The following is a 115,343-nucleotide window of genomic DNA, read 5'->3' as shown; positions in this document are numbered from 1 at the left end:
AATCAGAGCCCAAATCTTTAAAGCACTGTCTGATGAATCGAGGCTTGCCATTATTCGTACGCTTTATTACAGCGGAAAAGAACTCAGCTGCGGTGAAGTAGGTGAAAAATGCGATATTGTCAAAACCACAGCATCCTATCATTTTAAAACGCTGCGGGAAGCGGGATTAACGGCAACCCGGAAAAATTCACGGACAAAATACGTCCGCCTGCGGGAAGACACATTTCAAACATACCTGCCCGGCTTTTTGGAAACCCTTTAACAAAGGGTTTTCTCTATACATATCTGTTTCATAGTTTCAAAATTATAAAACTATAGGAGTGATAACATTTGAATCGTATTTGGCTTTTCTTCACTGTGATGTTTGTCATTGGCACGGATACTTTTTTACTTTCTCCGCTTCTCCCGCTTTTACAGAATCAGTTTCATGTCTCTACCGATTTGTCAGGCTGGATGGTCAGTGCTTATGCACTCGGTTATGCGCTGTTCGCTTTCATTGCGGGTCCGGTCTCAGACAGGCTTAACAGGAAAACAGTCATGCTGTGGGGACTTGCAGGCTTTATTGTATCCACGTTTTTATGCGGCATCGCACCCTCTTTTGCCGCCATGTGCCTGTTCCGTTTTGCCGCAGGCGTTAGCGCTGCGTTTGTGACGCCTCAAATTTGGGCGTCCATCCCTATCCTCGTCCAGCCTTCTCAGATCATGAAAAGCATGGGGATTGCGACAGCTGGATTGGCCGCTTCACAAATGCTCGGACTGCCGATCGGAGGGTTTTTCGCCTCCTTTACATGGCATACTCCCTTTTCGTTTTGTCAGCATGCTCGCTTATTCTTCTATTGATCCTGGCAGCTGTTATGCCTGATATTCGACCTTCTGAACAAACAGCGCGCACGTCAATTGCCGCTCCATATCGGGAGCTGTTTTCGCTGCCGAAAACAGCGGTCATTTTGCTGGCCTATTTCCTCTTTCAAACCGGAAATTTCGCGTCGTTCAGCTTTCTCGGCACTTGGCTTTCTGCGGATTATCATTTAACCGTGTCGCAAATCGGCGCCGCTATGCTTGTACTCGGACTTGGAAATATGCTCGGAAGCCTGATCGGCAGCCGGATTTCAGAAAAGCTGGGCATGATTAAAACATTGATCGGCGGCATGCTGCTGATGGGCGCTCTCTATTTCGCTCTTCCTTTCTTGCCTAACTTATTTTTTGTAGAAACAAGCTTTTTTCTCACGTTCTTTACAGCTGGCATCATCTTTCCGTTAATGATGGGTGTCTTTCAAGCCATTTCACCGAATGCGCGAGGAACTATCGCTTCCCTTTCCAATGCCGCTATGTATGCAGGTACCACTGTCGGCACATGTGCTGCAGGTTTTTTATATCAAAGCGCACACCATTTCGGAGCCGTTACAGGATTTACAGCCATTCTATTCATCCTGTCGATGACGCTCTACCAGACAACCGGGAATCGCCAATCCTCAGCCCGGGCGCACATGTAAAAAAAGCACCTCAATCGCGAGGTGCTTTCCTTATTCAAGCTCAGTTTGTTTTGTTTCTTTCCCCATAATCAAAATACAAGCAACCGCAAGTAAGATGGCAATGCAAAAGATTGAAAAGATGACCGAAAACGAAATATGGCGGGCTGCGAGCGTTCCGACGAGCAGCGGGCCGAAGATGCCGCCGATTCTTCCAAACGCCGCTGTCGTTCCTGAACCTGTTGCGCGAATCGCTGTCGGGTATTGCTCTGGTGTATAGGCATACAGCACGCCCCACGCACCAAGGTTGAAAAACGATAACAGCATGCCAGCCGTAAGCAGAAGGCCTAAGGAATCAGCTGTTCCGAAGAAATAGGCGCTCCCTGCCGTACCGATCAAGTAAATGACGAGTATCCGCTTCCGGCCCGCTTTTTCGATCAGCCATGCAGCGGAAAAATAGCCCGGAAGCTGAGCAAGCGTCATCAGCAGGACATATTCAAAGCTTTGAATCATGCTGAAGCCTTTCATCAGCATGACACTCGGCAGCCATAGGAACATGCCGTAATAAGAAAACACCACGCAGAACCACACGATCGACAGCATCACAGTCGGTCTTATATACTGTCTTGCCCAGACGCTTTTGACATTCTCCCACACCGATTTCTTTTTGGCAGAAAGCGACTCATATTTCGGCGAATCAGGCAGCCCTGTCCGCAAGTACAGCGCATAAAAAGCAGTCAGCGCGGTTAACAGCAGGGCAGCCTGCCAGCCGAAGCTTGGGATCACAAAGTAAGAAATCAGTGCCGCTGCGAGCCAGCCCGCGGCCCAAAAGCTTTCCAGAAGCACAATCACTCTGCCGCGCTTCTCAGGCACAACCGCTTCCGAAACAAGTGTTGAAGCGACTGGAAGCTCTCCGCCAAGCCCCATCCCGATGACAAAACGAAGAATGAGAAATGCTGATAAGCTCGTTACAAAAGCGGAAATGCCGCTTCCGATGGAAAAACACAAAAGGGTAATGATAAACACTTTTTTGCGGCCGATTCGATCAGCCAGTAAACCAAACAAAAACGCACCCGCTGCCATACCGATGGAATTGACGCTTCCGATCCATTTCATTTCTTCAGGCGACAGATTCCACTCCACATGGAGCGCGGCGATAATAAACGATAATATTCCGACATCCATTGCATCAAACAGCCACCCTAAACCGGCGACGCCCAGCAGTTTACGCTGGGAAATAGGCTGTCGTTTTCCCATTGCCAACACCTCTGATATGCAAAATGATTACCGTTTAAGTTTACACCTGTCTTTACATACTGTCATTAACAAAATGAAAGAAATGAAAAACCCCGCTTATGTTTCACAAGCGGGGTTCCTTTTATTGCTGTAAGACTGCTTTTTTAATATTATCCTGCAGCTGGGCAATACGTCTCGCTCCGTCTTCACGGAGGCGTTTGTTCTCTTCCTCGATCTGTTTCGTTTCCTGCATACCGCTGACAATCGTATTCCAAGACGTTTCAATCGTCTCAATGTCAATGCTCGGACGGCCTGCCATACGGGCGATCTCCACGCTTTGGTTTGAAATATTTTCAGCGTTGCGCTTCAGCATTTCATTCGTGCGGCGGTCCAGCTCGCTCATTGAATCAGCCACAAGCTTTTGCCGTTTGACTGTGACAGCCTGAATAATGCCGTTTTTGAAAATCGGAATTGTAATGACGAAAGCGGAATTGATTTTCCCAATGAGCTTCGTATTTCCGCGCTGAAGGAGGCGGATCTGCGGAGCTGTTTGCAGCGCCACCATCCGAGCCATATCTAAATCATACACACGTTCCTCAAGCGCCTGAAGCCCGTCACGCAGCGTATCAAGCTGCATTTGCGCAAGCTGGTTTCCGCCGGCCGCTTTTTCTTCATAAGAAGGAATGAGCGCCTGCATTTCCTCAAGCTTCATCTGCCCGGCAACGACATATTTTTCAAGCTCCATGTAGTAGTTAATGTTGTTTTCATACATCTCTTCAAGCGTATGGTTCGTCTTTGCCATTTCATCTTTGTATTTCGAAATTTCGACGTGGATTTTTTCAATTTCTCCGCCCAGGGTGCGGTACTTTTGAAAAATCTTTTCAATCATGCTGTTGCCGCGTTTGAACATTTTAGCGAGAAATCCTTTTGGTTCATCGAAATCATTTTTGTCGAAACGGTCCATGATTTTTCCGAGCTGCGTCAGCATTGTGCCTGAATCCGTGACACTTGTTGTTTTCATCATATTTAAGATGCGGTCGGAGAACTTCGAGATTTCAACTGCCGGTTCTTTTCCGTACTCAAGCAGCTCCATTTGGTTTTTCACGTCAATCTGCTGCGAAATGCGCTGCACTTCAGGGTCTTGGCGCAGCTGCACCCTGATGTCATCTGCTTTTTGTTCAGAAATCTCTTCATTTTTATCAAGAACAAGCGGATTTTGATTTTCTGTCATGTTTATTTACTCTCCCTGCTTTTGCGTAATGGTTCTAAACAGCTTTCTTACGAGTGACGGCTCCTTATATTCCTGCCGAAACACCATGTCCTCCAGCCAATGGACATCAAATTGGCTTTCTTCAATATAATGCTCAATGTCCTGATGGCCCGGCGGATTATACAAGATGATATCGACGCCGAATTTATTTAAAAACAAAAGAGCGGCGGCATCAGAACGTGTGAGTTCGCCATTTTGTTCCGTATGATATAAAACAAGTTTCGGAACGGTTTGGGCGTAATCAAACGTCTGAATCAATTGCAGCAGCGAAGCGGGCAGGTTCGTCGCCTGGCGGAACAAATAGATTGCGGCATCCCTTGCCTGCTCCCCGGGCAAAGCCTTCAGCCCTGGGTTTCTGCACATGTCAGAAATCACATTGGCGATGGCGTTCTGCACGCCTGACGGGAGATGCTTGTACTGCCAGATGTTGCTTCTTTTCAGCCTGTCCGCGTCAATCGCTCCTTCTTCGTTCAAAACCTGACTGTAGTGATACTGGTAGTTGGCTTTCAGCTCTTCCGTAAACGGAAAACTGCGGATCATGTGTGTCTCCTGATAGTCTGCGGCGGTATGGAGTCTGTTCCAATATTCTTTCGTATCTTTGGAAACCCCCATCACTTTCGCAAAAAGGTTCGGAACGGCCACCCGCTCCCTGTCCGCTTTAAATTGCGGCCGGATAAACGCCCGCTCCTTCGCAATGAGAAATAACTCATCATACGTCGTTTTTAATGTCACGGACTGCGGGGTATGATCCCTGAACTGCCAAGGCTTATACATCATAGATTCCTCATGGTTCAGCACATGCTCAATTTCTTTCGTTGACCGGTAGGCCGTCGTGGACGTTCTGTCCGGCTTTTCTTTCGGGAATGGCTCAAGGCCGCCTGTTGCGGGGAGCTTTATCACAAAGCTGAGTTCCTCATCCGGATCAATCAAGCTGAACGGATCTTCCGCAGCCGGATGAAACAATAGGACGTCACAGCCGATCAGCATGAGATAATAGAGAAAATAGAGCTGGCTTTTGGCAGCGTCTCCATACCACACCACCTTCGGCATCTCACGCTCTATATCGGCTTGTTCAAGCCATGGATTCAGGTGGTTCAGCGAAAACTTTGACACATCCAAGAGCACACGCCGGAAATCGGGATGATTCAGCCCGTTTTCATGCCGGTCCGCAAAGGTTTCCAAAAGCGTCATAAACGCGGTTCTCAGCCTGCGGTGCATAAGCGGATCAGCGTGTTTGGCAAGCAGCCTGCCCCCATCGAGAAACGCGACAAACCTGGAAACCGAAAGCCCTTTCTCTTTTTGATTGACCGAATGGATGTGCTGCAGCGCCTGAAACGTTTCAGGCGCAATGGTCTTATCCAGCGTCTCGCTTAACACATGGATGTTTTCATGAGAAGACAGCTCGAAAAGCTTATTGTAATACTCCGTCTCATCATAAGGAGTGCCCAAAATCCGGACGGCAAGACGGGTAAACGCCAGCCCGTTTTCCCGCTCGTAACCGGGACGTTCCGGCAGCGGCCGCATCAGAAACGTTTCCCAGTCATCGTTTTCCGGCTCGGCCTTTCGGATCACCAATTCTTCCTGCCTCATCATTTTCCTCCTTTCTCTTCATGATGATCGGTACAAAAAAGGAAGGAAATGAACTCTCCCTCCTTTTTTGTTTTATTCTTCTTTAGATGCAGCCGTTTGCTCCTGAACCTGCTTTTGTTTGTTGAAATAGTGGATAATAAACGTTACCACAAACGCAGCGATGATGATTCCGAAGAACACCACGTGCGGCATTTCATAATCAAAGGCGCTCGCCGCCATTTTCACGGCGATAATCCCGATCAGCACAAAAGCCGTATTTTCAAGCTCAGGGATTTTATCAATTAAAACAAGGAATACTTTTGCGACTGTACGCATCATGAGAATGCCAAGCATACCGCCGATCAAGAGCACCCACACTTTTTCCGATACCGCAAACGCGGCCAGAATGCTGTCAACAGAGAAGGCCAAATCCATTAACTCAACTGAAACGACAGTGGCCCAGAAAATTCCGAACGTACGGACCATCCATGAATTTTTCTTCATGCCTTCCGTATCGTCATCACCTTCTCCGATCCAGAAATGCTTAATGACGAGCCAAGCCAGGTACAGCGCGCCAAGCACTTTAATCCACCAGAACTTAATGAGCAGCATTCCGATCCCGATAAAGATAAAACGGAAAATATATGCCCCGAACAATCCGTATGTTAATGCTTTCTTCCGCTGTTTTTCAGGCAGATGCCTTACCATCACCGCAAGCACTAACGCATTGTCGGCCGACAGCAGCCCTTCCAGCAGAACCAAGGAACCGATCAGCCCCCATGATACAGGGTCAGTCAGCACCTCACCCCACATTTTCCAATCAAAAAAGGAAGCGTAGGTAGACATAATATGATGTAGAAAATCCAAGTTTTTTCCTCCTATTTAGTAAAACGGTAATTTCCTGCTTACACCTGCAAGCCGTAATTCCGGCAAAGTGATGCCAGACCGCCGGAAAACCCGCTGCCGATGGCGTTAAACTTCCACTCAGCTCCATGGCGGTAAAGCTCACAAACGACAACCGCCGTTTCAATCGAGAAGTCTTCCCCTAAATCGAAACGAAGCAGTTCATTCTGGCTGTTTTCATCGACGACGCGCACGAACGCGTTCGAAACTTGTCCGAAATTTTGGCCGCGCGCTTCCGCATCATGAATCGTGACGGTGATGCCGATCTTTTCAATATTTGCGGGTATTTTTGAGAAGTCGACGATAATTTGTTCATCGTCTCCCTCGCCCTCGCCCGTCCGGTTGTCTCCCGTATGGATGACGCCCCCGCTCGGGTGTTCCAGGTTATTGTAGAAAACAAAATCAAGATCATTTACACAGTTGTCATGGGCATCGACAAGAAAAGCCGACGCGTCAAGGTCAAAGTCATGCCCTCCGGAGTACTTGTTCGTATCCCACCCTAAGCCGATCACCGCTTTTGTAAGGCCGGGGTTCGTTTTTGTCAGATCAACACGCTGTCCTTTCGCCAATTGAATAGCCATGTGCCGTCTCTCCCTTCTGTGTTTGATATGGTTCAGCCGATCTGCAGGCCGTAATCTGTCGCAATACGGGCCAGTCCGCCTTGGTAGCCTGAGCCGATCGCGGAAAATTTCCATTCGCCGTTATGTCTGTAAAGCTCCCCTGCGATAATGGCTGTTTCAATTGAGAAATCTTCAGCCAGATCATAGCGGATCAGCTCCTCATTTGTCTCTTCATTGACAATGCGCACGAACGCGTTGGAAACTTGTCCGAAGTTTTGGCCGCGCGCTTCCGCTTCATGAATCGTGATGACGAATGAAATTTTGTCAATAGCCGCGGGCACCGCGCTCAGGTTGACTCTTACGCTTTCGTCATCGCCCTCGCCCTGGCCTGTCAGGTTGTCGCCTGAATGTGCGACAGAGCCGTTTCCGCCTTCAAGCTGATTATAGAAAATGAAATCATCAGGCGACGCGCATTTTCCCGCTTCATTTAATAGAAAGACGCTGGAATCTAAATCAAAATCATGTCCGCCGTCGTATTTGTTTGTATCCCAGCCAAGGCCGACAACGACTTTAGAAAGACCCGGATTTGTTTTAGTCAAATCTACTTTTTGTCCTTTTGCCAATGAAATTGCCATGTGTGCACTCTCCTTTTTATCGTTTAGGCGTATCGGTTAACGATATCGCCGATTTTTGTATCGTTTGTGCCTTCTCCTACTGCGGCGAATTTCCACTCGCCGTCCTGGCGGTAGATTTCAGCCGCGATCAGGCTCGTTCTGCCTGAATAGTTATCTCTTAAATTGTAAGTCACCAGTTCTTCGCGATTAGCCTGATCAACGACGCGGATGAACGCGTTTTGAATCATGCCGAAGTCCTGTTTTCGTCTGACGCAGTCGTAAATATTGACGACAAACACAAGTTTATTAATCTGAGCGGGCACCTTCGCCAAATCGATGAGAATTTGTTCATCATCGCCGTCGCCTTCACCCGTCAGGTTGTCACCCGTATGTACGACACCGCCGCACCGGCTTTTCAGATTGCCGAAATAGATGACGTTTTTGCTGTCTGTCATTTTATCATTTTCAAGCATCAGTACGGAAGCGTCACAGTCGATATTGGCACCGCCTCCGCCGAACAGCTTTCCGAAAAAGCCCCCGGATGATACAGGGTCCCAGCCGAGTCCGACCAGCAGTTTTGACAGGCCGGCTTTTCCTTTTGTTAAATCAATCCGCTGTCCTTTTTGTAAAGAGATCGCCATATGATTCACTCCTATTCTGTAAGGGTGCCGCTAAGCACGCCGCAAGTGCGCATTTTTACTAAATTCCGGGACAAGAATCCCGGTGTTTATTAAGATATACGTCTTTTATTATATCAAAGTTTCATAAAACATAAGAATTTTTGGCGAAAAACGGCGAAAAATCACTTCCTATATTCTCCTTCGTTCCGGAGAGAATAGAGAAAACAAAGAAATTGACGAAGACTGAACATTTTTCCTATCCTTGTATCAATACATGTCAGGAAAGGGGCAGACGAGTGATTGATTTAAGCATACTTGATCAGGCGCCCGTATCCAAAGGAAACGGGCCGCACGAGACGCTCCGCCGTTCAGCGGAGCTCGCCCGTTTCAGTGAAGGGTGGGGCTATAAGCGGTACTGGTTTGCCGAGCATCACGGCACAAGAGGGCTCGCAAGCGTTTCGCCGGAAATTATGATCGCTCATACCGCCGCAGCCACAACGTCCATCCGTGTCGGATCAGGCGGCGTGCTGCTGCCGCAGTACAGCCCCTATAAAGTCGCGGAAACTTTCCGTCAGCTTGAGGCGCTGCACCCGAACCGGATTGACCTTGGGGTCGGACGCTCACCGGGCGGCACGACGAAAATCCGGCTCGCCCTCACAGACGGGGTAAAGAAAAGCATGACCGAGTTTAACAGGCAGCTTCAGGATTTATCATCCTTTCTGACAGATTCGGTTCCCTCGGACCATGCTTATGCAGGAATAAAAACAGCGCCTTTGATTGAAACAGCCCCGCAGCTTTGGGTGCTCGGCCTCGGGGAAAACAGCGCCAGACGCGCCGCTCTTCAAGGTGCGGGCTATGTCTTCGGCCATTTCATTAATCCGGAACGCGGGGAAAAAGCTTTTCAGATCTATCGGGACCATTTCCGGGCCTCCGCCCATTTTTCCGCTCCCGCCTCGCTCTGTGCCATTTTCGTCATATGCGCGGCTACGGATGAGAAAGCGGAAGAACTCGCCTTAAGCCAGGATTTATGGCTTCTTCGTGTCGGAAAAGGCGCCGACAGCCGCGTGCCGAGTGTGGAGGAAGCGAAAGCTTATCCGTATTCGCCGGAGGACCGTAAACAGATAGAAGAAAACAGGAAGCGGATGGTGATCGGCTCTCCTGCCGCAGTGAAACGCCGTCTGCTTGAACTTTCCGAGCGGTATCAGACAAAAGAGATGATGGTGCTGTGCAACGTCTTTGATTTCGAAGCAAAAAAAGAGTCATATGAGCGTCTTGCTGATATATTTCTGTAAAAAAAAGCCGTCAAACGGAGCAGCAGATGAGACTGCTGCACCGCTTAACGGCGGTTTTTCGTTCTTTTCCTTTTTTAAACGCATTCCAAATCCCCTGCAGCGTAAACCCGAGCAGAAGCAGAATGATTAACAGTAAAGTGATTGACGGCCCCGGAGGCGTTCCGAGCTGGTACGAAGACGTCAGCCCCATGAACACACTGAAAAGAGAAATAATAATGGCTGCCGCAAACACCCATTTAAACCCTTTGGCGATACGGATTGCAAAAGCCGCGGGCAGTACGAGGAGCGCGGAAACGAGCAGCACGCCGATAATCGGAATAATGACCGAAATCGCCAGCCCCGTCACGATGCTGAATGACATTGACAGCAGGTTTGTGTTAATGCCTGATGTCTTCGCCGTCGCCTCGTCAAAAGTAAGCAGATAGAGCGGTCTGTTTAATATAATGAAATAAAGCAGAATCAGCAGGGTAATGCCTCCGATAATATAGACCTGCTGCTGGCTGACCGTGACAAGCGATCCAAATAAATATTGATCGATGCTCATCGACGCGCCGCCTTTTGACAGGCTGATCAGAAACATCGCAAACGACAGCCCGGCCGCCATTAAGATTGCGATAGATACCTCGGAATATGTACGGTACGCCCGCCGCATGTATTCAATGCCGATCGCTCCGATCGTGACGACAACGATGCTCGCCGCCGTAATATTGGTACTGAGAAAAAAACCGATGGCCACGCCCGACAATGAAATATGAGACAGCGTATCCGCCATCAGCGCCTGTCTTCTCAGCACGAGATATACGCCTAATATCGGCGCCATAATTCCGATCATGCTTCCCGCTAGAAAAGCTCGTCGCATGAATTCCAAGTCAAACATTTCCATCCGCCTTTTTCCCCCCTTTCAAGCCGTATGACTTTATCCAGATACTGCTGTACTTCGTTTTGTTCGTGTGTCACCATGACGACGGTGCGGTTGTGATTTTTCACCTGATGGTGCATAAATTCGTAGAAACCCTGTCTGCTTTCATAATCAACCGCGGTTGTCGGCTCATCAAGCATCAGCAGATCCGGATTGCTCGCAAGCATTCTCGCAATGCAGATTTTCTGCTTCTGTCCGCCGGATAAATCGCCGATTTTCCGGTGGCGGAAATCCCACATTTCCACCATCTTCAGCGCGTTTTCCACCTCGTGGTGATCCGTTTCGTTCAATCGTTTAAACCATTTTCCTTTCGTATAACGGCCTGATTGCACAAGCTCCAGAACCGTGCTTGGGAATCCTGCGTTAAATGAAGAAATCTGCTGCGGAACATAGCCGATTGTCAGGCGTTTTCCAGCTGCGTTTTTTTACTGATCTCGGCCGTTCCTTCCCAAGGTCTGAGCATGCCGAGCATGACTTTCATCAGCGTCGATTTTGATGCGCCGTTCGGCCCTGTAATGCCGACGAATTCGCCGCTTTTAATTTCCAGCGACACGCCGTCAAGCACCGGTGTATGCGAATAACCAAAAACGATATCCTGTAATGTAACGAGATTCATGCTGACCTTCCTTTCCCGCATAGAAATAGTGTGCACCCCGCGGCGCACACTATGTTATTTAACCAATAGCGAATCTTTCAGTGCATCAAGGTTTTTCTCCATAATGTCGATATAACCGATGCCTTTATCCCGTTCTTTTTGGCTTAAACCTTCCAGTGTATTGAGCACTTCCGTTTTCGCGCCGATTTCACCGGCAAGTGTATCTGCAACTTTAGGCGATGCAACTTCTTCAAAGTAGATGATCTTCACATCATGCTGTTTGGCAAACGTTTTGAGATCCGCCAGTTTGGCCGCACTCGGCTCTTCTTCAGGAGAAAGGCCTGCAATCGCGACTTGTTTTAAGCCGTATTCTTTGGCGAGATAGCTGAATGCCGCGTGCTGTGTGATCAGTTCTTTTTTCGCCGCTTTATTTAATGTTGTACGGTATAGTTTATCAAGATCCTGCAGTTTTGCAATATATTCTTTACTATTTTTCTCATAGTATGCTTTATTCTTCGGGTCCTGTTTTACGATCTGCGCCGTAATGGTTTTGACCTCTTTTTGCGCAAGAACCGGGCTGAGCCACACGTGAGGGTCCGTGCTGTGGCTGTGGTCATGACCGCCGTGTCCATGTTCCTCTTCCTCTTCATCCGAACCTTCGAGTAAGTCAATTCCTTTTGACGCCTTTACAAACTTCGCATGATCAGAGCTCATGCTTTTTTCCGCTGAAGGAACCCATGTCTCCATATATTCGCTGTTGTATACGAAAAGATCGGCGTTTTGAATGCCGGCGATATCCTTCGGCGTCGGCTCCCAATCATGGGGTTCGACCGAAGACGGGATGAGAATGTCTACATCGCCTTTGTCTTTGACAATTTGTTTCGTGAATTCGTACATAGGATAAAAGGTCGTCACGACGTGCAGTTTGCCGCTTTTCGAAGAACCTGACGAACCTTTTGAAGATGAATTGCCGCAGCCCGCCGCGATTAAAAAGCATGCCGCAATGACAATGATTCCGCTCCATTTTTTAAACAAGCCGTTTCCCCCTGTTCTGTAAATCAGAATGATGACGATTTCCAAAGCGTTCTTTCTCGTTCATTTGTTACCTATACCATAATAAAACGAAGTAATTACGTTTTGCAAGATATTTTTTCTAAATTAATATCCAATTTACCTAAAAAGCCCCCGCCATGTATGGACGGGGGAGTCCTATCACATATCAGGCAAGCAGATAAACTCTTGTTTCGTATGGGCGGAATGTGATGCGGGATTCCGTGCCGCCGTCATTATCATAGTTGCTGAGAAGCAGCTCGGCCCTTTCAGGTTCGGAACCGTCCGGCCAATAAAAAGCGGCTTCTTCTTTCGATACGTTGCTGATGGACATGAGTTTTTGTCCGTTTGCCTGTCTTTCATACACGAACAGCTGCGGGTCATCAGGAAGCAGCAGCTTGTAGCTGCCTTTTATGATATCAGCATACTGTTTTCGCAGGCGGATCAGTTTTTTGTAAAAGTTCAATATAGAATCGGGATCATCCTGAGCCTCGGCCGCATTGACGGTTTTGTAATTGGGATTGACCGTGAGCCACGGTTCGCCCTCCGTAAATCCGGCATTCTTGCTGCCGTCCCACTGCATCGGTGTACGGGCATGATCCCGGCTTTTCGCCATAATGGATGCCATGACTTCTTCTCTGTTGCGGCCCATTTCAAATACCCTTTTATGATACATATTGACGGTCTGAATATCCCGATAGTCCTCTATCCTGTCAAACGGAGCGTTTGTCATGCCGATTTCTTCCCCCTGGTAAATGTACGGCGTGCCTTTCATGAAATAAAGCAGGGCGGCAAGCATTTTGGCGGATGCTTTGCGGTATGTGCCTTCGTCTCCGAAACGGGATACGATCCGGGGCTGGTCATGATTGCACCAATACAGCGTATTCCAGCCTTGATGTTCCAGTTTTTCCTGCCAGTCTGTGAGCACTTTCTTCAAATCGGCCAGCTCAAGCGGTTTTACATCCCAATGCTCTTGGCCCGGCTTTTGATCAAGCTCCATATGCTGAAAATGAAAAATCATATTCAGTTCATGCTCATCGGTTCCCGTGTAGACCAGTCCTTCCTCAGGCGTCACTGATCCGGCCTCGCCGACCGACATCACGTCATATTTAGAAAATACCGCTTTCGTCATTTCTTTTAAGTAATCATGTATCCGTGCTCCGTTTGGCCGGAAAGGCTTCGGATCGGCCCGGCGAGCGATATAATCTTCATACGGCGGCAAGTATTCTTTTTTTGACAGAAGATGAAGCTGGTCTATTCGCAATCCGTCCACGCCTTTATCGAGCCAAAATCTCATCATCTCGTATACTGATTGCCGAACCTCGGGATTTTCCCAATTCAGATCGGCTTGTTTGACGGCGTTCATATGCAGGTAATATTCGCCCGTATGTTCTTCGTACTGCCAGACGGATTGTCCGTAATCCGACACCCAATCGGTCGGCGGGCCGTCCGCGGTGCCCGGCCGCCAAATATAATAATCGCGGTATTTGCTGTCCGGATTCATTTCCGCCTCTTTGAACCAAGGATGCTCCGTGGAGGTATGATTTAAGACGAAGTCCATCACAAGCTTTAATCCGCGGCTGCGGCATTCTGCAAGCAGATCGTGAAAGTCCTCCATCGTTCCGTATGATTCCATAATCGCTTGATGATCCGTCACATCGTAGCCGTTATCGACGTTTGGCGACGGATAAATCGGGCAGATCCATATCACATCAGCGCCAAGTTCTTTTATATAATCGAGACGCGCGATAATCCCCCGCAGGTCGCCTATGCCGTCGCCGTTCGTATCTTGGAAGCTTCGCGGATAGATTTGATAGACAACGGCGTCTTTCCACCAGTCACTCGCCATCTTGCGGACCTCCTGTTTTTTAGAGAACCATTTCCTTTATGACCCTTCTCTAAACAAAAAAGAGAAGGTTTCCCCTCCTCTTTTAACTTTCCAGCTGAGACGGATAAAGCGTCATGCCTCCGTCGACGAAAAGTGTCGTTCCGGTTACGTAACTCGCTTCTTCCGACACCATCCATGCGGCGGCCGCGGCGACTTCTTCCGGTTTTCCGAAGGCGTTCATCGGAATTTTTTTCAGCTGGGCCTGTTTATGTGTTTCATCTTCCAGATCCTTATTGGACTCCGTGGCGATCGTGCCGGGAGCGATGGCATTCACCCGGATGCCTTTGTCTGCGTAATTGAGCGCCATTGTTTCCGTCATCATTTTGATCCCGCCTTTGGATGCCGAGTACTGCACGTTTTCAGGGCGGGGTATTTGCTGATGAACGCTTGATATGTTTAAGACCGTTCCTTTTTTGCCGCGCTCGAGCATATGTTTCAATGCCGCTTTCGCCCCCAAAAAGGTGCCGGTCACGTTGACGTCGATGACCCTTTGCCAATCCTCCAGGCTCATTTCATGAGGCATCGCCTCGGCTCCGTTAAAGCCGGAATTGTTGACCATCACGTCCACGCCCCCGAAATGCTCCTGCGCGGCATTAAACAGCGCCTGAATCCCTTCTTCTGAGGATACATCGGCTTTTACGGTGACGGCTCTGCCTCCCGCTTTCTCAATGATGTCCGCCGCTTCTTCCGCTCCGGCGGCATCACCGAGGTAGTTCACAACCACATTCATCCGCTCCTTGCCGAAGCGTTCGGCAATGGCTTTTCCGATTCCTTTCGAAGAACCTGTTACAATCGCTGTTTTTCCCTGTAAATCCTGATACATTGTCTCATTTCCTCCCTGATGTTAATACAGAGCATGTACCCGGTTTTAATCGGCTGAAAACAAAAGGAATCATAAAAAGAACGATGAAGCCCAAGCTCCCTCGTTCTTTTTTTCATTATGCGTAGTTGTTCATTTGCAGCCTTTTTTGCACGCCGACAAGCCTGCTGAAAAAATAAGATGCCGCTTTGTAGTTCTCCCGTTTATGAAAGAAATGAGCCGCGTCCTGAAGCAGTTCCTCTGTGTCAGCCAACAGCTCCTTTGATTCCAGGATGTCAAAATACTCTTTGAGCGAATCCTGTCCGCCTTCCCCCTGATAAAGCTCTTTAATCAGACGGAATTTCGTCATATAGATCTCATCTTCCCACTCCGCCGCGCTTCTCATGCCCCGCGCGCAGCTGGCGGCGGCTTCACTGTATTTTTCCGTTTTAAAGTAGATATGTGTGAGTGAAAAACAGCCTGGATGACCTGCCGGAAGCTGTGTGCTTCAAATCCGGCAGCCGCCCGTTCAAAATCCTCCGCCGCCTTGCAAAAGTCACCCAGACTGTACATACAGTGCCCGATATTATAATAGGCCGCAGCAATCATATATTGATCATCAAGCCGCTCTGCGTGCTCCAAGGCGCATTCGAGGTATTCCAGCGCTTTTTTATGCTGCTGGGCGTCCATCAGATTTCCGGCAATGATAAATTTGCACTGCACCCTTCGCATTCCGTATAATTCATATTTCTTGTAAATATCAAGCGCCTGTCCCGCGTAATTCATCGAAAAGAAAGTCTGCTTGATATGATAGTACACCTCAGAAATTTTATACAGAAACTCGGCTTTCTCTATGTCATCTTCCACATATTCAAGCTTTTCCTCAGCCCGCTTATAATGAGAAATCGCTGAGATGAAGTTTTTCTGCTTAAATTCATACATTCCCCTGAAATAGTAAAAATAATATTCCAGTAAGCCGGTCAGCTTTTGCTGGTTCATCTCAATCTCAGTGAGCATTTCAGAGAACGGAGGCTGGCAGTCGCCGTCTTTCATGGGTTTTAATTTATCCAGCATGATGCGGTGCCTAAATTCCATCAATGAAAAATACAACAATAAATCCTGATTTTCTTCCATATCTTCGAGTTCATATTGAATCTCCCGCTTCAGCGCTTCAGCTTTATCGGCTTCAAACGCGCGGATCAGCTTATACCATTCATTCATCTTAACGGCCACTTCTTCAGATGGAATCTTGGATTTCATAGATTTGCCTCCTTCCTCCGGCTACTAATTATGTTATATTTTATCATAGCAAATTTATGGCAGTGAGCAAACAAAGATTTTAATCAATTAAAGAAAGAGAGAATTCACCATGAAACTACCAGTCAGAATTGCGCTGCTTTTGATCCTCTTCTTTTCCGCAGACCTATGTTTTTCCTATATGCAGAAAGAATTGAGGCCGCAGACGGCATTACAAGAGAGAGCCATTCCAAGCGCTCTTCATCCGCTCGTGAAACAGAATGCGGAGCTATTGCGGACGGCCGCTCTGAAAAAAGGCATCACCGTCGTTATCACAGAGGGTTTCAGATCAATTGAGGAACAAAACGAATTGTACCGTCAAGGACGTTCAAAAAAAGGAAATATCGTCACCTACGCAAAAGGCGGGGAATCTTACCACAATTACGGCCTTGCGATCGACTTCGCCCTGCAAAAAAAGGATGGAAGCCTGATTTGGGATATGACGTACGACGGAAACCGAAACGGCACGCCCGATTGGCTTGAGGTCGTATCGATTGCCAAAACGCTTGGTTTTGATTGGGGAGGCGATTGGAGAGGCTTTAAAGATTATCCTCATTTACAAATGATCCCTGGCTAATAAAACCTTTTCTTTTTCGCTTTTGCGCATCAATGTACGGAGGATAGACAGGCCTGTACACAAGCTTATATCCTTCATTGCCGGACGGCGTAAAATCGCGCTGCCACTCCAGCCGCAAATGGAAATCGGATAAAAAAGCGGCCTTTGCTTCTTCGGGAGTAACGGCCGGCACCGGATTGATCTTCTCCAGCTGCTCCGGGTCAATGTCAGGCGCCATGTAAGCTTCCACAAGCCCCGTTACGGGACTGACAAGTATTCTCGCAGCGCCGAACCGCAGCGGAATATCCTGATGCCATACGGAAAAATGGAAGCGGAACCTGCCCCTTCCGTCCGTTTTCAGCGGGTTCATTTTAAAAAACTCGTCCGCTCTCGGATAAAGCTTGTATAAAAATTGAAGCGCGACGGCCTCACACTCTTCCGCAGAATAAAAGGCCGGGCCCTGATGCTCAATAAAAGATTTAAAGGCTGTCATTTTCCCTGTCTTTTTGTCCGTTTTCATCTTCATTGTATTTTTGTTGCTGCTTTCAAAATAGCTTTCGATACTCAAATCTTTCCGTTCCGGAACCGACCCTTTCCGCCATGTCGTTCCGATCTCATCCCCGAGATCGCGCCGGCGCGTCTGAACCATATCCGAGGTAAACCCCATTAATTCATCCAGGCTGATTTCCCGTTTATGTTCAAACGCGGGAAGCGGTTTTGCCGGCTCATTCCTGTCTTCGCAAAGCTGCTGATCCGGCACGATATCATCTTCACCGGCCGGATAGCTGTAAGCCGGCAGAATCGGTTCATAGACGAGACGCGGTATTTTCTCAAAATTGACCACATCATAGACGAGACTGAATGTCAGCACACTCATATAATGCGAGACGACTTTTTCCCGATCGACGAATGTTTCCGGGACGGGCGCTTCACCCTTATCCCCGTAATAGATAAACTGCACGACGAAGCCGCTCCTGGTTACATCAACGAAAAAACCTGAATCGGGAAGCGGCCGGCCGAGCACTTTTTTTGTATAGATAAATCGGATGCACCCATTGCGTTCTTCCCTCGCCTGAAAGATGAATTTCATAAAAGTAAGCGGGCGGTGTCTCGCCGCAAACCGAAGAGCCGTCAGCTTTAATTCGGCGTCTGACAGCTGCATGTCTGAACCCGGACAGTCGTTGCGTGAATAGGTAAGCAAAGATCCGTCGTCGCCCAGCTCAATCGTTACCGTTTTATCCGGATGGTTACGATCTTTCCATATATAATAGGCTCTCGTTTTTGTTTTTCATCATAATCTTCTATTTCAAGCTCATAGTGCGGCGGTATATTCCCGATCTCCAGCGCTTTTTTTCTCAGATGTTCTTTCAGCAATGGGGTCATCCTTTCAGAAGAGTGTATAAAAAGAACTGTTTTTAATTATATAAAAACGTCCTTATCCTTTTAAAGGGAAGAAAGTGCCTTTTATGTGTCTATTTTTAGCAAAGAGGGAAAAGAGCCGTATTCAGAGCGGCTGTTTCCCATACAAAAGTCACATTCCCCATGAAAGACCCGGGACGAACGCCCATGACCTTCAGCCTATTAAACTCGTGATCACTTCTCCCGTATGAGCCTCAATAAACCGCGGGAAAACCGGCTTATATACGAGCCTGTACACTTTTCCGCAGCTGCCGTCTTCGTAACAACGATCCCAAGCGAGCTCGGCTTTGATGGCCCGGCGGATCGCGTCCTTCGCCTCTTCCATTGTCAATGAAGGAACGGGATCAATTTCCTCGAGCTCTTTCGGATCAATTTCCGGCGGCATATAAAACGTGACAAGACCCGTCTTTTTGCTGACGCAGATTCTCCCCTCTCCGAATCGCAAATCAACGCCGCCTGAACAAGCCTTATATGTAAGTCCCACGTTTTCTCCTTCATCATCCGGCTCATCATATTGAACCCGGAAATACTGATCCGCTTCCGGAAACATGGCGAACAAAAAGCGGATGGCCATGTGATGGCATTCTTCCTCGGAAAACTCCGGTTCGCCTTCACTTTGTATAAATGACATTACCCCGGTGAGCCGGCCCGATTCTTTATCATACCTTGTTTTCAATACATGTTCATTCCGCTCTTTTAACAGACTTTCAAAACTTTTATCTTCCCGTACGGATTTTGTTTTTTCAGGACGCCAGGCAATACCGATACTGCCCTCTCCAAGATCGCTTTCCCTATCTTTATAAAAACCGTCGTGCAGCCCGATCATGTCATTGATGCTCATCTTTTCCGCTTCAGGGGCAGGGCGTGAAATCGGGACATACGGCAGCATGTCGTCTTCCAGCTCTTCATATTCATCTATTTCTGCATTCTCTTCCTTCAGGTCAGCCGATATCGGCCGCGTCGGAGACACGATTTCATAGACGAGATGGGGCTTGTCATCCCCCTGCACATAGACGGACTGATGCAGTACGGTGAACAACAGCTCCGCTTCAATATGTTTGACAAAGTGAGCCAATGCTTCCCGCTTGTCCGCAATTGTTCCGGGTCTTAAGAGATTATCGGCCTTCCCATGGTAAGAAAAGCCGGTTACTTCCCCTGTCAAAGACAGGTCGACGTAAAACCCGGTCAGCGGAAGCGGCAGACCGTCAGCCATCTGAACATAGGAATATCTCACATCACCATCATTGGCGGAGCCGCTGTTTTCCAATTCGAACTCAGCCAATGCCCCCGGACGATGGGTTTCTACAAACGCCCGCATCCGTTCTTCTATGTCCGATTCCGAAAGAGCCGGCAGATCAGTCCGGAAAGCCGGACGGGATAAGGATTTCAGTTTTCCGTCCCGGTCTAGTTCAACCATGATGCCGGCTTCCGGATCATTCTTATCTTCCCACCAAAACAAAACCTCATCTTCCTGGTATTCTTCCACATTACTCTCGTAGCGGGCAGGTACGTTTCCGATCCGGAGAGCCAGCTGTTTCAATTCTTCTTTTTTCATCATAACACTTCCTTTTCTTCCAAAAAAATTGATGATTACCAAGACTCTTTTATACAAAACTAGTATAATTAACCTGTCTGTCTTCATGACTATTGAATTAATCATTATAACAACAGGGGGTAAACCAGATGTCCATCAAAAAAATGAGCGCCGTGTTTTTCATTCTGCTTCTCACGGCATTTACCGCCGCATGCAGCAGCGAAACGAGCGGCGGCCAGGAAAGCAGCACGGCGAAAGTGAAAATAAAAGAGACGGCATGGGCCGCTTCAGACGATACTGAGCATCCGGCCGCGCTGAAAGTAACGGTCACCGTCAAAAATACGGGCAAAGACCCGCTTACCGTCAAAAGCAGCGACTTCTCGCTTTATCAGGATGACGCGAAAACAGCGGCGGCCGATAAGGATGACCAGATGCAGAGCGGCACGCTTCATGCGGGCAAGACAGTGACGGGCAATCTGTACTTCACGGCTGACGAAGGCAAATCATATGAATTGGTATATCAGCCGCAGGCAAAAGACGCGAAGCCTTTATCTTATAAACTGAAAGTCAAAGGCACAGCCTCAAACGCAAAACCTGACCCGGCGGACGCATTATCCGCATACATTGATGTGATGCTGTACGGCAAGCACAATAAAAATTTCACCCGCCTGACCGGTGTAAATGAAAAAATGACGGCCGCCGCATATCAGGAATCGGCGAAAGCCAGCTTTATCGCTTCTGCAGGCATTTCACAAGAACAGGCGGATTCAAAAGCCATTTCCGCTATTATTGACGCCATGTCATCAGCGCTTCGGGATAACACAGAGCTCAAGGTGCATACCAAATCCATGTCAGGCAAAAAAGCCGTCCTTGAAGCAAAAGTGACGCCGCTTGATATGTCTCCGCTTGCGGGCCAGCTGCAAGACCGCGTGCAAGACTATGCCGGAAAGCACCCCGATGCTGATGAAAACGAAATTGTCAGCCACCTGCTTTCTGTCTATCCGGAAGAGTTTATGCGCCTGAAACCGGCTTCTTCTTCCGTAACAAGAGAAATTGAGATGAAGAAAAACGCCCGCGGCCAGTGGTATCTGGATACAGACGCGGATCTGGAAGGATTGACAGAAGCGTTTTTGAAAACGTCCTGACAGCAAGAAAGGAAATAGCGCAGGCTATTTCCTTTTTTATTTTCACTTGAAGATGTCACTGATATATTGAACCTCATCCTCGGTCAACTGCACATCAAGCGCGCCCAGATTGTGTTTCAGCTGGCTGGGGCGTTTGGCTCCGGGAATGATCGCATCCACCGCCGGCTGCGACAGAAGCCACGCGAGTGCGATATGCGCTGTCTGCGCCCCTTTTTCTTCCGCAACGGACCGAAGCTTATCCACTCGCTCCAGGTTTTGGTGAAAAGCTTCTCCCTGAAACGGCGGCCTGTTCTTTCGGCTGTCCTCAAAGACTGTGTCTTTTGTAAACTTTCCCGTCAGCAAGCCGGAAGCAAGCGGAAAATAAGGAATAAAAGAAATGCCGTTCTTTTCACAATAAGGCAGCAGATCATGCTCCGCCTCACGCTGAATCAGTGAATATTCCGATTGAAAAACCTCTAAATAGCCGTCGGCGTTAAACTCCTGCAATTGCCGGAAGCTGAGATTGGACGCGCCGATTGCTCTGATTTTCCCTTCGTCCTTCAGTTCTTTTAACGTGCCCGCCACTTCGGAGAGCGGTGTTTTGCCGTCAGGGAAGTGGACGTAATACAAATCAATCACGTCTGTTTTCAGCCGCTTCAGGCTGTTTTCCGCCTCACTCCGGAGAAATTCACGGCTGTTGTCCAGCTCGATCTGTCCGTTGACCTCTTTGTGCGCGCCTTTTGACGCAATCACGAGGCTGTCCCGCACGCCGCGCTCTGCGACAACTTCACCGATTAACTCTTCGGAACGCCCCAAACCGTATATAAACGCCGTATCAATAAAATTGACGCCGCCGTCCAGCGCTGTGCGGATGAGTTCTTTTCCCGTTTCATCATTAAGATTCGGAAACAGATTATGTCCTCCGACCGCATTAGCGCCAAAGCCGATACGCTTTACCCGTAAATCCGTCCTGCCCAGCGTACGTGTCTCATCCATGGCTCAGGCTCCCTTCCTTTTATCGCTCTGTTTAGTATTAGATAACCGGTAAGAATTATCCTGCCTGAGAGCCTATCTATAGAAAAAACCTTGAAAAGCGTTTGCCCTTCAAGGTTTTTTGGCTGTGTATTAAGATGTCAGAGCTGCGGCGAAGCGTTCGGCTTCATCCGTGAGAGCACCCTCGATTTCCTTATAGCGGCTGGAAATCGTTGAGGCGCTGACGCCGTACTTCTTCGCCAGCTTGGCTTGAGAAACGGACGCGCCGTTCAGAGAAATGCTGTTTACGTAATATTCGACCGCCGCCGCGAAAGCTTCAGGCTTTCTGATCGTCGGTGTTTTTTTGACACAGAACGTTTTCCACAGATCAATTACGGCCGGAACCAGCTCAGCCGGGTATTCATCCCCGCTCAGGCCTTTTTCAATAGCGTCTGCCGTTTCCTTCTCCATGTCGTTGGCCCACTCTGTCTGTTTTTCTTCAGCAGCCTGCTCAGGCTCTTCCGCCGTTCCTAAAAGAGCGGCCAGCACAATGTCGAAGTTGTCCTGCATAAAGCGCTCAGGCGATTTTCCTTCCGCAAGAGCCGGGGCAGCCGCCTTTTTCACTTTGCTGATTAGAGCTTCGGTCCGCTTCACAGGGAAGATCGTAAATTGCATGAAGAACTCCGCTTTTTCCGCTTCGTGGATCGGATAGCCGAGAATCAGGCTTCCCGCCGGCGGAAGATCCTGCTGGCTGACGTCCATTTCCACTTTGAATTGTTTTTTCGTCATCACATCTTCAAAGTGAATCATTCCTTCTTTCACATCTTCAAGCACCATAACGGCAGGTGTCATGCTTTTCCATGATTCAACGATTTCCCGTGTTTTCGGGCGGTTGATGCCGCCGGCTTTTTTCTGAAGATATTCTTCAAAAATCGTCTTGCCGCCTGCCAGCGGACGAAAGAAAATTCCCCAAATGCCGAGGTTGAAGACTCCGATGTCTTTAGTCTGTCTGTCCAGCTCCGTAATGAACGCGTGCTGGTTAATAAATGATGATATGCCGTCTCTATGTGCTGTAAAGGCGTACTCCATTAGGCTTTCCTGAATCTGTTTCGCTTCTTTTGCCGCGATGTCTGCCGGAATGGCAGCTTCTTTGCTTCCGCAGCATTTTTTATATTTCTTCCCGCTGCCGCATGGGCAAGGGGCGTTTCTTTTCACTTTTCCCACAATAAACCCTCCGAATTCTGATATAACTTTATTATTTTAACAAAAATAACTTCAGAGGGCTTGGTTTACGGCGAAAAAAGAATATGGAAGAAAAAAAGACCCCGGGATATTCTCATTCTCCGAGGCTTTGAAACTGTTAATTTGTATTTTGTCCGCCGCCGTTCAGACCTTCTTTAATCAGCCCGTTTACTTGGCTGTTCATCAAAAGTCCGATGTGTCCGACACCGTGAATCTGCACGTTTTTCCCGCCGATCAGCCGTGACAGCGGGTTCAGGACGATTAAGTCCGCTGAGCTGTAAATCGATGTATATAAAATCTTTTGGTTCGGATCAGTCCCCGGAAGCGCCCGGTTGGTCACAAGGCCGTTCGCTCCGCCGAGTGTGACGACGTTTGCGATTTTGTCTCCGCCGTCAAGATTTTTAATGTAATAGAGTGTGTTGGCGCCGCCCATGCTGTGCGCGACGATATCGACTTTTTTCGCACCTGTTTCGCTGAGCACTTTTTTCACGTAATTGGACAGTCTCGGTGCATTGTGTCTGTTGTTTCCGGTTTTGTCCAGAAAATCAATGGCGTACATCTCATTTCTTGACCAGCCTTGGGATGCCAAGTACGTTTTGATTCCCGCGAAGTTAAAGGACGCCCCGCCGATTCCGTGGACCATGACAACCGGGTTATGCTCTGAGGAAGCTTTCGATACGGTCGGCTGGAAGGCAAATACGGAAATGACGGAGAGCATGCAGACTGTAAGAATCGCTAGGATTTTGCTTTTGATTTGTTTCATGAACTTTCCTCCTGTTATGTAATTTTTTGCAATTTTCATTTTATTAGAGAAGAAAAGGAAAAAATAGAGTATTTTTTACTGTTTTCAACAATTGAAAAAGAGGCGGAAAAATGAGAAAGACGCCCCTTTCCCGAAAGCACACTTATACTTTAATACGGCAAACAAAAAAAGGAGAGAACACCCGGTTCTCTTCTCCTAGTACTCATTGAAATAGGTTTGAATCCGCTTAGGGTCATGCGTTTTTGTCAGCGCGAGCATCAGCAGAATCCGCGCTTTTTGAGGGTTGAGAGAGTTTGAAGCTGTCAAATGGTCTTTTTCATACTCTCGATTAGGTGTTACCGTTCCGTTTCCCGTCCTTGTGGAGCGGACGACCGCCAGCCCGCTTTTGACCGACTTTACGGCGCCTTTTTGCGCCGCATCAGACATTGAGCCGTTTCCCGGGCCTGCAAAAATAATGCCTTGCGCCCCTGATTTTACGGCAGCTTCAAAGAGATAGCTTCCGTCATTTTGATAGCCGTATATAATATCGACTTGCGGCAGTTTATCAAGTTTGTCTATTTTGAAATCTGTATCCTTCGTATGCTTTCGGGTCATGATGTTATTAAAATAGATGTCATCAGCAATTGTTCCGATATAACCCATCTCTTCCGATTTGAATGTGTCTGCCGCGGTTGTATTGGTTTTTGTCACATAACGCGCCGAAGCGATTCTGTCATTTAATACGACAAGCGCCCCCTTGCCTTTCGCCTCAGGCGCAGCCGCTGTTTTTACCGCGTTATATAAGTTGGACGGCCCGTCCGCTCCGATCGCCGTGGACGGCCGCATTGACCCGGCGACAACAACGGGTTTGTCACTCTTGACCGTCAGATTGAGAAAGTAGGCGGTTTCCTCAAGTGTGTCTGTTCCATGTGTAATGACAATGCCGTCTGTATCATCAGACTTGAGCAGCTTGTTTACCCGTTTTGCAAGTTTCAGCAGTGTCTCGTTATTCATATTCTGGCTGCCGATATTCACAACCTGTTCTCCGCTCACATGCGCGACCTCTTTTATCTCCGGAACGGCCTGAATCAGGGCATCAACTCCGATTGCCCCCGCCCTGTACTCCGTAGCGGACGTCTTCGAAGGAGCAGCGCCTGCAATTGTGCCGCCGGTGGCAAGAATTTTAATATTCGGAAGTCCGTCTTTTTTCGCAGAGGCTGCGGCTACCATCTGGGGCGGTGTTTCTTTCGTTTGAGGAGATTGGGAGCAGCCGGCCGCGATGAAGAGCAAAGCCGTGATAAATGTAATGAAGGGCATGAATTGTTTTTCATTCTTTTCTCTCCTTTTCTTTATTTATGATGATTTTCCTCTGACCGGTCAACGCGCTTGTCAGGCAATCTTCCGGAGAAAAAACCGTTTAAAAATCCTTGACACCGTCATGCGAAATCAGGATAATAGACCAGTCACTATATTTTAAATTTGTCACAAATCAGTAAGGTGGGAACATTATGAGCTATGGAGATTCTCGTGAAAAAATCCTCGCCGCGGCAACCAGGCTGTTTCAGCTTCAGGGGTATTACGGCACGGGACTGAATCAGATTATTAAAGAAAGCGGTGCGCCGAAAGGTTCTCTTTACTATCATTTTCCGGACGGCAAAGAGCAGCTCGCCATTGAGGCTGTCAATGAAATGAGCCATTATATCCGTATGAAAATAAAAGAAAGTCTTGATGCCTATCCTGATCCTGCGGAAAGCATTCAAGCGTTTTTACAGGACTTATCACGGCAATTCACATGTCCGGAGAATTTTGAAGGGTTTCCTGTCGGTTTACTGGCTGCCGAGACTGCTTTAAAGAGCGAAAAGCTCCGGCAGGCCTGTCAAAGCGCTTATCAGGAATGGGAGAATCTGTTCGCGGGCAAATTAAGATCAGCCGGTTTTTCTGATGAGAAAGCGGCGGAAATCAGCACTGTTTTAAATGCCATGATAGAAGGCGGCATCATTGTGTCCTTAGCCAAAAAAGACAAAATGCCGATCCTCCATATTTCTAAACAAATCCCCAACCTGCTGAAGACATAAAATACGAGAGACATGTACGTATAGAAAGAGAGGAGAATGATTTTGGAAAACGCTCAGCCTTCCAAACAATATAAAGTCATGCCGATCATGATTTCTTTGCTGACGGCAGGGTTTATCGGCATGTTCAGTGAAACGGCGCTGAATATCGCCCTGACTGATCTGATGAAGGAGTTACATATCACTCCTGCGACCGTCCAGTGGCTGACGACGGGCTATCTGCTCGTTCTCGGTATTCTTGTGCCGGTATCAGGTCTGCTTTTACAATGGTTTACGACGAGACAGCTGTTTATCGTTTCACTCGCTTTTTCCATTATCGGCACGCTGATTGCAGCGCTTGCGCCGAGCTTTCCGTTTCTTTTGGCGGCAAGAATCGTGCAGGCTTTAGGAACCGGGCTGCTGCTGCCGCTGATGTTTAATACAATCCTCGTCATCTTCCCGCCGCATAAGCGCGGAGCGGCGATGGGGACGATCGGGCTTGTCATCATGTTCGCTCCTGCGATCGGTCCGACATTTTCAGGGCTTGTGTTAGAGCATTTGAACTGGCATTGGATTTTCTGGATTTCCCTGCCGTTTCTTGTGTTGGCTCTTTTATTCGGCATCGCCTACATGCAGAACGTGTCTGACATTACAAAACCGAAAATTGACGTGCTTTCCATTATACTGTCTACGATCGGGTTCGGCGGCATCGTATTCGGATTCAGCAATGCGGGCGAAGGATCAGACGGCTGGTCAAGCCCGACGGTTATCGGTTCGCTCACTGTCGGCGCGATCGCGCTCATCTTATTTTCCATCAGGCAGCTGACAATGAAGCAGCCGATGATGAATCTGCGCGCTTTCCGCTATCCGATGTTTGTTCTCGGTGTCGTGATTGTGTTCATCTGTATGATGGTTATCTTATCGACAATGCTCCTATTGCCTATGTATTTACAAAGCGGACTGATGCTGACGGCGTTTACGTCCGGGCTCATCCTGCTGCCGGGCGGTATTTTAAACGGCTTTATGTCTCCGGTGACGGGGCGTCTGTTTGATAAATACGGGCCGAAGTGGCTTGTCATTCCCGGGTTTGTCATCACGGCAACTGTGCTTTCGTTTTTCTCAAACATTAACGGCGCTTCAACGGCGCTTCTGATTGTCGCGCTTCATACATGCCTGATGATCGGTATTTCCATGATCATGATGCCGGCGCAAACGAACGGCTTAAATCAGCTGCCGCCGGAATTTTATCCGGACGGAACAGCCATTATGAATACGCTCCAGCAGATGGCCGGCGCAATCGGCACTGCGGTGGCGGTCAGCATCATGGCGGCCGGCCAGAAGAATTATATGAGCACCGCGAAAAACCCGAATGATCCTTCCGCATACTCTCACGCGCTGATTGCGGGCGTCCAGCACGCCTTTATCTTCGCGATGATTGTCGCCGTTATCGGCTTGATCAGCGCTTTCTTTATGAAACGGGTCAAAGTGAATCATTCATAAGAAAACAGCAGACTCCCCGGGAGTCTGCTGTTTTTTTTATATACCGCGCGCTTCAGCCAGTTCATCAATCGCATAGATCAGATCGTCAGCCGTGTTATAGAAATGAGGCGCCAGCCGGATGATTTGTCCGCTGGGTGCGCATACGATGTTTTTCCGCCTCAACAGCGCAGCCGTTTCCGCCGCTTTTTCATCCCGTATGGAAATCATGCCGGGTCTGTCATCGGCAGACGGCGGCCCTGTGAGATTCAGTCCTTTTTCAGAAGCGTATTCATACGCAAATGCGCTGAGTTTTTTTACTTCCCGGTGAATGCGGTCTGTGCCGGCATCGTTTAATAGAGATAAAGCCGCCTGTGCCGCATATATGCTGATAAATGCCGGGGTTCCGGTCTCAAAGCGTTTGGCTCCGTCCGCATAAGAAAAACGGGTTAAATCCAGCATCGACGCCCGCTGCTGCCCGAACCACCCGGTGACTTTCGGCTTCAGCCGTTCGGCAAGTTCCTTTCTGACATAAAGAAACGCCGTTCCCGGTATGCCGAGCATATACTTTCTCGCACCCGCGGCCAGCATATCAACTCCCCATTCTTTTACATCAATCGGGATGTGCCCCGCCGATTGATAAGCATCGACAAAAAGAAGCGATCCCTTCTTTGCGGATATCTCGGCAATGCGCTTCATATCCTGGACAAACCCCGACGTATATGACACATGGGGCACACAGGTGAAAAGCGTCTGCTCCGATATGTACGTCTCATACCGCTCTAGCGGGATCATTCCATCTTCAGACGGCACGACTGAAAGCTCCATCTCAGTCTGTGCCTTCAAAATGTGGGCGATCGCCGGAAAATCCAATTCCGTATACACCGCCTGTTTCTTTCGGCAATCCGGTAAAGCAGAAACGACGGCAGAGACAGCAGCCGTTACTGAAGGTAAAACGGCGATTTCTTCAGGATGGGCGCCGATCAATCTCGCAAATTCACACCTTGCCTGCTCCGTACGTCCAATGGCTTCTTCCCAGTTTCCGCCATGCTGAAGCAGGCTTTCCTGATAGTCATTGACCGCTTTTGAAACCGGCAGGGCAAGAGCGCTTTGAGAGCAGCTGGCGAGCATCGTATGTGTGCGGAGCGCCGGAAATAAAGATCGGTATTGCACCAGAGGCGAATTCAAGACATGTTTCCCCCTTCGGCAGGAATATATGTCCATTATAGAGTATGGTAAAAAGAAAAGGAGGGTTTTATATGGAGAAAAAAGTATTGCTGACAGGCTTTGACCCCTTCGGCGGGGAAACGGTCAATCCTTCATGGGAAGCGGTCAAACGGCTGGACGGTGCCGCTGAGGGCCCCGCCTCTATCGTATCTGAACAAGTGCCGACCGTTTTTTATAAGTCTCTTGCCGTGCTGCGCGAAGCGGTCAAAAAGCATCAGCCTGACATTATCATTTGTGTCGGACAGGCAGGCGGCAGAATGCAGATCACGCCGGAACGGGTCGCGATCAATCTGAATGAGGCGCGCATACCGGATAACGAAGGAAACCAGCCTGTCGAAGAAAACATTTCTCAAGGCGGTCCCGCAGCCTATTGGACCGGCCTTCCGATTAAACGGATCGTTGAGGAAATCAAAAAGGAAGGCATTCCCGCGGCTGTATCCTACACGGCGGGGACGTTTGTATGCAATCATCTCTTTTACGGGCTGATGGATGAAATCACCTGCCATCATCCGCACATCCGCGGCGGGTTTATACACATCCCGTACATTCCGGAGCAAACCTTGCAGAAGTCTGCGCCGAGCCTCAGCCTGGATCTCGTGACAAAAGCACTCAAAATCGCCGCGGTGACCGCCGCGGCGCATGAGGACGATATTGAGACCGGCGGAGGCGAACTTCACTAAGCTGCAGACGGCGGCGCCTCGGCCCATTTCTTCCGGTAAACGATGCGGGACAGCGTCACACTGATTTCATAGAGGACGAGCAGCGGAATCATGACGAGAAAGTCAGACATAAAATCCGGCGGCGTAATCAGCACCGAGACGACGATCAGCAAAAAATACGAAAGCTTCCGCGCCTTTGCCAGCCGGGTTGGATTCACGATTCCGAGCCGTGTCAGAAACATGACGGCCAGAGGCATTTCAAACAAAAATCCGAACGGCAATGTAAGATTCAGCATAAAGGTAAAATACTTGTCCGCCGTAAATACCATGTCAAAATGGCCGGCGGATAATTGTGTTAAAAATCCGAGCACAATCGGAAACAGCACAAAATACCCGAAGGAAATTCCGATAATAAACAAAACCGAAAGCCCCGGAATGTAAAGCAAAGCGGCGCGGCGTTCAAACGGGGTCAAAGCCGGCGCCGTAAAACGCCAGAGCTGAAAGGCCGCAACCGGAATCGCTGCCGTAAGGGCGCATATTCCCGCAATCATCATATACACCCATAAAATCTCGCTCGGCCCTAAAACGGCCAGCCTGCCATGCAAATCCTTGATCAGCCAGTCATAAATATCCTGCACAAACCAGCAGGCGCCGATAAAAAACACGAGAAAGGCGATAACGGTTTTAATGAGACGCTGCCGGACTTCCTCTAAATGCCCGATCAAGTGGGTTTCTTTTTTATCCAATCGTACATCCTCCTTATAGAGAAAGAGGCAGAAGCGGATTCGTCTGCCCCCATGTCAGGATTCAGCCTGCCGTTTTGTCTTTCTCAGCCGTCTGCTTGTCCGGCTCTTCATTTGAGACCAATGTTTTTGCGGCGCTTTTAAATTCAAGCAGCGTGCGGCCGGCGGCACGGCCGATTTCCGGAAGTTTTGAAGGTCCGAAAATGATGAGAGCGATGACGAAAATCAGGATCAACCCGGGAATGCCGATATTTGAAAACATGAATGCGCCTCCTTATTGTGAGATTTTGGCCCGTTTCTTTCTCATTTGCTTTTCATGCGCATTGTTATGGGCGAAGAAACGATCCTCTTCCACCTCGTCTGACTGCTTTAAACCGCCTGCAACCGCCGCTTGAGAGACCTTCCGAATCCCCGTCTGGTCTTTTTGATAAATGAATGAAGCCCGCGTGGAAACCTCAGCCCCCGGCTCCGTCACGTACGGCACCACTCTGTAATCCGCTCTCCATTGGGCAGGCGTCACCGTACAGCGGACATAGCCGCGGTAATCGTTGAAAAACTTAATATGCGGGTTTTGTTTTAAGATCTGATCCGTATCGGCCCGTTTATCCGCCCCGTTTCCTCCAGATGTAATGGAAGTCCCGACGAATTCGGCTCCGAAAATTTTTGAATTCGTTTGATTAAAATCGGTATGCAGGTTTGACGCCCAGCTTGCATGAACATCACCCGTCAGCACGATGACATTGTTCAGGTTTTTGTTTTTTATAAAATTGATGACCCGCTCCCGCTGAGCCGGGTAGCCGTCCCATGAATCCATGCTGTATATCGGATTGGCGGTTGTTCCGAAATTCCATTGCGCGAAAAAGATTTGCTGCGCCAGCACATTCCACTTCGCTTTTGAGGCGGCTAAATTTTCGAAGAGCCATTGCTCCTGCTCTGTCCCCATCAATGTGCGCTTCGGGTCTCTCCACTCATCAGAAGGCGGCTTATTCCCGTCGCCGTTGGCCTGATCATCTCTGTACTGTCTCGTATCAAGCACATTGAACGATGCTAAATTGCCATAAGAAAATTGCCTGTACAGCCGCATATCAGGACCGTTCGGCAATGACATGCGCCTGAGCGGCATGTGTTCATAATAAGCCTGATAAGCTGCGGCCCTCCTGAGCACAAACGCTTCAACGGATTGGCCTTTTTCAGGGATAACATTGGCATAATTGTTTTCCACCTCATGATCGTCCCACGTCACGACCCACGGAAATGCGGCGTGGGCGGCTTTCAGATTGGCATCAGAGCGGTATTGGGCGTGGCGGTTGCGGTAATCTGACAGTGTGTACACTTCGGCGCTGCTGTGCGTCCTGACATTTCCCGTTTTTGACACATATTCGTTCGGTCCGTATTCATAAATGTAATCTCCGAGATGGAATACGAGATCAAGCTTTTCCTTCGCCATATGTTTATACGCCGTATAATAGCCGTGTTCATACTGCTGGCATGAGGCAAATGCAAACGTCATGGCGGATACGTCAGCGCCGGGAGCGGGCAGCGTTTTCGTCCGGCCGACGGGGCTGAGCTCATGCCCGCTTTTAAACCGGTAATAGTACACTTTATTGGGCTTGAGCCCGTCCGCCTCGACATGGACGGAGTGTCCGAGATTCGGCTTGGCCATTTCCGTTCCGCGTTTGACGATGTGACGGAAATGTTCATCTGCGGCGATTTCCCATTTTACCGGCACGGCCTGCTTCGGCATGCCGCCCCCATTCAGCGGGTCAGGGGCAAGACGCGTCCAGAGAATGACGCTGTCAGACAGCGGGTCGCCGGAAGCTACGCCGAGGGTGAACGGATAGTTTGAAAATTTCGGAGCGGCATTCACTTCAAACGCGCCGATGGATTGCGCGATCGCTAACCCGAGGGAAAGACCGGCGATTTTCCCGGCGCCCTGTATAAATGCGCGGCGGTCAAACGTATTGTTCTGAAAGCTTTTGTTCTCCAATTCCTTGATCAATTCATCTATACGGCCGTCATGTGTCATGTCAGTTCCCCTTTCGTCTCATTGATCGCCCTTATTATAAAAAAGAAATGTTAAACCGCTATGAAGAAGTGTGAAGGGTTTGTAAGGCTGAAAAATGAACGGCGGGAGACATTTTTCACATTGTTTCGACAAAGCTTGCCCCGCCGGAAGAAAACCCCCTCTGTTTCTTTTTGGCTAGTCATCCGTCAAGCGCACTTTTTTCCTATTTTTCTTCACAAAACATTAAAAAAACACCGTTCATTTTAAGAACGGTGCGCCCGGGATTAAAATGTATTGTATACGTTTTCGCACGTCTCACCAGTCGGCTGATAGAAGCAGTGGGATCTGAATCTGGCGACAAACGGCTGGCCATACCAAGTCTGCGGGCAGTTGCCCGGCGGCTTAAAATACCACAGACTGAACTTAGCCGGCCAAAACCGTTCTCCGTTAATGTTCCTGCGGGCAAGCCTCCGCTCGGATTCACGCGGTCTCTGGTAAAAGTATCCGTGAGTCACCGCTTCAAACGCGTGCGGCTGAAACACCATCTGCCTGATGGTGCGCAGGCCTTTAAAATCAGAACAATTCGCCCGCACCCGATTGATTCCCACATTGCCGACCAAAAGCATTCCCTGCTTCCCTTCGCCTTCCGCTTCCGCCCTGAGCAGCCTTGCCATTAGATCGACATCGGCGCTCGACGCTTTTACGACTGCCATCATGACACCTCCCGTATTTTCTCCTTTCATCATATTCAGCCGCGGCCCAGTGATGACAGACAAAAGCCAGAAAACAAATGTTCACGAAAAAAGGGTTTATATTTCACGTTATGAGGAAACATACTAACATGATTTCCATAAGGAGGAATTCGCATGGAACACATTAAAGCGCTTGCCATTAAAGGCATTATGACCATCATTATTCTGTATCTGATACTCGGCTTAGGTTTTCGCTTTACATTCGGTGACGTACTGCTGATGACCATTGTGCTGGGAGCCGTTTCCTACTTTACGGGCGACCTGTATGTGCTTCCGAGATGGAATAATATCACGGCGGCGTCCGCTGATTTCGGAATCGCGTTTCTTGTTGTCTGGCTGATGGGAATGCCGCTGTCCATGGGCATTTCCGGAGGAAGACTGGCGTTTGCCGCTCTTATTTCCGCCGTGATCATCGCCGTCGGAGAATATTTTTTCCATATCTATCTGATGAGAAAAGACTTGGGCGGGTCCCGTTTTTTAGAACCCCGGTCCGAATAACGCAAAAAAGGCCGGATAACGGCCTTCAGCTTGTAGAGAAAATGATGTTTTTTCTGCAAGCTTTTTTGTTTTTGCTGTTTCTTTACATATGCCTAGCCTTGCTTGGCTGGGTATGCGGCAACCTTCAACATCATTTTGAATAAGATCAGCGGATCAAGTGAGGGGCGGCCTTTATTTTCGCTGCAGTAAGGTTTGACCTTTTCAACGATGAAAGAGAAATCTATGTATTTATCAATTTTTCGAAGAAGGTGATCCTCTTCGACGAGTTGGTCAAACAGAACGAATTCGGCTGTGTTTTGAGAAGCGTCTCTTGTGCGGGTCTTTTATTTTATGACAAGGGAATGGATATTTTAAGGGGAAAATAAAGGCTGTCGAGATTTTCTCGACAGCCTGAGCCCCTTAAAGGGGGGCTTTTTATTTGTAAAGTAACGCTTTATACATCTTGATATAACTGATAAACCCTTTTCAGCCTTTCTTCGAGCTGTTCAAAATGAACAAAGCGGGCTTCTCTCAGAAACTCAGTCCCATCAATGAACAAAAGAAGCACGGGGACAGTGAAGACTGAAAATCTGCCGGCAACCTCTTCTACCTCGTCAGCGTTGGTATGCCCCAATTTGATATTCGGAAACTGATCCAATACGTTTCTGAGCTGCGGCAGAACGGCGTGACATACTGTACAGGCAGGTCTTGAAATGTAGATAAAACTGAATTGATGCTGCTTAATAAAATTCTCGATAGAATCTAATGAATGTAAGTCTGTCAGCTCTTTCATCAAAACCCTCCTTCAAATCGGCTCGTCTTTCATGACCAAGCTCATCAATACTCGTACATTCACTATACACATTTATATGGATCATATCCTCTTTTTTGCGATTCAGAGCACCTTAACGTCGTGCTTGAAAAATAAAAGAACAGTTACCGCTTTTCAGTAACTGTTCTTAGATACTTATATTAAAAATGCAAAGCGTACGCCCCTGAACCGATGAGTGCAACTCCGATGGAGACGGCAATCAGCACCACGTTATATTCAAAACCGCCGGCACCGTTCGCAAACCCTTTCGCTCCATGAACTTTTACAATGGCACCTAACATAATGATCGTTATGATAGCAGCTCCAAGCGGGAGGAATACACCTAAAATAAATAAAATTCCGCTTGCGAGTTCCCCGAGACCTGATAAAGCGGCCGCGGCATTGCCTGGTTTAACTCCAATTGACTCGAACCATTGTCCGGTTCCTTTAATCCCGTATCCGCCAAACCAGCCGAATAATTTTTGTGATCCATAAAACAGAAACACCACACCAATCATGATTCGAATAAGTAATAGTCCTGCATCTTCCATTTTTATCTCTCCTTATCTTTGATTTCATCTGATTCTTTGCTGGACGGTACCATCCAGCAATCATCAATTGACTATATGTTTCTTTATTTTTTATGTGTCAAATCAATCTAATTCTCTTACTTCAAACGGCAGCAGCCCTTGTTCAATTTGTGCCCGGTGCGGTTCATACTGCTCAGGGAGCATCAATTTTCCCCCCATTGTTTCTTGTGATTCATCATGTGCAAAGCCCGGCGGATCAGTTGCGATCTCAAATAAGATTTCCCCATGTTCTCTGAAGTAAACCGCATTAAAATAGTTTCTATCCTGAACAGGAGTCACACCATATCCGTGCGCAGCAATGAATCTTTGCCAATCTAATTGATCTTCGTCATCCTGAGCCCGCCAAGCGATGTGATGCACTGTGCCGACACCCATTTGTCCGCGGCCGATAGGCGTTAATTTAAGATCAATCACATTCCCGATATCACCGGCAGAACGATAACGAACGAAGTCTCCTTCTTTGCCGACTCGCTCAAGCCCCATGATGTTTTCCAGCAGTTCACCTGTTTTTTCAGGCTGTGCTGATAACAGGGTTGCACCGCCAAAGCCTTTAATGGCAACATCCGGGGTTACATCTCCGAAAGTCCACGTATTGACCTCCCCTGCTTCTCTTTCCACGATTTCTAAATGCAGGCCATGCGGATCATCAAATTCTATATATTGTTCTCCAAAACGCTCGATTTTTGTGTATGGCACGTTGAACTTTTCAAGTCTCTTTTCCCAAAATGCCATGGCACCTCTCGGCACGACGTAAGATGTCACGCCAACCTGTCCGTCTCCAATGACGCCTTGACGGGCGTCCGCCCACGGAAAGAATGTGATGATTGTTCCCGGCTTCCCGCCTTCATCCCCAAAATAAAGGTGATACGTACCCGGATCATCAAAATTGACCGTTTGCTTGACCAATCGCAGCCCCAGCACTCCCGCGTAGAAATCAGCATTCTCTTGAGGGTGGCCGACAATTGCTGTAATATGATGGATTCCCATCGTTTTTTTAGCCATTTTTATCCGCTCCTTTACAAATATTTAAATATACTCCACAAACTCATTCACAGGCTTTCGGTAGCCGCGCGGCCTTCTGCTTTCTATTTTTCTTTCCCGATTGTAATCATCATGACGACCTCAAATTGATCATCTATATTCAAAATCTGTTTCACGGCTTCAGGATCAAACCCTATCATCGGACAGGTGTCCCAGCCTTTTTCCTTAGCAGTCAGCATAAAGATCATCGCAGAAAGTGAAGCATTTCTTATCGCCTCATCTCTCTTAAACAGTTCTCCCCTGTTTTCATAAAACGAAACGGTGTCTTGAACCATGTGATCATACTCTTGTTTATTTAATACCCCCAGCATCTTCAACCCTTCATAGATGCCAGCCGCTTGCTGATATGCCTGCTTATCCCCTAAAACCAAAAGAACCGCTGATGAGCTGAACACTTTATATTGTCCGTTTGCGGCCTGCTTCAGCTTTTCTTTTACCTCCGGGTCAAGAACCGTCACATATTTTGTATGCTGCAAATTAAAAGCTGATGGAGCCAACGCAACCAATTCAAACATTTCGTTGAGCTCATCTCTTGTGATTGGATGTTCTGGAAGAAAGTTGCTTGCAGATCTTCTTTCATTCACCAGCTGTACAAATTCAGCCATTTCTCTCGCACTCCCCTTTATCTCGAATTCGAGATATTATGGTATAAAAAATCAAATAGCATATGATCAAAAAACGAAACGATCGGCAGGTTCTTATCCTGCACTCTAATTAAATTACCTTGAATTAAAATATCTTGAATTCAAGATAATAATAAAAGATAAATATTCAAATGTCAACAGTTCATTTTTAAATTCAGCGCAATTTTGTTTATGTACTATTTAGCCCTGCTCCAACTTTTTTTCTGTCACCTTATTTATTAGTAAACAGGAAACAACCTTGCTATAGACCCACTCGAAACTGAATTGATATGATAAGCAAAGTGATTACACAAGAAAGGATACGGAGAGCGAATCAAAAGCGCTCCTATTTTTTTGTGCAGTTTTATAGGAGGAAAAAATGACAAGTGAAAGAGAACAAATAAGCAAAAAAGTTGCTTTGATTGCATTGATAGCCAATCTGATCTTAATGGCAGGAAAGATCTTTTTTGGACTGATAGGCGATAGTGAAGCAGTTTTTGCCGACGGTATACATTCTGCAGCGGATGTCGTGGCTTCAATTGCTGTCCTGGCCGTCATCGGTATTTCTAATAAGCCGCCCGATCAAGACCATCCTTTCGGGCATGGCAAAGCTGAGGTCATCAGCGAAGCGATTGTAGGAATCATATTAGTGCTCGTTTCCGTGTATATTCTGATAGAAGCGATTTCGTCCTTTGTTGAAGGTCCAAGCATCCCGCAATACAGCGCATTGTTTGCGGCTCTGATATCCTACGTGGCTAAGCAGATCTTATATCGTTATTCGATCAAACAAGGGGAAAAATGGAACAGTAAAGCGATTATAGCGATTGCATACGATCATAAAGGCGATATCGTTGCCTCTCTTGCCGCTTTTATCGGCGTCCTATTGGCGATTATCGGGAACACACGCGGATGGTCCTATCTGTTGTACGCCGATGCAATTGCCAGTGTCATCGTGGCGTACCTCATTTTTAAGATTTCAATGGAATTAATCAGGCCGTCTGTTGATGTTCTCATGGAAAAAAGTGTCGATCCCGAACTGATAGAGGAATATAAAGCGGTTATTTTGCATTGTCCTCAAGTCAAACGGCTCGATAAAATCCGAGCGAGAGAACACGGCCACTATAAATTGCTTGATGTCCGGTTATCTTTGGATCATGATTTGACGATTAAGCAGGGACACGATATAGCCCGCGAAATCCGAAATGAAATCAAAAGACACTTTTCAGATGTTGAAGAAGTGCTCATCCATGTGAATCCTTATTTTGAAGAATGAAAAAGCAGCTTGTAGAGAAAACGATGTTTTTCTACAAGCTTTTTTGTTTTGTGCTGTTTCTTTACATATTCGTTTGATTTCACTGATCCATATGCTTTCTGATAAAATGCAGCAGCGTGTTTCCTTGAGCGGTCAATATGACGCCCTTCGCGCCGCACTTCGGACAGGGCGTCCCTTCTTTCTCCTCGCCGGTTCCTTCACAATGCGGGCACGTGAGCTCAAGATCGTCGGTTGCGATCACCATGAATATCCCTCCTTTTTTGATTGTCTGCCCGTCTCCAGTCACTTTCCATGGCCATCACCTCCTTAACAACACAAAAAAACCCCGTCCATCAAAGGACGAGGTTTTCGCGGTGCCACCTTTATTAACGGCTGAAAAGCCATTCTCTCAAAAAGTACAGAAACTCAGGGTTTCAATACTCCTTTCTTGATAACGGGGAAAGAATCCCGGCACCGCCTACTGTCATTTCAGCGCAGCAATTCAGAAGCCCATTCGGCACCGGACGGGGATCGGTTCACAGCGGCCACCGACTCTCTGAACCCCGCGCGCTGATGCGTACTTACTCTTCCTCAGCATTGTTCATCCGTTCTATGATTTTAAAATGTATCATACGCTGTCATCCGGCGGAAGTCAATAACCTTTCGGATCGGACAGGCCGAGCATGTCCCGCGCCATTTGCATATGCTCCTCTTGCCCCGTCTGAAGCGCGAACTTCGCCGTTTCCACAGGGTAAGCGGCCTGCCATTCTGTCACATGCTCCTGCATTTTCGGCCAGACGCGCCCGCCTTCAGCTTCGTAGCTCTTCATCAGCCGTTTTGTTTCTCTTTCTCCTAATATCACTTGATAAAGGACAAAATCCTTGGCCGGATCGGCAACCTTTGCCTCCGTCCAATCGAGGAGACCCGTCACACGCTGATTTTCGCCGATCAAAATATGCGGAGGATGCAAGTCGCCATGGATCAGCGCGGAAAAATCAGGCCAGTACGAGCTGTCATTTATCCACGTTTGCCATCTTTTCCAAAGCTGTTCTGAAACCCCGATTTCTTTTTTATATGATCCATTGATTCCGCCGCCCTTTGCCTGACGTCATCCGGTTTTATAATTTCAATTCCGGATCTGGAGGCCGCATCCGGGTCTGCCCCGTGCAGCCCGGCTAATGCCGCGGCAAGCGAGCCGACAAAACCGTCTGAAGGCGGCTCGTGTTCCATATTCCAGACATACTGTTTCTTATCCAGATCAATAGCGGCAGCGGGTATTCCGTCCAGTTTCGGATAAGCGATCAGTTCCGGTGTATGAATCCGCCAATCGGGGACTGATACCGCGGCATGGCTGCGGAGAAACGCGAGAACATCGCTTTCTGCAGCCGCTCTTTCGATAACATCGGGACGGCGCGGCTTTCGGAGCACCCATGTCACGCCGCTGTCATCTTCAGCAAATACGACTTGGAAGTCCATACCCGTTTCATTTATGTCCGCCCCTTCATATTTTAACCGTAAGCCATTTTCCTTTGCGATGTTCAGAACGGATTCTATTTCCCTTTGTTTTGTCATTTCGTTTCCCCATTTCCCTTATTGACTGACACAGAGCTTCGCCTTTAGGCGGAGGAGAAAGAGATATGTGAAGACGCCAAAAAGAGGGCGGCATAATCGCCGCCCCCTCACTATTATGTCAGGTTCCTTATTCAGGCAGACAATCCCGGTTTCCTCCGCCCTCAAGGCAGAGACTTTGACACTATTTCATTAGTGCGAAAACCGGAATTTGATCAGCCATCAGGATCCCTCCGTTCCTTCTTAGTTAACATTATTTTACACAAAACCTTATATATGTAAACCCTATTTATCCGCTTATCGGCTTCCTCCGCTGACAAATTTTGATCCTTCGCGTAAATCTTTCGCCTCCAAGAAAAAGACGTGAATGAATTTTTTCATATTCACTTTAACCGGAGAAAGCGGCACGGTTTCCTTGGCCTGCATTTCTTTCATTCTCTTGCTGACAGCGGGGAAATCAAAGAATTTCGAGGCGTAATATTCAAATTTGGGGTTTGAAAAATCAGTTGTGCCCAATGAAGCGAAATGGTTTAACGAATGAATGATGGCCCTTCTGATCCGCTGTTCCGAGGCTTTGATTTCTCTGTTAACCTCGGCTTGTGCCGCCGCAGGCCCCAGCTTCCGGATGGCGGCGTTTGTAAACATCTGCTTTAAAGACGGGATGTTTCTTTCCGCCTGTTCATCCTCAAATAAATAGTGAAGGACGGCCATGAGGTCATGCGCCCCGCTTTCTCCCACGATGCCTAATTCCGATAAAAGAAATTTTCCTGTTTCTTTGATTGATTTCTCATGCATCCCCCCCGGCCCGCTTTTTTTCGGCTCATTCCGCTGAATAAGACGGCTTAATGAATGTTGGATGTCGCCGATCGACGTTTCCAGTTCAATCCGCTCTTTTACTTTTCGCAAAACGGTGACGATCTCGATTTTGTTGATCGGTTTATGGATAAAGTATTCGATGCCGAGAGAATAAGCTTCTCCCACCATTTCCTTTGCCTCCACCTGCGATATCATCACTGCTTTTCCGTTGTACGACCCCTGAAGATGCCGTATCGTCTCAATCCCGTCCCGACCCGGCATCAGCAGATCAATTAATAAAATATCGACTTGTTTGAAATGGAGATAATGCCCTTCAATCTGGCTTCCATCCTCTGCCTCACCGACGACTTCGCCTAAGTCCTCGTCCTCAATCATCTGTTTTAAAATGGAACGGATCGCCCGGTCATCATCAGCTATAAAAAACGCATATTATGAGTTCATCCTTTCTGCAATCAAATGCTTCACCGGCAGCTTAATCGTAAATATGACGCCTTTTGGCTTGTTATGAAAGGAAATGTCTCCGTCAAGTTCGGTTACGATTTCCTTCACGTATGAAAGCCCGATGCCCGTTGAAGGTGTGCCGAATTCATCGTATTTGGACGTAAAACCGGGATCATAAACGACCTCTCCGATTTTTTCCGGAATGCCGGGACCGTCATCTTCCGCCTCAAATTCAGCCATCTCTCCCTCAGCCCTGCGCAGCGCGAGGCGGATCTCACCCCTGTCACCCATGGCTTCGACGGCATTGGCGGTCAGGTTATTTAAGATCGACAGGACGGTAAAGACGTGATAATCGGGGTGTTCTCCTTCAATCACGCTTTTGAATTGAATGTCTTTGCCTAAAGATTCGGCGTATTTTTCATTGATGCGGATAACGAGGCCGACCAGATCGGCGGCCTTCATGTAATCCCGGAATCTCTCATTTGAAATCAGCTTCGACAGGCCGGCGAATATTCGCTGATTGTCTTTTTTCACTTCATGAATTTCTCCCGCAAGGCGCAGCATTCGGCTCCCGAGCTCCCGGTCGTTCCCGCTCATTTCCCGATACAGCTGATAGGATTCTTTCGTCACATGCTCCGTCGTTTTTAACGTTTTTTCAAATGAATCGTTTCTTCATATAAGTTAGATACAATCATCAGCATGTGCTCATGCTGCTTTCTCGTTTGTTTTTCCCTGACCTGAGATTCGTGCAGCTTCATCACGTTGAAAAAACTCAGCACAATAAATGTGTGAGAAACAGCGATAACCGCGATATCCGCCAGCTTGTCCGGGATCATAATCTGCTTGCCGCCGGAAAACTGAACCGTCATTTCAACGGCATCGGACGCCATTTCAATGAGAAAACCGAGAAACCCGATCATGAGCGGCCGATCCCAAAAAAGCCTGACCTTCAGCACATAAAACAAGCAGGCATATGTAAAGTAAAAAAGAAACTGGGATATTGGCTGAAAAAAGCCGCCGTAAATCCGGCATGCTCTCCTCCCCAGCAAGCCAGGCCGATTCGGAATGCCACAACGGCTGCACCTGTCAACAGCCCTGACAATACCGCCGGCACATGCCGAAGCAGCAGAAGAAAAAGAAAAAAGCCGGGGCGCCGAAGCTGATCCGATATACCTCATTCAGGGGGTAAAATTTCAGTTCCCCCGCCAGCGGCACGGTGATCAGCATAAGAGCGAAAAGATAGCCGTCTTTTTTCAGTAAATAGTCGAGCCTGATCACAATCACTTCCTTCTTCTGTCTATTTTGAATAAGACCGATACAGTCCGCAAATTTCTTTAGACCCGAATGGCGGGACACTCCGGCTGATTTATAAATCTATCGGCTTATTTTAAGAATGATTTTGTCGTATTTTGTATGATTCTGTAGATGTCATTATACATTAACATGGAACACGCTATTTTTGAAAACGTTTTCCAAGACCGGTTTCCGCTTCGGACAGGCTTGCAATAGAGGAGGAATGTTATGAAAGATATGGTCAGAGAGCGCCTTGAAAAAGAGGAACTGGCTTCACTTTTACAAGATTGGGTCGAGCATTACCGACCGTTTTCCGTCAATGGAAAAAGCGCAAATTATATACCCGCCCTTGGAGAAATCAACGACTCTCAGCTGGGCATTTGCATATTAGAGCCGGATGGCTCAATGATTCATGCCGGTGAATGGAATGTCCCGTTCACATTGCAGAGCATCTCAAAAGTCATCAGCTTTATTGCCGCCTGCATGTCCAGAGGCATTCCTTATGTGCTCGATCGTGTGGACGTGGAGCCGACAGGTGATGCGTTTAATTCTATCATCCGGCTTGAAATCCATAAACCCGGGAAGCCCTTCAACCCGATGATCAATGCCGGCGCCATTACCGTCGCCTCGCTGCTTCCGGGTGAAACGGCGCATAATAAATTAGAATATCTCTTTTCCGTTTTTGAAAAATTAATAGGGAAACGGCCTCACATTCACGAGGAGGTCTTCCGTTCTGAATGGCAGACCGCACATCGGAACAGAGCACTCGCCTACTATTTAAAAGAAACAAACTTTCTCGAGGCGGATGTGGAAGAAACGCTTGAAGTGTATTTAAAGCAGTGCGCCATGGAGAGTACAACCGAGGACATCGCTTTAATCGGATTGATACTTGCCCATGACGGCTACCATCCGATCCGACGGGAACAGGTCATTCCGAAAGATGTCGCGAAACTCGCCAAAGCCCTGATGCTGACGTGCGGGATGTACAATGCGTCAGGCAAATATGCGGCTTTCGTCGGCGTCCCGGCCAAAAGCGGGGTATCCGGCGGCATTATGGCATTGGTTCCCCCAAGCGCCAGAAGAGAACAGCCTTTTCATAACGGCTGCGGCATCGGCATTTACGGTCCGGCCATTGATGAATACGGCAACAGCCTGACAGGCGGCATGCTGCTGAAACATATCGCACAGGAGTGGGAGCTCAGTATTTTTTAATCAAACGAACCAAGAGGTGATTGGATGCAGGAATTCCTTGAAAATGTAATCGGCTCGGCAAATGATTTTTTATGGTCAAAACTGTTAATCGTACTGCTTCTTTCTCTGGGACTGTTTTTTACGTTCAGATCAAAGGGTCTGCAAATCCGCATGCTGAAGGAAATGATCCGGGTTTTGAAGGAAGGCGCGGCCGCCCGGACAAAAAACAGCATTTCCCCGTTTCAGGCATTTTGCATCAGTATGGCGGCGCGTGTCGGAACAGGGAATATTACCGGAATCGCCATTGCAATCGCACTCGGCGGTCCGGGCGCTATTTTCTGGATGTGGATTATCGCAGTCATCGGTTCGGCTTCAAGCTTTGTTGAAAGCACGCTGGCCCAAATTTATAAAGTAAAAGATCAAAACGGATTCCGCGGCGGACCTGCCTATTACATGGAAAAAGGCCTGAAGAAACGCTGGATGGGCGCGCTGTTCGCCGTATTAATCACACTGTCATTCGGGGTTGTTTTTAATTCCGTTCAATCCAATACGATCAGCGTCGCCTTTCAAAACGCATTCGGCACCAGCCGTCTTACATTGGGCATTATTTTAATCTTGGTTTTCGGCGGCGTAATCTTCGGCGGCGTCAAACGAATTGCGAAAATGGCGGAATACATCGTAGTCGTCTTGGCCGTTTTATATATCGGTGTCGCTTTCTTTGTCATTCTGACGAACATCACCCAATTGCCCGGCGTTCTGTCGCTAATCGTAAAAAATGCGTTCGGCATTGATCAGGCAGCGGGCGGCGCTTTAGGTGCGGCCTTGATGCAAGGTGTAAGACGCGGGATTTTCTCAAATGAAGCGGGTATGGGAAGCGCTCCGAACGCGGCGGCGACAGCTACGACGAGCCACCCGGTGAAACAGGGGCTCATTCAGGCATTCGGCGTCCTGACGGATACGCTCGTCATTTGTACAAGCACGGCGCTTATCATTTTATTTTCAGACGCTTATCACCAGCCGGGACTGAGCGGCATCGCGCTTTCTCAGGCCGCCTTGAGCGACCATATCGGCGCGTGGGCGTCAGGTTTCCTTGCCGTCTTAATGCTTTTGTTCGGCTTCAGCGCTCTGATGGGCAACTATTATTACGGAGAAACCAATATCGGATTTTTAAGCCAGAACAAAAAATGGCTGTTCATTTACCGCATCTGCGTGCTCGGAATGGTACTGTTCGGCTGTATTTCCAAAGTCCAGCTTGTGTGGGATATGGCTGACTTGTTCATGGGTTTAATGGTGGTCGTGAACTTAATCGCGATTTTCCTTCTGTCGAAAAAAGCGTTTGCCGCTTTGAGCGATTATGCCCGGCAAAAGAAAGCCGGAAAGGACCCCGTCTTTTACAGAGATGTGCTCCCTGATGATGACGGGATCGAATGCTGGGAGTATTCAGATAGCGCGAAAAGCGCGAAAGGCAAAAACATTTCCTAAACAAAAGGTGTTCGGGCAGCGTCCTGAACACCTTTTTTCCGCCGGTTCATTGACAAAGAGAATAGCGTCCATTACCCTTTTTATATATTTTCAGTAAAGTCAGAAAGGAAGGCCTATGAATCCCATTACACAAATATTAAATGAATACCCGGTTATGATCATAGACGGCGCGATGGCAACCGAGCTTGAGCGGATGGGCTGTGATTTACATGACGATCTGTGGTCGGCCAAAATTCTTTTGGAGAGACCCGAACTGATCAAACAGGTGCATGCAGAATATTTTGCCGCCGGCGCTGATTGCGCGATCACCGCCAGTTATCAATCGACAATTGAAGGATTTGCAGCGCGCGGCATCCCGGAAACCGATGCGATGCGTCTCATTCAGACATCTGTTGAACTTGCCGCACAAGCACGCGATGAATTTTGGGCGCATGAAGAAAACCGTTTACATCGGCCCAAACCTTTGGTCGCCGCTTCTATCGGACCTTACGGCGCGAGCCTCGCTGACGGCTCTGAATATCGCGGGCATTACGGACTGACGGAAGATGAGCTGATCAGCTTTCACCGCCCCCGGATGAAAGCCCTCATAGAATCCGGTGCCGATCTTTTGGCCTGTGAGACCATTCCGTGCCTGTCAGAAGCAAAAGCGATCACAAGGCTGCTGGAGGAATTCCCCGGCACTTATGCATGGATCAGCTTCAGCGCTAAAGACGGACGGCATATCAGCGAAGGCACGCCTATTTCCGAATGCGCGTCCCTGCTTGACTCCTGCAGCCAAATCGCAGCGATCGGCATCAACTGCACACCGATCGAACATATTCCGCCGCTGATAGAAGAAATCAAACGGGCAGCATCCAAACCGATTATCGCCTATCCGAACTCCGGTGAACAATATGACCCGGTGACAAAAACCTGGAAAGGCGCAGCGTGCGAAAACCATTTCGGAAAAAGCGCGCAAAGCTGGTACGAAAACGGCGTGAGCCTGATCGGAGGCTGCTGCCGGACGAAACCTGAGGACATCCAAGCCATTGCCGATTGGGCCAAGACCTTAAAAACAACTTGACTAATCGGAATAGTTTGTATATTCTATTCAAAAAGCCGGTTCGCCGGAATCTCGTGCCGTTCGCCGGCATGAGATTTTTTATTAGAACGGCCCTCGCAGAAAGTTGGAAAACAATGAACAACAAGAACGAGACGAATTTTCAGAGAAGTATGAAAAGCAGACACCTCTTTATGCTATCACTCGGAGGTGTGATCGGAACGGGGCTGTTTTTAAGCTCTGGGTATACCATTCATCAGGCGGGTCCGGCGGGCACCATTTTCGCTTACCTTTTGGGCGCTGGCATCGTCTATCTTGTCATGCTTTGCCTCGGTGAACTGTCAGTGGCCATGCCGGTGACGGGCGCATTCCACACCTATGCGAAGACCTATATCGGGCCCGCGACGGGCTTTACGGTCGCATGGCTGTACTGGCTGACGTGGGCGGTGGCGCTGGGCTCTGAATTCACGGCGGCCGGGCTCTTCATGCAGCGCTGGTTCCCGCATACTTCAGTTTGGATGTGGAGTGCGGTATTCGCTCTTTTCATCTTTTTATTAAACGCCTTCTCCGTGAAATTTTTTGCTGAATCGGAGTTTTGGTTCTCAAGCATTAAAGTCTTAGCCATCTTACTGTTTATTTTATTGGGCGGAGCGGCGATGTTCGGCCTCGTCCCGATGAAAAGCGGTGAGGCCGCACCTATGCTGTCGAACTTTACGGATGGCGGCAGCCTTTTTCCAAATGGTTTTTTCCCGATACTGATGACGATGCTTTCAGTAAACTTTGCTTTTTCAGGGACGGAGTTGATCGGAATCGCCGCCGGGGAAAGCGCCGATCCGGAAAAAACCGTTCCGCGCGCCATTAAGACCACAGTCTGGCGGCTGGCGCTTTTCTTTATCGGAACGATTTTTGTGCTGTCAGGGATGATCTCCATCAAGGAAGCCGGTGTGATTGAAAGCCCGTTTGTCACGGTATTTGACAGAGTCGGCGTGCCTTATGCGGCCGATCTGATGAATTTCGTCATTTTAACGGCGCTTCTGTCCGCGGCCAATTCAGGGCTGTACGCGTCATCACGTATGCTGTGGTCCCTGTCTAAAGAAGGGGAGCTTCATCCCGCCTTTGCCAGGCTGACCTCTAAAGGCATTCCTTTTAACGCTCTGATCTTCAGTATGATCGGCGGCATTCTGTCGTTGTTGTCAAGCGTATTTGCAGCGGATACAGTCTATCTTGTTCTCGTCTCCGTCTCAGGATTTGCGGTAGTGGCTGTGTGGATGAGCATCGCCGCATCGCAATTTTTGTTCAGAAGACGGTTTCTGAAAGAAGGGCACCAGCTTTCAGACTTGAAATACAGGACGCCGGGATATCCGGCCGTACCGATAGCGGCCTTTCTCCTATGCCTCGCCTCCTGTATCGGCATCGCTTTTGATCCGAACCAGGCCATCGCCCTTTATTGCGGAATTGCCTTTATGGCCGTTTGCTACACCGCTTATTACTTGAAAAACAGGAAAAGCAGAGCCCGCGTGCAAGCCGTAAAATCCCAATAACCAAAAAAGAACCCTGCAGCGCAAGGGTTCTTTTTTCATTTATACTTCAACCACCCATCTGAACGAATCCCGCACCTTCCCGACTTGGATGCCGGCAATCGTTTCATAGAGCTTTTCTGACACTTCACCGATCAAACCGTTATTCAGCTCAATCGTTTCTCCGTGAATGTGGAGCGCGCCGACCGGCGAGATGACGGCCGCGGTTCCCGTACCGAATACCTCTGACACCTCGCCTCTCATTGCAGCCTCATAGATGTCATCAATGGCGACCTGTTCTTCTCTGACACGGATGCCCCAGCTTTTTAACAGCTCTATCACAGATGCGCGTGTGATGCCCCCGAGAATGCTTCCGTTTAACGCCGGCGTTACGGCCTCTCCGTTTATGATGAAAAAGATATTCATACTGCCTACCTCTTCGGCATATTTCTTTTCCACCCCGTCGAGCCAAAGCACCTGATCGTACCCCAGTTCTTCGGCTTTCCGCTGAGCCTGTAAGCTGGCCGCATAATTTCCGGACGTTTTGACGTCGCCCACTCCGCCGGTGACGGCACGCACATACTCATCCTCCACATAAATGCGGATCGGTTTCAGCTGATCGCCGTAATACGAACCGACCGGCGTCAGAACAACCATGAACTTGTAACGCTTTGAAGGCCGGACGCCTAAAGAAGGCTCAGTCGCAATCACAAACGGACGGATATATAAAGAGGTTCCTTTTTCTATCGGTATCCATTCCTGCTCCAGCTCCACCAATTGTATCAATGCTTCCAGCGCCAGCTTCTCGTCAAGAGGCGGCATGCTCATCCGCCGTAACGATTTATTCAGCCGTTTTATATTTTGGTCAGGGCGGAACATCAACACCCGTCCGTCTTCTGACCTGTAAGCCTTCAGCCCTTCAAATACGGCCTGCCCGTAATGGAAAACCGATGCGGAAGGATCCAGATGGACCGGTTCATAAGGTGTGATTCTCGGATCATGCCACCCTCTCTCCTCTTCGTAATCCATGACAAACATGTAATCTGTGAAATACTTGCCAAATCCCAATGAAGCGGAATCCGGTTTTTCTTTTCTAGCTGTGACCTTACGTCTTTCAATCAGTTGATTCAACAAAAGCACACCTTTCTTCTAATTGTTTAAATTTTCAGTCTTTTCTAGGCTGCATGTTTTTTCTGTCCCGAATCTTGTATGCACAGATATATGAGAATGCAGTTGACCATATCATATCAAATATACCACTTATAAGAGGATAATTATCAAAATTTTTAATATTTTCAGCAGAAATCTTTCTTTATTTTTATGCTCCTTCTTTTTTTCCAATGCGGACTTTCTGTCATATTCAATGATTGCGCTTACATAATGTAAAGCAATCCTTCCTTTCGCACAGTCAATAATGTGACAAATTTATGGCGGAGAGGAAGGTGGTTGCCGCCTGCTTCACGAATTACGTAAGAAATGCGCAAGTAAAAGGGGGATTCGCTTGAAAAAATTTATCGCATTCCAGATTTTGATCGCTTTAGCCATCGGAGCATTGATCGGCCATTTCTTCCCGGATTTCGGGATGGCGCTGCGGCCCGTCGGAGACGGATTTATCCGCCTGATTAAAATGATTGTCGTGCCGATCGTGTTTTCGACCATTGTTATCGGAGCCGCCGGCAGCGGCAGTATGAAAAAAATGGGCAGTCTCGGCATCAAAACGATTATTTGGTTTGAAGTGATTACGACGCTCGTTCTGGCGCTCGGTCTGTTATTGGCAAACGTGCTGAAGCCGGGAGTCGGACTTAACCTCTCTCATCTTGCTAAAAAAGACATTCACGAGCTTTCCGGCTATACGGAAAAAGTAGTCGACCTGAAACAAATGCTTCTTGATATTATCCCCGTTAACATCATTGACGTTATGGCGAAAAATGATCTTCTCGCCGTCATTTTTTTCGCGATCCTATTCGGTGTTGCCGCAGCCGGCATCGGCAAAGCCTCCGCACCTGTCATGAGTTTCTTTGAATCCACGGCAAATATTATGTTCAAGCTGACGCAGATGGTGATGGTCACCGCTCCGATCGGCGTTCTCGCCCTGATGGCCGCCTCAGTCGGACAATTCGGAATCGCGCTTTTGCTCCCGATGCTGAAGCTGATCGGCACTGTGTTTCTCGGGCTGTTCCTGATACTCTTCGTTCTGTTTCCGATCGTGGGGCTTATCTTTAAAATCAAGTACTTTGAAGTGCTGAAAATGATTTGGGATCTGTTTTTGATTGCTTTTTCCACGACAAGCACAGAAACCATTCTGCCTCAGCTGATGGATCGTATGGAGAAATACGGCTGCCCGAAGCGGGTCGTCTCCTTTGTGGTTCCGTCAGGCTTATCGCTGAATTGTGACGGCTCCAGTCTCTATTTATCAGTGTCCTGTATTTTTCTGGCGCAGGCGTTTCATGTGGAGATGCCGCTTTCTCAGCAGCTTCTGATGATGCTTGTGCTCGTCATGACAAGCAAAGGCATTGCCGCCGTCCCGTCAGGCTCACTCGTCGTGCTTCTGGCGACAGCGAATGCCGTCGGTCTCCCCGCGGAAGGCGTCGCCATCATTGCCGGTGTCGACCGCGTCATGGACATGGCGCGAACAGGCGTCAACGTGCCCGGCCATGCGGTCGCCTGCATCGTCGTATCCAAATGGGAAAAAGCTTTCACATATAAAGGACCTGTCACGGCAGACCAGACCGCCCGGACAGAAAGTATGTAAACACAAAAAAGACCACCTCATTGGTGGTCTTTTCTATTAATCAATCGCCGCATGATCCTCTTTTTCAATCAAAGCAAGGCGTTCATTGATTTCTTCCTGAGTCATTTCGTGCTCTTTCACATACATGTTGCGTTCGTTCGTACGGCATTCGTGACTGCAGCTGCGCATGTATTTGTATTCATTCTCAGGTGTGCAGATCATTTTTTTATTACATGCCGGATTTGCACAGTTCACATAACGCTCGCACGGCTCGCCCGTGAAATAATCTTTTCCGATGATGACGTGCTCTACGCGGTTGACCGGTACGCTGATTCTTTCGTCAAACACGTAGCACTGTCCGTCCCACAGCTGCCCTTTCACTTCAGGATCTTTACCGTAAGTGACGATACCGCCGTCAAGCTGGGACACATCTTCAAAGCCCTTTTTCAGCAGCCAGCCGGAAAATTTTTCACAACGTACGCCTCCTGTGCAGTACGTGAGGATTTTTTTGCCTTCAAGCATGTCTTTGTGCTCTTCAATCCAGTCCGGCAGCTCACGGAACGCCTCAATATCAGGTCTGACCGCTCCGCGGAAATGACCGAGGTCATACTCATAGTCGTTTCTGGCGTCGATCACGATCGTGTCAGGATCCTGCATTTGCTCATAAAAGTCTTTCGGTTTCAAATGCTTGCCCGTCGTGACATTCGGATCAACATCATCTTCGAGACGAAGCGTCACCAGCTCTTTTTTATGGCGCACAAACATTTTGCGGAATGCATGGCCGTCAGCCTCGTCAATTTTGATCGGCATGTCGGCAAAACGCGGATCAGCTTTCAGCGCATTCATGTATTGATCCGTCTGTTCAACCGTTCCGGACACCGTGCCGTTAATGCCTTCCTCAGAAATCAAAATACGGCCTAACAGACCGAGCTCCTTACAAAACTTCAAATGCTGAGCCGTGAACTCTTCAGGCTCATCAATCTTTACATATTTATAATAAAGTAAAACTCTATATTGTTTTTCCATGATTTATACACCCTGTTCAATTATATTAATGATCACGCACACTATACTATATCATACAGGAAAACGGGCGAAAGATGAACATTTCCGTCCGTACTCTTTCTTCCAGTCACGCTTCGCCTTTTAAAACCTGCTGAAAATAAAACCGATACGTATTGTGCAAAAAGGTCTCAAGCGAAAGGCCGGCCGCGGTCTGATACTTGCCGATAATAAACGGAAAACGGTCACGGCCTTTTGCCCGCAGAAGATCGGCGCTGTCTTCAGCCAGTTCTGAGATGAGCGCCTCAACGACAGGCCGGCAAGCGTCCCGCACGGCTTCAAGAATTTGCTGATCCCCTGTATGCCGATACTGCTCTATCAGCTTTGCCAAATCCTTTTCTTCCATAATGTTCACTTCCTTACACCATATAAAAAAGAGGAGCAGCTTTTATAAAGCGGACGCCTCCTCCTGTGACTCCGCATAACCGATGATCTGGCCGACCTGTAATTCACGGCCTTCAGTCAGGTTATCCGAAGGGGTAAACATATCTTTCTCGAATACTAAAATAACGGTCGATCCAAATGAAAAATAGCCCAGCTCTTCCCCCGTCTCAAGCCTGGTTCCGGTGTTTGTCTGAACGATCGAGTTAATATTCATCGCACCCACCGGAATCATGAGCATCTGCTGATCAGCACAGGTCAGCTCGTACACATAACGGTAATTTTTTGAGAGCACATCTTTCCCGTACTTTAACCCCATCGTATTAACGGGATAGGAGCTTTTCCCCAGCTCGGCCAGCTTTTGATACGTGCAGCTGACGGGAGAATGGAAGCGGTGGTAATGTCTCGGGCTCAGGTAAAGCACGGCAAAACACCCGCCGTTATACTTGTGATCGGCGCTTTTAAACCCCGTCAGTTCAGCGAACGAATAATCCTTCCCTTTTACCATGAAAGTTTGATTGGGATTAATCATGCCCACCGTCTGAACGACGCCGTCCACCGGGCTGACGATGGCGTTCTTCTCTTTTGCCACGGGGCGGAGATTCAAATTAATATCACGAATGAAAAATGACGCCAGTGAATCAAAGTCAGAAGCCGTGCGTTCCGTTTCATTCCAGTTAATGCGATAGTGTTTGGAAAACAGCGGAATCATCGGCTTGCTCAGTTTCGATTCACAGAAGTTTTTAATGAGATAAGACGTCAATCGATTATTAGTCAGTTCAATCAATGAACGGTAAAGAACTTTAGCGGCAGTATTAAACATTGATTACTCCTATGAATTTTCCTATAGTAATAAAAATAAAACACCATAAAAACGCTCCGATAGCGGCGAAGCATAAGTAGGTTTTGAATTCCATTCTGCCGATTCCGGAAAAGTAGCAGGTCACGTGTCTGATGCCGGGGATAAAATAACCTAAAATAATGGTGTACGGCCCGTACTTCTTCATCCACCTGTCTACTTTCGCCATCCTCTTTTCCTTCAGGCCGACCCATTTCCCGAACTTATTAATAAACGGGCGGCCGGCTTTTCTGCCGATGAAGTAGCTGATAATCATCCCAAGGAGCGCTCCGATAAAACTGATCAGAATGGAGAGCCCGTAATTCAGCACGTTTATATGAGCGAAGTAGCCCACAAGCGTCATCATGACTTCATCCGGAATAGGCAATCCGATAATACCGAGTGTCAGCATGAGAAAAATCGCGATATATCCGTAATCGGATATTAATTGCTGAACTAATTCCATCTTCTGCTCTCCAGGTTTTCAGGCGCCTGTTTTTTAAAGTGCGGAAATTTAATATTGCTGACCATTAAATAACCGAGCGCGATCGTTCCCGCCCCCAGAAGAAAAGCGTTATTGATAAAGCTCAAAATGACAAGACACATACCCGCAAACGGAATCGGCATCCCGATAAACGTCGGCAGCTTGCTTTGTTCAATATTAAATCTGGAAAGACGGATCATCCCGCAGATGCTGTAGGAAAGCGCGATTAAAATTCCGATGAACGGAAGCGTATATAGTGAAACACTGTAAGCGAGCATGGACGGCGCTACGCCGAACGTCACGAGATCAGCAAAAGAGTCAAGCTCTCTTCCCATCTCCGATACCGCGTTCAGCTTACGGGCGGCCAAACCGTCAAAAAAATCAAGGAACATCCCGGTGAAAATAAAGATCACCGCAGAGTGTATATTATGATACAAAAGGGAATGAATCGATAAGAGCCCGCAAATGAAATTTCCAATTGTAATCATACTAGGTATATAATTCACAGTTTACACAAACCTCCAATTAAAACCATATCAAATCGGACTGCGTATGCATAAAGAATACATTTTAAGGAAACATAAAATGAAATTCTTTCGATGCTATCATTCAAATTCTTTTATTATACAGCATTTGGTGTTATTTGAACAATCTAATCTGGTGATTTTTGTTTTTTCGCCGTTCATATTAAGGTAAGCAATCATGGTTTCCTCTATTCCGGATTACCCTGCTTAAATATTCCATGCTGCGATCCGGATTGTCCGTTCTTGATGAATGAAAAGCCGTATGATGTATTGTTATTTCCTTCTCCGTGAAATGAGAACATTACATATAACGATTGCGGACATAAAAAGTTTCAAGAATTAAAAAACCGGCACAAAACGGCCTCATACATTATCTCACAACCCCGTTTTCCAGTATATAGTCTGTCCAAACAAAAAAGGCGCCTTACCATTACGGTAAAAACGCCTTTTAAGATCATTTTATGTAATTGATAAATGACTGAGTGCTTCGGCCGCTCTTTCTCTGGCCTCTTCAACGGTCTCGGCTGCAGAAAGCGCAACCGCCATACGGCGTCCGACTTTCGTGACGGGTTTACCGAATACGCGGACCTGAGTGCTTTTTACCGCCAAAGCTTTCTCCAAACCTTCAACCGCATAATCAGCAAGCTCTTTAGGCGCCTTCAGCGGACGGCTTGCCCCCGGCGACAGCTGAGTGATTTCCGGAATCGGGAATCCCAAGACCGCGCGGACATGCAGCGCAAACTCTGACAAATTTTGCGTCACAAGCGTAACGAGCCCCGTATCATGCGGACGGGGAGACACCTCGCTGAAATATACTTTATCTTCAGTAAGGAAAAGCTCCACCCCGAACAAACCGTATCCGCCGAGCTCGTCCGTTATGCTTTTCGCAATGTGTTTCGCCTCTTCAATCTGCTGTTCCGTCATATGATGAGGCTGCCATGATTCAATATAGTCACCGTCTTTTTGTTCATGTCCGATCGGCGCGCAAAAGGACGTACCGTTCGCCGCGCGCACTGTCAGAAGAGTGATTTCTGATTCAAACGGAATGAATTCCTCAACGATGACCCGGCCGTTTTTCACCCGGCCGCCTTCCATCGCCATGTCCCAGCAGCTTTTCAGCCCGGAAGCCGAGCGGCACACGCTTTGCCCTTTTCCGGAAGAGCTCATCAGCGGCTTTACCACGCACGGAAAGCCGATTGTTTCCGCCGCTTCTTTAAATTCTTCATATGTATTCGCGAATTCATAGCCGGCAGTCGGAAGATGAAGCGTCTCTGCCGCAAGCCGTCTGATGCCTTCACGGTCCATCGTCAGCTTCGCCGCACGCGCATTCGGAATGACGTGAAACCCTTCTTCCTCAAGCTTCAGCAGCTCATCCGTCGCAATGGCTTCCACTTCCGGCACGATCAGGTCCGGTTTTTCTTTCTCAATGACTTCTCTGACCTGCGCTTTATCAAGCATATCAATCACATAGCTTTTGTGCGCGGCCTGCATGGCGGGAGCATGCTCATAGCTGTCAACGGCTACAGTGACAACCCCGAGCCGCTGCGCTTCAATGACGACTTCTTTCCCCAGCTCGCCTGATCCTAATAACAACATCTTCTTCGCCTGATACATGTCCTTTAGCCCCTCCCTTTCTATACCCCACTCATTATAACGGAAATATTCAAAAAATAAAGACAAGACAGATTACAAGCTCTATCCTGTCTTTTGTGCTGATTCGAGCGATTCAATCGCCACTGACACGTCCTTCTCGCAATATTGCCCCATTAAGCATAACGATTCTTCCGCCCGGCAGGCGTGAGAAGCGATGCGGCGCTTTGCTTCCTCATGGTTGTCAAGGATGCCGAGATCACAGAGACTGACGGGGAAACCGAGCCGGCGGTAAAACGGAAGCAGCTCTTCAATCTCATGTCTCCGATTCTCAAGCGCGAGCTGCACCAATATGCCGTAAGCAACCTTCTGGCCGTGCAGCACCTGATGTGTCTCCTGAAGAAAACTGAGGCCGTTGTGGACCGCATGCGCCCCTGCCATCCTGCACAAACGGCCGCCATACCCGCCGACCGTTCCCGCAAGCATAATGATCGTTTCCGCCGTATGGATGAACGGTACGGACAGCTCGCCTTTCTCCATGCTTACGACGGCGGCTTCACTGTAACGCAATAACAGATGACGGATATATTCCGCCTGTCTCAGCCCCGCCTGCGCCATCAGCGGCGGCGCCTCCTCCGTATTTCTGATGACCGCCTCGGCCTCATACCATTTCGCCAGCGTATCACCGATCCCGCTTTTCATATATTCAATGGGAGAGGAAAGCAAAAACAGCGGATCAACAAGCGTCAAATAGCTTGAACGCTTGTGATAAACAACTCTGATAAAATTGCCGCTCTCATCATATATGACACTCAACGGCGTACTTGCCGCACACGTCCCCGCAATGGAAGGAACCATCACAGCCTCAATATCAAGCCGGTCTGCCGCCGCTTTAGCCAAATCCAAAATCGTGCCGCCTCCGATACCGATGATCACATCCGCGTCTTCCGCCTGCTCACAGACCTTACGCACCGCCTCAGGTGAACAGTATCCTTTGTGCTGAATCACATCCCAGGAAGAACCGCCGCCGTAATCGGAGAACGCCTGATAGGATTTGATTCCGGTCACAATAACGGGTTTTCTGAATGTCTCCAGCAGCCCCGGAAGTTCTTTTGCGATTCCTTCCTTGCATATGTACTGATTCGGGCCGCTTCGGACGATATCTTCAGGCTTCATTCGAATCTCTCCTTTGGCTGGAATTTATACATATTTTCTCACTTGTCAGAAAATACATCAACCGGAGGTGCGTCAGCGCTTCGCTTCCTCCGCCTCCAAAAACAGCTCATCAAGCCGCTCCAAAGCCTCTGCCTTTTCAAAACTGCTGAACCACAGATCATCATAAGAATCAAGGATGCGGTAATGGTGGGAAATCAAATGCTGCTGCAAGCGGAACTCGCCTTTTTTCTCGATGGCTTTCCACCACACCTTGCCGCCCATCGTCTTCCCCTTCGGCCTGTCAATTGTGCGGTGAGCAACCGTTTCAATGACCTCCAGCGGATCATCTCCTAATACGGATTGCAGTGTTTCACTTGATCTGAAAAGCGCGCAAACCGCCACAACGTGCGGCCATTCCGCAAGCGCCCGCCCTTTCTCAATCTGCACCAGCGACTTTTTAGAAAGGCCGATCACATCCGCCATTTTCTCCTGTGTGTAGCCTCTCTCCGACCGGATTTTCTTCAGCTGGACTGAGACAAGCTCAGTCATATAATCTTGATCCATCTCAACCTCCATATTTATCAATATAGCCATTTTACACCGCGGCACGCCTTTTTTATATCAGAACATTTTCAAACAAATCAAAAGGACCCGGGATTGGCTTTTCATTGAAGCGATGTACCTTTCCGCATAATCCAGAATGATGCGGTGAATACAAACGTACGCCCGAAGAGACAGGTGGGGGCCCTCCTGGCGGTTGAGCTCCGGAAAAATAAAAAGCTGCCGCAGCTGCGGCAGCTAAAACATTATAAGCTGAAAATCAAAATTATGAAGCGAATACAATCCAACTCGCACTATAATTGACACGTTTTTTCGAACCTTGATTGACCATTTTAAATCTGTATGAATCTCCTTTTTTTAACGAAGGTGTTTCAAAATAAGTCGTTCCATTTTTCTTTGCATTGGCGGTTTTGATTGTTTTCCAGGCACCTTTGCCGTTGACTTGCTTTTGGACGTATATTTTATACGTGCCCTTCCCTTTACTGTTGGATTTAAAAGTCACGGCTCTCAAGCTGTACTTTTTTGTCGTCTTAGTGAATTTAGGGTGATACGTATTGATCACATAGTTAGTGAAATACCCGCTTTTATAAGTATGAAGCCAGTCTTTAGCCTCTGCTTTTTGCGGAGAAGAAAAACCCATAAAACCAATTCCGCTGATTAAAAGAGTAAAAATAATGATGAGCGACTTAAAAATCTTTTTGCTTTTCATCGAGAAAATCCTTCCTTCCTGTAACTATTTACCCTATTTATGTTAATGACAATATAGCTAATCATAAATCCGTCCAACTAACCATTTTGACTACAGGAAGAGGTATGAACAGCCCTGGAAATGACTATATGACTACTACTTATGATTCTTGTTATTTTTGATTAAGTGATAATGTTACTTTAAACCGCTATCCATTTTGCTGTTATTGTATCAATTGTGTCATAGAGAGATCTTTTCCTATCAATGCCTCTCTTTCGGCGTTTGTGCTGCGATTGTATGATGGGGCTGTCCTCGGACAAACTCCTGCACCCATGACAAACTGTCATACGTTTGCCACCTATGAATGAACGCACACTACACATAATGGAGGGATTGCAATGGACGAAATGGTCCTGGAAACACAACAATGGCTGAATGAGACGTACAAAGGCAGACACGGGTACAACAAGGTGCCGGAAAACGGAAAAACAGGCTGGGATACCATTTACGGTCTGACACGGGCGCTTCAAATTGAGCTTGGTATTTCAGAACCAGCCGATAACTTCGGACCGACGACACAAAGATTGTTTAAACCGCTGAAAAAGCAGGCTCCCGATTCTAAGCCGACAAACATGAATTACATTCTGCAGGGGGCGCTGTGGTGTAAAGGATTTAACCCGGGCGGATTTTCTGGCGTTTTCTATGAAAATACCGAAAGCGCTGTAAAAGAGTTTCAAAAAGCGGCCGGGCTCACTAAGCAAGACGGCATCGTCACGGCACTCATTATGAAGGCCTTGCTGGATATGAGCGCTTTTCGGTTAGTAGCGGGAGGCGACAAAAGAATCCGCCAAATCCAGCAGAACCTGAACCGGGATTACAATGACTACATCGGCTTGATGCCTTGTGACGGCTTATATGCCCGCGATACAAACAAGGCTCTCATTTATGCTCTGCAAAAAGAAGAAGGCATGAGCACAAGCGTCGCCAATGGATTTTTCGGGAACGGAACGACCAGCTTATGTCCTACCTTGACTCCCGGCGATTCACGGACAGGCTTTGTTTTGATTGTTCAATACGCGCTTTACTGTAATGGGAAATCATTTGACCCCGGTGAATTCGACGGAAAATACGGCGTCGGAGTTGTATCGGCAGTGAAAGCTTTCCAAGAATTTATGTGCCTGCCGCAGACAGGTTATGCGGACATGCCGACGATTAAAGCTTTATTATCAAGCTCAGGCGACACAACGCGGGCTGCTTCAGCTTGTGACACCGCTGCCATTTTGACGGCAGATACGGCTAAAACTTTGCGTGAGAATGGCTATAAGATCGTGGGAAGATATCTGACCGGGAATGTGCGGACGAGCAGCGGACTGACATCGAAAGCGTTAACGTCAAAAGAACTTTCCGCGATTTTCAATGCCGGCTTAAGCGTGTTTCCGATTTATCAGGACGGCGGCTATGAATCTTCTTATTTTGTAAAAGACCAAGGAACGAGAGATGCGTACAGCGCTGCATCAGCCGCCCGAAGATTAGGTTTTCCGTCAGGAACGACCATTTACTTTGCCGTCGATTTTGATGCGTATGATTATGAAGTCACGGATAAAATCATCCCTTACTTCCAAGAAATCAAGTCAGCTTTTATGAAAATGCAGGCGTTCTCAACTGCGCCGAAATATGAAATCGGGGTATACGGACCGAGAAACATTTGTATCCGGACGTCAGAAGCAGGTCTGACCAAATATAGCTTTACAGCTAACATGTCGACCGGATTCAGCGGCAACCTCGGATACCCGATGCCGAAAAACTGGGCTTTTGATCAATTTTATGAAGGAACGATCGGAAGCGGAGCGGGAAAAGTCGCCATTGACAAAGACGGTTACTCCGGAAAAGACTCGGGTGCAAGCAGCGTTCATCCGCCTTCTGATCCTGTGTATGATGCAAGACTGCGTACACTGACGGACATTTTAACAACCATTCCTGCTTTAGAAAATATATCGAATCTTGCGAATGCCATGTTTGAATTCGACAAGACAGAAACCATTTATACATCACCTGAAATGGATATTCTTTTATCCACTTCACTTTTGGCAACAGTGCCAAGCGAAGGTTCTCCCAACACAGTTACCATTACAAACGGCAAACCGGGAGCTTATATTACCGGTCTGATGGGAGATTCACAAGTCTCTTTTACAGCATCACAAATTGATTCCTATCAAAACCTGCTTAACAGTCTGAGCTTGTCAGTCCGCAACGGTTATTTAGAAGTGTATGTCAATCCGTCTGCGGGATCGCTGAATATTCAATTTAAAATTTATACACCTGATATTCCGGTCGGTGACAGTGCTACAACTGGACTAACAACTACCATTACATTTAAAATAAAACAAAAGAGCTTCAGATTGCCGGATTCCGAAGAAGTGTACTCTCCGGATTGGGATTCTGTCGTGAATACCATGGCTATTGCAGGCGCAGGAATTATTGTTATTGTAGGGATCGGTGCTTTAGTCGTTTTAGCACCTGAATTAGGAGGAGCTGCAGCCTTGTTCAGCACAGTTTTATCACTATTTCTATAATTGAACAGGCAGCTCCTTGCTCCAGGAATGCTCAATGAGTATTCTTGGAGTTATTTCTAAAGGAGGATTCGCATGAAGATTGATATGGAGACATACAAGGACACCGTTCAAAAAATAGAAAATGATTTGATTCCGCGAAGTCAAAATGACAAAGAACTGCTTACATATTTGATGAAACAAGATTCGCTCACACTGAATCAAATGAAAATGTGTTTCACTGAACCGCCCCTCACCTTCCGACATACTGTCAAAATCGTATGTACAGTCACATTCATCACGTTATATATCTTTTTTTTCAGCACTCATTTTAATGAATTGATTGAAATGGTTCTGCAAATGGTTTTTGGCCTGGCCGGCCTTGTTTGGATTTTTGCTGTATTTCCGTTTTCAAGGAAAATCCAAGTGTCTGACCGTTTCAGACAAAAATCTGAAAACACCCGTATCACCGGAATGATAGACTTTGTCCTCGAACAACGATACAAAGACATGATCAGTTAAAAACCCCTCTGCTTAAGGGGTTTTTTTATGATGCAATCCCTTCACCCCCCTATCAAAAAAAGGCTCTTCCCCTTTGGAAATAACCGGAACACCCAATTTCGTTTTCAATATAATGAGGTAGTGGATCTGCAAAGAAAGAAGGGCGACATGATGGGTATCATTAATGGCAAAATGTTCATTGACCGATTAAATCAGCTTGGAAATGAGATTTGGCTTGATGGTGAAAAGATCGAGGGACAGATTTCTGAACATCCCGCATTTAAGGGCCTTCTGGAAACGAAGCGCTCTCTTTATGATTTGCAAACGAAACCGGACATGAAAGATCAAATGACTTACAGTCTTCCCGGTAAAAAAGAACGGGCCGGGCTTTCATACCTGCAGCCGAAAACGAAAGAAGACGTAAAAAGAAGAAGAAACATGTTCGAACATTGGGCCAGACACACGCACGGAATGATGGGACGAAGCCCGGATTATATGAATACCGTGCTGATGAGCTTCGCCTCCTCTGCCGCGCTTTTGAAAGACCGCGATCATTGTTTTCCGGAACATGTTCAAGCGCTGTACGAACGCGCTGCCGCACAGGATCTTTCTTTTACGCACACGTTTATCACCCCTCAGGTGAATCGTTCACAAATGGGCGTAAACGTATCGCCGACACCTATCTCGGCAAAAGTCGTCGATAAAAATGAAAAAGGCCTCATCATACACGGCGCGCGGATTTTAGCCACACAAGGGGGCCTGACGGATGAAGTGCTCGTGGTTTCTCTGCCTAAGATGTATTTTGAATCGGATGAAGCGTTCGCTTTTTCAATCCCTTCCAATACAAAGGGAGTAAAATTCATCTGCAGGGAATCTTTCGTACTCGGAAAATCATCGTTTGATTATCCGCTCAGCTCAAGATATGAAGAAATGGATTCTATCGTTGTATTTGATCACGTTTTGGTCCCTTGGGAACGCGTATTTTTTTACAATAATTACGAGGCGGCTTTTGATTTTAATATGAAAAGCTCTTTTAACGCCTTCGCATTTCATCAAGTTATCACGAGACAAATTGTAAAGACGGAGTTTCTCCTTGGCCTCGCCCAAACGCTTGTCGATGCGATAGATGTAGGCGAATATCAGCATATTCAGGCTAAGATGGCTGAGATCATCACCGGTCTGGAAACGATGAAAGCCCTTTTGGAAAAGTCGGAGAATGATGCGGAAACAGACGAATGGGGTTATATGCGTCCGAGTGTCACTCCGCTTCGTGTGGTCAGCGCGATTTTCCCTGACATCTACCCGCGCTTCACGGAAATCATCCAGCTGATCGGGGCAAGCGGAATGGTGACTTTGCCGACTGAAAAAGCGTTCCGTTCCGACATCAGAGGAGACCTTGACCAATATTTGCAGGCGGCCGAATTGAACGCTGAAGACCGGGTAAAAGTGTTCCGCCTCGCATGGGATTTGACCATGAGCCCCTTTGGAACAAGGCAGACACAATATGAGCGGTACTTCTTCGGTGACCCCGTCCGCTTAGCCAGCCATCTGTACAGAAGCTATCCGAAAGAAGAACAGACCGCGGTCATCAAGGAATTCCTGCACATTCATAAATAAAACAAAGCAGAGATGTGTTCTCTGCTTTTGATAGCTGGATCGGCTGCCGCCGATCCTATTTTTATTTTGGCTGATCACCACCATCGTAATATGCGATAACGCGAAAGAGACGAGCGTGTACACGACGGCCCACCCGATAAACGAGAAATTCAATATGGTAAAGGTGCATATAAGGCAAACGGCCAAAGCGGCAGCCGGCATAATGAACGCGTTTTTAAACAGGTACGTTCCGGCGACTGACAGAATGATGATACAAAGCGGCAGAACACCGAACGCAAAATCCAATTCATCAATCAACAGATGCACTCCCTTCGCTTTTCTTAGTTCGGCCTAACACATCTTATGCCTGAGTACAAAATCGAGTACCTCAAATCTTTCGCGCTCCGGCTGATATTCCCTCCGGTTATTTATTCAAAAAAATGAAAACTTTCCTTAAAGCGTTTACATCCACGTCAGACTGTGGTAATTTAAGAAAGCGCTATCATATACAAGTTAATGATTTTTGGATGGAGATGAGGAGAACCAGGAAACCCCGCCCTTTCATAAGGGTGATTTCTGGTTCTTTTTGTCATTTTCAAGGAAAGGAGTCATACATACATCATGATAGACGTTCAGCAAAGGGGAGGATATGATGTTTCAATTGTTCAAGCCGGCTCCGCATATTGAGAGATTGGATGATTCAAAGACGGATGCGGCCTATAAACGGCTGAGGCTGCAGGTATTTTTGGGGATTTTCATCGGGTATGCCGGGTATTATTTACTTCGCAAAAACTTTGCCTTCGCTATTCCTTATTTTCAGGAACAAGGGTTTTCAAAAGGGGAACTTGGCTTGGTGCTTGCGGCCGTATCAATCGCTTACGGCTTCAGCAAATTTATTATGGGGATGGTGTCTGACCGCTGCAACCCGAGGTATTTCCTTGCGACAGGTCTGTTTTTGTCAGGTGTCGTCAACATTTTATTTGTTTCCATGCCATGGGTCACGTCAAGCGTGACGATTATGTTCATTTTTATGTTTATTAACGGATGGTTTCAAGGAATGGGCTGGCCGCCTTGCGGACGGACGATGGCTCATTGGTTTTCCATCAGTGAACGCGGAACGAAAATGTCGATATGGAATGTCGCCCATAACATAGGCGGAGGTATTCTCGCCCCGCTCGTGACTCTCGGCATCGCCATGTTTGTTACTTGGAAAAGCGTATTTTTCTTTCCGGCGATTATCGCCATCGTCATTTCATTTGTGATTGTTCTTCTCGTTCGGGACACGCCGCAATCCTGCGGGCTTCCGCCGATTGAAGAATACCGGAATGACTATCCGAAACATGCGTTCAAAGACCAGGAAAAAGAGATGACGACCAAAGAAATTCTTTTCAAATACGTGCTGAATAATAAATTTCTGTGGTATATCGCATTTGCCAATGTCTTTGTTTATTTCGTGCGTTACGGTGTCGTTGACTGGGCGCCGACTTATTTGACGGAAGCGAAAGGGTTCTCTCCTGAAGACTCCAGATGGTCTTATTTCCTTTATGAATATGCGGGAATTCCGGGAACGATTTTGTGCGGCTGGATCAGCGACCGATTTTTTAAAAGCCGCCGCGCACCGGCCGGCGTGCTGTTCATGGCCGGCGTATTTATCGCTGTATTGGTCTACTGGCTTAACCCTGCCGGTCATCCGCTCATCGATAATATCGCGCTGATCAGCATCGGATTCTTAATCTATGGGCCTGTCATGCTGATCGGACTTCAGGCCATTGACCTTGCGCCTAAAAAAGCGGCGGGAACGGCAGCCGGCTTAACCGGGTTCTTCGGCTACATCGGAGGCTCTGCTTTCGCCAACGCCATTATGGGTTATGTCGTAGACCGGTTTGACTGGAACGGCGGCTTTATCATGCTTATCTCCTCATGTGTGCTGTCCATCGTCTTCTTGGCTATGACGTGGAATACAGGCAAGCGGGCGGAGCATGTGTAAGAAAACAACATAAAAGATTAATATTTTTGCAGTACAGCATTTACAACGATTTTCTACACTAGAGACAGATATTGATTTTTAAGGGGGAAGAAAACATGCGGAAACATAAGTTGTTTGCTTTGGTATTGCTTTCACTCGGTTTATTGTCATTCATCGTCACGCCTGTATCGGCGGCGGGAAAAGGAAACCTCTTGTCTCCTGACAGAATTTTGACCATTGCCCATCGCGGTGCTTCGGGGTATGTCCCGGAGCACACGATCCTTTCTTATGAAACTGCGCAAAAAATGAAGGCTGACTATATTGAGCTGGATTTACAAATGACAAAAGACGGCAAGCTGATCGTCATGCATGATGAAAAGCTGGACCGCACCACAAACGGACAAGGCTGGGTGAAGGATCATACATTAGCCGAGATTCAAAAGCTCGACGCCGGTTCTTGGTTCAATAAGGCCTATCCGGAAAAAGCAAAACCGCAATACGCCGGACTTCGCGTTCCCACACTTGATGACGTGTTAAAACGGTTCGGCAGACATGCAAACTATTATATTGAAACAAAGGCGCCCGAAACATATCCGGGTATGGAAGAAAAACTGATCGCTTCACTGAAAAAATATAAATTGGCAGGAAAGCATGCGAAACTTGGACAAGTTATCATTCAGTCTTTCAGCAGGGACAGCCTTCTGAAAATCAAACAGCTCGATCCGAAACTTCCCGCCGTCCAATTGCTTGAAGCGGAACAGATGACGTCAATGACTGACGCAGATTTAACGGACATCAAAACATATGCCGTCGGAATCGGACCGGATTACAAAGCGCTGAACGCTCAAAATGTCCGAAACATTCGCAGCCACGGCCTTCTGCTTCATCCTTACACCGTGAACAGCGAGACGGACATGCGCCGTCTGCTGAATTGGGGCGTAACCGGTGTGTTTACCAACTATGCGGATATATTCCAAAAGGTTAAAAAAGAATACAAATCATAAAGCCAGCATGGGTTCGGGGATGATGCCGAACCCATGTTTTTTTGCCCGATAATGCAAACGCCATCATGGGTTATATAGCGGGCGGGGCATGTTATTATTAGGCTGAGATTCACCTTAATTGTAAAAAGGTATCACAGTAATGATGAATTACTTGTGATACCTTTTTAATCAAAGGAATATAATTATTTATTTCTATTATCTATTTTCTTTCTTATACTATTTGTAATATATGATAATATTAGTGATACTAAACCATAGACAACAACCCATCCCCAGAAAGATAGATTAAAAACAGTAAACATTAGTATGACAGAAACAACTATGCTGACAAGCGGCATTATATACACTTTTTTGAAAATATACGTGAATATAATCGATAAGACAATAATAGAAAGTGGTAAAATACCAAAAGCAATATCTAGCTCATCCATTATTATTCTCCTTTGTGAATTTAATTTCCCCTTAAGTATACTCACTCAGCTGTCTAGCCATTTATATCTAATCACTCCATACTTCTTTGTTTTTCTTAATCATAAAAAAGTCATATTCAGAAACATGGGTATTGTTAATAATTTTTTCAAGTCCTCTGATAGGAGTAGATTTTAATTTTTTCCGTTTTTATAAGAGTAAGAATTAATCACATATTTCCCGCCCTTGCTTATTTCTAACAAGAAAATTTCAGACTCGTCAAAATAAGTGAATTTTGCTTGGTTTTCAAATTTTGTTGACCTATGTAATGGGAGTTTTTTCTTCGGCTTCATACTTTTCAGATCGAAAGTATAAAGTATTGAATTAGCTGCCAAATGATATAAAGTGTCATTTTTTACAAAAAAGTTATTAGTGGAAAGAGGAATAGCCAGCTGAGAAATTTCATCAGGGATATGATAACTGCCTAAAGGATATGCACCTTTAAACTTATTATGCTTTAAATCAATTTTTGCTACTTTGAATTGTACTTTGTTTGATTTATCCGTTTGGTTATATAGTATAAAAAAGGCTGAGCTTTTTTTAACTATTATCTGTGAATAAACACTCCAATTTTCTTCATTTAATATAGGAATTGTTGTTCCTTTCCCTACTGTAACTTTATCTTTATCTATTTTAACATCCTGGAAAGTCGGTGTTTTGATTGAAGAATCTTCATTTATCACGTAAATATATTCACCGTCATTACCGGTACTTGTATAGAAACCCGGAATAATTTTTTCATGAAATCCATTGCTGTTACCCCATCTGATTAAGCTATTATAATGGTTTTTACCAACTTCTTGATTATTCAAAAAATAAAAGATATTTCCTTTTATTAAATGGCCCGATGACTGCCCATAACTTGTATGTACTTGATGTTGCATCGGGAATTTCTTAAAGCTATCGCCTATCATATATACTTCTTTTTTGTCCTGTCTAACTATGTTTTTTTCATCTTGTGCAATGGTTCCAACCTCAATAGCATCTCCTTTTACAGCTGTTGCTGCTCCTTTTTCATCAATATATACAGTGTAACTCCCATCTTTAGGGTAATCTATTGTTGCTGAATAATATATAGCTGCAATTTTATCATTCAAGAAATTCTTTTCTTTTTCTGTTTCAGTTTGTTTAACATCAGAAACTGAATTAGTATATTTAAATGTTCCGATACATATAAATATACCAATAAATACTATGACCCCAATTATAATAAGCCACTTAATCTTGTTCAAATATAATCTCACTCCTTAAAATAATATGACTCCCTAAATAAACTTAGGGAGTGAAAATAATTCATCAAAATGTTTTAATAGTTTTTGTATAATTGGAATCTCTGATGTCTCTTGGATAGACACCCAGACCTTTATCTTTATCCATATCTATACCAGCCTTTAGCTTAAAAGCTGACCATAATAGTTTTGAACAGTTTTTATCACCATAATGACTCGATTTTCTATTTGTTGCAAAATTATATGAATAACCATCCTTCCCAACCCTGCTGTAACCCCAATTTACTGAATTATTTTTTTAGAACTAGAAACTTTCACATTTTGAATTACAGCATTTTTTTCGACCTTACGTTTCGAGGAAGCTATTGCACGAACACCTTTTTTAGGGACCGATTCGACAATTTGATTTCCCTTATAGTACATACCGACATGTCCATGCGGAAGCCCAAAAGTAGATGCAGGTGTATAGTAAACATTACCTTTAGAGCTTGATCCTATAATTTTCGGCCCGCTATTCTTGCCCATTGTGCTCATTCTATTACTTTTATCTTCTTCTTTATCTAGCTTTTCTTGCTTCTTTAATTCAGTTTTAATTTCCTCTAAGATCTCATTAGATGTTTTATTATCTTGTTTAACTAGATCATTAACAGATTCAATTAATTCTTTTTTCGACAGATTCGGATTCATTTTCAATATGTAGTTTACTGTTTCTGAATTATACGAGTCTACAGCCTTAACACTCGTAAAACCTCCAAATACTAAGGGAGTAACGATGCATAATGTTGCAAAAAATTTTCGCATTTTCATACTTATTACCTCCAACTATTTATTTATTCTCCTATATTTTAATTGATTATACATTTATTGTAAACACGACTTACGTACTGTATTTTCTCTGCGGTTAATTATTTGTCTTGTCTCAAAAACTTTGACTTGGAGTAAAGGAAAACGGAGAAAGTTACGGAGAAGAAAGAAATATAAAAGATTAATAGTTGATAGTTGCCCAACATATCTTTTACATTCATTGTTTAATATGGGAGACAGTTATTGATAAGGCGGAGAAATCATGAGAAAAAAAGAATACTGGCCTTGGTTGCCTGTCGTTAGGCTTGCTCATTCATCGTCAGCCTGTATCGAGCCAGCATGGGTTCGGGGATGATGCCGAACCATGTTTTTTGCCCGATTAAAAAACCTTGCGGGAAATGTACCGCAAGGTTTGTATCAATCATTATTCTTTTCCGGCAGCGGCTTCCGCCTGTCCGCCTTTTAATTGGTCGTTGATTGCTTTGGCGTCTTTCAAATACTCAGTCTTGAATCCGCTCTTCAGCGCCCACGCATAGAAGGCAAGGGCAACGATTGCGATCAGCCCCATATCCCATCCGTACGGAATGATGTTCAGACCGCCGAATTTTTCACTTCCGAGCCATGAAATGACCATCATGCTGAGCAGATAGACAACCATCCAGACGCCGCCTTTAAAGTTTCTGCGGAATCCTTTCCACTTCGCTTTCGCTTGGTAGTAGAAATAAATCGGAAGGCCGATCAAAATGATAAACAGCACCTGCCCTGTTAACGGCCAGCGCGCCCAATACAGCACGAGAGACGCGAACACGAAGCCGAGCGGTGCAACCACGCTCAGGCCTTTCAGACGGAGAGGCCGGTACAAATCCGCCGCCGTCCGCCGCAGCGTCATCACCGTCACGGGACCCGTGATATAAGAAATCAGCGTCGCAACGGAAATGATTTCAGCAAGCACGCCCCATCCTCTGAATAAAAACAAAAAGATAAACGATACGATCAGATTGAAAATCATCGCTTGGCGCGGCACGCCGTACAGCGGATGAAGCTTTCCGAAAATGCTCGGCATATATTTATTTTTTTCCATGCCGTAAATCATGCGGGACGTCGTAGCGGTATAAGTGATACCCGTTCCTGACGGAGATACGAACGCGTCCGCATAAAGAATAATGACAAGCCAGTTGATATTCAATGCGATCGCCAAATCGGCAAATGGAGAGTTGAAGTTCAGGTGACTCCAGCCGTGAACGATCATGGAAGGTTCAACCGCCCCGATAAATGCGATTTGCAATAGGACGTAAATGACGGTTGCGACCAGCAGCGAACCGACAACCGCAATCGGAATCGATTTGCCGGGATTTTTTGCTTCGCCGGCCATGTTAATCGGGCTTTGAAACCCGTTAAACGCAAATACGATACCTGATGTGGCCACCGCCGTCAGCACGCTTGCCCAGCCGTTCGGCGCAATGCTTGAACCGGATGTGAAGTTTCCGCCGTGAAAACCGGTAAACAGCAGCGCTCCGATTGTCAGCCCCGGAATAATGATTTTAAATATGGTAATCAATGAATTCGCTTTTGAAAATAAGTTAACTGTCCAAAAATTCAGTAAAAAGTAAATAATCAGTAATACGGATGCGAAGCCGAGCCCCTCTCCCGTAAGTGTGCCGTTGTGAACGAGATTGCTTGTCCACTTTGCCCAGTCCCACGGCCATGAGCTCATATATTGAACAGACGCAACCGCCTCCACCGGAATAACGGAAACAATCGCAATCCAGTTTGCCCATCCTGCGATAAATCCAATAAATGATCCATGAGAATATTGAGTATATTTTACCATTCCCCCGGCTTCCGGGAACATTGAACCCAATTCACTGTAAGAAAGTGCGATAAACAAAATAACGATCATACCGATAATCCAGGAAATAATTGCGGCAGGTCCCGCAATCTGAGCCGCCCGCCACGCCCCGAATAACCAACCGGAGCCAATCATCGACCCAAGTCCGACCATCATGAGTGCAAACGTTCCCATTCTGCGATGTAATTGATTCATAAAGTTAACACCTTTCAATTAAAATATGACTCCAGCGCTATCATATATTTATAATATTATTCTGAAAATAGTTTTGTCAATCTTTATCGCATTAAAGCGGCAAGCCAAAATTAACCTTCCGATGTTTAAACAGCCGTTAAGCGGGAATAACTACTGCAAGCCAGAAATAGAAAGGAGTTTTTATCGTGAAACAAAAACTGCTCATTTCAGGACTTGCCGTGTCGACTGTCGGAGTGACTTCCTACCTGCTCAAAGATAAATCAAACCGCCAAAAGGTGATGAACTTTATCCGCAATATGAAAACATCGCTCTCCGGGAAGCAGGATATTGAATCATTCCCCGTCAACAAAGCAGGCAACCCGCATCCCGAAGATATTGAAGATAACAAAATGGTATCCGAAGGCTCCATGTACCCGGTTCAATATTATGATGACAAGAAGAAATAATCTGTTCCCGGGCTGCCCGGCCGTATCAAACGGCGGCAGCTTTTTTTATGCAGACGGCGTTTTATAGATCCGCCAATATTGGCGCGATCCTTTCTCCCGCACGGTAATGCCCAGTTTGGATATTTCCGCTTTCAGCTCTTTCGCATCTGCCTTTTCCTCCTCTTTCAGCGCCTTTTCTCTCGCTTTTAAAAGAGCATTTGCCCCAGGCTCCAAATCCGGCGTGTCCGGCACCCACCGTTTGTATTCTTCTTTAAAAGGATCTTCCGTCCCCAGCCAGACATACCCATGCGCGCGAAACGCATCAGCCGCTTTTTCAACCGCCGGCTCAAGCTTCTCCCGAAAAAGCTCCTGTCCTTCAGTGCCTAATAAGACAAGATACTTCCCATCCGTAAACACACCGGAAATGCTGTCTTTCGAAAACACGCTTTCTTCATTATATATGGTTAAGGACACCTCGCTGTCCGTCACGACTGCCACAAGACTTTCTTTAAAAGCTGCCTGCGTCAGCCACACTCCCCCAATTAAGCCGATAACGGCAGTTGCAGCCGCAGCCTTCCATCCGTGAAAGGAAGCGATTATTTCCAGCGGCCCGTGAAAAGGCAGCCAATCCAATGTTACGGCCCACTTCGCAATGACCGGCAGAAACCATCCGATGACCAGCCCTAATAATGGCGGCACCAGAAAAACCAAAGCTTTTTCAACCGATGACAACTCAAGAACCGTCTGTTTTTTTATTTCGTTCATGTTTCTCCTCCGTCTGTGTTTTTCACAACTATCCATTATACAAAGGGTTGGATGATTCTGTAAACTGTTTCCGAAACAATAAAAAGCCTCCCGGCCGCCGGGAGGCTTTTTAAAACAGGAGCTCATATACTTCATTCAATTCCATCGTGCGCTTCTCATCCTGCTCGTTCTCAGCATATTTGATTTCCTTTTCAAGCACCTGATTCAGCGCATCCATTTCCAGATCATTTAGATCTTTCACGAACTCGCCTTCATTTGCATAATGCTTCACCTGAAGCTTTTTATAAATCCCCCGGCACACATCATGCTCCAAGTGGTTCGAAAGCGACTCGCGCAAATATCCAAGTGTCCTGTCCATCATGTAAGCCCTCCCTTTTCTTTAGGAATAGCTTCCCGGAAAGAGAGAAAAACTATACATGAAAGCACCGGGCGGCTGTTTTAACTCTGTACCTGAATGGAGAAAAATCCGCTGCTTAACGGCGTGTACGGCCCGTTCAGTCCCGTTGCGGAGAAAGAGAACGTTCCTGAACTGACATAAGAAAGAGGAACGCTGTAATATTTAATATAGCCTGTAACGATATTGCCGTTTTTCGTATATTCATCTTCCAGCGCTTTTGACGTAAGATTTGTAATATTCGTTCCGTTGTTAAACGCTTGAATCGAGTTATTGTTCGGATACCCTTGGAAATATACGGCTAAATAACCCGTTGTCCCCTTCATCGGTTTTGATGCGCTGATTTGGTTCGGCCCGATATTTTCCCATTGGTAATTCTGACCGTCAGACGTCACACCGATAATACGGATTTGTGTTAAAGCAGGGGCCGGCGCCGCAGACGCTGACGGAGCCCACAACCCGCTCACAAGCAACAAAGCAGCAGCGGCCGCGGCAAATAGCAAAACGAGTCTCTTTTTCATGTTTCTTCCTCCTCTTATTCTTTTCGTAGAATCCTATACTATTTTACATGATTCCCAAGGAAAAAGATTACATTTTATAAAAGAGTCCGGAATATTTTGTGAACTAGATATGAAACGCTCTGGAAACGCCATTGATTATGAGAAAGATGCCGCAGATTCTTAACACGACTCTTGAACTTCTGTCATCCTTACCGAAAAAGGTTTTTCCGAGCCAGCCGATCCATACGTTCATTGCGGCTCCAGCGAGCACTTCTATGATTCCGATGATTTCTGCCATATACAAAGCAGCCATCCTCCTAACTGTGTTTTTTCATATTACGGTTTATCAAATAGAGTGATAAAACCAATGACGCTGCACCGGCGGCAAGAAACAGGCTCAGCGGCACTATCTGCATGCTGTCTCCGCCATTGTTTTGAAACGCGCCGATCGCCCATTTTTCAGGGGTAAACAATGACAGCATCCGCATGTACTCCGGAGCCGTGTCTAATGTGAAGAAAGCCCCTCCCAATAAACCCGTGACAGCTATAAAAACGGAAGCAAGCGACGTGAATTGCTTTTGGCTCTTCATGAACGGTATCACGGCCATCGTTACAGCAGTCAGCGCAAACGAGCAGGCCGCAAGCACCGCTCCAGCAGCAAAAACATGATCAGCAAAACGGATGTGCAGCATGAATGTTCCGGCAGCGAGAATCACGATAATATGGAGAAGTCCGAAAAGATACGCCGCCGCAAACTTAGAAATTGCATATGCCGTATAGGAAACGGGCGTGCTCAGCAATCTGTCATATGTATGATTTTCTTGTTCATCTATAAATGATCGCAGGCTTTGGACTACAACGAACCAGATAAACATCACTAAAAATCCGATGAGTCTGTCGGCCGCCTGCCCGCCTGCATAAACGTGATGGCGGTCAACGGTGACGGCGGAATGACCCTGAATATCCTTCAAGAGATCAGCTGCCGCCTGCTTCCCATCGGTGTGCAGCGTGCGGGATATCACTTTTGCATCGCGGACTATTTTTTTCAGCGCGCCCGCCTGCTGCACAATCAGCTGCTCTGTCAAAACAGCATCACCCTTTTCTTCATTCTGAATAAATGAAACGTTCAATTCATCTCCGGAAAATAATGTCTCTTCAAAATGAGAGCCGATCAGCAATCCAAAGGATATATCCTGATGATTAACCTTTGTTTTTAATACGTCCTCCGTGACCTTCGTGACTTTTATATGGCCGGCTGTCTGAATCATTTTCATAAATTGCGCTGAATAGGCGCTCTGATCCTCATCAGCTACATATACTTCCTTCTGCTGACTGCCTTCCGCAGAAAAGGAAAAGAAATATGTGAGAAGGAGCGGAGCGGAAATCGTCGCAAAGATGGCAGCCCGATTTTGCAGCATCAGTTTCAGCTGATGTCTGATCATGAATAACAGCTGCATCATGAAACCGCCTCCTTCCGTTTAAACACCCAGACGGTCAAACATAAAAACACGGCGCCGATGGCGGCAAGCTCTGCCAAATCCGCCGCAATACCGCTCAGACCGGCATGCTGCGTGACACTGATATAGCTGTTGATCGCTTTGCCGTTCGGTATCAGCTCCTGCACGATTTTCAAACTGTCAGGCAAGCCGTCTTTTGCGATAAAACTTCCGCCTAAAAAACTGAAGCCATACAGAATAGGAGCCGCCATGCTTGAGACGGTCTCGTGGTTTTTTGCAGTAACCCCCCAAAGGAGCACAATACTGCCGATCGCAAATGAATAAACGATCGTCACCAGCAATACTTCAAACAAATTGCCCCATTTTACCTGATATAAGATGCTGCTTGCGATGATGACGGCAGCCATTTGCATCAGGATGGCAAACATGATTCCCAAAAGCTTACCCGCCACGTATTGGATACGTAAAACAGGCATTGATTTGATTCTGAATAACGTGTACTGCTGTCTCTCTTCCACTATCCCGTGAATGAGCGCAAACGCGGTCATAATGGAGAACATGACGACCATTGCGATTGAATAATACTGCATCGCATCAATCGGAGCCGCGTGATTGCCTGCGGACTGTTTCGGAATGGTGACAGTCTGTCCACGTTCACCCGAAAGGCCGCTGATGATTTTGCTGACATCTCCCTTTGACAGATGTCCCGACTGCTTGAGCACCGCTTTTTCTTCGCTGAATTCCGCTTTTACTCTGGTGACAAACGAATCGGCCATCATTTCCACAATGTCTCCGTTTACAGAGCCTTGTTGGTCCGAGATGACTTTGATACTTGTTTTTTCATTGTGTTCCGCCGCTTTTGCAAAGCCTTTCGGCACGTATACAAAAACGGAGACTTTGCCGCTTTCGACAAGCTGTTTCCCTTCTTGGTAACTGCCTATATCTTTTACACGGATGAGATCGTTTTGGTTCAGCACGTCATTCTTTAATTGGTCACCCAAAGAACTCTCCGCGTGATCCGCATTATAAAACGCAGTCTGAAATGGCTTCACTTTTGAATCGCCGTGAAAAACCGTTCCTAAAATGAAAATCATCAGCGCCGGAAACAGAAGCAGTTTTATATAGAAAGACTTTGCGCCGGCCAATAACCGAAAATCTAATAAGATCAGCCTGAATAATATTTTCATGACGCCCCCTATGAATCCCGCAGCGTTTTGCCGGTGAGCCGGAGGAAAATGCTTTCCAGATTGGCTTCCTCGAAATGAATGCCCTTAATGGTGATACCGGTTTTCCTGATATCATCCGCAATATCAAGGATATTGCGATCTGCCGCAGAGACGAGCATCGTAATGGTCTGCCGGCTGACAGCAGCCTCGGCAACACCGGGAATGCGGCGGATTTTTTTAACGGCATCATCATTCAGCCCCTCTGCATTCACGGTCAGGGTATCAGAGGCTTTGGCTGACTGCTTCAATTCGTCTTTCGTCCCGCAGGCAATGATTGAGCCGTGATCCATGATCGCCGCTTTTTCACAGAGGTATTCGGCCTCTTCCATGTAATGGCTCGTGTAGATGACGGTCATCCCTTTTTCTTGATTTAACGTCTTCACGGTTTCAAGAATGTGGTGTCTGGATTGCGGATCAATTCCGACGGTCGGTTCATCTAAAATGAATAGTTTCGGTTCATTCATTAGCGCGGCACCGATATTCACCCGTCTTTTCATGCCGCCCGAAAACTCAGATATCCTTTGATTTCGCTGTTCCTGTAATTCGATGATGTCCAACACTTCATCAACCCGTTTACAAAGTTCCTTACCGGAAAGTCCGTACAGACTTCCGAAAAAAGCCAAATTATCCTTTGCGCTTAACGCTTGATATAAAGCGATTTCCTGCGGGACGACTCCCATCACTTTTTTTATGGCCGCAGGCTGCTCCTGCAATGAGGCTCCGTCAATACAGATTGTTCCGCCCGTCGGCGGAAGCACGGTGCTGATCATCGACACCGTTGTTGATTTACCGGCGCCGTTTGGCCCCAGCAGACCGAATATCTCTCCTTTTTCGACGCGCAGTGATATATGATTGACAGCGGTAAAATCGCCGTACTTTTTTGTCAAATCCGTTAATTCGAGCATTCGTGCAGCACTCCTTGTGTCATGTCTGCACTTATTCTACTCTTGGCGATCCTTGTTTTCTATTCACTTTCGTACTCGATATGGGTATTACTTTCGTCATATGTTTAGTGATAAAAAGGGAGAGAGGAGGGTGAAGCGGGGTTATAGCAATTTTTGCAAATATAAGGTAAGCTCGGTTCTGTTTGACACTTCAAGTTTATCGAGGATTCTGGATACATAGTTTTTCACAGTGCCTTCAGTCAGAAATAAGTCTGCGGCAATGCGTTTATTGCTTTTGCCTTCCATAATGTGTTTCGCCACATCAAGCTCTCTCGGCGTGAGAATCTCCTTCAGCTTTGACCGCGGCTCTTCCTGCACCGCAGGGATCTCCATATTGTTCAGCGCTTTTACGACGGAAACCGTGATTTTGGGATTCAGCATCATCTTCCCTTCATAAACGGCTTGAAGGGAGGCGGTAATTTCATCTGAATCAGCATCCTTCAAGAGATAGCCGTCGGCTCCGCTTTTCAGCCCGGCAAAAATATAGTGATCATCTTCAAACGTTGTCAGAATGATGACTTTTACGGAAGGATATCGCGCTTTTACCGCTTTTGTCGTTTCGATTCCGTCCATACCGGGCATTCTGATATCCATCAAAATCACATCGGTTTCGGTTTGAGAAAGCAGCCGGAGAACCTCTTCGCCGCAAGAAGCCTCTCCCGATATTTGAATTCCTTCGTGAAGACTCAGAATCATTTTCAGCCCCTCTCTCACAATGGACTGGTCGTCTGCAATCATGACATTCACTTGATTATTCCTCCTTGCATGGAATCCTTATTTTCACGTCAAAACCCGTTTCCTTCCCGGAAGAGAAAACAGCCTCTCCGCCAAGTGCGGCCGCTCTTTTCTCAATTCCTTTCAGACCATTTGATTTTATGATCGTTCCGCAGGCTGAGCCGTTATTATGAATGTGCGCCAATATCATATTTCGGTTTTTTGAATCCGGACAGAAACATATGAAGCATGTCCATGCTTTATCGCATTCGTAATCGTTTCCTGAACGGATTGATAAAGACAATGCTTCACATCCGGCTGTTCCGCTTCTATGGCCGCGTCCGTCTCCAGCTCGAAGCGAATGCCTCCCGCCTCTTGAAAATGACTGAAAATGTCACGGAGCTCTTGCTCAAACGCCCTCTCGGACAAAGAGCCCTGCAGCAGCGTAACCGCCTGGCGAAGCTTTAAAATGGATTCTTTCGTAAGATCATGCGCTTTATGAATGATCTGCTTCACTTTGTCCGGCTGATGCCCGGCTGTCTTCCCGGCAAATTCTAAATTCATTTTCAGAGCAGCCAGATAATGACCGAGCGAATCATGCAGCTCCTGCGCAATTCTTGTTCTTTCTTTCGTAACAGCCAGTTCCTCAATCCGGTCTGAATATTCCTTCAGTGTGTCATTAGCGGTTTTCAGCTCTCGGTTCAGCAATTCTACCTTCGACTTCTCCTGCAGGTTTTTCCGATATAAATAAATCACCGCAAACATGATGAAGTATGGCGGCACGATATCACTGACACCCGCTCCTCCGGCGTATAAAGCTGCGGCAAATGTGGCGGCATTCACCGTTAATAAAACAGCCGGAATCTGCTGATCAGTAATAAGCACCTCCGCCAGTAAAAGCACCATTACGGCCTGTGTCCCCACACTATAGACATTGTACAAAAGAACTCCCGCGATAACGTTGCTCAGGAGAAAAGAGCCTTGATATACAGCCGGCCTTCTCTTCATATATAGCGGCCGCAGGCAGTCATTAGCCGTCAGCATCATCACGAGCACAGACAAAAAAACCTTCAGCTCCCCCCGGCCGGGAGGAAGCTGAAGAATCGCATGAAAGATTGATAGTAATGCAAAACCCCTGATCAGTAACTTCGTATGTGCAATCTTCATCGTATTCTCCTTACAGATGAGCGGCGGCTTTTCGCTCCACGTTCAGCACATCATACAGCTCATCAAGCGAATGAATTTCATACGTCGGGATGATCCCGGACTCATTTGCTTTCTTTCCGGGATTAAACCAGCACGTATCCATTCCCGCCATCTGACCGCCTTTTATGTCCGCGCTCAATGAATCGCCGATAATAAGACCGTGCCCGGCAGAAAAACCGGGAATTCTCGCAAATACATAATCAAAGTATTCCTTCATCGGCTTTTGAAAACCCGTGTCCTCAGATACAAACACATCTTTAAAAAACGGATACAGACCGGAGTCGCCCAGCCGCTTATATTGTGATCTTGAGACGCCGTTCGTCACGATGTATAAATCAAATAAAGGACTCAGCCGTTCAATCAGCTCATAAGCTCCGTCTATCATCTGGTGCCCTTCTTCTAAGTATTGGCGGTACGCCTGATTCATCAGCACGCCGTCGGCTTCGAGGCCGTATTCTTTAAATAAAAGGGCAAACCGTGTATTCACCACTTCATCGCGGGTCATTTCCCCCTCTTCAAACGCCTTCCACAGCCCTTGATTTAACGCTTTATAACGGGCTTCCACCTCTGCCGTCAGCTCCAGCTTTGAACCTTGAAACAATTTTTGAAGAGCATCGGTTTCTGAAGCGGTAAAATCCAGCAGCGTATTGTCTATATCAAATAATAACGTACGGTAATGACTCATCGATGTTTCCCCCGGTTCTGCTTTTTTTAACCAGTATACCACTCGCGGACAAGCCGAAAAAGACACCCCTGTAAGAGAGGTGTCTTTTTGAATTATACAGCGTCTTCTATTTTCGATTTTTCACCAGGCATGCGCTTGCCGATACCGAACGCATAATAGCTGACCGTCACAATCGCCAGGAAAATCACCCCGACAACCAAAGAAATCCGCGTATCTTTGTTAAACCACATGCCGATCAATACCATGAGTAAGAAAGCGATCGTCAAATAGTTTGTAAACGGCGCAAAAGGCATTTTAAACGGATGCTTATCAAGCTCAGCGCCCTTCGCTCTTCTGAAACCGAGATGGCTGATTAAAATGACGAACCACGGAATCATTCCCGGCAGCACACTCGCGCTGTACACATAAACAAAAATTTTCGGAGGCGCGATGTAGTTCAGCACGACACCGATCACAAGTCCGATTAATACCGCAAGCGTACCAAATATCGGCACACCGCTCGAAGAAACTTTCTTAAAGAATTTCGGCGCCTGTCCGTTCACGCCTAACGTATAAAGCATACGTCCCGCACTGAATATCCCGCTGTTGCATCCGGACATCGCAGCGGTAATCACAACAAAGTTAATCAAACCGGCCGCCGCCGTAATCCCGACTTTCGCAAATGTCGAAACAAACGGACTGCCGAGTGAGTGAAGCTCATTCCACGGATATACGGTAACGATCACGAAAATCGCACCGATGTAGAAAATTAAAATCCGCCAGATAATGCTCTGAATCGCGCTTCGCAGCGTTTTTTGCGGGTCCTTCGCTTCCCCTGCCGTAATTCCGATCAGCTCGACCCCTTGATAGGCCGCAACAACCAAAGACAAAGCAAAGAAAAATCCTGAAAAACCATTTGTAAAGAAACCGCCGTGCGACCATAAATTAGATAATCCGATCGCATGCCCTCCGTTACCGAAACCGAAGAAAATAATCCCGATTCCGGCCACAATCATCAGAATAATGGTGACGATTTTGATCATGGCAAACCAAAATTCAAACTCTCCGAAAGATTTTACTGAAATTAAATTCGCCGCACCGAGAATGGCCATGGCGATAATGCCGGGAATCCATGCCGGCAGATCAGGAAACCAATATTTCATATACGAACCGACGGCGATAATTTCAGACATCCCGACGATCACCCATTGAAACCAGTTGCTCCACGCCGTCATATAGCCGGCTAACGGATGTATATACTTATGGCCGAATGTCGCAAACGACCCTGTACTCGGCTCTACATAGAGCATTTCGCCCATCGCACGCATGATAAAAAAGATAAAGATACCCGAGATCGCATAAGCCAGCAGGACAGACGGCCCTGTCCATCCGATCGTGCTGGATGACCCCATGAATAAACCGACACCGATCGTGCCGCCCAGCGCAATCATCTGTATATGACGCGCGCCTAAGCCTCTCTTTAATTCTTTGTTTGCCACTTCGCTTCCTCCTCTTAACAGCTCTGATATATGTGAAATAATGAAGCAGAAGGTGCACCTGTTGAACCTAACTCAATCTTCATTTCCCGCAATATTAGAAATATTCTATCTTCCTATCGTTATATAATCTCCAATTTCCTTATTCCATCATAATAAATTTTCGTGGAAAATACAATTGTTTTTTTCAGGCAAACACCTTGCACTCTGAACCAATGGAGTAAAAATAAAGCGCTTTCACTTTCATTGAATTATGAATATTGAGATAATAAATGCCGCAGCCTCCGAGAAACATTATTTCCCAGGAGAAACGTTTTCCGCCCCCTATTAATATTATTTTTGCTAAGCAGAATGGCGTAAAGCCTTACTCTCTTCCATTCTCCCTTGTATACGCCATAATCCTGCTTAACCCGGCAAAAATCATGCATTAATCGATAAATGCCTCATTCAGCCGCAGCAAAAGCCGGCCGAACATTTCTTTTTCATCGCCGGACCAATCGTCAAGCATACGATGATACCGCTCAAGGCGCATCTTTTTATCAGCTTTTAACCTCTGTTTGCCAAGCTTCGTAATCGCAAACAGACTGACCCGCCCGTCAGAAGGATCAGAAAAACGCTGGATCAGCTCTTTCGACTCCAAGGCCGCTGCCTGGCGTGACAATGTAGAAATATCCAGCTTAAATGATTCGGCCAATTCCTTCACACGCGCAGGCCCGAATTCATCCAGCTGCCGTAGTAACAAATACGCAGCCCTTTCCAGATGTCCGATTTTACGGTCGGAGTTATCAAGATAAACAGCTCTCCTGATAAAAGTGGTGAGCTCATATTCAATTAATTCAATCGGATCTTGTTTTGACAAACGCCTCACTCCTTACATTGACAACAGCAACATTAGTTGTATAATACAAACATATGCACATTTACTCAGAAAACATATAGAAATATTTTGCATACATATATTTGTATAGTACAAATATATGTGCCAAAAGTAAAGAAACTTATAGAAACATCAAGAAAGGGGGAAGCTGCTCTTCTCCAAAGAACAGCATTGTCGTGAAAGTCATACGCATCATCTTGCAAATCATTATTTTATTCGCATTTTCCTTTATCGGGGGAGCCGTTCAGCAGTTCTTTCACCTGCCCATTCCCGGAAGCATCATCGGTTTGATCCTGCTGATCATATGTTTATCGGTTAAGATCATTCCCGTCAAAATGATTGAAGACGGAGCCGGATTTTTGCTGTCTTTTCTTCCGCTCTTATTCATTCCGGCCATGACGGGCGTCATCAATTACCCGTCACTGTTTTCCGCCAGCGGGGCTGCTCTGTTTCTGATCATCGTGCTGAGCACCATCGTCACAATGATCGCCGCAGGGTACGCCAGCCAGCTGTTAGAGCATAAAGCCAATCAGAGAAAGGAGAAAAAGAAGTGCAGCAAGCATGTATCGCAATCGTTATAATTTTGTTCACGGCCGCCGCCTATCTGGCTATGGTGAGATTATATGTGCGCTTTCCATATCCCTTTCTCATACCGGTTTTGACGACTACGATTTTCATTATCGCCGTGCTGCTTGTTTTTCATATTCCGTATAAAGACTATATGATCGGCGGACAATGGATCAATTCACTGCTCGGCCCCGCCGTGGTGGCTTTGGCATACCCGCTTTATAAGCAGCGCCGGGTGTTAATCAAGTATATGTTTCCGATCATCGGCGGCGTGTTGGCCGGTTTATTCTCCGGAATGGTCAGCGGCCTGCTATTTGCAGAGCTGTTCGGCATCAGCCGGAGTTTGATTTTGTCAATTATCCCAAAATCAATTACGACGCCTGTCGCCATACAGATTGCGTCCGGTATCGGCGGTGTCCCTTCCATGACAGTCGTGTTCGTCATGATCGCAGGGTTTTCCGGCGTTATCTTAGGACCGCTGCTTCTCAAGTGGATCCGCATCCGCAGCTCACTCGGGAAGGGAATTGCATTCGGGAGCGCCTCCCATGCGCTCGGCACCTCAAAAGCAATGGAGTACGGAGAATTAACGGTCTCCATGAGTTCTGTTTCCATGACGCTCTGCGCCGTGTTAGGGTCGGTCTTCGGCCCTGTCGTAGCATGGATGTTTCAAATTTAAAGCCGGCGGTTCTCCGTCAGCTTTTTTCATGTGCGGATCATCTCATTTCCTTCCATTATTATGTTTCATTTGTAAGAATAATGGTAAAGTAGAAAACAAGGAGGGATTTAATGATGACTGGAGCAATTCCGCAAAAGAAACTGCTGGATGGGACAAGCATTCCTGCGATCGGCTTCGGTACATACGCTCTTAATGGAAACAATGGCGTTCATGCCATTACCAGCGCCATTGATATCGGCTACCGTCTGATTGATACCGCTTATAACTATGAAAATGAAGGGACGGTCGGAGAAGCCATCCGCAGAAGCTCTGTTCCGAGAGAACAGCTATACGTGACGTCCAAGCTGCCCGGGCGCTACCATGACTATGACAAAGCTGTACAAACCATCCAAGAATCTTTATACCGCGCCGGTCTGGACTACTATGACCTGTATCTCGTCCATTGGCCGAATCCGAAACAAGACCGCTACACGGAAGCATGGCAGGCACTGATTGATGCGAAAAAATGGGGCCTGATCCGATCCATCGGCGTCTGCAATTTCCTGCCTGAGCATATCGAACGGCTCGAACGTGAAACCGGTATAAAGCCAGGCATCAACCAAATTGAACTGCATCCCGCTTTTAATCAGCAGCAGCAGCGCCAATGGCACGAAGAACGGGGCATCGTGACAGAATCATGGAGCCCGTTATCCCGCGCCGGTGAAGTATTAAACGATCAAAAACTCGGACAGATTGCGGACAAATACGGCAAAACCATTTCTCAAGTCATTTTGCGCTGGCATATCCAGCTGGGCGCCATCCCGATTCCAAAATCAGCATCGCCCGAGCGCCAGCTTGAAAACATCTCTGTTTTTGATTTCTCCCTTGATGAAAACGACATGAACATCATCGACTCGCTTACCCGCCCCGACGGACGCATAAACGGCCAAGACCCGGCGGAGTATGAGGAGTTTTAAGAAAACACATAAAGAAAAGCTGACGGCAGCTTTTTTCTCATTTTATATACGCACACCCAGCTCCCGTTTCCATTCAGAAAGCCAATCTGTATCCCCAGATCCGTATTGCCTGCTTTGACCGGCATCACGCAGAGATCCGTTTTTATACTCAATGGACAGCACCAAATCAGGAATGGCGTCATAACCCGTTCTCGCAAGCTTCGTGAGCCCCTGTCCGTAATGGGCGGCCGCTTCTGCCGCCGTATGTTTCAGCAAAGGATCGTGCTGCAGCGCTTCCTTATAGACGTCTAAAAGGTCACGGCCGTCTTCTGTGACGTACTTTCCGTCCACGATCTGCAAGTCTTTCAGATGATAGCCGGTCACCTCATACATTTCCCGAACGACTTGATATTTCTCATATGTTTCCGGCGTAAACTGCGAGGAGTCATCACTCCGGCTGCGAATGATGTGCGCAAACAGCTCTTTGCTGTTTTCCCCGGAGTTTAAGACGGCTTCAATCTGCTGAGTGAGCTCTTTATCGTCAATCCCGCTCACTTTTAACAGATAATCAATCGGTGATATCGTAAATGTAAGATTCGCACCCTCCGGAATCTGAATATGATTCCGATGAAAAAGCACACCGATTTGCTGATTGACCTGCCCTCTCTGAAACACCTTTTCATTTTCTCCTTGAATCTCTCCGTTGAGCGTTTCACCCCGAAACGCCGCATCACGGAAATCATAGCTCTGGGCTTTCCCCTTAAACAGCCATTCCGTTTCATTATGATAAGCAGCCTGACGCTCCGATTCTGATAAATCACTTCTGAAATAAGGTGAATCGGCACGCTGGTATTTGTCCTTAATATAATGCAAAGGATCTGGTTTTCGTTTATTGATTTCATTGATACGGCTGTATTTCTCATCAAGAATCTTGCTCGCAATATCACTCTCAGACTCATACGGATTATTAGCGTCTATTACCGTCTCATTCCCATTATCCGTAATCGTTTTCTGATTTGCGGATTGATATAAACGGGACAGACTGCTCCCTTTCTCAGTGACACCGCTCCTTGAATAATTCACCTGGCTGAGATCGCGGGTGCCGCTTGCCTGAATCAATAAGCTGTCCGGCCCTTTTGCCGCATCTTTCACATTTGTTTTGGAAGAATACCGCTGAAGCGCTTGCTGAGCCATTATTTGATTTTTTATATAACGAGCGTTTAGGCGCATGTTTTTAACCTCCGCTTGAGATAATGTTCTAGTGTTTGTATCGGCTGTTTTCCAGTTGATTTTAACCTAAAATAACAAATATTTACATCACGGGAGTTTTTATGTATGATGTAGTCAAAAAGGGGGATTTTTCCATGAAAAAGTATATATCTATACTATTTGTCAGTGCAATCGTATTATCAGGCGTATTGATTGCACCTTCAGCCTCTGCGTCTCAAAAGAACTCATCACAAATAAGCGCTATTACAGGAAATCACTCATTTGAAACTGCCAATCCAGTAGGCTACTGGAAATATAAAAATATTGATACTGCCATATTGCCGGAAGGGGAAAAGAATCGTACTTCACTTTCACGGCAAATAAGGGAGAAAGACTCTATGTCAGGAGCTCAACAAGAAGTGAATACAAGGGAATGAGTTTTGAAATTTATAATAAAAACAAAGTGCTGATCAGTAAAGGCACAGAAGTGATAAACCCTGATACGCCGCTTCCTTTTATCTATGCCATTACAGATGCGAAAGAAAACAACGAGACGTTCTACGTAAAAGTGTCCCGAGGCTCATACACTGACGATATATACTTTACACTCTCCATTTACGATCGAATCAAAACCGGAAGCGAGACCTTCTCATTCAGCGGCACGGCTGAAAATAAAGGAAATACAAACCTCAGTCCGAATGGATCAGATTCAACTGTTCTCAGGCTCGACTTAACCAAACAGACAAGCATTCCAAAAGACGCCATAGTGAAAAGAATCAGCACCGCCGCGACTCAAATACCAAGTCAAGGAAACACAAGACACTGCATAATGTCAGAAGAAAATAAAGTGTGGCACCGCGCACTCGCAAACAGCTCCACTCAAGGAAATTACGATATCACACTGGAAGATAACCTCTCAGTCTCAAGCATCTGGAATTTTAAATACAACACACTCGCAAGCAAAATCGGCTATGAAAAATGTGAAATTGAAGATTGATTATGAGTACGATGTGACAACGCAGTTTTAATTAGAAGAACAGCCGCCCATTGTGCGGGCGGCTGTCTCCTTGGAGTTAAAGTGAATTTATGAGCCCGTGCCATGCCTTATCCTGTTGTCACAGCATAAAATCATTAAACACGCTGCTAAAATTCTTTTTTATGATATATAGCTGAGGCAATGAAAAATGAAATGATATATAAGATAACGCCGATCATGAGATATATAATCGGGACATATAAAGAAGGATTTATGTGCAAAAATGACAGCGGTACTTGTTCTGCTACATACCCAACGACACTTTGCAATCCAAAGGTAGCAAAAAGTCCCCCCATTGCCCCTCCAATCACGATAGCATCGGATTTTTCCGGGCCTATCATGTAGAGAAGAGGATAAACGATTGCACCGGCAAAGAGAACGATGAACGTTCCAAAAGAGACAATATTAAATATGCCGTCAATTGGTTCATCAGAACCCAGGCTGTATACAACGAAAATACCATAAGATATTACAGCTCCGATCACAACAATCAAAAGATAAAAGAAATAGTGACTTTGAACAATATTTGTTCTGCTGACCGGTAAAGTCAGGACATACCTGTCATAGCCAGACTTGCTCTCATACTTTATAACCTCAAGTGCGGGCATAACGACAAACAAAATAATCAGCATAGCAACAAAACGATGCATTGAAGCATCCCCAAAATAAAAAATGACTGCTGATACCAATATGGCCAACCCTGTGTATGCAAAGAAACTCCGATAAACCAAGTAATAGTTAGTCAGTAACAGACCTCTCAATGTTTTCACTCCTCGTTAAAAAGACGCTGATTTCTTCTATGGAAATGGTGTTGGCCGTTACGCCATTCGGCAACTTCTGTTGATCCGATACAAGCACACTCCAATAAGATCCATGATTCCTTTTTGCTAGAACGATATCTTCGTCAAGCTCAGCCAATTGGCCTTCATCAACATCTATAACGGTATAGCTTTCAAGAACCTTATCTTTCTCTTCATTTAATAAAATTTCGCCATCTTTCATAATAATGATATGGCTGGCTATCTTCTCGACATCAGTCATAATGTGCGATGAAAGTAAAATACCGCCGTTGCTTTTACTCACAAAGCTTTTTAATTCATTTAACAGATCATCTCTTGAAGAAGGATCAAGCCCTCCCGTTGCTTCATCCAGAAGTAATAATTTTGCATTATGCGACAAAGCAACAGCTACGGATAACTTCATTGACATGCCGCGCGAGAATGTATTCACTTTTTTGTCCATAGGTAAAGAGAAAGAATGAACCAACCGGTAAAAATGATCTTGGTCCCAAGCGTCGAATAGTTTCTTAAATACATGATTCAGCTGCTTTATCGTAAGGTGCGCGGGCAGATTCATCGCATCAAATACGACCCCAATATCTTCTTTAAACTTTATATGTTTATCCAGATTCTCCTCACCAAAGATTTTCACTTTTCCTCTATCTTGAGAGATTAACCCTAATATCGTTTTAAATGTTGTTGATTTGCCTGCGCCGTTATCACCGATAAAACCGACAATGGATCCGGCAGGCACATTGAATGTAACATCCTTTAAAACAGCTTTATGACCAAAAGATTTGCTGATGTTTCTGATTTCTAAAAGATTTGACATCATTCCACTCCTATCATTGTTGTCAGGACTTTTTTAAGAATTGAACCGGATTATTGCAAAAATGTTGTGATTTTCATATCTAGTCTAGGTATTCATAATGGATCAGGAGCCGGCAAATACAAAAGGGATTTTAAAGTTCTAAGCATAATATGGAAGTGTAATCGATTGATTAGGTTTATATAATGGGATATTCATGATGAAAACTGCTGGAGGTGACTTACATGCTGGAAAAGAAAATGTGTATTCTATAATCTATATATGTAGTCTCATCAGATAACAGATTTATTGTCTAATTGAGTAGCCCGTTCAAGAGTGAAGTATGTCCTAAAAAGTAATCAGACATGGGAATAAAACACCAAACAAATACTTATTCAAAAACCAATAATTGATCGCTACCATTCTTTACTAATGGTTACATTTATGGGTTTAAACTGGAATATATTTATATTATAAAATAGGCGTTACTTCTTTTCAATATATATATGGGGATTTCTTTATAAATATAAAATTCTTCAGTTTATCAACAGGCGAACACTTCTTATTTTCATACTAAAAACCCCTCTGGTTTATCTAAAACCAGAGGGGTCAAACTTTCCGACTATATTTTAAGTTTACCGTGAATTATTTATTCCTATTCCACAGTCACACTCTTCGCAAGGTTGCGCGGTTTATCAACGTCACAGCCGCGGTGCAGTGCAGCGTAGTAAGCGATCAGCTGCAATGGCACAACAGAAACCAGCGGAGCAAGCGCAGGGTTGACTTCCGGCAGGATGAATCTGTCGTCTGCGTCTTCTAAGCCTTTCAGCGAGATGATGCAAGTGTTGGCGCCGCGGGCTGCGACTTCCTTCACGTTTCCGCGGATGCTCAGGTTGACGTGTTCTTGTGTCGCAAGCGCAAAGACCGGTGTTCCTTCTTCAATCAGAGCGATTGTTCCGTGCTTCAGCTCGCCGCCGGCGAAGCCTTCCGCCTGGATGTAAGAAATCTCTTTCAGCTTCAGGGCGCCTTCGACACATACGAAGTAGTCAAGGCCGCGGCCGATGAAGAAAGCGTTTCTTGAAACAGTCAGGTACTCACGCGCAATCATTTCCATTTCGTCCTTCTGGTCGCAGAGAGCTTCCATGGCATTTGCCGCGATACCTAATTCTTTGACCAAATCAAAACCGATATCAACGCCGTTGCGTTCTGCTGCAACGGACGCAACGATCGCGAGGACGGCAATCTGAGCCGTATACGCTTTTGTTGATGCCACGGCGATCTCAGGGCCTGCGTGCAGAAGCAATGTGTAATCCGCTTCACGGGAAAGCGTTGATCCCGGAACGTTTGTAATCGTCAGCGCTTTGTGACCCAGCGCTTTGACTTGAACAAGCACAGCGCGGCTGTCCGCTGTTTCTCCGCTTTGAGAAAGGAAGATAAAGAGCGGCTTCTTAGACAGAAGCGGCATGTTGTAAGAGAATTCACTCGCTACATGCACTTCAACCGGTACGTTTGCCCACATTTCAATATATTGTTTCCCGACAAGACCGGCGTGGTAGCTCGTTCCGCAAGCCACGATATAAATGCGGTCCGCTTCCGCCACGGCGTCAGCGACATCGCCCGCCACGGCCAGTCTGCCGTTTTCGTCCTGATACGTTTGGATGATTTTGCGCATAACAAGCGGCTGCTCATCCGTTTCTTTTAACATGTAGTGAGGGTATGTGCCTTTTTCGATATCACTGGCGTCAAGCTCAGCGATATAAGACGCACGTGTCATGACTTCACCGTCAAGGTTTTTAATCACGGCTTCGTCTTTTGTCACGATCACCATTTCTTTGTCCAAAAGCTCAACGTATTCATTCGTTACTTGAAGCATAGCCATCGCGTCAGATGCCACGACGTTAAACGTATCTCCAAGACCGATTAACAGAGGGCTTTTGTTTTTTGCAACGTAAATGGTGTCTGTGTTTTCACCGTCAAATAATGCAATTGCGTAAGAGCCTTTTAACAGAGTCAGTGTTTTGCGGAACGCTTCTTCTGTGCTGAGTCCTCCCGCCACAAATTGCTCGATCATTTGAACGACTACTTCAGTGTCCGTGTCGCTTTTCAGTTCAACGTTTTCAAGATATTCGCGCTTCAGCTGAACATAGTTCTCGATCACACCGTTATGAACAAGTGTAAAGCGGCCGAGTGCGCTTTGATGCGGGTGAGCGTTCAGGAAGCTTGGTTCGCCGTGAGTCGCCCAGCGTGTATGGCCGATTCCCGCTTGAGATTCAACCGTGTGATCCACCACTTCACGAAGGTCGGCGATGCGGCCTTTTTCTTTGTACACATGCACGCCCTGCTCATTCGCCACAGCGATACCGGCAGAGTCATAGCCGCGGTACTCAAGCTTCTCTAATCCTTTTAACAAAATCTCTTTCGCATCAAGCTGACCGATGTAACCTACAATTCCACACATATTTTCTTCCTCCTAAAGGTGTAAAAGGAGACGAAGAAAGTCAAATTACAAGGGGACTTTCAATCGTCCCCTCCCACATGTTTTTTTGGAAGATCATGTGATTTCCCTTTGTTCGGAGAGTCGCCCCTCCGGTTTGAAGAAATCCTTACGGCTGTGATCTAAATGAATCAGCCGGGAGGCATCCGCCGAAAATTCGATAACCTCCATCCTCGTCAACTAAGCCGTTTTTCGGGCGCTTAGTTCGGGCGCTGTAATTATAAAAGATGCAAACAATCCCGCCTTTCCTGCAAGTGAAAAACAAAGGCTGAACAAGCTTGATTTTACAGCATGTGCCAAGGACGGTCAATTATTTTTTGCCGCCCCGGCATCATGTTTACTATCATTTTATGCTGATCGCACTTGTCTTGTTCGCTCTCTGCTTATAAACTTCGCTACTCCGCTCCCATTTCTGTCCGCACGACATCCACGATTTTTGTGACATATTCGTCACAAAGCTCTTTTGTTCTCGCTTCCGCCATCACGCGTACGAGCGGTTCGGTGCCTGACGGGCGCACTAAAATCCGGCCGTCTCCGTTCATTTCTTTTTCCACTTCAGAAATAACGGCCTTCACCTTAGCGTTTTCTTCTACCTTATATTTATCCGTCACTTTCACGTTCACTAAGAGCTGCGGGAATTTTTTCATTTCATCCGCAAGTTCTGAAAGGGTTTTGCCGGACGCCTTCAGCGTATTCACAAGCATGATCGCGGACAAAAGACCGTCGCCGGTAGTGTTGTAATCAAGGAAAATAAGGTGCCCTGACTGCTCGCCGCCGACATTATAGCCGTCTTTTTTCATCGCTTCTACGACATAGCGGTCGCCGACTGCCGTTTGAACGCTTTTGATTTCTTCTTTTTCAAGCGCTTTGTAGAAACCGAGGTTGCTCATCACGGTCGATACGACGGTATCATCCTTCAGACGGCCTTCTGATTTCAAATACTTCGCGCATATGTACATGATCTGATCGCCGTCGACGATGTTTCCTTTTTCATCAACGGCAATGAGGCGGTCGCCGTCTCCGTCAAACGCAAGGCCGATATCGGCGTTTTTTCTTTGACGAAAGCACTCAGCGCTTCCGGGTGTGTAGAACCGACGCCATCATTAATGTTTAATCCGTTCGGAGACGTCCCCATTGTAGATACGTCAGCATCGAGATCGGCAAAAAGGTGCGTCGCAATGGAAGATGTCGCACCATGGGCGCAGTCAAGCGCTACATGAATGCCCGTAAAATCTTCGTCCGCCGTCTGCTTTAAAAATTGCAGATACTTTTGAACGCCTTCAAAATAATCGTTCACAAGCCCGAGGTCCGCGCCTGTCGGTCTCGGCAGCTTATCTTCCGGTTCATCCATGAGACGTTCAATCTCGGCCTCCTGCTCATCAGAAAGCTTAAAGCCGTCCCCTCCGAAAAATTTAATTCCGTTATCCTGTACGGGGTTGTGAGAAGCGGAGATCATGACGCCCGCCTCAGCATCCATGGCTTTCGTTAAATAGGATACCCCCGGCGTAGAAATAACGCCGAGGCGCATCACTTCAGCTCCGATCGATAAAAGTCCGGCGACAAGGGCTCCCTCCAGCATATGTCCGGAGATACGTGTATCACGGCCGATCAGCACTTTCGGGCGCTGCTTATCTTTGGTCAGGACATAACCGCCAAAACGCCCCACTTTAAAGGCCAGCTCTGGCGTAAGCTCGCTGTTGGCAACACCTCTTACACCATCTGTTCCAAAATACTTGCCCATTTTGTATCGCTCCTTTTTCATTCTGTTGAAGAAGAATCAGCGCTTGATCCGTCTTCATCCTGGTCTTGATTTTGATCCTGGTTTTGACTTTTATTCTGATCGCTGTCAGTGTCGTCTTCCCGGTTCTTGCTCTTGTCTTTGTCTGCGTCTCCGCTTGTGCCGTTCTTATTGCCGGAATCAGCGGAGCCGCCGTCATTTTTATTTGAACTTGTGTTTTTCCTAGAAGTCAGCTTGATCTTAACCGTGTCTTTTGACAGGGACCATGTGACGTTTTGCGGGCCGTTTACTTCAAGCTTTACAGAGTGCTCTCCGTCATCCAAGTCCGAGACATTGGCATACAGTTCAATGTCCGACTTTTTCAGCGCCTTAATGTTGGCGGGAGAGCCTTTGGCCGTAATATTTATCGCCTGCGATTCAGGGTCGAGAAACTCAATCTGCTGTGAGCCTCCCAGTCCGACCGTCTTGATTGCGACATTGTCAAAATCCTTTTTGTCTTCACTGTCCACTTTAACATGAAGCGTGATTTTTTCCGGTGATACCTTAGTGACACCCTTAGGAAGCGGGATATCGGCATTGATATCGGTATCTTTATCAATTTTGCCTAAATCAAGAGATACGCCGTCAATAAATTCAAGTGAATCCAGCACATCCTGCGGGCCGTAAACCGTCACCTCACTCGGGTTCGAGTCAATGCTCGCAACGCTCACCCCGTCCGGAAGACTTCCCTTCCTTTCAATTTTGAAAGGAAGCTTTTTACTCGGACTGGCTACGGGAACCGTCACTTTAATGACTGACGGTTCAACATCAACAGGAAGTGCGTTGCCGTCTTTGTCATAGACGGTCACCTTCACTTCCTTTTCAATGGTCTCATTTGCATTTTCAAGGTTCACAGATGCTTTGACAAGTGAAATGTTATCAATCACATTTTTCGACCCTGTAATCTGCACGTTTTTCGGGCTGATAATCGGCTGCTGAGGGGTATATCCCTTTTTCATTTTGCTTTTATTGTAGTATTCAACTTCCACGGGAAAACTCTCAGCTGTTTTTTCCTGAATCGTAACCGTCGTGACTGACGGGTTAATGGAGATCGTCAGTCCGTCCGATACGTTTTTCGCCTTCAATTCGACCTTATGAGTCCCGGTTTTCAGCTTATTCATATCGGCGTATATCTCAAAATTCTTCGTCTGTCTCGCCTTTTTCACCGCGCTTGTCGAGCCTTTAATCGTGACATTTACGGTCTGGGGCACGCCGGTGACGACATAGTTCGCTTCATCATAGTATGCTTTTACAGGAATATCAGTAAGCGTAGCCTCGTCAGTCGTTGATGTCGGAAAAAAGGATTCCCCCGGCTTTTTCGGAGTCGGCGCCTGGTTGTTGTTAACCGCAACGTAAAGCAGCAGCGCCAAGAGCAATGCAATGATCTTTACAGCCCAGCGGTTGTTTAAGAATTTATCCATTTTTCTTGCCCCTCCAGTACCAGCGGTTAGAAGAAGTGTCTCTGGCGTTCTTCTTAAACTCGGCTTCAAGCATTTCTTTCAGTTCTTCTTCCGTCAATTCTCTGTGAAGGTCTCCGTTTTTGGCCACACTGATGGCGCCCGTCTCTTCAGATACAATAATGGTTAAGCTGTCCGTCACTTCACTGATGCCGACAGCCGCTCTGTGACGTGTCCCCAGCTCCTTTGAAATAAACGGGCTTTCAGAAAGCGGCAGATAACAGGCTGCCGCCGCAATCTCGTTATTTTTCATAATGACCGCTCCATCATGCAGCGGTGTATTCGGGATGAAGATATTAATCAAAAGCTCCGAGCTGACCTGCGCATTAAGCGGGATGCCCGTCTCAATATAATCGCCCATTCCCGTATCGCGCTCAATGGCGATGAGTGCGCCGATGCGGCGTTTCGCCATGTAGCTGATCGATTTTGTAATCGCTTCAATTGTCTTATGCTGCGCTTCCTCCACGGGGGTTCCGCTCCTGGAAAAGAACCGGCCCCGTCCGAGCTGTTCAAGCGCCCGTCTCAGCTCAGGCTGGAATATAATGATGATCGCTAAAAATCCCCATGTTATCGCTTGGTCCATCAGCCACTGAAGCGTGCTGAGTCCCAAATATGAACTGGCCATTCGGACCAATACGATGACGACGATTCCTTTTAAAAGCTGAACCGCCTTCGTCCCGCGTATGACCATGATTAATTTATATATCACATACCAAACAAGGAGAATATCAACGGCATTGCCGAGGTATTGCAAAAATGGGATGTCCTCAAAAGCCATTTCCTCGTCCTCCAAGAATTCAGTCATTTCGTTTTTTCCGTTATGAATTGTGCTGCATGAGCAATATGTACATCATATAGCGTGCTCATTATACCACATTTTGATTTCTCAAGTGAAATGGGCCAGCACGGCGATGCATAAAAAAAGAGTAAAGCGATTATACGCTTTACTCATCTTCATTCGGGTCCAAAGCGCTTACGACGCCCTGGCCCGCCGATTTCAGTTCGTACCAGACCCAGTCAAACAATTGGTTAATCTCTTCAATCTGCCCGGTGACTTGTCCGGCTGAGGCCATGTATTTTTCTCCGTTGACGACGGTCACATTGCCGTCGACTTTTCCTTCAATGAACAGCTTGCCGTTTTTTACTGTGACATCGCCCTTTACGGTCTCGCCTTCAGGGACGGTGACCGTGTGATTCTGCACGACAAGGTTCGGCTGTTTGGACACACTGAAATTGTGGTCATTATGCCAGCTGTTGAAAAAACCGCCGCCCATTAAAATCACAAAAACCGCTGCGGCTGCAATCATCGGATGAGTTTTGATCCATCGTTTTACAGAAGCGCGTTTTTTCTCTTTTGGAAGATTCGCCATAACTTTGGCAGTAAAATCAGCAGGGGCCGTGACATGCGATGTGCTTCGGACGAGTGCTACGGATTTCTCCATTTCATGAAAATGCCGTTTGCAATTCCCGCATGACTGCAAATGTTGTTTTAATACGTTTTCATCTTCAGGAAGGATATCTCCATCAAGATGCTTATGCATAAGCTGCACAATCTGTTCAGGACAGCTCATTTCATCACCCCACTTAAAGATCCCTCAATTGTTTTCTAAGAGCCTCTCTGCCTCTGTGTATCCTTGTCTTGACGGTGCCGACAGGGATATTCAGAATCTCCCCGATTTCAATTAAAGAGAGTTCGTCAATATACTTTAATACAATAACTGTTCTGTACTTGTCCGGCAGCTTTAAAATCTTTTTCTGAATTGTGTCCGACAGCTCCAATGACAATACGGCGTCTTCAGGGAGAACCCCGTCCGCGGCGATCTGCGAATACATCGTCAGCCCTTCTGCTCCCGCTACTTCTGCGTCCAGATAGTAATCAGGCTTTTTCTTGCGGATGCGGTCAATGGTCAGGTTGGTCGCAATTCTGTAAAGCCACGTTGAAAACTTTCTGTTGATATCGAAACTGTCGATATTGACATACGCTCTGATAAAAGCTTCCTGCGCAATATCTTCCGCTTCGTGAACATTGCCGAGCATGCGGTAGCAAAGCTGGTAAATCTTATCTTTATAAAGGTCAACGATTTCTGCAAACGCATTTTGATCGCCTTTTTTGACTTGCTTGATTCTTTTTTTAATCAGGTTTTCCATGTTTTATCTTACCTCTGCCCTTCACCGGTCTGTATCTATACGTTGATTGTTTTAAAAGGTTTCATTTTTTTATTACATTTATTTTACCAAATTTCAGGCAGGGTGTAGATGGAAAATACAGAATATACTGCCTTAACAGCAGCTTAAAAATAGTATATCTGATGAACAATCAAAAATCGAAACAAAATGCTGATAAAAAAAAGACACCTTTATGCAAAAGGTGTCTGATACTGGGCTAGCTGGATTCGAACCAACGCATGACGGAGTCAAAGTCCGTTGCCTTACCGCTTGGCTATAGCCCAAAAAATGGTGGAGGGGGGCAGATTCGAACTGCCGAACCCTGAGGGAGCGGATTTACAGTCCGCCGCGTTTAGCCACTTCGCTACCCCTCCGTATTTTTTGGAAAACAGTGCCGGCCAGAGGACTTGAACCCCCAACCTACTGATTACAAGTCAGTTGCTCTACCAATTGAGCTAGACCGGCAAATATGGTGGAGGATGACGGGCTCGAACCGCCGACCCTCTGCTTGTAAGGCAGATGCTCTCCCAGCTGAGCTAATCCTCCATATGACCCGTACGGGATTCGAACCCGTGTTACCGCCGTGAAAGGGCGGTGTCTTAACCGCTTGACCAACGGGCCGTTGTGTCCGCGTCGAGCTGACAAAAGTTATTATATACAGGTTGTACCCCATTTGTAAAGAGAAAAATTATTTTTTTATTTTCAAACTTTTTACCCGTTTTTTAACTGAAAAACTCATCCCTCCTCTCTTATTTCATTTATGATGAAAGTATCAAAATATTGAAGGGAATGGACACAGATGATCTTAGTCAGCTCTTGTCTCGGCGGTATCGAATGCAGATATAACGGCTCTCACGCCGCTTCGGAAAAAATCCGCAGACTCGTAGAAGAAAAGAAAGCTGTTATGGTCTGCCCCGAACTTTTGGGCGGCTTCACCACTCCCCGCGAACCGGCGGAAATCATCGGCGGCACGGGTGAAGACGTGCTGAACGGAACGGCAAGAATCGTAACGGCATCAGGCGAAGACGTTACAGCTTTATATATGGACGGCGCGGAAAAAACGTTAGCATACGCAAAAGAAATAGGCGCCGCAACGGTCATCCTTAAAGAAAACAGTCCGTCCTGCGGCAGCAGCTTTATCTATGACGGCACTTTCTCAGGAAAAAAATACTCGGAGACGGCATCACTTCCGCTCTTTTAAAACGGGCAGGCTGCCGTGTTCTATCAGAAGATGAATTGGATCAATTATAAAAAAGGAGAGTAGATATCATGGATGTAGCCCTGTCCTTTTATAAACCGGAGCATGCAGACGGGCTGAACGGGTTTGTGCTGAGTGAAGAAGATAAAAAGTTCACAGCTCTGCCGATAGATGTCCTGCCGCAGGCGCTTGTCATCCGGGATCGCTACCCGACAGTCATTTTAAAAGAAGACCGTCCCGTCGGTTTTTTTATTTTACATACCTCAAAAGAAACCATTGCCCCGTATTCGAACAATGTGTCTGCCATTTTGCTGAGTGCGCTGTCATTACATGCGCCGCATCAGGGAAAAGGTTATGCCAAACAAGCGATGCTGCAGCTCCCCGCTTTTGTCGCAAATTATTTTCCTTGGTGTGATGAAATCGTGCTTGCTGTAAACCATCGCAATCAACGTGCAAAGAACCTGTACCGGTCTTCCGGTTTTATTGACAAAGGGCGGCGCAGGATCGGCCCGATCGGTGAACAGCACATTCTGCATCATTTTTTGTGAAAGCGCTTGATTATTCATCTCATCCCTGCCGATTTTTCTTGAAACATCTATTCAGAAGCCCATATACTTCAAGTATTAACGACTTGGGAGGGTACAATCATGACAGACCGGCTTAACATTCACAGATTGACCACAGAAACCAGAAACCCGCAGACCGCTTCAATCCATCAGGCAGACACGATGGAAATTCTCCGCATCATTAACGAAGAGGATTTCAAAGTGGCTGAAGCCGTTCAGCAGGTGCTGCCCGATATTCAGATTGCCGTTCAATTCGCCCATCAGTCCTTACGGCGAAACGGCAGGCTGATTTATGCGGGAGCGGGCACAAGCGGCAGACTCGGTGTACTGGATGCGGTTGAATGCCCGCCTACATACAGCGTAAGTCCCGACACCGTCATCGGTCTGATGGCCGGAGGGGCAGACGCCTTTTTGCAAGCGGCTGAAGGTATAGAAGACAGCGAGGAAACCGGCGCTCTCGATCTCAAAACGATCGGGCTTACCGCAGAAGACACCGTGATCGCCATCGCGGCAAGCGGGCGCACGCCGTATGCGGCCGGTGCGCTGAAATATGCAAAAACAATCGGCGCCAAAACCGTCGCGCTCACATGCAATAAGGACTCATTGATCAGCACCTTTGCCGATCACAGCATTGAAGTCATTGTCGGCCCCGAAGTGATTACAGGGTCAACACGAATGAAAGCCGCGACGGCACATAAAATGATTCTGAACATGATTTCCACGGCCGTGATGATTAAAAGCGGCAAAGTGTACGAAAATTTAATGGTGGACGTTCATGTCAGCAACGAAAAATTGAAAGAACGCGCCATCGGCATTATCCAAAGCGTCACTGGCGTTCCGTACGACAAGGCAAAAGAAACGCTTGAGGCCGCAGGCAGCCATGTCAAAACGGCAATCGTCATGCTGAAGACGAATTCGGACGAAACACACGCGAAGGCACTGCTCAAAGAATCAGAAGGATTCATTGATAAAGCCATTGAACAGCACGTTTCAAGAGAAAAAGAACGCTGATCGTTCTTTGGTGAAAAATAATGTGCTTTTACGAGCCCGCGCCGTTTTCATGTTCGGCGCAGGCGCTTTTAGGACGCGTTTCAGGCATAGCTCCCCGGGAAAAATCGTACGGAAAAAGGAGGATCTCCATGAGCAAAGAGGCATTTTATCAGTCACTGGCCAAAGATATCCTGGACAATTGCGGCGGTTCATCGAATATTTCAGGCTTTACCCACTGTATGACACGCCTGAGGATTACACCTTTAGATCGGGACAAAACGGATATTGAGGCGCTGAAACGGCTTGACGGGGTAATAGGCGTCGTCGAAGCTGAAACACTGCAGATCATTCTCGGCACGGGTGTCGTCAATCATGTCGCCGACGCTTTCGCAAAACTTATGCCATCCGGAAAAAACATTGATTTAAAAGAAGCCGCCTCACGGAAAAAAGCCGATCTCAACAGAAAAAACACCACACCCATCAAATTGTTTCTGAGAAAAATATCAAGCATCTTCATTCCCCTTATTCCCGCACTCATTGCATCAGGTTTAATCACCGGTATTACGAAAGCCGTCATTCAGGCCGGCTGGCTCCCGAAAGAATCTCAAATCGCACTTATTTTAACGGTTATCGGTTCAGGCTTGTTCGCTTACCTCGGCGTCCTTGTCGGCATCAATGCGGCGAAGGAATTCGGCGGGACACCCGAGATGGGCGGCCTTGCGGGTATATTGATCCTTAACCCTGAGATCGCCAATATCAGTTTGTTCGGAGAGAATCTGCTCCCTGGCAGGGGAGGATTAATCGGCGTTCTTTTCGCTGCGGTTTTTATCGCTTATACCGAACGGTTTATCAGAAAGTACGTCCATCAATCCATCGACATTATCGTCACGCCTACATTGTCTTTACTTATCACCGGGCTGGTGACATATGTCGTTTTTATCCCTGCAGGCGGTTTTATTTCTGATCTGATTACATCAGGTTTATTGTCGCTGCTGAATGTCGGGGGAGTGCTCTCAGGGTTTGTACTGGGAGCCGCCTTCCTGCCGCTTGTCGTCACCGGCCTGCATCAGGGCTTGACTCCCGTACATTTGGAATTAATCCGATCAATCGGAGATGACCCGCTTCTTCCGATTCTCGCGATGGGAGGCGCGGGTCAAGTAGGCGCGGCCTTCGCCATCTTTATGAAAACAAAAAAAGCCTCATTAAAAAGAGCGATCGGCGGCGGACTTCCATCCGGTCTGCTCGGAATCGGAGAGCCGCTCATCTTCGGCGTCACGCTCCCGCTCGGCCGGCCGTTTTTGACGGCGTGTTTAGGGGCGGGAATCGGCGGCGCTTTTCAAGCCCATTTTCAAGTGGCTACTTTTTCAATCGGTGTCTCCGGCCTTCCGCTCTCATTTCTCGTACAGCCGGCTCAAATCGTTTTGTATATCATCGGTCTCTTCATCTCTTACGCGGCGGGCTTTGTCTTCACTTATGCGGTCGGATTTAAGGATGACATGGCTGCTGAATTTGAATAAACCGGGAGGGATCAGAATATGAAAACACTGACAGCCGCCATACTCACAATGGTCATCAGCCTCTCTTTTCTGCCGCAGCACAAAGCCGAAGCCCAATCCAAATTATACGACGCAGCAAAGCTCAGAAAGGTTGATCAAATGATTGAAAAAGACATCGCAGCAGGATTCCCCGGAGCCGTCCTCGTCGTCGTAAAGGACGGACGGGTGATCAAAAAGAAAGCATTCGGCTACAGCAAAAAATATGACGGGAACACCCTTTTATCCCGTCCGAAAAAAATGAAAACATCAACCATGTTTGATTTAGCTTCCAATACAAAAATGTACGCGGCCAATTTTGCACTACAGCGACTCGTCAGCCAGGGAAAGCTTGATGTGTATCAAAAAGTCTCGGCTTACCTTCCTGATTTCAAAGACAGAAAAAGCGATCCAATTCAAGGAAAAGACCGCATACGCGTCATCGATGTGCTCCAGCATCAATCCGGTCTGCCAGCAAGCTTTTATTTCTATCAGCCGGACACCGCAGGCCCTTTATATTCACAAGAACGGGATAAAACGATCCGTTTTCTCACCCAAATCCCGCTTGAATACAAGCCGGGAACAAAACACGTATACAGCGATATCGGTTACATGCTTCTCGGCTGCATCATTGAAAACATAACCGGAAAAACCCTTGATACCTATGCGGAACAAGAACTGTACAAACCGCTGGAACTGACGCACACACTGTTCAATCCGCTGCAAAAAGGTTTTAAAGAAAAAGCATTCGCAGCTACTGAACGTTTAGGCAACACACGTGACGGAGTCATCCATTTCCCTCACATCAGGACGTATACGCTGCAGGGGGAAGTTCACGATGAAAAAGCATTTTACTCAATGGGAGGGGTGTCCGGTCACGCCGGGCTGTTTTCCAGAGCTGATGATATGGCCGTCCTCCTTCAAGTCATGCTGAACGGCGGCAGTTATAAACATGTTTCTCTCTTCAATAAAAGAACGGCCGATTTGTTCACAACCGCGGCATCCTCTGATCCGACATTCGCTCTCGGCTGGCGGAAAAACGGCAGCCCGGATATGGAGTGGATGTTCGGACCTTATGCAAGCAGGCAGGCATACGGCCATACGGGATGGACCGGCACCATCACGATTATTGATCCCGCTTATAAGCTGGGGATCGCACTTTTGACCAATAAAAAGCATTCCCCCGTCGTCAGCCCCGGTGAAAACCCGAATGTTTTTGAAGGGGATCTTTTCCCGACCGGAAGCTACGGCAGCGTCATAAAAGCGATTTATGAAGCCATTGAATGACAACCCATGTCTTTTGTCCAAACTATGACGGCAGGAGGGCACCATTATGAAACTTTTCATCTCAGCTGTATTACTGTTGTTCATTGTATTCGGCACGCATCATGCATCGACAAAACCGGATATTCCGTCACAGGCGGAACAAGCGGTATCCCGTATGACATTAGATGAAAAATTAGGGCAGATGCTCATGCCTGATTTTCGCAATTGGCAAAAAAAGGGGCAGTCATCACCTGAGGCTCTTACCCAAATGAATGACGAAGTCGCAAGGCTTATTCAAAAGTACCGGTTCGGCGGCGTTATCTTATTTGCAGAAAATGTAAAAAACACTGAGCAAACGGTACGCCTGACAGATGCCTTTCAAAAGGCGAGCCCTGACATTCCGCTATTATTAAGCATTGATCAGGAGGGCGGCATCGTAACTAGACTTGGTGAGGGCACTCATTTCCCAGGCAATATGGCGCTCGGGGCTGCTAGAAAAACAGCCTACGCGTTCCAGACCGGCGCCATTATCGGGAAAGAACTGAAAACACTGGGCATTAATACGAATTTCGCTCCCGTTCTCGATATCAATAATAATCCCGGAAACCCTGTCATCGGCGTCAGGTCGTTCAGTTCAGACCGTGATCTGACAGCTTCACTCGGCCTTGCCTCAATGAAGGCTCAGCAAAAGCAGGATGTCGCTTCCGCCGTCAAACATTTCCCGGGACACGGCGACACGGATGTCGATAGCCACTACGGCCTTCCGCTTGTCACCCACAATCAAGAAAGGCTGCGTCAGATTGAACTTTATCCGTTCCGGCAGGCCATTCAGGCCGGAGCTGATATGATCATGACAGCCCATGTGCAATTTCCCGCTTTTGACGATACAACCTATAAAAGCAAGCTGGACGGTTCAGATATCCTCGTACCTGCCACACTCTCGAAAAAAGTGATGACTCATCTTCTCCGTGAGGAAATGGGATTTAACGGCGTCATCGTTACGGATGCATTAAATATGAAAGCCATTGCCGATCATTTCGGTCAGGAAGAGGCGGTCGTCATGGCAGTAAAAGCAGGAGTCGATATTGCCCTGATGCCGGCCCAAGTGACATCGCTGCAAACAGAAAACCGCTTTGCCCGGGTTCATTCCGCTTTAAAAAAGGCGGTGCAAAAAGGGGATATTCCGCTGCAGCAAATTAACAAATCAGTTGAACGCATCATTTCCCTGAAAATAAAACGAGGGATATATCCCGCACCGAAAGAGACAAATCTGAAAAAGAAGATTGCAAAAGCAAAGAAAACCGTCGGCAGTAAAAATCACCTGAAAACTGAAAAACAAATCGCGGAAAGATCCGTCACCGTCTTACAAAACAAAAACCGCACGCTCCCATTCAAACCGAAAAAGAACAGCCGCGTTCTCATTGCCGCTCCTTATGAAGATCAAACAGCGGCAATGGAACAAACCATTCAGCAGCTCATCAAGAAGAAAAAAATCCGGCCGGTAACCATCAGTAAAATGAACTTCGCCGAGCGCACATTTCATGATGAACACAAAAAGCTGGTATCTGATGCGGATTACGTGATTACAGGCTCCTATGTCGTAAAAAATGACCCTGTCGTAAACGACGGCGTGATTGACGATTCCGTCACAGATCCCGGCAAGTGGACGACTGCATTTCCGCGGGCCGTCATGAAAGCCGCACAATCGAACCAAAAACCCTTTGTGCTGATGAGCCTGCGTAATCCTTACGACGCCGCGAATTTTGAAGAAGCTGAAGCCCTTATCGCAGTCTACGGCTTTAAAGGATATACAGACGGACAATTCCTCCAGCCAAACATTCCGGCAGGCATTGAAGCGATATTCGGACAGACAACACCGCAAGGCAGGCTGCCCGCTGACATTCCTTCCGTCACGCATCCGGGAACGACACTGTATCCTTATGGTTTCGGTATCAATCTGAAGACCGGAAAACCGCTTTAAACAGGAGGGCTGATTATGAAAACACATACGGCTGCACTTCTCGCCGGACTTGTCGTCATCAGTGCTATGACGGCAGTCTCGGCGGCTTCTGACAGAAACCTTCATACCGCCAAGAAACCAAGCATCCAAACAGGCATCGACCGCCTGCTGAAAGATTATAAACAGGAACTGAAGGGAAAAAGGGTCGGACTGATCACCAACCCGACCGGTGTGAACGCATCATTGAAAAGCAGCGTTGACGTGCTGTATGAGGCGCCAGACATCCACTTGACGGCATTATTCGGACCCGAGCACGGTGTCCGCGGCGATGCTCAGGCCGGAGACAAAGTCACATCCTATATAGACGAAAAAACAGGGCTTCCCGTCTACAGCCTATACGGGGAAACGAGGAAACCGACGCCTGACATGCTGAAAGATACAGATGTGCTGATTTTCGATATTCAGGATGTCGGAACGCGGTACTACACGTACATTTATACAATGGCCTATGCCATGGAAGCGGCCAAAGAAAAAGGCATTCCTTTTTATGTCTTGGACCGGCCGAATCCGCAAGGCGGACGAAATCCGGACGGCCCGGTTCTTGAACCGGATTACGCTTCATTTGTCGGACTGTATCCGATCCCGCTGAAGCACGGCATGACGATCGGTGAGCTTGCTCTTTTATTCAATAAAGAGTTTCATATTGGCGCCGACCTCACCGTCGTAAAAATGAAGCGTTGGAAGCGGACGATGACGATTGAAGATACCGGTCTGCCGTTCGTCCTCCCTTCGCCTAATATCCCGACCCCGGACAGCATATTCGCATATTCGGCGACAGGACTAATCGAAGGCACAAACGTGTCCGAAGGAAGGGGCACGACAAAGCCGTTTGAACTTATCGGCGCGCCTTATATGAAAAGCACCGAGCTCGAAGAACGCCTGAACAGTCTCAAGCTTCCGGGCGTCACCTTCAGAGCCGCTTCATTCATCCCCAGCTTCTCCAAGCACCAGGGCAAGCTGTGCCACGGCGTACAAGTCTACGTAACAAACAGAAACACATTTGGAGCGGCAAAAACAGGGCTCTCCATTCTGAAAACCATGCATGACTTATATCCGAATGACTTTTCATTCTTGCCGACAGGCTCTTTTGACAAGCTGATCGGTAACGGCTGGGTACGCAAAAAAATAGAAAAAGGCGCTTCCATTGAAGACATCACCGGCACATATCAACGCCGGCTGGACCAATTCAAAACTCTAAGAAAACAATACCTCATATACTGACAACATTCGTGTTACACGTGTAACATTTTGTCGCATTTCACATTTCCGCTTTTTATAGGAAAACATTCATTTATTTGGTACAATTCAATTGATAACAGTTATCATTTAAATGAATGTTTCCTAAAAGGTGGTTTCTCATGAAAAACACATTATTCTTTCAGCCCATTGATATCATCTCCGTAAAAAAAACAGCCGACCTTCTGTCAGAGCATCAGCTCACTGATTCCCCCGTATTGATCTTTCATGTGAAAGGCGAGGGACAAATTGATATCGGCACAGACAGCTTTCCGCTGCAGAAGGAAACGCTCTACATCTGTCCTTGTGATGAGACATTCAATATTGCCCCTATATCGTCAGGCGGCATCCATTTGTATATCGTCAGACTCCGTGTTTTCTCCTATTCCTCAGATGATGAAGCGATGCTTCCGGATAACGGGGAAGACATCTTCCACGGACTTCAGCAAATGAATTTACAAACGGTTGATCATTTGACAAGCCGGCTCCAATCACTTTCTGAAAACGTGCGATCGGCGGATGGATTGCAGAAAATGAAATATACAGCCGACTTTCAGCAGCTGATGTACGACCTCTATGCCGCAAAAGTATGCCATCAAAATAATACGAAAGCGGCGATCGAACAGACAAAACAATTCATACATGCTCAGTCCGACACAAAAATCACGCTCACCCAGCTCGCTCATATGGCGGGAATCAGTCCCAAGCATTACAGTGAAACCTTTAAAAAACTATACGGGCAGAGCGTAACTGAATATATCACAGACATCCGCATAACCAATGCGAAAAAACTGATGGCCAAGGCAAGCTGCAAACTGCGGGAAATCGCTCATCAAATCGGCTACCAGGACGAATTTTATTTCAGCCGCATCTTTAAAAAACATACCGGCAGCTCACCTACAAGCTATATGAAAAAAAGACGAACAAAAATGGCTGCGTACGGAAAAGAAACGATGGGGCATCTGATTCCTCTGCATCACGTGCCTTACGCTGCGGCGCTGCACCCGAAATGGACGGCCTATTATTACAAACAATTCTCTTCCGATATTCCGGTTCACCTGAGCGCTTACCGCTATAATGCAAATTGGGAAGAAAACCTGCACACGCTGTCTCAAGCTGCCCCGGACATCATTTTCAGTCTCGATTCTGTCAGTGAAGAAGAAAAACAGCGCCTGAATGACATCACTGAAGTTTTTTATCTTCCGGCTCAAGAGAATTGGAGAGACCAGTTTCTTCGCACAGCCGCATATCTGAATGAAGAGCAGGAAGCGCGGCACTGGCTTAAAACTTATCAAAGTCTCGCCCATTCAGCGAAAGATGCTCTTAAACACGTGCGGCACCAGCGATTCTTATTTGTCCGTGTATATAAAGAAAATATGTACATCGCCCATAACAACAGTATTGAGGAAGTCTTCTTCGGTGATTTAGACTTTGCCTCCGCAAAACCGGCATCTTTTGCTCCTGACGAAAAGATTTCCTTGGAAATGCTGGCGGATTGCCAGGCTGACTGCATCATGCTTTTCACTTGTAAAGAACCGGAAACGCTTCGCTATTTTCAGCGGATTCAGCAGACCGGGATATGGCAGAACCTTAGTGCCGTCAGCAATAAACGCGTGTTTCCCATTTCATCTGACCCGTGGATTGAATATTCTCCAAGCGGACATCAGCGGATGATCGAGCAAAGCATTTCCATTTTATCCGAAGATCGTCCATGGTAATGCCGGAAATTATCCATGGTCTTATCCCTATTCATTCTCTATAATTCCAATTGATAATAGTTATCAATTGAACAGGAGGAACAATAGATGAAGAAATTGGCATTCGCTTTCATGATTTTGCTTTTGGCTTTCACGGCCGCGGCTTGCGGAAGCTCAGAAACATCTGATACAGCAAGTAAAGGAAAGGACGCTTCTTCAGATAAAAAGAAAATCGAATATCTCGGAAAAACATATGAAGTCAAAGCGCCGACTGACAAAATCGCCATTACAGGCAGCGTAGAATCAATGGAAGACGCCAAATTGCTTGACGTTCATCCGGCAGGAGCAATTTCTTTCTCCGGCAAATTCCCGGAACTGTTTAAAGATATTACAGATAAATCCGTATCAACGGGAGAAAAAATGCAGCCGAATATGGAAAAAATTCTTGAGCTGCAGCCGGACGTCATTCTGGCATCAACCAAATTCCCGGAAAAAACGTTGAAAAAATTGAGCGGCACCGCTGAAACCATCCCTGTCTCTCATATCTCATCAAACTGGAAAGAAAACATGATGCTGCTCGCCCAGCTTACAGATAAAGAGAAAAAAGCGAAAAAAATCATCGCAGATTACGAACAGGACCTGAAAAAGACAAAAACAAAGATCAACAGCAAAGCGAAACAGTCAAACGCGCTGGTCATCAGAATCAGACAAGGCAATATCTATATTTATCCTGAACAAGTTTATTTCAACTCCACGCTTTACGGTGATTTAGGCCTGAAGGCGCCGGACGAAGTCAAAGCGGCGAAAGCGCAGGAACTGATCTCTCTTGAAAAATTAAGCGAAATGAACCCTGACCATATCTTCGTACAATTTTCTGATGACGAAAACGCAGATAAGCCGGACGCTTTGAAAGACTTAGAGAAAAATCCGATCTGGAAGAGCCTGAAGGCAGTCAAAAAAGACCATGTATACGTCAATACGATTGATCCATTAGCCCAAGGCGGAACCGCGTGGAGTAAAATCAGCTTCTTACAGGTTGCGGCTGACAAATTGACTCAAGACTAATAAAGAGTAGGTTTTTCACATGTATGCAAAACGGCGGACACACATTATTATCATTGCTTCACCGATTGCCATTGTTCTGTCACTGCTCCTTTCCGTTTTATACGGTGCAAAGCAGCTTGACTTCCATACCGTGTTCTCCGCATTGCTGCACTTTAATCCGGAGAATACCGACCATCAGATCATATGGCATTCAAGAATCCCGAGGGCTGCCGGCGCTATGTTTATCGGCGCCGCCCTTGCTGTTTCCGGAGCGCTCATGCAGGGAATCACACGGAACTATCTGGCCTCGCCTTCGATCATGGGTGTGTCGGACGGCTCCGCTTTTATCATCACCCTTTGCATGGTATTGCTCCCTCAATCGACATCCATTGAAATGATCATATACTCGTTTATCGGTTCCGCATTCGGCGCGGCTCTTGTTTTCGGGCTGGCCTCCATTCTTCCCGGCGGTTTTACCCCTGTGCAGCTTGCCATTATCGGAACGGTAACCAGTATGCTTCTCAGCAGTCTGTCGGCTGCGCTTTCGATTTATTTTCAAATTTCGCAGGATCTCAGTTTTTGGTACAGTGCGAGACTGCATCAAATGAACCCTGATTTTTTGAAACTGGCCGTCCCGTTTTTTGCGATCGGAATTATCACGGCCATGATTCTCAGCAAAAAGGTCACTGCCGTATCATTAGGAGACGACATTTCAAAAAGTCTGGGACAGCAGAAAAGAACCATCAAACTCATGGCGATGGCGGCCGTTGTCATATTGACCGGAAGCTCGGTGGCGCTCGCCGGAAAAATTGCCTTTGTCGGTTTGGTCGTTCCGCACATCACACGTTTTCTCGTCGGATCGGACTACAGCAGGCTGATCCCATGCGCGTGCATCATCGGCGGCGTCTTCCTGACCCTTTGCGATCTTGCCAGCCGATTCATCAATTACCCGTTTGAGACGCCTATTGAAGTCGTCACTTCTATCATCGGTGTTCCTTTCTTTCTTTATTTGATTAAAAGAAAAGGAGGGGATCAGCGTGGTGCGTAAAATGGCCGGAATTTATATCATTCTGATTGCTCTCATATTGCTCGTAAGCTATTTCAGCATGACAAGCGGTTCTTTTTCCGCAAAGCCGGGTGAACTGCTCAGTACGCTTTTCCGCATCCATCCGAATCCGCAATATGACATTTTGCTGTTTCAGCTGAGGCTGCCGCGCATAGTCATGGCTGCTGCCATCGGACTCGGATTGGGGATAGCCGGAGCCGTTATTCAGGCCATTACCAAAAACGGTCTTGCCGATCCCGGTATTTTGGGCATTAATGCAGGAGCCGGAGCGGGAATCGTCACGTTTATGCTTCTGTTTCAGGGACAATCTGAAGCGACGGCACTTGCCTCTGCGATGGGTATGCCTGTCTTCGGCCTCATCGGAGGATTGATGGCGGCCGTGCTGATCTATATTTTCGCCTGGCACCGGGGGCATCTGGAATCGGGCAGAATTATTCTCGTCGGGATCGCCATGAATTCCGGATTCAGCGCGCTGTCTTTATTTCTTTCATTAAAAATGGACCCGCAGGATTATGAGATGGCGATGGTTTGGAAAAACGGCAGCATCTGGTCGGCAAACTGGATGACCATTACGGCAATCCTTCCGTGGCTGATCTTGTTCATTCCTCTTCTTATGGCGAAAACGTCATTGCTGGATACCATTCGTTTCGATGAGGACACGGTGAAAAGCCTCGGTGTTTCAACCAATAAAGAAAAACCATTTTACTCATTGCCTGCATCGCTTTGATCAGCGCATGTGTAACCGCAGCGGGCAGCATGGCATTTGTCGGACTGATCGCGCCCCATATTTCCCGCAGACTCGCCGGGATTGAGCACAGATACTCATTACCGGTCAGCGGACTGGTCGGTATGCTCCTCGTCATATCCGCCGACTTTGCGGGCAAATTGTTCTTTCAGCCTTCAGAAGTGCCGGCGGGAATTATTCTTGCGATTCTCGGCGTTCCTTATTTCTTTTTTCTTCTGTTTAAGCAAAAGAAGGGGCTGGACGCATGAGAGGCACCCTTACAGAACACCGGATAAACGGAAGGGAATGCACTGTGTATCTTCCTCCGTCCTATTCGGTTCAAACGGGGGCTTTACCCTGTGTGTACGTACTTGACGGAGGCTCTTTGTTTTTAGAACAGATAGATAAGCTTGAATTCCAATTTGCAGACGGAACACTTTCCGAATTGATTTTCATCGGCATCAAACCGGCTGACAGACTCGATGAGTACACACCGTGGCCGGCACCTTCCCTGAGCCCTGCGTTTCATGATTTCGGCGGCAAAGGGAGGCTCTTTCTTGAGGAGCTGACAAATGTCATCATTCCAACTGTTGAAGATATGCATCACATTTCTGCACATCCGGAAACGAGAGGACTGATCGGCGCGTCATTAGGCGGACTGTTTTCGATATACGCGATGCTGCAAAAGCCTGAAATATTCGGCAGAATCGGCTGTATTTCCGGTTCCTTCTGGTATGAAAAATCAGCAGATTATGTCCGCTCCGCACCTTTGCGGCCGGCACGGCGGCGTATCTATATGTCTGTTGGCAGCCGTGAAGCAGAGCAAAAATGTAACATCCAAAACACCATGATCCGACAAAATAAAGACGTGTACAAAAGCCTGAGGCAAAAAGGCTTTTCTCAATCTCAGCTCTCATTCACGATCGAAGAGGGTGCCGTGCACCATCAAGAAGCGTTCAAACGACAATTCAATTCAGCACTAAGCTGGCTGTACGGAAAAAACCGCTCACGTAGCTGAGCGGTTTTTTTCATACTTGATCACGACCGGCTTAAGTTCAAAGCGTCTCAGCAAATAGCCGAACAAAGCGGCAAGGATTTGCTGAAAGAGCATCCCGATGACGACCGGAACCGCCACTTGAGACGGAAAAAAAGACACGGCGAGAACGGCTCCGGCGCTGATATTGCGCATGCCCCCCGTATAAATCAGAGACACGATTTCATCCTGGCTCCGCTTCATCAGTCTTCCGATCAGCCAAGCCACGGCATAACCCGTCATGGCAATAAAAAATACCATGCCAGCGATGCCAGCAAATTTGATATCCACATGCGTGACATACGGCGCGATTTCCGAACTGTTAATGGCAATGACAATCATCAGACAGATTTTTGAAAAAGGAGACAATGACCGGCTTATCGCCTGAGTCCTTACCGGCGGGGAAAACTGGTTGACCATCATCCCTGCGATGGACGGAATCACCACCATCTCCGCCAGCCCTTTCATCATGCCCCACACATCCATCTGAACATTCGCCCCGGCCAGGACAGACAGGCTTAACGGTACGATAAAAGGAGAAAGTACGGTATCAACAAGGATAATAGACAGCGTCAATCCGACATTTCCCTTATACATCGCAGCCCAAATCAAACTCGTAATTCCGGTCGGGATCACCACACCCATAATCAGCCCCGTCACAGTTAAAGGGTCACCGCTGAAAATCAGATGGCCGCTTCCCCATGCAAAAACAGGCATGAAAATATGCAGAACAAACAATGCCATGATCATCGGGAGCGGCTTCTCGATACTGCGCTTCAGCGATTGAAAATTGGCACTCAGACTGCCCGTAAATGTAATAAATGCAAATATCCACGGCACAGCGCCGGCCATCCAGCTGATATGCTGAGATAACAGCACACCCGCCGCCACACTTGACGGAGTCAAAAGCGGCATGATTCTCCCCAACACTTGGTTCAACTTCTGAAGCCACATCATATGCAAGTCTCCTATATACGGTTTTCAAGTCTCATTCATTATAACAATGCACACCGGCAAATTTAACCGAAAAAAAGCCCGGATATATTCATCCGGACTTCACAAATTCTATGCCATTTGTTTCATTAAATCTCGGCTTTTCTGATTTAATCCCTTTAATTCAGCCTCAATTCCGTATTCTTTACATTTGGCGACAATCTTCTCAAGAGCCGCCGCTCCCGAATCATCCCACACGTGGGCATCGGTCAAATCAATGACAATCCGCTTCACGTCTTCATCATAAACGATGGCATTCATCAGTTCAGACACGGAAGCAAAAAAGATCTGTCCCGTGACCTTATAAGTTCTGACATCTTTCTGTTCAGAATGTGACACAATCTTCAGCTTAGAAATTTTCGCCGTAAAAAAGATTGCGCTTAGCAGCACACCCGCGAAAACACCCTTCGATAAATCATTTGTCAGAACGACTGTCACGACGGTAATCACCATAACGATCGAATCAGTAAGGGGCGCTTTCCGCAAACCTTTAATCGATGACCAGTCGAACGTGCCGATGGACACCATAACCATCACGGCCACAAGCGCAGCCATCGGAATTTTCACGACGATACCGCTTAATACGGCAATTAAAAACATTAAAAACGCTCCGGCCGTAAAAGCCGACAACCGGCCGCGTCCGCCGGCTTTCGTATTAATGACAGACTGGCCGATCATGGCGCATCCGGCCATGCCTCCGAAAAATCCGTTCACAATATTGGCGATGCCTTGTCCGCGGCTTTCTTTGTTCTTATCACTATCCGTATCCGTCATTTCGTCAATGATCTGGGCCGTCAGCAACGACTCAAGCAATCCGACGAATGCCAGCGCCAGTGAATACGGGAAAATAATCCGCAATGTCTCAAACGTCCACGGAACATCCGGTATCAAGAAATGCGGAAGTGAACTTGTAATCCCGCCCATATCACCGACCGTGCGGACATCCGCATGGAAGACCACCGCAATGATCGTCATGACAAGAATCGCCACCAGCGGAGACGGCACAGCCGTCGTAACCTTCGGCAAAAGATATATGATAGCCAGTGATCCGGCAAGCATGGCGTACATGACCCATGAAGCTCCTTTGAACTGCGGCAGCTGCGCAGAAAAAATCAAGATCGCCAAAGCATTCACAAATCCGATCATGACCGAACGCGGAATAAATTTCATCAATTTCGCTATCTTACTGACACCAAGAATAAATTGAATAATACCTGTCAAAATGGTTGCCGCAAACAAATACTGCAGCCCGTAATCAGCCACCAATGTCACCATGACAACCGCCATTGAACCCGTAGCGGCTGAAATCATTCCCGGTCTGCCGCCGAAGATAGAAATAATAATCGCGATACAAAATGATGCATAAAGGCCGACCATCGGATCGACACCTGCAATAATTGAAAATCCGATCGCCTCAGGGATCAGAGCGAGAGCAACCAGAATACCGGCCAGAATGTCTTTACGGACATTCCCGAACCATTGCTGCTGTAACGTATAATCTTTCAAATGATAACGACTCCTTTTCACTATAAAAATCCGCACCTTATCAGTTGGAAACATTGATTTTCATCTGGGGAATATGAGGCAAGCTTGCGGGGAAAAAGGGGACACGCTCAGAGTATAATGTCGTTGAGGAAAGGAATGGTTAACAAAGAGTATCATATTAAACTTTAAAGAAATGTGCAAGACCGTATAAATAAGAAAAGAAAACGGCTCTCACTGGAGCCGTTTCCGCTTTTATAAAAGTTCCGGATCAGACACAAGAATCGTTTTTATTGCGCTGATATCCTTTCTTTCTTTTGTCACCGGGTCGATGCCCATGAGATGATCAATGGCTTCTTCATAATTCTTCAGTTCCGTCTTTTCCGTAATAAAATCATAGAGCTGCGGAAGGTCGGACGCGCATGCTAACGCAGCCTCCATGATCTGACGGGCTTCACCTGTGCCCACAATCGTTACGCCGTTTGACAGCAGCTGGTACGGCCTGACTGTCATCTCATACGTATCATCAAAGCCCATCGGCACGATTCTGCCTCCCTTTTCAATAAAAGGATAAGCCCAATCAAGCTGATTGCCGATCGCGTCAAAAATCACATCAAATTTTCTTCCTTGATTAATCCGTTTCACTTCATCCACGGTTAATGCTTCAGGGTGGTAGACATAATCCGATATCCGGCTCGCCGCCTCGCTTCGGAAACTGCCTATTTCAGTCGCAACCGTCAATCGCGCCAGTTTTTTCACCATCATTTGCACAAGCAGTCCGATCGGTCCGGACCCCAAAACCAAGACCGAGTCCTCCGGCTGAATCGAAGCTTTATTCACAACATTCAGCACACAGGAGAGAGGCTCAACCAATGTGGCCCGCTCCCATTCCATTGAATCCGGAATTCTGTACATGAACCTGTCTTCTCCCACGTAATATTCCGCAAACGTTCCGTGCGCCCCGATTCCGAGCTGCCAATCCTCGAAGGTTTCGCAATAACACGTCAGCCCTCTCCGGCAATAATGACATTTCCCGCAAAACTGCGTAGGATCTATCACGACGCGGTCTCCGACTTTTACATTTGTCACGTCCGGTCCGATTTCCACGACCGCTCCCACCGATTCATGCCCCATAATCATATGATGGGTTGCATTCATTTTTCCTTTCAGCACATTTAAATCCGTTCCGCATATACCGGTGCCGAAAATTTTCACTTTCACATCATTGGATTTCCGAATTTGAGGCTCGTCCACCTCTTGATATTCAAGCTTATCATTAGGAGTCCAGACCAGCGCCTTCATATTTCTCTTCCTTTCTGCCCCAGCGGATTTGGTCTAACAATGTTTGATGAAGCTCCTTCGTTGATGCCGCAATACATGATTGCTGGTTCTGATAACTTAAATCTGTCAGAAGCGTTTCGTCCAAAGACCGGCCGTATGCATCCGTAATGACCACTCCCGCTTTCTTCGCCAAAAAGACGCTTGCGGCAATATCATAAGGAAACAAATGCAGCACCTGTCCGTTCCCAACCTGCTGAAAATCTGAAAGCAGCTTCGGATCATCTTTCAGCAGACGATTGCCGATATCCACATAAGCATCCATCTGCCCCGTGATAATTCGTGAAATCGAATAAGAAGCGCTGTTGAAAACAAAAACCCCGCCATTATTAGCCGATTGGTCAATCAGATGGCCGTATGCGTCCGTCATCAGCTTCGCCGGATGCCCGTTAAATTCAAGGCTCCAAAACATATTCTTAATATCCCGCACTCCGCTCAAATTCGGCAAATCTCCCTGATACCCCTCAAATTGAATGACATCGCTGTAAATATCACCGTACATATAAGAGCCCGATTTCAATTCAAGCAAAAAAGCAAATTCGATATCCTTAATCTTTGCGTTTGGCTTATATGAAGCAAGCGCAATCGAAATACACGACATTTCAAGCCCCGCGGCGGCCGGGCGCGTTCCGTCTATCGGATCTACAATTAAAATATATTGCGGATCTTCTCCAATCAGCTTCAGGCCGCCATCCTCCGTGTAAAAAGCAACCGGATGGCCCTTTTCTTGAATATAATCCAGCACCGCCTCCTCAGCAGCGGCGTCTATGTTAAATTGGGCGTCGCCTCCCGGAGAATAGCCGTTTACGAGCCGGTTTTTCAGCGTGCCTTTTTGATTTTTCACCTTATGATAAACAAATTGTCCAAGCTCAATGATATAGTCTCTCACTTGATTTCCTCCAATAGCTTGCGAAGTCTGTAGCAGAGCACTTCGGCTTCACTAAGTGTAATGGTTAAAGGCGGACGGATTTTAAATACATTTCCGAACCCGTAACGGGATGTCCGGAGAATCAGCCCGTAATCCATTGCTCGTTTTGCAATATAATTGGTCAGCTCCACATCCGGTTCATTGTTCTCTTTTACAATCTCCACACCGATCATAAGACCGACGCCTCTTACCTCAGAAATAAAAGCGAACTCCTCTTTCATCGTTTCTAAGCGATCCATAATATAATGACCGACCGTCGTTACATTTTCCAAAAATCCCGGACGCTGCATGATATCTATGGTTTTACACGCGGCAGCGGCGGCCATCACATTTGAGCCGTACGTGAAGGAGTGTGTATACCCCGGAAGCCCGGTATACTTGTCCTCCGTCAGAGTGGCGGCGACTTGGAAGCCTGTGCCCCCGAGCCCTTTTGCTACCGTCATCATATTAGGTTTCACATCGAAGTGGTCCGCGGCAAACATTTTGCCCGTCCGTCCGAATCCGGTCTGAATTTCATCAAAAATCAGGGCGATTTCGTGTTCATCACAAAGCTGTCTCAGCTGTTTAAAATACTCTTTAGGCGGAACGACGTTTCCACCGTTACCGGATATCGGTTCAATAATCATGGCGGCAATTTTTCCATTGCTCGCATACTCAATAAAATCATTAATTCTTTCTACGCACAGCATACCGCATGAATCAGGTTTCTGATTATAAAAACAGCGGCTGCAATACGGATCGGGGACTTGAAGGCCAAAAGAAATTTGCGGCGGGAAAGGTTCTTTTCTGAATGAGTTGCCGGACAAAGCGGAAGTCATATACGTTTGTCCGAGGTGGCTTCGAAATAAGGAGATGACATCGGTTTTTCCGGAGTAATACTGAGCCATTTTAATAGCTCCTTCATTTGCACCGGAACCGCTGCTGACTTTAGGGTGTACTTTTGTGAGATTATCGGGGGCGATTTCTACTAGTTTTTCTGCCAGTTTATTTACGGCGTCTGTTTGAAAAGATGATGTCACATGGATCAGCTTATCGGCTTGTTCTTTAACCGTATCAATGACTTCTTTGTTACCGTATCCTAAATTCAAGTTAAATGTGGCAGAAGCGCAATCAATGTACTCATTCCCCTCTTGATCGTACAGGTAAATCCCTTCTCCGCGCTCCATTACTACATCGTCAACACTGTAATACAAGCTGTCTGGATTCGTGATTTCCTTCGTTCCCACAAATACCACCCCTATGAAATTATTAGAATTTCGCTTTTTATCGTATTAATTATTGAAAATAATGTCAACGATCTTTCTTGTAAAAAATGTTAACAATTTGTTAACGTTACCATAAGGGATGTACGAGAAAAAGTTATGTGATATAGTAACAATACTTGGATTTTTTGTAAAAACGTCATGTCATACAAGTAGAGAGAAATATTATTTTACCAATAAGGAGATAAAATGATGAAAACTCGTCTGCTGTGGATAAGCTGTTTTTCTTATGGATCGATTGCTTTTACACTTGTTATTCTGGGAGCCGTACTGCCTGAGTTACTCACACATTATTCACAAAGCTACAGTAATGGCGGTGTATTGGTATTCTCTCAGTTCATGGGCTTTCTCATCGGTGTCATCGGAATGCCTTACATGGTGAAAAAGCTTGGGCGCAAAAACGTTGTTATCTTTGGCATGGCACTCATCAGCTGTGAAATGTTCATCACCTTCCTGCCGCCCTGGCCGCTGCTCTTTCTTCTCGTCAGCATCGCGGGGCTTGGCGCCGGATTGGTGGAATCCTGTGTAGGTACGATCATCCTCACCGCTATTAAAGAAAGACAGGCTGTGGCCATGAGCAAAATGGAAGTGGCCTACGGATTAGGCGCGCTTTTCATGCCTCTGCTCTCAGGCTTTCTTATCAACAACCACATGTGGACAATTGCTTTTTTAGTATTAGGGTTATCCAGTTTTGCACTTTTAATCGCATGGAAGCAGATGAGTTTCGGCAGTATTGATCAGCTTCTCATCCGCAAAGAAGTCTCTTCCGCTGACACTAAAAAAGAAAGCACTGGTTATCGGTCACACGGATTGCTATTTATTACCTTGGCGGGGGCTTATTTCTTCTTTTACGGCGGCAGTGAAGTTTCAATTGTACATTTTATCCCCTCCATTTTCGCTGAGAAATGGGATATCCCCAACTCTTTGGCAACGATAACAGTTACAGTGTATTGGACGGGGATGATCATCGGAAGGTTATTAACAGGCCCGGTATCAGAAAAGCTGACATATCACCGTTATCTTCGTCTCATAAGCATTGGCGGTCTGGCTGCACTTACCGTATTAGCACTAAGTAAAAACGTATGGTTCGGCTTTGCCCTTTGCTTCTTTTTAGGGCTGTTCATGGCAGGCATGTTTGCAATAGCCCTAATCATCACGAATCATTTTTATCCCGGAAAGACAGAAACGACTACCAGTATTCTGCTCGCTTCAAACGGATTAGGAGGTTCACTCCTTCCGATCGCCGTCGGCTGGAGCTTAGATGAATATCCCGCACAAACTGCATTCTGGCTGTTTACTGCACTGATGGTCCTTATGCTGCTGATTGTGTTCAGTTTAAGAATACTCGAGACAATAAAATCAAACAATCTTCAAAATCACAACAGCAAAGCAAAATCAATGTAAACAAAAAGCTAATGCCTTTCAAGGGCATTAGCTTTATATATCTATGTGATCTTTCATATAAAAAACCAGTTCATCATGAACTGGTTTAAGACA

99 protein-coding genes, 5 tRNA genes, 14 pseudogenes and 1 other annotated feature (1 of these 119 running past the window's edge) are annotated in these 115,343 nt (G+C 46.8%); of the genes and pseudogenes, 38 read left to right on the top strand and 80 right to left on the bottom strand.

What is annotated here, in order from left to right; genetic code table 11:
* Together D368_RS15455 and D368_RS15450 are read left to right on the top strand one after the other, a co-directional pair.
* Window positions 1-262: the 3' portion of an ArsR/SmtB family transcription factor gene (locus tag D368_RS15455; protein ID WP_094247261.1), read on the top strand. It extends 41 nt beyond the left edge of the window; only the last 262 of its 303 coding nucleotides appear in the window; its start codon lies off the left edge, out of view; the stop codon is at window positions 260-262.
* Window positions 263-330: 68 nt separating this feature from the next.
* Window positions 331-1,493, top strand: a pseudogene (locus tag D368_RS15450) (MFS transporter).
* A 30-nt stretch (window positions 1,494-1,523) separates the two neighbouring features.
* On the opposite strand, the gene niaP reads toward D368_RS15450, so the two are convergent.
* The 7 genes from niaP to D368_RS15415 all read right to left on the bottom strand — a co-directional run bounded on the left by niaP (window position 1,524) and on the right by D368_RS15415 (window position 8,262).
* Window positions 1,524-2,726 (bottom strand): niacin permease NiaP, encoded by a 1,203-nt coding sequence (niaP, locus tag D368_RS15445; protein WP_101562676.1) that lies wholly within the window; start codon window positions 2,724-2,726, stop codon window positions 1,524-1,526.
* 121 nt (window positions 2,727-2,847) lie between these two features.
* Window positions 2,848-3,936, bottom strand: coding sequence for a toxic anion resistance protein (locus tag D368_RS15440; protein WP_101562675.1), 1,089 nt, complete (start codon window positions 3,934-3,936; stop codon window positions 2,848-2,850).
* 6 nt (window positions 3,937-3,942) lie between these two features.
* Window positions 3,943-5,565 (bottom strand): YceG family protein, encoded by a 1,623-nt coding sequence (locus D368_RS15435; protein WP_007409048.1) that lies wholly within the window; start codon window positions 5,563-5,565, stop codon window positions 3,943-3,945.
* A 72-nt stretch (window positions 5,566-5,637) separates the two neighbouring features.
* Window positions 5,638-6,411 carry a TerC family protein gene (locus D368_RS15430; RefSeq protein WP_003156644.1) on the bottom strand — a complete coding sequence of 258 codons (774 nt, stop codon included), beginning with the start codon at window positions 6,409-6,411 and terminating at the stop codon, window positions 5,638-5,640.
* A 38-nt stretch (window positions 6,412-6,449) separates the two neighbouring features.
* The gene (locus D368_RS15425) at window positions 6,450-7,028 is read right to left on the bottom strand and encodes a TerD family protein (protein ID WP_003156645.1); all 579 of its coding nucleotides are present in this window, start codon (window positions 7,026-7,028) and stop codon (window positions 6,450-6,452) included.
* A gap of 32 nt (window positions 7,029-7,060) precedes the next feature.
* Window positions 7,061-7,642, bottom strand: a complete 582-nt coding sequence (locus tag D368_RS15420) for a TerD family protein (protein ID WP_007409047.1) — start codon at window positions 7,640-7,642, stop codon at window positions 7,061-7,063.
* A gap of 23 nt (window positions 7,643-7,665) precedes the next feature.
* Window positions 7,666-8,262 carry a TerD family protein gene (locus D368_RS15415; RefSeq protein WP_015239102.1) on the bottom strand — a complete coding sequence of 199 codons (597 nt, stop codon included), beginning with the start codon at window positions 8,260-8,262 and terminating at the stop codon, window positions 7,666-7,668.
* Window positions 8,263-8,537: 275 nt separating this feature from the next.
* On the opposite strand from D368_RS15415, the gene D368_RS15410 reads away from it, so the two are divergent.
* Window positions 8,538-9,533 (top strand): LLM class flavin-dependent oxidoreductase, encoded by a 996-nt coding sequence (locus D368_RS15410; protein WP_128574960.1) that lies wholly within the window; start codon window positions 8,538-8,540, stop codon window positions 9,531-9,533.
* A gap of 10 nt (window positions 9,534-9,543) precedes the next feature.
* Here D368_RS15410 and D368_RS15405 read toward each other — a convergent pair whose 3' ends face one another.
* The 6 genes and pseudogenes from D368_RS15405 to D368_RS15380 form a co-directional block, all read right to left on the bottom strand.
* Entirely contained in the window at window positions 9,544-10,416 is an 873-nt protein-coding gene (locus D368_RS15405; RefSeq protein WP_128574959.1) for a metal ABC transporter permease, read from the bottom strand.
* A pseudogene (locus D368_RS15400) lies at window positions 10,374-11,068 on the bottom strand (metal ABC transporter ATP-binding protein). The gene D368_RS15405 and the pseudogene D368_RS15400 overlap by 43 nt, the downstream one beginning before the upstream one ends.
* 54 nt (window positions 11,069-11,122) lie before the next feature.
* Window positions 11,123-12,082, bottom strand: coding sequence for a metal ABC transporter substrate-binding protein (locus D368_RS15395; protein WP_128574958.1), 960 nt, complete (start codon window positions 12,080-12,082; stop codon window positions 11,123-11,125).
* A gap of 184 nt (window positions 12,083-12,266) precedes the next feature.
* Window positions 12,267-13,946, bottom strand: a complete 1,680-nt coding sequence (locus D368_RS15390; protein WP_128574957.1) for a glycoside hydrolase family 13 protein — start codon at window positions 13,944-13,946, stop codon at window positions 12,267-12,269.
* A gap of 82 nt (window positions 13,947-14,028) precedes the next feature.
* A complete protein-coding gene (locus tag D368_RS15385) occupies window positions 14,029-14,808 on the bottom strand; it encodes a glucose 1-dehydrogenase (RefSeq protein ID WP_101562671.1) in 780 nt (259 codons plus the stop codon).
* 115 nt (window positions 14,809-14,923) lie between these two features.
* Window positions 14,924-16,044 (bottom strand): annotated as a pseudogene (locus tag D368_RS15380) (response regulator aspartate phosphatase).
* Window positions 16,045-16,153: 109 nt separating this feature from the next.
* Between D368_RS15380 and cwlK the strand changes: the two are divergent.
* Window positions 16,154-16,657, top strand: a complete 504-nt coding sequence (gene cwlK, locus D368_RS15375; protein WP_101562670.1) for a peptidoglycan L-alanyl-D-glutamate endopeptidase CwlK — start codon at window positions 16,154-16,156, stop codon at window positions 16,655-16,657.
* Here cwlK and D368_RS15370 read toward each other — a convergent pair.
* Window positions 16,620-18,010, bottom strand: a pseudogene (locus tag D368_RS15370) (YcdB/YcdC domain-containing protein). The gene cwlK and the pseudogene D368_RS15370 sit on opposite strands and share 38 nt — an antisense overlap.
* A gap of 199 nt (window positions 18,011-18,209) precedes the next feature.
* Window positions 18,210-19,610, bottom strand: coding sequence for a YcdB/YcdC domain-containing protein (locus tag D368_RS15365; RefSeq protein WP_128574956.1), 1,401 nt, complete (start codon window positions 19,608-19,610; stop codon window positions 18,210-18,212).
* A gap of 128 nt (window positions 19,611-19,738) precedes the next feature.
* Between D368_RS15365 and D368_RS15360 the strand changes: the two genes are divergently transcribed.
* The gene (locus tag D368_RS15360; RefSeq protein ID WP_101562667.1) at window positions 19,739-20,734 is read left to right on the top strand and encodes a DUF5105 domain-containing protein; all 996 of its coding nucleotides are present in this window, start codon (window positions 19,739-19,741) and stop codon (window positions 20,732-20,734) included.
* Between the two features lie 42 nt (window positions 20,735-20,776).
* On the opposite strand, the gene D368_RS15355 is transcribed toward D368_RS15360, so the two are convergent.
* The 4 genes from D368_RS15355 to D368_RS15340 form a co-directional block, all read right to left on the bottom strand.
* Window positions 20,777-21,709 (bottom strand): aldo/keto reductase, encoded by a 933-nt coding sequence (locus tag D368_RS15355; RefSeq protein WP_070081327.1) that lies wholly within the window; start codon window positions 21,707-21,709, stop codon window positions 20,777-20,779.
* A gap of 129 nt (window positions 21,710-21,838) precedes the next feature.
* Window positions 21,839-22,909, bottom strand: coding sequence for a helix-turn-helix domain-containing protein (locus D368_RS15350; RefSeq protein ID WP_015416739.1), 1,071 nt, complete (start codon window positions 22,907-22,909; stop codon window positions 21,839-21,841).
* 136 nt (window positions 22,910-23,045) lie between these two features.
* A complete protein-coding gene (gene estA / locus D368_RS15345) occupies window positions 23,046-23,690 on the bottom strand; it encodes a lipase EstA (protein WP_007409033.1) in 645 nt (214 codons plus the stop codon).
* A gap of 195 nt (window positions 23,691-23,885) precedes the next feature.
* A complete protein-coding gene (locus D368_RS15340; protein WP_128574955.1) occupies window positions 23,886-24,986 on the bottom strand; it encodes a type II asparaginase in 1,101 nt (366 codons plus the stop codon).
* 191 nt (window positions 24,987-25,177) lie between these two features.
* Here D368_RS15340 and lmrA point away from each other — a divergent pair, with 191 nt between their 5' ends.
* On the top strand, window positions 25,178-25,744 hold the full coding sequence (gene lmrA, locus D368_RS15335; protein WP_017419341.1) for a transcriptional regulator LmrA: 567 nt from the start codon (window positions 25,178-25,180) through the stop codon (window positions 25,742-25,744).
* Between the two features lie 36 nt (window positions 25,745-25,780).
* Window positions 25,781-27,220 carry a lincomycin efflux MFS transporter Lmr(B) gene (gene lmr(B), locus D368_RS15330; protein ID WP_007609218.1) on the top strand — a complete coding sequence of 480 codons (1,440 nt, stop codon included), beginning with the start codon at window positions 25,781-25,783 and terminating at the stop codon, window positions 27,218-27,220.
* 36 nt (window positions 27,221-27,256) lie between these two features.
* On the opposite strand, the gene D368_RS15325 is transcribed toward lmr(B), so the two are convergent.
* Window positions 27,257-28,384 carry an aminotransferase class V-fold PLP-dependent enzyme gene (locus tag D368_RS15325; RefSeq protein ID WP_128574954.1) on the bottom strand — a complete coding sequence of 376 codons (1,128 nt, stop codon included), beginning with the start codon at window positions 28,382-28,384 and terminating at the stop codon, window positions 27,257-27,259.
* A gap of 71 nt (window positions 28,385-28,455) precedes the next feature.
* On the opposite strand from D368_RS15325, the gene pcp reads away from it, so the two are divergent.
* A complete protein-coding gene (gene pcp / locus D368_RS15320) occupies window positions 28,456-29,103 on the top strand; it encodes a pyroglutamyl-peptidase I (RefSeq protein WP_128574953.1) in 648 nt (215 codons plus the stop codon).
* On the opposite strand, the gene tatC is transcribed toward pcp, so the two are convergent.
* From tatC to D368_RS15295, 4 genes are all read right to left on the bottom strand, one after another.
* Window positions 29,100-29,828 carry a twin-arginine translocase subunit TatC gene (gene tatC, locus D368_RS15315; protein WP_071392170.1) on the bottom strand — a complete coding sequence of 243 codons (729 nt, stop codon included), beginning with the start codon at window positions 29,826-29,828 and terminating at the stop codon, window positions 29,100-29,102. The genes pcp and tatC overlap by 4 nt on opposite strands.
* Window positions 29,829-29,889: 61 nt before the next feature.
* Entirely contained in the window at window positions 29,890-30,087 is a 198-nt protein-coding gene (locus tag D368_RS15310) for a twin-arginine translocase TatA/TatE family subunit (protein ID WP_003156681.1), read from the bottom strand.
* 12 nt (window positions 30,088-30,099) lie between these two features.
* Complete coding sequence (locus D368_RS15305; protein WP_128574952.1) at window positions 30,100-31,851, bottom strand: alkaline phosphatase D family protein; 1,752 nt, start codon at window positions 31,849-31,851, stop codon at window positions 30,100-30,102.
* 263 nt (window positions 31,852-32,114) lie between these two features.
* The gene (locus D368_RS15295; RefSeq protein ID WP_003156683.1) at window positions 32,115-32,543 is read right to left on the bottom strand and encodes a cell wall hydrolase; all 429 of its coding nucleotides are present in this window, start codon (window positions 32,541-32,543) and stop codon (window positions 32,115-32,117) included.
* 153 nt (window positions 32,544-32,696) lie between these two features.
* On the opposite strand from D368_RS15295, the gene D368_RS15285 reads away from it, so the two are divergent.
* Window positions 32,697-33,080: a DUF2512 family protein gene (locus tag D368_RS15285; protein WP_003156684.1), complete on the top strand. Its 384-nt coding sequence runs from the start codon at window positions 32,697-32,699 to the stop codon at window positions 33,078-33,080.
* 128 nt (window positions 33,081-33,208) lie between these two features.
* On the opposite strand, the pseudogene D368_RS15280 reads toward D368_RS15285, so the two are convergent.
* The 5 genes and pseudogenes from D368_RS15280 to D368_RS15260 form a co-directional block, all read right to left on the bottom strand.
* A pseudogene (locus tag D368_RS15280) lies at window positions 33,209-33,358 on the bottom strand (transposase); the annotation flags it as partial.
* A gap of 155 nt (window positions 33,359-33,513) precedes the next feature.
* On the bottom strand, window positions 33,514-33,852 hold the full coding sequence (locus D368_RS15275) for a thioredoxin family protein (protein WP_071392173.1): 339 nt from the start codon (window positions 33,850-33,852) through the stop codon (window positions 33,514-33,516).
* A 179-nt stretch (window positions 33,853-34,031) separates the two neighbouring features.
* Entirely contained in the window at window positions 34,032-34,421 is a 390-nt protein-coding gene (locus D368_RS15270; RefSeq protein WP_003156689.1) for a DoxX family protein, read from the bottom strand.
* Between the two features lie 102 nt (window positions 34,422-34,523).
* Entirely contained in the window at window positions 34,524-35,462 is a 939-nt protein-coding gene (locus tag D368_RS15265) for a ring-cleaving dioxygenase (protein ID WP_128574951.1), read from the bottom strand.
* A 24-nt stretch (window positions 35,463-35,486) separates the two neighbouring features.
* Window positions 35,487-36,106: pseudogene (locus tag D368_RS15260) on the bottom strand (nitroreductase family protein).
* A gap of 397 nt (window positions 36,107-36,503) precedes the next feature.
* On the opposite strand from D368_RS15260, the gene D368_RS15255 reads away from it, so the two are divergent.
* Window positions 36,504-37,397 (top strand): cation diffusion facilitator family transporter, encoded by an 894-nt coding sequence (locus tag D368_RS15255; RefSeq protein ID WP_058906537.1) that lies wholly within the window; start codon window positions 36,504-36,506, stop codon window positions 37,395-37,397.
* A 79-nt stretch (window positions 37,398-37,476) separates the two neighbouring features.
* Here the strand turns inward: D368_RS15255 and D368_RS15250 are convergent, their stop codons facing one another.
* From D368_RS15250 to glnK, 4 genes and pseudogenes are all read right to left on the bottom strand, one after another.
* The gene (locus D368_RS15250) at window positions 37,477-37,641 is read right to left on the bottom strand and encodes a tryptophan RNA-binding attenuator protein inhibitory protein (protein ID WP_015388747.1); all 165 of its coding nucleotides are present in this window, start codon (window positions 37,639-37,641) and stop codon (window positions 37,477-37,479) included.
* An 88-nt stretch (window positions 37,642-37,729) separates the two neighbouring features.
* Window positions 37,730-37,980 (bottom strand) — a binding site (T-box leader).
* Between the two features lie 48 nt (window positions 37,981-38,028).
* Window positions 38,029-38,948 (bottom strand): annotated as a pseudogene (locus D368_RS15245) (macrolide 2'-phosphotransferase).
* A gap of 294 nt (window positions 38,949-39,242) precedes the next feature.
* Window positions 39,243-40,178 carry a glutamine utilization two-component system response regulator GlnL gene (glnL, locus tag D368_RS15240; RefSeq protein WP_128574950.1) on the bottom strand — a complete coding sequence of 312 codons (936 nt, stop codon included), beginning with the start codon at window positions 40,176-40,178 and terminating at the stop codon, window positions 39,243-39,245.
* Between the two features lie 12 nt (window positions 40,179-40,190).
* Window positions 40,191-41,480 (bottom strand): annotated as a pseudogene (glnK, locus tag D368_RS15235) (two-component system sensor histidine kinase GlnK).
* A 243-nt stretch (window positions 41,481-41,723) separates the two neighbouring features.
* Here glnK and D368_RS15230 point away from each other — a divergent pair.
* The 4 genes from D368_RS15230 to D368_RS15215 all read left to right on the top strand — a co-directional run bounded on the left by D368_RS15230 (window position 41,724) and on the right by D368_RS15215 (window position 46,748).
* Window positions 41,724-42,707, top strand: a complete 984-nt coding sequence (locus D368_RS15230; RefSeq protein ID WP_017419333.1) for a glutaminase — start codon at window positions 41,724-41,726, stop codon at window positions 42,705-42,707.
* A 24-nt stretch (window positions 42,708-42,731) separates the two neighbouring features.
* A complete protein-coding gene (locus tag D368_RS15225; protein WP_101562658.1) occupies window positions 42,732-44,168 on the top strand; it encodes an alanine/glycine:cation symporter family protein in 1,437 nt (478 codons plus the stop codon).
* Between the two features lie 115 nt (window positions 44,169-44,283).
* Window positions 44,284-45,231: a homocysteine S-methyltransferase gene (gene mmuM / locus D368_RS15220; protein WP_063174907.1), complete on the top strand. Its 948-nt coding sequence runs from the start codon at window positions 44,284-44,286 to the stop codon at window positions 45,229-45,231.
* Between the two features lie 68 nt (window positions 45,232-45,299).
* Entirely contained in the window at window positions 45,300-46,748 is a 1,449-nt protein-coding gene (locus D368_RS15215; RefSeq protein WP_077723125.1) for an amino acid permease, read from the top strand.
* A gap of 39 nt (window positions 46,749-46,787) precedes the next feature.
* On the opposite strand, the gene D368_RS15210 is transcribed toward D368_RS15215, so the two are convergent.
* Window positions 46,788-47,855: a branched-chain amino acid aminotransferase gene (locus D368_RS15210; protein ID WP_025853807.1), complete on the bottom strand. Its 1,068-nt coding sequence runs from the start codon at window positions 47,853-47,855 to the stop codon at window positions 46,788-46,790.
* Between the two features lie 370 nt (window positions 47,856-48,225).
* Between D368_RS15210 and gltP the strand changes: the two genes are divergently transcribed.
* Window positions 48,226-49,476 (top strand): glutamate-aspartate/proton symporter GltP, encoded by a 1,251-nt coding sequence (gltP, locus tag D368_RS15205; RefSeq protein ID WP_014304261.1) that lies wholly within the window; start codon window positions 48,226-48,228, stop codon window positions 49,474-49,476.
* 36 nt (window positions 49,477-49,512) lie between these two features.
* On the opposite strand, the gene trhO is transcribed toward gltP, so the two are convergent.
* From trhO to D368_RS15160, 9 genes are all read right to left on the bottom strand, one after another.
* On the bottom strand, window positions 49,513-50,481 hold the full coding sequence (gene trhO, locus D368_RS15200; RefSeq protein WP_031378711.1) for an oxygen-dependent tRNA uridine(34) hydroxylase TrhO: 969 nt from the start codon (window positions 50,479-50,481) through the stop codon (window positions 49,513-49,515).
* Window positions 50,482-50,587: 106 nt separating this feature from the next.
* A complete protein-coding gene (locus D368_RS15195) occupies window positions 50,588-50,863 on the bottom strand; it encodes a hypothetical protein (protein ID WP_101562657.1) in 276 nt (91 codons plus the stop codon).
* Between the two features lie 42 nt (window positions 50,864-50,905).
* Window positions 50,906-51,721, bottom strand: a complete 816-nt coding sequence (locus D368_RS15190; RefSeq protein ID WP_101562656.1) for a phosphatidylserine decarboxylase — start codon at window positions 51,719-51,721, stop codon at window positions 50,906-50,908.
* The gene (locus D368_RS15185; protein ID WP_025650172.1) at window positions 51,714-52,202 is read right to left on the bottom strand and encodes a DedA family protein; all 489 of its coding nucleotides are present in this window, start codon (window positions 52,200-52,202) and stop codon (window positions 51,714-51,716) included. The genes D368_RS15190 and D368_RS15185 overlap by 8 nt, the downstream gene beginning before the upstream one ends.
* The gene (gene pssA / locus D368_RS15180) at window positions 52,193-52,726 is read right to left on the bottom strand and encodes a CDP-diacylglycerol--serine O-phosphatidyltransferase (protein WP_003156712.1); all 534 of its coding nucleotides are present in this window, start codon (window positions 52,724-52,726) and stop codon (window positions 52,193-52,195) included. The genes D368_RS15185 and pssA overlap by 10 nt, the downstream gene beginning before the upstream one ends.
* Before the next feature lie 477 nt (window positions 52,727-53,203).
* The gene (gene purT / locus D368_RS15175) at window positions 53,204-54,358 is read right to left on the bottom strand and encodes a phosphoribosylglycinamide formyltransferase 2 (RefSeq protein ID WP_003156713.1); all 1,155 of its coding nucleotides are present in this window, start codon (window positions 54,356-54,358) and stop codon (window positions 53,204-53,206) included.
* 81 nt (window positions 54,359-54,439) lie between these two features.
* Window positions 54,440-55,510, bottom strand: coding sequence for an iron-containing alcohol dehydrogenase family protein (locus tag D368_RS15170; protein ID WP_128574949.1), 1,071 nt, complete (start codon window positions 55,508-55,510; stop codon window positions 54,440-54,442).
* 72 nt (window positions 55,511-55,582) lie between these two features.
* Window positions 55,583-56,053 (bottom strand): helix-turn-helix transcriptional regulator, encoded by a 471-nt coding sequence (locus tag D368_RS15165; protein ID WP_003156718.1) that lies wholly within the window; start codon window positions 56,051-56,053, stop codon window positions 55,583-55,585.
* A 262-nt stretch (window positions 56,054-56,315) separates the two neighbouring features.
* Window positions 56,316-56,759: a hypothetical protein gene (locus D368_RS15160; RefSeq protein ID WP_017419322.1), complete on the bottom strand. Its 444-nt coding sequence runs from the start codon at window positions 56,757-56,759 to the stop codon at window positions 56,316-56,318.
* 377 nt (window positions 56,760-57,136) lie between these two features.
* Here D368_RS15160 and D368_RS15155 point away from each other — a divergent pair, with 377 nt between their 5' ends.
* From D368_RS15155 to hpaB, 3 genes are all read left to right on the top strand, one after another.
* Window positions 57,137-59,311 carry a glycoside hydrolase domain-containing protein gene (locus D368_RS15155; protein ID WP_063174905.1) on the top strand — a complete coding sequence of 725 codons (2,175 nt, stop codon included), beginning with the start codon at window positions 57,137-57,139 and terminating at the stop codon, window positions 59,309-59,311.
* A 72-nt stretch (window positions 59,312-59,383) separates the two neighbouring features.
* A complete protein-coding gene (locus tag D368_RS15150) occupies window positions 59,384-59,809 on the top strand; it encodes a hypothetical protein (protein ID WP_128574948.1) in 426 nt (141 codons plus the stop codon).
* Between the two features lie 150 nt (window positions 59,810-59,959).
* Window positions 59,960-61,405: a 4-hydroxyphenylacetate 3-monooxygenase, oxygenase component gene (hpaB, locus tag D368_RS15145; protein ID WP_015388754.1), complete on the top strand. Its 1,446-nt coding sequence runs from the start codon at window positions 59,960-59,962 to the stop codon at window positions 61,403-61,405.
* Between the two features lie 60 nt (window positions 61,406-61,465).
* Here hpaB and D368_RS15140 read toward each other — a convergent pair.
* A pseudogene (locus D368_RS15140) lies at window positions 61,466-61,702 on the bottom strand (DUF2651 family protein); the annotation flags it as partial.
* A 334-nt stretch (window positions 61,703-62,036) separates the two neighbouring features.
* On the opposite strand from D368_RS15140, the gene glpT reads away from it, so the two are divergent.
* Window positions 62,037-63,371: a glycerol-3-phosphate transporter gene (gene glpT, locus D368_RS15130; protein ID WP_003156725.1), complete on the top strand. Its 1,335-nt coding sequence runs from the start codon at window positions 62,037-62,039 to the stop codon at window positions 63,369-63,371.
* A gap of 95 nt (window positions 63,372-63,466) precedes the next feature.
* Entirely contained in the window at window positions 63,467-64,354 is an 888-nt protein-coding gene (locus tag D368_RS15125; protein ID WP_101562652.1) for a glycerophosphodiester phosphodiesterase, read from the top strand.
* Between the two features lie 182 nt (window positions 64,355-64,536).
* On the opposite strand, the gene D368_RS15120 is transcribed toward D368_RS15125, so the two are convergent.
* The 5 genes from D368_RS15120 to aimA form a co-directional block, all read right to left on the bottom strand.
* Window positions 64,537-64,785, bottom strand: a complete 249-nt coding sequence (locus D368_RS15120) for a DUF2651 family protein (RefSeq protein WP_063174901.1) — start codon at window positions 64,783-64,785, stop codon at window positions 64,537-64,539.
* 171 nt (window positions 64,786-64,956) lie between these two features.
* Window positions 64,957-66,054 carry a hypothetical protein gene (locus tag D368_RS15115; protein ID WP_486129273.1) on the bottom strand — a complete coding sequence of 366 codons (1,098 nt, stop codon included), beginning with the start codon at window positions 66,052-66,054 and terminating at the stop codon, window positions 64,957-64,959.
* Between the two features lie 279 nt (window positions 66,055-66,333).
* On the bottom strand, window positions 66,334-66,858 hold the full coding sequence (locus D368_RS15110; RefSeq protein WP_486129272.1) for a hypothetical protein: 525 nt from the start codon (window positions 66,856-66,858) through the stop codon (window positions 66,334-66,336).
* A gap of 296 nt (window positions 66,859-67,154) precedes the next feature.
* Window positions 67,155-67,280: a hypothetical protein gene (locus D368_RS20265; RefSeq protein WP_267892126.1), complete on the bottom strand. Its 126-nt coding sequence runs from the start codon at window positions 67,278-67,280 to the stop codon at window positions 67,155-67,157.
* Entirely contained in the window at window positions 67,280-68,899 is a 1,620-nt protein-coding gene (gene aimA / locus D368_RS15105) for a glutamate/serine transporter AimA (RefSeq protein WP_128574947.1), read from the bottom strand. Before aimA ends, D368_RS20265 begins: the two co-directional genes overlap by 1 nt.
* A gap of 185 nt (window positions 68,900-69,084) precedes the next feature.
* Here aimA and D368_RS15100 point away from each other — a divergent pair, with 185 nt between their 5' ends.
* Complete coding sequence (locus tag D368_RS15100; RefSeq protein WP_003156732.1) at window positions 69,085-69,345, top strand: hypothetical protein; 261 nt, start codon at window positions 69,085-69,087, stop codon at window positions 69,343-69,345.
* Window positions 69,346-69,390: 45 nt separating this feature from the next.
* Here the strand turns inward: D368_RS15100 and D368_RS15095 are convergent, their stop codons facing one another.
* The 12 genes and pseudogenes from D368_RS15095 to D368_RS15040 form a co-directional block, all read right to left on the bottom strand.
* A complete protein-coding gene (locus D368_RS15095) occupies window positions 69,391-70,089 on the bottom strand; it encodes a YqeB family protein (protein ID WP_063174898.1) in 699 nt (232 codons plus the stop codon).
* A gap of 109 nt (window positions 70,090-70,198) precedes the next feature.
* Entirely contained in the window at window positions 70,199-70,447 is a 249-nt protein-coding gene (locus tag D368_RS15090) for a sigma-G-dependent sporulation-specific acid-soluble spore protein CsgA (protein WP_007408989.1), read from the bottom strand.
* 80 nt (window positions 70,448-70,527) lie between these two features.
* Window positions 70,528-71,004, bottom strand: a complete 477-nt coding sequence (locus tag D368_RS15085; RefSeq protein WP_101562650.1) for a DUF4879 domain-containing protein — start codon at window positions 71,002-71,004, stop codon at window positions 70,528-70,530.
* A gap of 103 nt (window positions 71,005-71,107) precedes the next feature.
* The gene (locus tag D368_RS15080) at window positions 71,108-71,287 is read right to left on the bottom strand and encodes a hypothetical protein (protein WP_003156739.1); all 180 of its coding nucleotides are present in this window, start codon (window positions 71,285-71,287) and stop codon (window positions 71,108-71,110) included.
* Between the two features lie 13 nt (window positions 71,288-71,300).
* A complete protein-coding gene (locus D368_RS15075; RefSeq protein WP_128574946.1) occupies window positions 71,301-72,443 on the bottom strand; it encodes an ABC transporter permease in 1,143 nt (380 codons plus the stop codon).
* The gene (locus D368_RS15070; protein WP_101562648.1) at window positions 72,440-73,627 is read right to left on the bottom strand and encodes an ABC transporter permease; all 1,188 of its coding nucleotides are present in this window, start codon (window positions 73,625-73,627) and stop codon (window positions 72,440-72,442) included. Before D368_RS15070 ends, D368_RS15075 begins: the two co-directional genes overlap by 4 nt.
* An 8-nt stretch (window positions 73,628-73,635) precedes the next feature.
* Entirely contained in the window at window positions 73,636-74,571 is a 936-nt protein-coding gene (locus D368_RS15065; protein WP_128574945.1) for an ABC transporter ATP-binding protein, read from the bottom strand.
* Window positions 74,572-74,712: 141 nt separating this feature from the next.
* Complete coding sequence (locus tag D368_RS15060; protein WP_070081300.1) at window positions 74,713-75,357, bottom strand: response regulator; 645 nt, start codon at window positions 75,355-75,357, stop codon at window positions 74,713-74,715.
* A 4-nt stretch (window positions 75,358-75,361) separates the two neighbouring features.
* A pseudogene (locus D368_RS15055) lies at window positions 75,362-76,491 on the bottom strand (sensor histidine kinase).
* A 10-nt stretch (window positions 76,492-76,501) separates the two neighbouring features.
* Window positions 76,502-77,215: a YjjG family noncanonical pyrimidine nucleotidase gene (locus D368_RS15050; RefSeq protein WP_044053412.1), complete on the bottom strand. Its 714-nt coding sequence runs from the start codon at window positions 77,213-77,215 to the stop codon at window positions 76,502-76,504.
* A 92-nt stretch (window positions 77,216-77,307) separates the two neighbouring features.
* Window positions 77,308-78,693, bottom strand: a complete 1,386-nt coding sequence (locus D368_RS15045; RefSeq protein WP_003156747.1) for an amino acid permease — start codon at window positions 78,691-78,693, stop codon at window positions 77,308-77,310.
* Window positions 78,694-79,117: 424 nt separating this feature from the next.
* Window positions 79,118-79,549, bottom strand: coding sequence for a MarR family winged helix-turn-helix transcriptional regulator (locus D368_RS15040; protein ID WP_003156749.1), 432 nt, complete (start codon window positions 79,547-79,549; stop codon window positions 79,118-79,120).
* 194 nt (window positions 79,550-79,743) lie between these two features.
* Between D368_RS15040 and D368_RS15035 the strand changes: the two genes are divergently transcribed.
* The 3 genes from D368_RS15035 to D368_RS15025 all read left to right on the top strand — a co-directional run bounded on the left by D368_RS15035 (window position 79,744) and on the right by D368_RS15025 (window position 81,766).
* Entirely contained in the window at window positions 79,744-80,148 is a 405-nt protein-coding gene (locus tag D368_RS15035) for a CidA/LrgA family holin-like protein (protein ID WP_003156751.1), read from the top strand.
* Window positions 80,118-80,810 (top strand): LrgB family protein, encoded by a 693-nt coding sequence (locus D368_RS15030; protein WP_063636933.1) that lies wholly within the window; start codon window positions 80,118-80,120, stop codon window positions 80,808-80,810. The genes D368_RS15035 and D368_RS15030 overlap by 31 nt, the downstream gene beginning before the upstream one ends.
* 110 nt (window positions 80,811-80,920) lie before the next feature.
* On the top strand, window positions 80,921-81,766 hold the full coding sequence (locus D368_RS15025) for an aldo/keto reductase (RefSeq protein WP_128574944.1): 846 nt from the start codon (window positions 80,921-80,923) through the stop codon (window positions 81,764-81,766).
* Between the two features lie 42 nt (window positions 81,767-81,808).
* Here D368_RS15025 and D368_RS15020 read toward each other — a convergent pair whose 3' ends face one another.
* The gene (locus D368_RS15020) at window positions 81,809-82,975 is read right to left on the bottom strand and encodes a DUF4885 family protein (RefSeq protein ID WP_071392183.1); all 1,167 of its coding nucleotides are present in this window, start codon (window positions 82,973-82,975) and stop codon (window positions 81,809-81,811) included.
* Between the two features lie 134 nt (window positions 82,976-83,109).
* On the opposite strand from D368_RS15020, the pseudogene D368_RS15015 reads away from it, so the two are divergent.
* Window positions 83,110-83,982: pseudogene (locus D368_RS15015) on the top strand (hypothetical protein).
* 115 nt (window positions 83,983-84,097) lie between these two features.
* Here the strand turns inward: D368_RS15015 and D368_RS15010 are convergent.
* The 13 genes and pseudogenes from D368_RS15010 to D368_RS14950 form a co-directional block, all read right to left on the bottom strand.
* The gene (locus D368_RS15010; RefSeq protein WP_071392185.1) at window positions 84,098-84,751 is read right to left on the bottom strand and encodes an ABC-2 transporter permease; all 654 of its coding nucleotides are present in this window, start codon (window positions 84,749-84,751) and stop codon (window positions 84,098-84,100) included.
* Complete coding sequence (locus D368_RS15005; RefSeq protein WP_077721712.1) at window positions 84,729-85,601, bottom strand: ABC transporter ATP-binding protein; 873 nt, start codon at window positions 85,599-85,601, stop codon at window positions 84,729-84,731. The genes D368_RS15010 and D368_RS15005 overlap by 23 nt, the downstream gene beginning before the upstream one ends.
* Window positions 85,602-86,232: 631 nt before the next feature.
* On the bottom strand, window positions 86,233-88,035 hold the full coding sequence (gene glmS, locus D368_RS15000) for a glutamine--fructose-6-phosphate transaminase (isomerizing) (protein WP_007609074.1): 1,803 nt from the start codon (window positions 88,033-88,035) through the stop codon (window positions 86,233-86,235).
* A gap of 431 nt (window positions 88,036-88,466) precedes the next feature.
* Window positions 88,467-89,812: pseudogene (gene glmM, locus D368_RS14995) on the bottom strand (phosphoglucosamine mutase).
* Between the two features lie 17 nt (window positions 89,813-89,829).
* Window positions 89,830-91,269: a CdaA regulatory protein CdaR gene (cdaR, locus tag D368_RS14990; RefSeq protein WP_071392186.1), complete on the bottom strand. Its 1,440-nt coding sequence runs from the start codon at window positions 91,267-91,269 to the stop codon at window positions 89,830-89,832.
* Window positions 91,262-92,083, bottom strand: coding sequence for a diadenylate cyclase CdaA (cdaA, locus tag D368_RS14985; protein ID WP_017419295.1), 822 nt, complete (start codon window positions 92,081-92,083; stop codon window positions 91,262-91,264). The genes cdaR and cdaA overlap by 8 nt, the downstream gene beginning before the upstream one ends.
* A gap of 166 nt (window positions 92,084-92,249) precedes the next feature.
* Window positions 92,250-92,876: an anti-sigma-W factor RsiW gene (gene rsiW, locus D368_RS14980; protein ID WP_003156765.1), complete on the bottom strand. Its 627-nt coding sequence runs from the start codon at window positions 92,874-92,876 to the stop codon at window positions 92,250-92,252.
* 13 nt (window positions 92,877-92,889) lie between these two features.
* Window positions 92,890-93,453, bottom strand: coding sequence for an RNA polymerase sigma factor SigW (sigW, locus tag D368_RS14975; protein WP_003156766.1), 564 nt, complete (start codon window positions 93,451-93,453; stop codon window positions 92,890-92,892).
* Window positions 93,454-93,683: 230 nt separating this feature from the next.
* Window positions 93,684-93,755, bottom strand: a tRNA-Gln gene (locus D368_RS14970).
* A 5-nt stretch (window positions 93,756-93,760) separates the two neighbouring features.
* A tRNA-Tyr gene (locus tag D368_RS14965) sits at window positions 93,761-93,845 on the bottom strand.
* A gap of 18 nt (window positions 93,846-93,863) precedes the next feature.
* Window positions 93,864-93,936 (bottom strand) — tRNA-Thr (locus D368_RS14960).
* 5 nt (window positions 93,937-93,941) lie between these two features.
* Window positions 93,942-94,017 (bottom strand) — tRNA-Val (locus D368_RS14955).
* Between the two features lie 3 nt (window positions 94,018-94,020).
* A tRNA-Glu gene (locus tag D368_RS14950) sits at window positions 94,021-94,092 on the bottom strand.
* A 178-nt stretch (window positions 94,093-94,270) separates the two neighbouring features.
* Between D368_RS14950 and D368_RS14945 the strand changes: the two are divergent.
* The 12 genes and pseudogenes from D368_RS14945 to D368_RS14890 all read left to right on the top strand — a co-directional run bounded on the left by D368_RS14945 (window position 94,271) and on the right by D368_RS14890 (window position 107,828).
* A pseudogene (locus D368_RS14945) lies at window positions 94,271-94,722 on the top strand (2-thiouracil desulfurase family protein).
* An 18-nt stretch (window positions 94,723-94,740) separates the two neighbouring features.
* On the top strand, window positions 94,741-95,217 hold the full coding sequence (locus D368_RS14940; RefSeq protein WP_014304238.1) for a GNAT family N-acetyltransferase: 477 nt from the start codon (window positions 94,741-94,743) through the stop codon (window positions 95,215-95,217).
* 99 nt (window positions 95,218-95,316) lie between these two features.
* Window positions 95,317-96,246 carry an N-acetylmuramic acid 6-phosphate etherase gene (gene murQ / locus D368_RS14935; protein ID WP_077721709.1) on the top strand — a complete coding sequence of 310 codons (930 nt, stop codon included), beginning with the start codon at window positions 95,317-95,319 and terminating at the stop codon, window positions 96,244-96,246.
* Window positions 96,247-96,374: 128 nt separating this feature from the next.
* Window positions 96,375-97,742, top strand: a complete 1,368-nt coding sequence (locus D368_RS14930) for a PTS transporter subunit EIIC (RefSeq protein ID WP_128574943.1) — start codon at window positions 96,375-96,377, stop codon at window positions 97,740-97,742.
* Window positions 97,743-97,760: 18 nt separating this feature from the next.
* Complete coding sequence (gene pbp4b / locus D368_RS14925; protein WP_128574942.1) at window positions 97,761-99,044, top strand: penicillin binding protein PBP4B; 1,284 nt, start codon at window positions 97,761-97,763, stop codon at window positions 99,042-99,044.
* A gap of 46 nt (window positions 99,045-99,090) precedes the next feature.
* Window positions 99,091-101,004: a glycoside hydrolase family 3 protein gene (locus D368_RS14920; RefSeq protein ID WP_128574941.1), complete on the top strand. Its 1,914-nt coding sequence runs from the start codon at window positions 99,091-99,093 to the stop codon at window positions 101,002-101,004.
* Between the two features lie 15 nt (window positions 101,005-101,019).
* On the top strand, window positions 101,020-102,264 hold the full coding sequence (locus tag D368_RS14915; protein ID WP_128574940.1) for an exo-beta-N-acetylmuramidase NamZ family protein: 1,245 nt from the start codon (window positions 101,020-101,022) through the stop codon (window positions 102,262-102,264).
* Window positions 102,265-102,401: 137 nt separating this feature from the next.
* Window positions 102,402-103,997, top strand: coding sequence for a bacillibactin transport transcriptional regulator Btr (gene btr / locus D368_RS14910; RefSeq protein WP_094247292.1), 1,596 nt, complete (start codon window positions 102,402-102,404; stop codon window positions 103,995-103,997).
* Between the two features lie 87 nt (window positions 103,998-104,084).
* Complete coding sequence (locus tag D368_RS14905; RefSeq protein ID WP_003156778.1) at window positions 104,085-105,041, top strand: ABC transporter substrate-binding protein; 957 nt, start codon at window positions 104,085-104,087, stop codon at window positions 105,039-105,041.
* 19 nt (window positions 105,042-105,060) lie between these two features.
* Entirely contained in the window at window positions 105,061-106,068 is a 1,008-nt protein-coding gene (locus D368_RS14900; protein ID WP_007609051.1) for a FecCD family ABC transporter permease, read from the top strand.
* 1 nt (window position 106,069) lies between these two features.
* A pseudogene (gene feuC / locus D368_RS14895) lies at window positions 106,070-107,079 on the top strand (iron ABC transporter permease FeuC).
* Window positions 107,076-107,828 carry an alpha/beta hydrolase gene (locus D368_RS14890; protein WP_029974802.1) on the top strand — a complete coding sequence of 251 codons (753 nt, stop codon included), beginning with the start codon at window positions 107,076-107,078 and terminating at the stop codon, window positions 107,826-107,828. Before feuC ends, D368_RS14890 begins: the two are co-directional and overlap by 4 nt.
* Here the strand turns inward: D368_RS14890 and D368_RS14885 are convergent.
* From D368_RS14885 to D368_RS14865, 5 genes are all read right to left on the bottom strand, one after another.
* Entirely contained in the window at window positions 107,817-108,758 is a 942-nt protein-coding gene (locus D368_RS14885) for a bile acid:sodium symporter family protein (protein ID WP_094247904.1), read from the bottom strand. The two genes, D368_RS14890 and D368_RS14885, sit on opposite strands and share 12 nt — an antisense overlap.
* A 150-nt stretch (window positions 108,759-108,908) precedes the next feature.
* Window positions 108,909-110,342, bottom strand: a complete 1,434-nt coding sequence (locus D368_RS14880; protein WP_071392193.1) for a SulP family inorganic anion transporter — start codon at window positions 110,340-110,342, stop codon at window positions 108,909-108,911.
* Window positions 110,343-110,573: 231 nt separating this feature from the next.
* On the bottom strand, window positions 110,574-111,620 hold the full coding sequence (locus D368_RS14875; RefSeq protein ID WP_128574939.1) for a zinc-dependent alcohol dehydrogenase: 1,047 nt from the start codon (window positions 111,618-111,620) through the stop codon (window positions 110,574-110,576).
* Window positions 111,595-112,545, bottom strand: a complete 951-nt coding sequence (locus tag D368_RS14870; protein WP_128574938.1) for an inositol monophosphatase family protein — start codon at window positions 112,543-112,545, stop codon at window positions 111,595-111,597. The genes D368_RS14875 and D368_RS14870 overlap by 26 nt, the downstream gene beginning before the upstream one ends.
* On the bottom strand, window positions 112,542-113,810 hold the full coding sequence (locus tag D368_RS14865; protein WP_128574937.1) for an aspartate aminotransferase family protein: 1,269 nt from the start codon (window positions 113,808-113,810) through the stop codon (window positions 112,542-112,544). Before D368_RS14865 ends, D368_RS14870 begins: the two co-directional genes overlap by 4 nt.
* A gap of 228 nt (window positions 113,811-114,038) precedes the next feature.
* Here D368_RS14865 and D368_RS14860 point away from each other — a divergent pair, with 228 nt between their 5' ends.
* Window positions 114,039-115,250 carry an MFS transporter gene (locus tag D368_RS14860; RefSeq protein WP_172437945.1) on the top strand — a complete coding sequence of 404 codons (1,212 nt, stop codon included), beginning with the start codon at window positions 114,039-114,041 and terminating at the stop codon, window positions 115,248-115,250.
* Window positions 115,251-115,343 lie beyond the last annotated feature (93 nt).

This window comes from Paenibacillus lentimorbus NRRL B-30488 (genome assembly GCF_000411595.1).
GTDB lineage: Bacteria > Bacillota > Bacilli > Bacillales > Bacillaceae > Bacillus > Bacillus velezensis.
This window is presented reverse-complemented; position numbering and strand designations above follow the sequence as displayed.

Bases quoted from the DNA above. Each gene is read 5' to 3' on its own strand.
- niaP (WP_101562676.1), bottom strand. From the start codon at position 2,726: ATGGGAAAACGACAGCCTATTTCCCAGCGTAAACTGCTGGGCGTCGCC.
- D368_RS15440 (WP_101562675.1), bottom strand. From the start codon at position 3,936: ATGACAGAAAATCAAAATCCGCTTGTTCTTGATAAAAATGAAGAGATT.
- D368_RS15435 (WP_007409048.1), bottom strand. From the start codon at position 5,565: ATGAGGCAGGAAGAATTGGTGATCCGAAAGGCCGAGCCGGAAAACGAT.
- D368_RS15425 (WP_003156645.1), bottom strand. From the start codon at position 7,028: ATGGCTATTCAATTGGCGAAAGGACAGCGTGTTGATCTGACAAAAACG.
- D368_RS15420 (WP_007409047.1), bottom strand. From the start codon at position 7,642: ATGGCAATTTCATTGGCAAAAGGACAAAAAGTAGATTTGACTAAAACA.
- D368_RS15415 (WP_015239102.1), bottom strand. From the start codon at position 8,262: ATGGCGATCTCTTTACAAAAAGGACAGCGGATTGATTTAACAAAAGGA.
- D368_RS15405 (WP_128574959.1), bottom strand. From the start codon at position 10,416: ATGGAAATGTTTGACTTGGAATTCATGCGACGAGCTTTTCTAGCGGGA.
- D368_RS15390 (WP_128574957.1), bottom strand. From the start codon at position 13,946: ATGGCGAGTGACTGGTGGAAAGACGCCGTTGTCTATCAAATCTATCCG.
- D368_RS15385 (WP_101562671.1), bottom strand. From the start codon at position 14,808: ATGTATCAGGATTTACAGGGAAAAACAGCGATTGTAACAGGTTCTTCG.
- cwlK (WP_101562670.1), top strand. From the start codon at position 16,154: ATGAAACTACCAGTCAGAATTGCGCTGCTTTTGATCCTCTTCTTTTCC.
- D368_RS15365 (WP_128574956.1), bottom strand. From the start codon at position 19,610: ATGAAAAAAGAAGAATTGAAACAGCTGGCTCTCCGGATCGGAAACGTA.
- D368_RS15360 (WP_101562667.1), top strand. From the start codon at position 19,739: ATGTCCATCAAAAAAATGAGCGCCGTGTTTTTCATTCTGCTTCTCACG.
- D368_RS15355 (WP_070081327.1), bottom strand. From the start codon at position 21,709: ATGGATGAGACACGTACGCTGGGCAGGACGGATTTACGGGTAAAGCGT.
- estA (WP_007409033.1), bottom strand. From the start codon at position 23,690: ATGAAACAAATCAAAAGCAAAATCCTAGCGATTCTTACAGTCTGCATG.
- D368_RS15340 (WP_128574955.1), bottom strand. From the start codon at position 24,986: ATGCCCTTCATTACATTTATCACGGCTTTGCTCTTCATCGCGGCCGGC.
- lmrA (WP_017419341.1), top strand. From the start codon at position 25,178: ATGAGCTATGGAGATTCTCGTGAAAAAATCCTCGCCGCGGCAACCAGG.
- pcp (WP_128574953.1), top strand. From the start codon at position 28,456: ATGGAGAAAAAAGTATTGCTGACAGGCTTTGACCCCTTCGGCGGGGAA.
- D368_RS15310 (WP_003156681.1), bottom strand. From the start codon at position 30,087: ATGTTTTCAAATATCGGCATTCCCGGGTTGATCCTGATTTTCGTCATC.
- D368_RS15305 (WP_128574952.1), bottom strand. From the start codon at position 31,851: ATGACACATGACGGCCGTATAGATGAATTGATCAAGGAATTGGAGAAC.
- D368_RS15295 (WP_003156683.1), bottom strand. From the start codon at position 32,543: ATGGCAGTCGTAAAAGCGTCGAGCGCCGATGTCGATCTAATGGCAAGG.
- D368_RS15285 (WP_003156684.1), top strand. From the start codon at position 32,697: ATGGAACACATTAAAGCGCTTGCCATTAAAGGCATTATGACCATCATT.
- D368_RS15275 (WP_071392173.1), bottom strand. From the start codon at position 33,852: ATGAAAGAGCTGACAGACTTACATTCATTAGATTCTATCGAGAATTTT.
- D368_RS15270 (WP_003156689.1), bottom strand. From the start codon at position 34,421: ATGGAAGATGCAGGACTATTACTTATTCGAATCATGATTGGTGTGGTG.
- D368_RS15265 (WP_128574951.1), bottom strand. From the start codon at position 35,462: ATGGCTAAAAAAACGATGGGAATCCATCATATTACAGCAATTGTCGGC.
- D368_RS15255 (WP_058906537.1), top strand. From the start codon at position 36,504: ATGACAAGTGAAAGAGAACAAATAAGCAAAAAAGTTGCTTTGATTGCA.
- D368_RS15250 (WP_015388747.1), bottom strand. From the start codon at position 37,641: ATGGTGATCGCAACCGACGATCTTGAGCTCACGTGCCCGCATTGTGAA.
- D368_RS15230 (WP_017419333.1), top strand. From the start codon at position 41,724: ATGAAAGATATGGTCAGAGAGCGCCTTGAAAAAGAGGAACTGGCTTCA.
- D368_RS15225 (WP_101562658.1), top strand. From the start codon at position 42,732: ATGCAGGAATTCCTTGAAAATGTAATCGGCTCGGCAAATGATTTTTTA.
- mmuM (WP_063174907.1), top strand. From the start codon at position 44,284: ATGAATCCCATTACACAAATATTAAATGAATACCCGGTTATGATCATA.
- D368_RS15215 (WP_077723125.1), top strand. From the start codon at position 45,300: ATGAGATTTTTTATTAGAACGGCCCTCGCAGAAAGTTGGAAAACAATG.
- trhO (WP_031378711.1), bottom strand. From the start codon at position 50,481: ATGGAAAAACAATATAGAGTTTTACTTTATTATAAATATGTAAAGATT.
- D368_RS15195 (WP_101562657.1), bottom strand. From the start codon at position 50,863: ATGGAAGAAAAGGATTTGGCAAAGCTGATAGAGCAGTATCGGCATACA.
- D368_RS15190 (WP_101562656.1), bottom strand. From the start codon at position 51,721: ATGTTTAATACTGCCGCTAAAGTTCTTTACCGTTCATTGATTGAACTG.
- D368_RS15185 (WP_025650172.1), bottom strand. From the start codon at position 52,202: ATGGAATTAGTTCAGCAATTAATATCCGATTACGGATATATCGCGATT.
- purT (WP_003156713.1), bottom strand. From the start codon at position 54,358: ATGTATCAGGCGAAGAAGATGTTGTTATTAGGATCAGGCGAGCTGGGG.
- D368_RS15170 (WP_128574949.1), bottom strand. From the start codon at position 55,510: ATGAAGCCTGAAGATATCGTCCGAAGCGGCCCGAATCAGTACATATGC.
- D368_RS15165 (WP_003156718.1), bottom strand. From the start codon at position 56,053: ATGGATCAAGATTATATGACTGAGCTTGTCTCAGTCCAGCTGAAGAAA.
- D368_RS15160 (WP_017419322.1), bottom strand. From the start codon at position 56,759: ATGAAAAGCAAAAAGATTTTTAAGTCGCTCATCATTATTTTTACTCTT.
- D368_RS15155 (WP_063174905.1), top strand. From the start codon at position 57,137: ATGGACGAAATGGTCCTGGAAACACAACAATGGCTGAATGAGACGTAC.
- D368_RS15150 (WP_128574948.1), top strand. From the start codon at position 59,384: ATGAAGATTGATATGGAGACATACAAGGACACCGTTCAAAAAATAGAA.
- hpaB (WP_015388754.1), top strand. From the start codon at position 59,960: ATGGGTATCATTAATGGCAAAATGTTCATTGACCGATTAAATCAGCTT.
- glpT (WP_003156725.1), top strand. From the start codon at position 62,037: ATGTTTCAATTGTTCAAGCCGGCTCCGCATATTGAGAGATTGGATGAT.
- D368_RS15125 (WP_101562652.1), top strand. From the start codon at position 63,467: ATGCGGAAACATAAGTTGTTTGCTTTGGTATTGCTTTCACTCGGTTTA.
- D368_RS15120 (WP_063174901.1), bottom strand. From the start codon at position 64,785: ATGGATGAGCTAGATATTGCTTTTGGTATTTTACCACTTTCTATTATT.
- D368_RS15110 (WP_486129272.1), bottom strand. From the start codon at position 66,858: ATGAAAATGCGAAAATTTTTTGCAACATTATGCATCGTTACTCCCTTA.
- D368_RS20265 (WP_267892126.1), bottom strand. From the start codon at position 67,280: ATGATTGATACAAACCTTGCGGTACATTTCCCGCAAGGTTTTTTAATC.
- aimA (WP_128574947.1), bottom strand. From the start codon at position 68,899: ATGAATCAATTACATCGCAGAATGGGAACGTTTGCACTCATGATGGTC.
- D368_RS15095 (WP_063174898.1), bottom strand. From the start codon at position 70,089: ATGAACGAAATAAAAAAACAGACGGTTCTTGAGTTGTCATCGGTTGAA.
- D368_RS15090 (WP_007408989.1), bottom strand. From the start codon at position 70,447: ATGGACAGGACACTTGGATATTTGCGCGAGTCGCTTTCGAACCACTTG.
- D368_RS15085 (WP_101562650.1), bottom strand. From the start codon at position 71,004: ATGAAAAAGAGACTCGTTTTGCTATTTGCCGCGGCCGCTGCTGCTTTG.
- D368_RS15075 (WP_128574946.1), bottom strand. From the start codon at position 72,443: ATGATGCAGCTGTTATTCATGATCAGACATCAGCTGAAACTGATGCTG.
- D368_RS15070 (WP_101562648.1), bottom strand. From the start codon at position 73,627: ATGAAAATATTATTCAGGCTGATCTTATTAGATTTTCGGTTATTGGCC.
- D368_RS15065 (WP_128574945.1), bottom strand. From the start codon at position 74,571: ATGCTCGAATTAACGGATTTGACAAAAAAGTACGGCGATTTTACCGCT.
- D368_RS15050 (WP_044053412.1), bottom strand. From the start codon at position 77,215: ATGAGTCATTACCGTACGTTATTATTTGATATAGACAATACGCTGCTG.
- D368_RS15025 (WP_128574944.1), top strand. From the start codon at position 80,921: ATGATGACTGGAGCAATTCCGCAAAAGAAACTGCTGGATGGGACAAGC.
- D368_RS15020 (WP_071392183.1), bottom strand. From the start codon at position 82,975: ATGCGCCTAAACGCTCGTTATATAAAAAATCAAATAATGGCTCAGCAA.
- D368_RS15005 (WP_077721712.1), bottom strand. From the start codon at position 85,601: ATGTCAAATCTTTTAGAAATCAGAAACATCAGCAAATCTTTTGGTCAT.
- glmS (WP_007609074.1), bottom strand. From the start codon at position 88,035: ATGTGTGGAATTGTAGGTTACATCGGTCAGCTTGATGCGAAAGAGATT.
- cdaR (WP_071392186.1), bottom strand. From the start codon at position 91,269: ATGGATAAATTCTTAAACAACCGCTGGGCTGTAAAGATCATTGCATTG.
- cdaA (WP_017419295.1), bottom strand. From the start codon at position 92,083: ATGGCTTTTGAGGACATCCCATTTTTGCAATACCTCGGCAATGCCGTT.
- rsiW (WP_003156765.1), bottom strand. From the start codon at position 92,876: ATGAGCTGTCCTGAACAGATTGTGCAGCTTATGCATAAGCATCTTGAT.
- sigW (WP_003156766.1), bottom strand. From the start codon at position 93,453: ATGGAAAACCTGATTAAAAAAAGAATCAAGCAAGTCAAAAAAGGCGAT.
- D368_RS14940 (WP_014304238.1), top strand. From the start codon at position 94,741: ATGGATGTAGCCCTGTCCTTTTATAAACCGGAGCATGCAGACGGGCTG.
- murQ (WP_077721709.1), top strand. From the start codon at position 95,317: ATGACAGACCGGCTTAACATTCACAGATTGACCACAGAAACCAGAAAC.
- D368_RS14930 (WP_128574943.1), top strand. From the start codon at position 96,375: ATGAGCAAAGAGGCATTTTATCAGTCACTGGCCAAAGATATCCTGGAC.
- pbp4b (WP_128574942.1), top strand. From the start codon at position 97,761: ATGAAAACACTGACAGCCGCCATACTCACAATGGTCATCAGCCTCTCT.
- D368_RS14920 (WP_128574941.1), top strand. From the start codon at position 99,091: ATGAAACTTTTCATCTCAGCTGTATTACTGTTGTTCATTGTATTCGGC.
- D368_RS14915 (WP_128574940.1), top strand. From the start codon at position 101,020: ATGAAAACACATACGGCTGCACTTCTCGCCGGACTTGTCGTCATCAGT.
- btr (WP_094247292.1), top strand. From the start codon at position 102,402: ATGAAAAACACATTATTCTTTCAGCCCATTGATATCATCTCCGTAAAA.
- D368_RS14905 (WP_003156778.1), top strand. From the start codon at position 104,085: ATGAAGAAATTGGCATTCGCTTTCATGATTTTGCTTTTGGCTTTCACG.
- D368_RS14900 (WP_007609051.1), top strand. From the start codon at position 105,061: ATGTATGCAAAACGGCGGACACACATTATTATCATTGCTTCACCGATT.
- D368_RS14890 (WP_029974802.1), top strand. From the start codon at position 107,076: ATGAGAGGCACCCTTACAGAACACCGGATAAACGGAAGGGAATGCACT.
- D368_RS14885 (WP_094247904.1), bottom strand. From the start codon at position 108,758: ATGCCGCTTTTGACTCCGTCAAGTGTGGCGGCGGGTGTGCTGTTATCT.
- D368_RS14875 (WP_128574939.1), bottom strand. From the start codon at position 111,620: ATGAAGGCGCTGGTCTGGACTCCTAATGATAAGCTTGAATATCAAGAG.
- D368_RS14860 (WP_172437945.1), top strand. From the start codon at position 114,039: ATGAAAACTCGTCTGCTGTGGATAAGCTGTTTTTCTTATGGATCGATT.